Source organism: Actinoalloteichus caeruleus (genome assembly GCF_049311605.1).
GTDB lineage: Bacteria > Actinomycetota > Actinomycetes > Mycobacteriales > Pseudonocardiaceae > Actinoalloteichus_B > Actinoalloteichus_B caeruleus.
Genome location: NZ_CP186005.1, coordinates 3971649 through 4086991, shown reverse-complemented (window position 1 = coordinate 4086991; position 115343 = coordinate 3971649). Strand labels below are relative to the sequence as shown.

At 72.4% G+C, this 115343-nt stretch carries 100 protein-coding genes and 1 pseudogene (2 of these 101 cut by a window edge); 62 read left to right on the top strand and 39 right to left on the bottom strand.

What is annotated here, in order from left to right:
- The 8 genes from cas3 to ACOJVX_RS16350 form a co-directional block, all read left to right on the top strand.
- On the top strand, positions 1 to 1893 hold the 3' portion of the coding sequence (gene cas3, locus ACOJVX_RS16385) for a CRISPR-associated helicase Cas3' (protein WP_422646903.1). Its footprint begins 648 nt before the window's first position; only the last 1893 of its 2541 coding nucleotides appear in the window; its start codon lies off the left edge, out of view; the stop codon is at positions 1891 to 1893.
- The gene (locus ACOJVX_RS16380) at positions 1871 to 2272 is read left to right on the top strand and encodes a hypothetical protein (RefSeq protein WP_418154142.1); all 402 of its coding nucleotides are present in this window, start codon (positions 1871 to 1873) and stop codon (positions 2270 to 2272) included. Before cas3 ends, ACOJVX_RS16380 begins: the two co-directional genes overlap by 23 nt.
- A gap of 399 nt (positions 2273 to 2671) precedes the next feature.
- On the top strand, positions 2672 to 4291 hold the full coding sequence (casA, locus tag ACOJVX_RS16375; protein WP_418154141.1) for a type I-E CRISPR-associated protein Cse1/CasA: 1620 nt from the start codon (positions 2672 to 2674) through the stop codon (positions 4289 to 4291).
- Entirely contained in the window at positions 4281 to 4883 is a 603-nt protein-coding gene (casB, locus tag ACOJVX_RS16370; RefSeq protein ID WP_418154140.1) for a type I-E CRISPR-associated protein Cse2/CasB, read from the top strand. Before casA ends, casB begins: the two co-directional genes overlap by 11 nt.
- Positions 4880 to 6049, top strand: coding sequence for a type I-E CRISPR-associated protein Cas7/Cse4/CasC (gene cas7e, locus ACOJVX_RS16365; protein ID WP_422646902.1), 1170 nt, complete (start codon positions 4880 to 4882; stop codon positions 6047 to 6049). Before casB ends, cas7e begins: the two co-directional genes overlap by 4 nt.
- A gap of 3 nt (positions 6050 to 6052) precedes the next feature.
- A complete protein-coding gene (gene cas5e, locus ACOJVX_RS16360) occupies positions 6053 to 6802 on the top strand; it encodes a type I-E CRISPR-associated protein Cas5/CasD (RefSeq protein WP_418154137.1) in 750 nt (249 codons plus the stop codon).
- Positions 6799 to 7482: a type I-E CRISPR-associated protein Cas6/Cse3/CasE gene (gene cas6e, locus ACOJVX_RS16355; protein WP_418154136.1), complete on the top strand. Its 684-nt coding sequence runs from the start codon at positions 6799 to 6801 to the stop codon at positions 7480 to 7482. The genes cas5e and cas6e overlap by 4 nt, the downstream gene beginning before the upstream one ends.
- A gap of 986 nt (positions 7483 to 8468) precedes the next feature.
- Positions 8469 to 8657, top strand: coding sequence for a hypothetical protein (locus ACOJVX_RS16350; RefSeq protein ID WP_418154135.1), 189 nt, complete (start codon positions 8469 to 8471; stop codon positions 8655 to 8657).
- 224 nt (positions 8658 to 8881) lie between these two features.
- On the opposite strand, the gene ACOJVX_RS16345 is transcribed toward ACOJVX_RS16350, so the two are convergent.
- The 4 genes from ACOJVX_RS16345 to ACOJVX_RS16330 all read right to left on the bottom strand — a co-directional run bounded on the left by ACOJVX_RS16345 (position 8882) and on the right by ACOJVX_RS16330 (position 13132).
- Positions 8882 to 9211 carry an FKBP-type peptidyl-prolyl cis-trans isomerase gene (locus tag ACOJVX_RS16345; RefSeq protein WP_026418683.1) on the bottom strand — a complete coding sequence of 110 codons (330 nt, stop codon included), beginning with the start codon at positions 9209 to 9211 and terminating at the stop codon, positions 8882 to 8884.
- Positions 9212 to 9343: 132 nt separating this feature from the next.
- Complete coding sequence (locus ACOJVX_RS16340) at positions 9344 to 10384, bottom strand: MBL fold metallo-hydrolase (RefSeq protein WP_418154134.1); 1041 nt, start codon at positions 10382 to 10384, stop codon at positions 9344 to 9346.
- Positions 10385 to 10806: 422 nt separating this feature from the next.
- Complete coding sequence (locus ACOJVX_RS16335; protein WP_103056506.1) at positions 10807 to 12006, bottom strand: cytochrome P450 family protein; 1200 nt, start codon at positions 12004 to 12006, stop codon at positions 10807 to 10809.
- 85 nt (positions 12007 to 12091) lie between these two features.
- Complete coding sequence (locus ACOJVX_RS16330; RefSeq protein WP_026418685.1) at positions 12092 to 13132, bottom strand: LacI family DNA-binding transcriptional regulator; 1041 nt, start codon at positions 13130 to 13132, stop codon at positions 12092 to 12094.
- 453 nt (positions 13133 to 13585) lie between these two features.
- On the opposite strand from ACOJVX_RS16330, the gene ACOJVX_RS16325 reads away from it, so the two are divergent.
- Positions 13586 to 13891, top strand: a complete 306-nt coding sequence (locus ACOJVX_RS16325; RefSeq protein WP_418154133.1) for an HPr family phosphocarrier protein — start codon at positions 13586 to 13588, stop codon at positions 13889 to 13891.
- A 132-nt stretch (positions 13892 to 14023) separates the two neighbouring features.
- Here the strand turns inward: ACOJVX_RS16325 and ACOJVX_RS16320 are convergent, their stop codons facing one another.
- Together ACOJVX_RS16320 and ACOJVX_RS16315 are read right to left on the bottom strand one after the other, a co-directional pair.
- Positions 14024 to 14491 (bottom strand): STAS domain-containing protein, encoded by a 468-nt coding sequence (locus tag ACOJVX_RS16320; protein WP_051313913.1) that lies wholly within the window; start codon positions 14489 to 14491, stop codon positions 14024 to 14026.
- A 284-nt stretch (positions 14492 to 14775) separates the two neighbouring features.
- Complete coding sequence (locus ACOJVX_RS16315; RefSeq protein WP_425475821.1) at positions 14776 to 15702, bottom strand: glycosyltransferase family 9 protein; 927 nt, start codon at positions 15700 to 15702, stop codon at positions 14776 to 14778.
- 352 nt (positions 15703 to 16054) lie between these two features.
- On the opposite strand from ACOJVX_RS16315, the gene ACOJVX_RS16310 reads away from it, so the two are divergent.
- The 11 genes and pseudogenes from ACOJVX_RS16310 to ACOJVX_RS16260 all read left to right on the top strand — a co-directional run bounded on the left by ACOJVX_RS16310 (position 16055) and on the right by ACOJVX_RS16260 (position 27238).
- On the top strand, positions 16055 to 16747 hold the full coding sequence (locus ACOJVX_RS16310) for a D-glycero-alpha-D-manno-heptose-1,7-bisphosphate 7-phosphatase (protein ID WP_026418687.1): 693 nt from the start codon (positions 16055 to 16057) through the stop codon (positions 16745 to 16747).
- An 89-nt stretch (positions 16748 to 16836) separates the two neighbouring features.
- Positions 16837 to 17892 (top strand): glycosyltransferase, encoded by a 1056-nt coding sequence (locus ACOJVX_RS16305; protein WP_422647580.1) that lies wholly within the window; start codon positions 16837 to 16839, stop codon positions 17890 to 17892.
- 39 nt (positions 17893 to 17931) lie between these two features.
- Positions 17932 to 19161 carry a glycosyltransferase gene (locus ACOJVX_RS16300; protein WP_030106080.1) on the top strand — a complete coding sequence of 410 codons (1230 nt, stop codon included), beginning with the start codon at positions 17932 to 17934 and terminating at the stop codon, positions 19159 to 19161.
- A gap of 125 nt (positions 19162 to 19286) precedes the next feature.
- Positions 19287 to 19808 (top strand): annotated as a pseudogene (locus ACOJVX_RS16295) (D-sedoheptulose-7-phosphate isomerase); the annotation flags it as partial.
- A 347-nt stretch (positions 19809 to 20155) separates the two neighbouring features.
- The gene (locus ACOJVX_RS16290; protein ID WP_051713056.1) at positions 20156 to 21562 is read left to right on the top strand and encodes a PfkB family carbohydrate kinase; all 1407 of its coding nucleotides are present in this window, start codon (positions 20156 to 20158) and stop codon (positions 21560 to 21562) included.
- A 146-nt stretch (positions 21563 to 21708) separates the two neighbouring features.
- On the top strand, positions 21709 to 22464 hold the full coding sequence (locus tag ACOJVX_RS16285) for an SDR family oxidoreductase (protein ID WP_103056509.1): 756 nt from the start codon (positions 21709 to 21711) through the stop codon (positions 22462 to 22464).
- On the top strand, positions 22455 to 23672 hold the full coding sequence (locus tag ACOJVX_RS16280; RefSeq protein ID WP_030106077.1) for a glycosyltransferase family 9 protein: 1218 nt from the start codon (positions 22455 to 22457) through the stop codon (positions 23670 to 23672). Before ACOJVX_RS16285 ends, ACOJVX_RS16280 begins: the two co-directional genes overlap by 10 nt.
- Positions 23665 to 24507, top strand: coding sequence for an SDR family oxidoreductase (locus tag ACOJVX_RS16275; RefSeq protein ID WP_051313917.1), 843 nt, complete (start codon positions 23665 to 23667; stop codon positions 24505 to 24507). The genes ACOJVX_RS16280 and ACOJVX_RS16275 overlap by 8 nt, the downstream gene beginning before the upstream one ends.
- A 135-nt stretch (positions 24508 to 24642) precedes the next feature.
- Positions 24643 to 25824, top strand: a complete 1182-nt coding sequence (locus tag ACOJVX_RS16270) for an alcohol dehydrogenase catalytic domain-containing protein (protein WP_026418690.1) — start codon at positions 24643 to 24645, stop codon at positions 25822 to 25824.
- Positions 25825 to 25853: 29 nt separating this feature from the next.
- A complete protein-coding gene (locus ACOJVX_RS16265) occupies positions 25854 to 26468 on the top strand; it encodes a flavodoxin family protein (protein WP_103056511.1) in 615 nt (204 codons plus the stop codon).
- 374 nt (positions 26469 to 26842) lie between these two features.
- Positions 26843 to 27238, top strand: coding sequence for a hypothetical protein (locus ACOJVX_RS16260; RefSeq protein ID WP_155886111.1), 396 nt, complete (start codon positions 26843 to 26845; stop codon positions 27236 to 27238).
- Here the strand turns inward: ACOJVX_RS16260 and ACOJVX_RS16255 are convergent.
- Positions 27130 to 28407 carry a glycosyltransferase family 9 protein gene (locus ACOJVX_RS16255; protein ID WP_211237522.1) on the bottom strand — a complete coding sequence of 426 codons (1278 nt, stop codon included), beginning with the start codon at positions 28405 to 28407 and terminating at the stop codon, positions 27130 to 27132. The two genes, ACOJVX_RS16260 and ACOJVX_RS16255, sit on opposite strands and share 109 nt — an antisense overlap.
- Before the next feature lie 164 nt (positions 28408 to 28571).
- Between ACOJVX_RS16255 and ACOJVX_RS16250 the strand changes: the two genes are divergently transcribed.
- From ACOJVX_RS16250 to ACOJVX_RS16240, 3 genes are all read left to right on the top strand, one after another.
- Positions 28572 to 30035, top strand: a complete 1464-nt coding sequence (locus ACOJVX_RS16250) for an aldehyde dehydrogenase family protein (protein ID WP_418154128.1) — start codon at positions 28572 to 28574, stop codon at positions 30033 to 30035.
- A 178-nt stretch (positions 30036 to 30213) separates the two neighbouring features.
- Positions 30214 to 31713 (top strand): D-glycero-beta-D-manno-heptose 1-phosphate adenylyltransferase, encoded by a 1500-nt coding sequence (gene rfaE2 / locus ACOJVX_RS16245; RefSeq protein ID WP_422646901.1) that lies wholly within the window; start codon positions 30214 to 30216, stop codon positions 31711 to 31713.
- A complete protein-coding gene (locus ACOJVX_RS16240) occupies positions 31713 to 32630 on the top strand; it encodes a glycosyltransferase family 2 protein (protein ID WP_418154126.1) in 918 nt (305 codons plus the stop codon). Before rfaE2 ends, ACOJVX_RS16240 begins: the two co-directional genes overlap by 1 nt.
- An 822-nt stretch (positions 32631 to 33452) precedes the next feature.
- On the opposite strand, the gene ACOJVX_RS16235 is transcribed toward ACOJVX_RS16240, so the two are convergent.
- From ACOJVX_RS16235 to ACOJVX_RS16220, 4 genes are all read right to left on the bottom strand, one after another.
- The gene (locus ACOJVX_RS16235) at positions 33453 to 34334 is read right to left on the bottom strand and encodes a Rieske 2Fe-2S domain-containing protein (RefSeq protein WP_030106071.1); all 882 of its coding nucleotides are present in this window, start codon (positions 34332 to 34334) and stop codon (positions 33453 to 33455) included.
- 94 nt (positions 34335 to 34428) lie between these two features.
- Positions 34429 to 34623, bottom strand: a complete 195-nt coding sequence (locus ACOJVX_RS16230) for a DUF2795 domain-containing protein (RefSeq protein ID WP_016698370.1) — start codon at positions 34621 to 34623, stop codon at positions 34429 to 34431.
- A gap of 171 nt (positions 34624 to 34794) precedes the next feature.
- A complete protein-coding gene (locus tag ACOJVX_RS16225) occupies positions 34795 to 35943 on the bottom strand; it encodes a glycosyltransferase family 9 protein (protein ID WP_422646900.1) in 1149 nt (382 codons plus the stop codon).
- The gene (locus tag ACOJVX_RS16220; protein ID WP_418154123.1) at positions 35940 to 37121 is read right to left on the bottom strand and encodes a glycosyltransferase family 4 protein; all 1182 of its coding nucleotides are present in this window, start codon (positions 37119 to 37121) and stop codon (positions 35940 to 35942) included. The genes ACOJVX_RS16225 and ACOJVX_RS16220 overlap by 4 nt, the downstream gene beginning before the upstream one ends.
- A 407-nt stretch (positions 37122 to 37528) precedes the next feature.
- Here ACOJVX_RS16220 and ACOJVX_RS16215 point away from each other — a divergent pair, with 407 nt between their 5' ends.
- The 3 genes from ACOJVX_RS16215 to ACOJVX_RS16205 all read left to right on the top strand — a co-directional run bounded on the left by ACOJVX_RS16215 (position 37529) and on the right by ACOJVX_RS16205 (position 40615).
- A complete protein-coding gene (locus ACOJVX_RS16215; RefSeq protein ID WP_422646899.1) occupies positions 37529 to 38188 on the top strand; it encodes a UdgX family uracil-DNA binding protein in 660 nt (219 codons plus the stop codon).
- Between the two features lie 97 nt (positions 38189 to 38285).
- Positions 38286 to 39575, top strand: a complete 1290-nt coding sequence (locus ACOJVX_RS16210) for a zinc-dependent alcohol dehydrogenase (protein WP_422646898.1) — start codon at positions 38286 to 38288, stop codon at positions 39573 to 39575.
- Positions 39572 to 40615 carry an NAD-dependent epimerase/dehydratase family protein gene (locus tag ACOJVX_RS16205; RefSeq protein ID WP_026418697.1) on the top strand — a complete coding sequence of 348 codons (1044 nt, stop codon included), beginning with the start codon at positions 39572 to 39574 and terminating at the stop codon, positions 40613 to 40615. Before ACOJVX_RS16210 ends, ACOJVX_RS16205 begins: the two co-directional genes overlap by 4 nt.
- 106 nt (positions 40616 to 40721) lie before the next feature.
- Here the strand turns inward: ACOJVX_RS16205 and ACOJVX_RS16200 are convergent, their stop codons facing one another.
- The 4 genes from ACOJVX_RS16200 to sigK form a co-directional block, all read right to left on the bottom strand.
- The gene (locus ACOJVX_RS16200; protein ID WP_026418698.1) at positions 40722 to 41198 is read right to left on the bottom strand and encodes an SRPBCC family protein; all 477 of its coding nucleotides are present in this window, start codon (positions 41196 to 41198) and stop codon (positions 40722 to 40724) included.
- A 281-nt stretch (positions 41199 to 41479) separates the two neighbouring features.
- Complete coding sequence (locus ACOJVX_RS16195) at positions 41480 to 42124, bottom strand: hypothetical protein (protein WP_051313919.1); 645 nt, start codon at positions 42122 to 42124, stop codon at positions 41480 to 41482.
- A 230-nt stretch (positions 42125 to 42354) separates the two neighbouring features.
- Entirely contained in the window at positions 42355 to 43119 is a 765-nt protein-coding gene (locus ACOJVX_RS16190; protein WP_026418700.1) for an anti-sigma factor domain-containing protein, read from the bottom strand.
- Positions 43116 to 43730 (bottom strand): ECF RNA polymerase sigma factor SigK, encoded by a 615-nt coding sequence (gene sigK / locus ACOJVX_RS16185; RefSeq protein ID WP_081715427.1) that lies wholly within the window; start codon positions 43728 to 43730, stop codon positions 43116 to 43118. The genes ACOJVX_RS16190 and sigK overlap by 4 nt, the downstream gene beginning before the upstream one ends.
- Before the next feature lie 546 nt (positions 43731 to 44276).
- Here sigK and ACOJVX_RS16180 point away from each other — a divergent pair.
- Genes ACOJVX_RS16180 through ACOJVX_RS16155 form a run of 6 tightly spaced genes read left to right on the top strand, consistent with a single transcriptional unit; the run spans position 44277 to position 52494 of the window.
- Positions 44277 to 45884 (top strand): ABC transporter substrate-binding protein, encoded by a 1608-nt coding sequence (locus ACOJVX_RS16180; RefSeq protein WP_026418701.1) that lies wholly within the window; start codon positions 44277 to 44279, stop codon positions 45882 to 45884.
- 5 nt (positions 45885 to 45889) lie between these two features.
- On the top strand, positions 45890 to 46852 hold the full coding sequence (locus tag ACOJVX_RS16175; protein ID WP_026418702.1) for an ABC transporter permease: 963 nt from the start codon (positions 45890 to 45892) through the stop codon (positions 46850 to 46852).
- A complete protein-coding gene (locus tag ACOJVX_RS16170; protein ID WP_422646897.1) occupies positions 46849 to 47733 on the top strand; it encodes an ABC transporter permease in 885 nt (294 codons plus the stop codon). The genes ACOJVX_RS16175 and ACOJVX_RS16170 overlap by 4 nt, the downstream gene beginning before the upstream one ends.
- Positions 47730 to 49553 carry a dipeptide ABC transporter ATP-binding protein gene (locus ACOJVX_RS16165; protein ID WP_422646896.1) on the top strand — a complete coding sequence of 608 codons (1824 nt, stop codon included), beginning with the start codon at positions 47730 to 47732 and terminating at the stop codon, positions 49551 to 49553. Before ACOJVX_RS16170 ends, ACOJVX_RS16165 begins: the two co-directional genes overlap by 4 nt.
- The gene (locus ACOJVX_RS16160; protein WP_026418705.1) at positions 49550 to 51574 is read left to right on the top strand and encodes a CocE/NonD family hydrolase; all 2025 of its coding nucleotides are present in this window, start codon (positions 49550 to 49552) and stop codon (positions 51572 to 51574) included. Before ACOJVX_RS16165 ends, ACOJVX_RS16160 begins: the two co-directional genes overlap by 4 nt.
- Positions 51571 to 52494, top strand: a complete 924-nt coding sequence (locus tag ACOJVX_RS16155; RefSeq protein ID WP_418154607.1) for a TetR/AcrR family transcriptional regulator — start codon at positions 51571 to 51573, stop codon at positions 52492 to 52494. The genes ACOJVX_RS16160 and ACOJVX_RS16155 overlap by 4 nt, the downstream gene beginning before the upstream one ends.
- 592 nt (positions 52495 to 53086) lie before the next feature.
- Here ACOJVX_RS16155 and ACOJVX_RS16150 read toward each other — a convergent pair.
- From ACOJVX_RS16150 to ACOJVX_RS16140, 3 genes are read right to left on the bottom strand one after another with little or no spacing between them, the layout of a single operon-like run.
- Positions 53087 to 53479: a hypothetical protein gene (locus ACOJVX_RS16150; RefSeq protein WP_418154606.1), complete on the bottom strand. Its 393-nt coding sequence runs from the start codon at positions 53477 to 53479 to the stop codon at positions 53087 to 53089.
- Positions 53476 to 53916 (bottom strand): hypothetical protein, encoded by a 441-nt coding sequence (locus tag ACOJVX_RS16145; RefSeq protein WP_155886115.1) that lies wholly within the window; start codon positions 53914 to 53916, stop codon positions 53476 to 53478. The genes ACOJVX_RS16150 and ACOJVX_RS16145 overlap by 4 nt, the downstream gene beginning before the upstream one ends.
- A 29-nt stretch (positions 53917 to 53945) precedes the next feature.
- On the bottom strand, positions 53946 to 54131 hold the full coding sequence (locus ACOJVX_RS16140) for a hypothetical protein (protein WP_026418709.1): 186 nt from the start codon (positions 54129 to 54131) through the stop codon (positions 53946 to 53948).
- A gap of 312 nt (positions 54132 to 54443) precedes the next feature.
- On the opposite strand from ACOJVX_RS16140, the gene ACOJVX_RS16135 reads away from it, so the two are divergent.
- Complete coding sequence (locus tag ACOJVX_RS16135) at positions 54444 to 55310, top strand: helix-turn-helix domain-containing protein (protein ID WP_081715409.1); 867 nt, start codon at positions 54444 to 54446, stop codon at positions 55308 to 55310.
- Positions 55243 to 55470, top strand: a complete 228-nt coding sequence (locus ACOJVX_RS16130; RefSeq protein ID WP_418154605.1) for a DUF397 domain-containing protein — start codon at positions 55243 to 55245, stop codon at positions 55468 to 55470. The genes ACOJVX_RS16135 and ACOJVX_RS16130 overlap by 68 nt, the downstream gene beginning before the upstream one ends.
- 60 nt (positions 55471 to 55530) lie before the next feature.
- On the opposite strand, the gene ACOJVX_RS16125 is transcribed toward ACOJVX_RS16130, so the two are convergent.
- From ACOJVX_RS16125 to ACOJVX_RS16115, 3 genes are all read right to left on the bottom strand, one after another.
- Entirely contained in the window at positions 55531 to 55845 is a 315-nt protein-coding gene (locus ACOJVX_RS16125; RefSeq protein WP_418154604.1) for a hypothetical protein, read from the bottom strand.
- A 5-nt stretch (positions 55846 to 55850) separates the two neighbouring features.
- Entirely contained in the window at positions 55851 to 56558 is a 708-nt protein-coding gene (locus tag ACOJVX_RS16120) for a hypothetical protein (RefSeq protein ID WP_422646895.1), read from the bottom strand.
- Positions 56559 to 56999: 441 nt separating this feature from the next.
- Positions 57000 to 57332: a hypothetical protein gene (locus tag ACOJVX_RS16115; protein WP_422646894.1), complete on the bottom strand. Its 333-nt coding sequence runs from the start codon at positions 57330 to 57332 to the stop codon at positions 57000 to 57002.
- A gap of 457 nt (positions 57333 to 57789) precedes the next feature.
- Between ACOJVX_RS16115 and ACOJVX_RS16110 the strand changes: the two genes are divergently transcribed.
- A complete protein-coding gene (locus ACOJVX_RS16110; RefSeq protein ID WP_418154601.1) occupies positions 57790 to 57972 on the top strand; it encodes a DUF397 domain-containing protein in 183 nt (60 codons plus the stop codon).
- 136 nt (positions 57973 to 58108) lie between these two features.
- Here the strand turns inward: ACOJVX_RS16110 and ACOJVX_RS16105 are convergent, their stop codons facing one another.
- From ACOJVX_RS16105 to ACOJVX_RS16095, 3 genes are all read right to left on the bottom strand, one after another.
- Complete coding sequence (locus tag ACOJVX_RS16105; RefSeq protein WP_418154600.1) at positions 58109 to 58465, bottom strand: hypothetical protein; 357 nt, start codon at positions 58463 to 58465, stop codon at positions 58109 to 58111.
- Positions 58462 to 59121: a hypothetical protein gene (locus ACOJVX_RS16100; protein WP_422646893.1), complete on the bottom strand. Its 660-nt coding sequence runs from the start codon at positions 59119 to 59121 to the stop codon at positions 58462 to 58464. The genes ACOJVX_RS16105 and ACOJVX_RS16100 overlap by 4 nt, the downstream gene beginning before the upstream one ends.
- 655 nt (positions 59122 to 59776) lie before the next feature.
- Positions 59777 to 60262: a MarR family winged helix-turn-helix transcriptional regulator gene (locus ACOJVX_RS16095; RefSeq protein ID WP_026418711.1), complete on the bottom strand. Its 486-nt coding sequence runs from the start codon at positions 60260 to 60262 to the stop codon at positions 59777 to 59779.
- Between the two features lie 76 nt (positions 60263 to 60338).
- On the opposite strand from ACOJVX_RS16095, the gene ACOJVX_RS16090 reads away from it, so the two are divergent.
- Positions 60339 to 61832, top strand: a complete 1494-nt coding sequence (locus ACOJVX_RS16090) for an MFS transporter (protein ID WP_418154597.1) — start codon at positions 60339 to 60341, stop codon at positions 61830 to 61832.
- A gap of 306 nt (positions 61833 to 62138) precedes the next feature.
- Positions 62139 to 62525: a hypothetical protein gene (locus ACOJVX_RS16085; RefSeq protein ID WP_030106049.1), complete on the top strand. Its 387-nt coding sequence runs from the start codon at positions 62139 to 62141 to the stop codon at positions 62523 to 62525.
- A 310-nt stretch (positions 62526 to 62835) separates the two neighbouring features.
- Here the strand turns inward: ACOJVX_RS16085 and ACOJVX_RS16080 are convergent, their stop codons facing one another.
- Positions 62836 to 63705 (bottom strand): DUF72 domain-containing protein, encoded by an 870-nt coding sequence (locus tag ACOJVX_RS16080; RefSeq protein ID WP_422646892.1) that lies wholly within the window; start codon positions 63703 to 63705, stop codon positions 62836 to 62838.
- Between the two features lie 454 nt (positions 63706 to 64159).
- Here ACOJVX_RS16080 and ACOJVX_RS16075 point away from each other — a divergent pair, with 454 nt between their 5' ends.
- Both ACOJVX_RS16075 and ACOJVX_RS16070 read left to right on the top strand, forming a co-directional pair.
- Positions 64160 to 64831, top strand: coding sequence for a ThuA domain-containing protein (locus ACOJVX_RS16075; protein WP_026418715.1), 672 nt, complete (start codon positions 64160 to 64162; stop codon positions 64829 to 64831).
- On the top strand, positions 64816 to 65928 hold the full coding sequence (locus tag ACOJVX_RS16070) for a Gfo/Idh/MocA family protein (protein WP_035292069.1): 1113 nt from the start codon (positions 64816 to 64818) through the stop codon (positions 65926 to 65928). Before ACOJVX_RS16075 ends, ACOJVX_RS16070 begins: the two co-directional genes overlap by 16 nt.
- Before the next feature lie 17 nt (positions 65929 to 65945).
- Here ACOJVX_RS16070 and ACOJVX_RS16065 read toward each other — a convergent pair whose 3' ends face one another.
- Positions 65946 to 66908, bottom strand: coding sequence for a glycosyl hydrolase (locus ACOJVX_RS16065; protein ID WP_418154594.1), 963 nt, complete (start codon positions 66906 to 66908; stop codon positions 65946 to 65948).
- A gap of 509 nt (positions 66909 to 67417) precedes the next feature.
- On the opposite strand from ACOJVX_RS16065, the gene ACOJVX_RS16060 reads away from it, so the two are divergent.
- The gene (locus ACOJVX_RS16060) at positions 67418 to 68692 is read left to right on the top strand and encodes an ABC transporter substrate-binding protein (protein WP_026418717.1); all 1275 of its coding nucleotides are present in this window, start codon (positions 67418 to 67420) and stop codon (positions 68690 to 68692) included.
- Positions 68693 to 68773: 81 nt separating this feature from the next.
- The gene (locus ACOJVX_RS16055) at positions 68774 to 70078 is read left to right on the top strand and encodes an alpha-L-fucosidase (protein ID WP_422646891.1); all 1305 of its coding nucleotides are present in this window, start codon (positions 68774 to 68776) and stop codon (positions 70076 to 70078) included.
- A gap of 65 nt (positions 70079 to 70143) precedes the next feature.
- On the opposite strand, the gene ACOJVX_RS16050 is transcribed toward ACOJVX_RS16055, so the two are convergent.
- Positions 70144 to 71586, bottom strand: coding sequence for a glutamate decarboxylase (locus tag ACOJVX_RS16050; protein ID WP_051713052.1), 1443 nt, complete (start codon positions 71584 to 71586; stop codon positions 70144 to 70146).
- Positions 71587 to 71663: 77 nt separating this feature from the next.
- A complete protein-coding gene (locus ACOJVX_RS16045; RefSeq protein ID WP_026418719.1) occupies positions 71664 to 73967 on the bottom strand; it encodes a SulP family inorganic anion transporter in 2304 nt (767 codons plus the stop codon).
- Positions 73968 to 74621: 654 nt separating this feature from the next.
- Between ACOJVX_RS16045 and ACOJVX_RS16040 the strand changes: the two genes are divergently transcribed.
- From ACOJVX_RS16040 to ACOJVX_RS16030, 3 genes are all read left to right on the top strand, one after another.
- On the top strand, positions 74622 to 75371 hold the full coding sequence (locus ACOJVX_RS16040) for a DedA family protein (protein ID WP_422646890.1): 750 nt from the start codon (positions 74622 to 74624) through the stop codon (positions 75369 to 75371).
- A 404-nt stretch (positions 75372 to 75775) separates the two neighbouring features.
- Positions 75776 to 77884 carry a transglycosylase domain-containing protein gene (locus ACOJVX_RS16035; RefSeq protein ID WP_030106040.1) on the top strand — a complete coding sequence of 703 codons (2109 nt, stop codon included), beginning with the start codon at positions 75776 to 75778 and terminating at the stop codon, positions 77882 to 77884.
- 305 nt (positions 77885 to 78189) lie between these two features.
- Positions 78190 to 78681, top strand: a complete 492-nt coding sequence (locus ACOJVX_RS16030) for an ATP-binding protein (protein WP_051313922.1) — start codon at positions 78190 to 78192, stop codon at positions 78679 to 78681.
- A 310-nt stretch (positions 78682 to 78991) separates the two neighbouring features.
- Here ACOJVX_RS16030 and ACOJVX_RS16025 read toward each other — a convergent pair whose 3' ends face one another.
- The 4 genes from ACOJVX_RS16025 to ACOJVX_RS16010 form a co-directional block, all read right to left on the bottom strand.
- The gene (locus ACOJVX_RS16025) at positions 78992 to 79387 is read right to left on the bottom strand and encodes an STAS domain-containing protein (RefSeq protein ID WP_081715413.1); all 396 of its coding nucleotides are present in this window, start codon (positions 79385 to 79387) and stop codon (positions 78992 to 78994) included.
- 129 nt (positions 79388 to 79516) lie between these two features.
- Positions 79517 to 81256, bottom strand: coding sequence for a PP2C family protein-serine/threonine phosphatase (locus ACOJVX_RS16020; protein ID WP_418154589.1), 1740 nt, complete (start codon positions 81254 to 81256; stop codon positions 79517 to 79519).
- 143 nt (positions 81257 to 81399) lie between these two features.
- Complete coding sequence (locus ACOJVX_RS16015) at positions 81400 to 81828, bottom strand: STAS domain-containing protein (protein ID WP_418154588.1); 429 nt, start codon at positions 81826 to 81828, stop codon at positions 81400 to 81402.
- Between the two features lie 576 nt (positions 81829 to 82404).
- A complete protein-coding gene (locus tag ACOJVX_RS16010; protein ID WP_051713050.1) occupies positions 82405 to 83805 on the bottom strand; it encodes a pentapeptide repeat-containing protein in 1401 nt (466 codons plus the stop codon).
- A gap of 1488 nt (positions 83806 to 85293) precedes the next feature.
- Between ACOJVX_RS16010 and ACOJVX_RS16005 the strand changes: the two genes are divergently transcribed.
- The 3 genes from ACOJVX_RS16005 to ACOJVX_RS15995 all read left to right on the top strand — a co-directional run bounded on the left by ACOJVX_RS16005 (position 85294) and on the right by ACOJVX_RS15995 (position 87221).
- Positions 85294 to 86133 (top strand): M23 family metallopeptidase, encoded by an 840-nt coding sequence (locus tag ACOJVX_RS16005; RefSeq protein ID WP_418154587.1) that lies wholly within the window; start codon positions 85294 to 85296, stop codon positions 86131 to 86133.
- A 249-nt stretch (positions 86134 to 86382) separates the two neighbouring features.
- Positions 86383 to 86880, top strand: a complete 498-nt coding sequence (locus tag ACOJVX_RS16000; RefSeq protein WP_051313926.1) for a hypothetical protein — start codon at positions 86383 to 86385, stop codon at positions 86878 to 86880.
- Positions 86877 to 87221, top strand: coding sequence for a DUF3817 domain-containing protein (locus tag ACOJVX_RS15995; protein ID WP_026418723.1), 345 nt, complete (start codon positions 86877 to 86879; stop codon positions 87219 to 87221). The genes ACOJVX_RS16000 and ACOJVX_RS15995 overlap by 4 nt, the downstream gene beginning before the upstream one ends.
- Before the next feature lie 109 nt (positions 87222 to 87330).
- On the opposite strand, the gene ACOJVX_RS15990 is transcribed toward ACOJVX_RS15995, so the two are convergent.
- Entirely contained in the window at positions 87331 to 88524 is a 1194-nt protein-coding gene (locus tag ACOJVX_RS15990; protein WP_162183673.1) for a glycosyltransferase, read from the bottom strand.
- 767 nt (positions 88525 to 89291) lie between these two features.
- Between ACOJVX_RS15990 and ACOJVX_RS15985 the strand changes: the two genes are divergently transcribed.
- Entirely contained in the window at positions 89292 to 90008 is a 717-nt protein-coding gene (locus ACOJVX_RS15985; protein WP_026418725.1) for a M50 family metallopeptidase, read from the top strand.
- A gap of 435 nt (positions 90009 to 90443) precedes the next feature.
- Entirely contained in the window at positions 90444 to 92045 is a 1602-nt protein-coding gene (guaA, locus tag ACOJVX_RS15980) for a glutamine-hydrolyzing GMP synthase (RefSeq protein WP_103056527.1), read from the top strand.
- A gap of 89 nt (positions 92046 to 92134) precedes the next feature.
- On the opposite strand, the gene ACOJVX_RS15975 is transcribed toward guaA, so the two are convergent.
- Positions 92135 to 92470, bottom strand: coding sequence for a hypothetical protein (locus ACOJVX_RS15975; RefSeq protein WP_016701163.1), 336 nt, complete (start codon positions 92468 to 92470; stop codon positions 92135 to 92137).
- A 939-nt stretch (positions 92471 to 93409) separates the two neighbouring features.
- Between ACOJVX_RS15975 and ACOJVX_RS15970 the strand changes: the two genes are divergently transcribed.
- The gene (locus ACOJVX_RS15970; protein WP_418154585.1) at positions 93410 to 94648 is read left to right on the top strand and encodes a putative glycoside hydrolase; all 1239 of its coding nucleotides are present in this window, start codon (positions 93410 to 93412) and stop codon (positions 94646 to 94648) included.
- Positions 94649 to 95498: 850 nt separating this feature from the next.
- Here ACOJVX_RS15970 and ACOJVX_RS15965 read toward each other — a convergent pair.
- Entirely contained in the window at positions 95499 to 96227 is a 729-nt protein-coding gene (locus ACOJVX_RS15965) for a PIG-L deacetylase family protein (RefSeq protein ID WP_026418728.1), read from the bottom strand.
- Between the two features lie 96 nt (positions 96228 to 96323).
- Positions 96324 to 96896: a type 1 glutamine amidotransferase domain-containing protein gene (locus ACOJVX_RS15960; RefSeq protein WP_030105600.1), complete on the bottom strand. Its 573-nt coding sequence runs from the start codon at positions 96894 to 96896 to the stop codon at positions 96324 to 96326.
- A gap of 189 nt (positions 96897 to 97085) precedes the next feature.
- Here ACOJVX_RS15960 and ACOJVX_RS15955 point away from each other — a divergent pair, with 189 nt between their 5' ends.
- The 5 genes from ACOJVX_RS15955 (at position 97086) to ACOJVX_RS15935 (ending at position 102862) form a co-directional block, all read left to right on the top strand.
- Positions 97086 to 98984: a hypothetical protein gene (locus ACOJVX_RS15955; protein ID WP_155886118.1), complete on the top strand. Its 1899-nt coding sequence runs from the start codon at positions 97086 to 97088 to the stop codon at positions 98982 to 98984.
- Positions 98985 to 99254: 270 nt separating this feature from the next.
- Positions 99255 to 99512 carry a hypothetical protein gene (locus ACOJVX_RS15950; protein WP_026418730.1) on the top strand — a complete coding sequence of 86 codons (258 nt, stop codon included), beginning with the start codon at positions 99255 to 99257 and terminating at the stop codon, positions 99510 to 99512.
- Positions 99513 to 99774: 262 nt separating this feature from the next.
- Positions 99775 to 101115: an MFS transporter gene (locus ACOJVX_RS15945; RefSeq protein ID WP_422646889.1), complete on the top strand. Its 1341-nt coding sequence runs from the start codon at positions 99775 to 99777 to the stop codon at positions 101113 to 101115.
- Positions 101116 to 101278: 163 nt separating this feature from the next.
- Positions 101279 to 102037, top strand: coding sequence for a hypothetical protein (locus ACOJVX_RS15940; RefSeq protein WP_155886119.1), 759 nt, complete (start codon positions 101279 to 101281; stop codon positions 102035 to 102037).
- A 528-nt stretch (positions 102038 to 102565) separates the two neighbouring features.
- Positions 102566 to 102862, top strand: a complete 297-nt coding sequence (locus ACOJVX_RS15935; protein ID WP_026418733.1) for an iron-sulfur cluster biosynthesis protein — start codon at positions 102566 to 102568, stop codon at positions 102860 to 102862.
- A 57-nt stretch (positions 102863 to 102919) separates the two neighbouring features.
- Here ACOJVX_RS15935 and ACOJVX_RS15930 read toward each other — a convergent pair whose 3' ends face one another.
- Positions 102920 to 103426, bottom strand: coding sequence for a MarR family winged helix-turn-helix transcriptional regulator (locus ACOJVX_RS15930; RefSeq protein WP_051313927.1), 507 nt, complete (start codon positions 103424 to 103426; stop codon positions 102920 to 102922).
- 136 nt (positions 103427 to 103562) lie between these two features.
- On the opposite strand from ACOJVX_RS15930, the gene ACOJVX_RS15925 reads away from it, so the two are divergent.
- The gene (locus tag ACOJVX_RS15925; RefSeq protein WP_418155932.1) at positions 103563 to 106727 is read left to right on the top strand and encodes an efflux RND transporter permease subunit; all 3165 of its coding nucleotides are present in this window, start codon (positions 103563 to 103565) and stop codon (positions 106725 to 106727) included.
- Between the two features lie 303 nt (positions 106728 to 107030).
- Positions 107031 to 107912, top strand: a complete 882-nt coding sequence (locus tag ACOJVX_RS15920) for a hypothetical protein (RefSeq protein WP_051313929.1) — start codon at positions 107031 to 107033, stop codon at positions 107910 to 107912.
- Positions 107913 to 108186: 274 nt separating this feature from the next.
- Here the strand turns inward: ACOJVX_RS15920 and ACOJVX_RS15915 are convergent, their stop codons facing one another.
- Positions 108187 to 109026: an isoprenyl transferase gene (locus ACOJVX_RS15915; protein ID WP_422646888.1), complete on the bottom strand. Its 840-nt coding sequence runs from the start codon at positions 109024 to 109026 to the stop codon at positions 108187 to 108189.
- A 419-nt stretch (positions 109027 to 109445) separates the two neighbouring features.
- On the opposite strand from ACOJVX_RS15915, the gene ACOJVX_RS15910 reads away from it, so the two are divergent.
- From ACOJVX_RS15910 to ACOJVX_RS15890, 5 genes are all read left to right on the top strand, one after another.
- The gene (locus ACOJVX_RS15910; protein WP_051313931.1) at positions 109446 to 111269 is read left to right on the top strand and encodes a P-loop domain-containing protein; all 1824 of its coding nucleotides are present in this window, start codon (positions 109446 to 109448) and stop codon (positions 111267 to 111269) included.
- 305 nt (positions 111270 to 111574) lie between these two features.
- Positions 111575 to 112105 carry a hypothetical protein gene (locus tag ACOJVX_RS15905; RefSeq protein WP_422646887.1) on the top strand — a complete coding sequence of 177 codons (531 nt, stop codon included), beginning with the start codon at positions 111575 to 111577 and terminating at the stop codon, positions 112103 to 112105.
- A 510-nt stretch (positions 112106 to 112615) separates the two neighbouring features.
- On the top strand, positions 112616 to 113689 hold the full coding sequence (locus ACOJVX_RS15900; RefSeq protein ID WP_422646886.1) for a hypothetical protein: 1074 nt from the start codon (positions 112616 to 112618) through the stop codon (positions 113687 to 113689).
- 86 nt (positions 113690 to 113775) lie between these two features.
- A complete protein-coding gene (locus tag ACOJVX_RS15895) occupies positions 113776 to 114234 on the top strand; it encodes a hypothetical protein (RefSeq protein ID WP_422646885.1) in 459 nt (152 codons plus the stop codon).
- A gap of 230 nt (positions 114235 to 114464) precedes the next feature.
- Positions 114465 to 114923 carry a hypothetical protein gene (locus ACOJVX_RS15890; RefSeq protein ID WP_422646885.1) on the top strand — a complete coding sequence of 153 codons (459 nt, stop codon included), beginning with the start codon at positions 114465 to 114467 and terminating at the stop codon, positions 114921 to 114923.
- A 161-nt stretch (positions 114924 to 115084) separates the two neighbouring features.
- Here ACOJVX_RS15890 and ACOJVX_RS15885 read toward each other — a convergent pair whose 3' ends face one another.
- Positions 115085 to 115343 carry the end of a ribonucleotide-diphosphate reductase subunit beta gene (locus ACOJVX_RS15885; RefSeq protein ID WP_016700898.1) on the bottom strand. The gene runs 821 nt beyond the window's last position, so only the last 259 of its 1080 coding nucleotides appear in the window; its start codon lies off the right edge, out of view; the stop codon is at positions 115085 to 115087.

Genomic DNA, 115343 nt, shown 5'->3' with positions numbered 1-115343 from the left:
GTGACGCTGGCGGGCCTCACCTCAGTGAGCGACTGGATCGCCTCCGACAAGCGCGGCTTCCCCACCGCCAACGCCCGGATCTCGCCGAAGGAGTACGTGCACGGCAAGGTCGCCGAACTGGCCGACCAGGCCGTCCGCTCCCTGCGCTGGACGCCGTGGCGCCCACCCTCCGACACCCGCTTCCACCGGCTCTTCCCCCCGGACCGTCGCGAGGCCGGGGGAGTGGTCGCGGTGCGCCCGGTGCAGCAGGCCGTAGAACAGACCCTCCAGGGCAAGGACAGGCCCGGGGTGCTGGTGGTCGAAGCCCCCACCGGCGAGGGCAAGACCAAGGCCGCGACGCAGGCCGTGGCGACCCTGATCAACCAGGTCGGGGCCGCGCTGCGCGAGGGTTCCGTCGATGTCGGTCACCGGCTCAGCGGCTTCTACTGGGGGATGCCCTCGCGCGCGACGAGCGACCAGGTCTTCCGGGAACTCGCCGCGCTGCTGGCCGACCTCGATCCCGAGCTGCGCCTGCGCCTCCTGCACGGCAGCGCGGATCTCTCCCTCGCCGCGATGGGGCTCCGCGAACGGTCCACGGCGGACGCCCTGAACCCGACCGAGGTCGGTGACGGGGTGGAGCGGGAGACCTCGGCCGAGTCCCGGGAGTGGTTCACCCGCAAGCGCGGCACCTCGGCCCCGCTCGCGGTGGGTACCGGTGACCAGGCCCTCCTCGCCGCGATTCGCTCCCGGCACGTCTTCGTCCGCCTCACAGGACTGAGCGGCAAGGTCGTCGTGATCGACGAGGTCCACGGCTACGACGTCCACATGACCGGCCTGTTGGGCCGGCTGATGATGTGGCTGGGCGCGCTGGGCACGCCAGTGGTGCTGCTATCGGCGACCCTGCCGCACCGGCAGAAGGACCTGCTGGTCCGGAGCTGGTTGGCGGGACGCACCGGCGAGGCGGTGACCCGGATCCGTCCGCTGTCCCAATCGACCGCGTACCCGCTGGTCACCTGGGTCGAGGCCGCGCCAGCGGAGGTCCGGGAGTTCCGCGAGTGCGGCCTGTCCCCGCTCAACCGGGCGCGGCGGGTGCGCCTGACCCGCTTCCCGGAGGTCGAGAAGTGGCGGCTCGACGTCGCGGCACTCCTGGATCTGGTGGGGGACGGCGGCTGCGTCGCGGTCATCCACAACCTCGTCCGCCGCGTCGAGGACACCGCCCGCCGCCTCCGGGCAGTGGTGGAGCAGCTGCCCGAGGCGGAGCGTCCGGAGGTCATCGAAATCACCGGCACGCTGACCACCAAGGAGCGTGCCGTGACCGAGCAGCGCCTGCGGGACCTCGTCGGTCCCGGTGGGACACGGCGCCCGTGCGTTGTGATCGGCACCTCCGTGCTCCAGGAGGGCCTCGACCTGAGCTTCGACCACATCGTCTCCGACCTGGCACCGGTCGACGCCCTCATTCAACGCGCGGGGCGGATCCAACGACACGGGGACATCGAACTTCCCGAGCGCCTCCTGTTGCCCACCCTTCACCTCACGGGGGTCGCGGAAACGGGGCGAGGCCCCCGGTACCCGCCCTACACCACCCTCGTCTACCCCGAGCACCTCCTGCAGCGCACCTGGGCGTTGATCGGGGACCGCTCCTGGTTGGCGAGCCCCGATGACGTCCGTGACCTGGTGGACCGGGTGTACGGGGAGCCCGAGGCCGTGGCCTGCCCGCCCGGGTGGGAGGCGGGATGGGCGGCCGCGGCGACCAAGTTGTCGCGGAAGGACTTCCTCGTCGAAGGCGAGGTGTCCACCCTGTACCTGCCGGCCCCCGTGGACGAGAACCTCGACCCAAGCCACCTCACCGCCAACCGGCGTCCGGGGAGGACCAGGAAGGAGACCGGTAGCCGTGAGCGCCGAGACCGACACTGAGCAGGAAGGGCACGCCTGGCTGCCGCAGGAGCACGTCGTCGAGGTCGCCCTGCTGACCCTCGAGGATGACGGTGAGACGGCTGTGTTCGACGGCACCACCCGGCTGGACCTCCAGGACGGCGAGTCGTTGGGCGAGGACTCCCCGGAGTCGGCGGTGGTCGTCGCCGAGCTCCTGGACGCGACGGTGCGCCTGCGGAGCCCAGAGGAGTGCGACGCCGAGCTCGTCTCCGCCTTCCTCGCGCGGTCCGTTCCCCCCGCCTTCGTCGCCAACCCGTGGTTGAACGGACACCGGGCGCTGGTGCTGCGTGGGGGTCGGGCGGAGGTCGGCGGCCGCCGGCTGCGCTACCAGCCGGGCCTTGGCCTGGTCGAGGAGGACTGACCTCCGACCGTGACGCGTCCCGTCCGTTCCTGTGCCCCGAGGGAATCGGGGCGGTGCCAGCCGACGAGGCGGGAAGGCCGGTGAGCGCCCCGGCCAGGGGTTGCCCGGCTCGGCCTGAACAGCGGGCGAGGACATGGCTGGCGTCCTCGCGGGTGTCTCGTCCTCGGCTGCCAGAAGCCCGGGACGAGGTTCGAACCCGCTGCCCCGGGATGACGTCCTCGGGGCCGGAACACAAGCGGTGATGGCGGAGGGGTGGAACACGCTTCCCCGGGAGGTTGAAAAGTGACTGACGGTCGGTCACACGATCGGGTGAAGTCAGTCGGAACGAGTGAACGAGGAAGGACGACATCGTGAGGATGCCCTGCGTGCGGTGGGATCTCCGGAGGAGAAGCAACGATCGTGTCGTTTGATCTGACGGTCAGACCCTGGATTCCCGTGGTCGACCTGACTGGCGCGCACCAGGAATGGGGACTCGAGGAAGCCCTCGCGAGGGCCCACGAGGCCCGACGGGTGGTCGGCGACTCGCCGACGACCACGGCGGCCCTGCACCGGCTGGTCCTGGCGTTCGCGCACCGCGTGTACGGCCCACGCAGCCTCGACCGGTGGCAGGAGTACTGGGAGAAACGCGCTGTGGGACTCCCGCGGGACCCACTCGTCGACTACCTGCTCGAACATCGGGAGAAGTTCGACCTGTTCCACCCACACCGGCCCTTCTTCCAGTGCCCAGCCCTCCGCGAGTGTCCGCCGGCGACGGCGGCCAAGCTCGTGCCCTACCGGTCCGTGGGCAGCAACGTCACCCTGTTCGACAAGACATTGGCCACCGACCGGCCCACCCTGGCTCCCGCCGAGGCCGCCCGGTGGCTGGTGACGCTCCAGGCGTACGACCCGGGAGGGCTGAAGACCCCGGCCCCCGGGGGGAAGGACAAGTCCTCGGAGCGAGCACCGGCGAACCACTTCGGCTGCGTCCTCGTCGAAGGCGCGACCCTGCTGGAGACACTGCTGCTCAACCTCCTCATCTACGACGCGGACCGCAGCCACACCTCGGTGAGCCTGCGCCCCGACCGACCGGTGTGGGAGGACGAGGAGCCGGTGAGCCCCGAGCCGGACAAGCGATCGCCGCTTGGTCTGACGGACCTGCTGACCTGGCCGTCGCGACGTGTGCTGCTGACAGCCGATCCCGGGACGGACTGGGCCGTGACGGGTGTGGTCATCACTCCAGGGGTGCGGTTGGAGGCCGATCTGCCCTCGGTCGAGGGGATGGCCGCCTACCGGCGTCCCCCCAGGAGAGGGAAGAAGGAGCTGCTCCCGAAGTTCCCGGTGCGCCTGGAGCCGCTGCGCGGGGTGTGGCGGCACGCCGAGGAACTCCTCCTCGCCAACACCGACGCCAAGATGGGCGCGGCGGACCGGTACGGCGAACGGCAGCGGCCAGCCGCCCTTGACCAGATCGCGAGCCTGGTCGACCGCGATCACCTCCGCGATGATGCCGTCTACACCCTCCGGGTCTTCGGCCAGCAGCTCGACAAGAAGGGCGCGGTGGCCGAGTGCTGGCTGGAGGAGGCCGTCCCGGCTCCCGTGGCGCTCATGCGGCAGAACAACAGGAGCCTTGGTTGCATCCTGGGTTGCGCCTCCCGGCTCGCCGACGAGGCGGGCGCCCTGCTCCGCGCCCTCCAACGGGACTATCGGAAGTCCTTCCGCGCCCCGCCGGCCGGTGACCTCGACGTCCGCTACTGGCCCCGCCTCGTGCGCCCCTTCGACGACTTCGTCCGCCACCTCGGCGAGGCGGCGCGTCGGGTGCGCCCGATCGGCGAGGTGATCGGGGAGTGGCGGGACGTCGTGTGCATCACGGCAACCGGAGCGGCCGAGACCTGGATATACGGGCAATCCAGGGCATCCGAACGCGACCTGTTGTCCGCGGGCGAGTACCTGGCCCGGTTCCGGAAAGACCTCTACCTGGCGCGGCTCCGGTACGAGGACGAAGCTGACTCCTACGTCCCCGAGGAGCTGTGGGATGAGAACTGAATCCACCGTGGACAAGCGCGCGGAGTTCGTCACCCGGTTGTACCGGCTGCACGACGGACTGGAGTCCGAGGTGCCCGCCCGCGTGTCCGAAGCCCGCCGCACGCTCGCCGTACTGCGACGTTCGCTGCGCGACCAGGCCCAGGAGGCCCACGCCCACGAGTTCGTATTCCCCCACGAGCCGCCCCGTTCCGAGGAGGACGTGTGGGTTCTCGTCGCGGGCCTGTTCGCCTTGCACAACCAGCCGCTGCGCCGAGGGCAGCAGCGGCGGAGCCTCGGGGCCGCGATGCGGACCGCGCGTGGTGAGAACGGCGCGGGCGTTGACCGGCGCTTCCGGCAACTCCTCGCCGTCGAGGGCGACGTCCTGCGCCACCACCTGCGTCAGGCCCTCACCCTGCTCCGGTCCGAACGGATCCCGGTCGACTACCACCAGCTGCTCGACGACCTGGTCGTCCTGCTCGACGAACGGGACCGCTCCGACGACCAGCGACGACGGGTCCGCCTCCGGTGGTCCCGCGAGTACCACGAGAAGCCAGCCAAGGCCGACGACACCACCGCCGACGCGACACAGCACGAACCCGTGGAGACATCGTGATCATCGAACTGCACCTGCTCCAGTCCTTCCCCGTCAGCAACCTGAACAGGGACGACGTGGGCCAGCCCAAGACCGCCACCTTCGGGGGAGCCGTCCGGGGGCGGGTGTCGAGCCAGTGCCTGAAGCGATCCGCCCGGCAGCTGCTTCCCGAACACGGCCTGAAGGAGGACGAGACCGGGGTGCGGACCAAGCGGCTCCGTGACCAGGCGGCGGAGATGCTCGCCGGCCGTGGTCACGGCCGCGACCTGACCACCGACATCGCCACCGCCGGCCTGGAGTCCCTTGGCCTCGGGGTCGAGGCCAGCTCCGGCCGCACCGAGTACCTGCTGTTCGTGAACCGGCAGGCCGTCGACGTACTCGCTGACCACTGCGAACGGCACTGGGACGAGTTGGTCGCCGCCGTGGAGGCCAAGCGGGCGGCCCAGGCCAAGGCCAAGGAGGGCGGCAAGGGCGCGAAGAGCAACAAGAAGGAGGACAAGGCGAAGAACGCGGGGAAGAAGAACATCGCGGACACCCGTCGGCTCCTCGACGCCGGGCGCGCCGTTGACATCGCCCTCTTCGGGAGGATGATCGCGGACAACAAGGAGTTCAACGTCGATGCCGCCTCCCAGGTGGCCCACGCCCTGTCGACCCACGCGGTGACCACGGAGTTCGACTACTACACGGCGGTGGATGACCAGCGCCCTGACGAGGACTCCGGCGCCGACATGATCGGAACGGTGGACTTCAACTCCGCCTGCTACTACCGCTACGCGAACGTGAACCTCGAACGGTTGCGTCGCAACCTGGGTGGGGACGAGGAACTCCTCGGCCGGGCGGCGCGGGCCTGGCTGGGCGCGTTCATCCACGCGGTACCCAGCGGGAAGCAGAACTCGATGGCCGCGCTGACCCTGCCGCACACCCTGCTGGGGGTGGTGCGGGACGCCGGTTCCTGGAACCTCGCCAACGCCTTCCTCAAACCGGTCGGCGGCAGTGACCTGATGGCCACCTCCACGGACAGGCTGCTGTCGCACCTCGCGCAGCTCCGCCGCTTCTACGGTGGGACCCAGCTCCGTGCGGTGGTGGGAGCGTCGGTGGACGGACATCTGCCCTCGCTGCCGGTCGAGGAGGTCGCCGGCGACCTGGCATCGTTCGTGGACCGCGTGGCCACGACGGCGGTGGGGTGAGCAGTGATCGCCTCAATCGCGTTGTGCTTCGACGCCCCGCTCCAGTCCTGGGGCACGACGGCACGCTTCACCATCCGGGACACCGCCACCGAGCCGACCAAGTCGGGAGTCGTCGGATTGCTGGGTGCCGCGCTCGGCACGGAGCGCGACGACACGGAGATGATCGCCCGACTCGCCGCGCTCCGGATGGGGGTCCGGGTGGACCGGGAGGGGGTGATGGAGGAGGACTACCACGTCACCGAGAACGTTCCGAACACGTCCGGCGGAAACCACCGGACGGTCGTCAGTCGACGCTACTACCTCGCCGGCGCGTTGTTCCTGGTCGTGTTGGAGACGAAGGATGACGTCGACCTCCTCGCCCGACTGGAGGACGCGGTGCGATCACCCCGCTACCCGCTCTTCTTCGGCCGCAAGGCCTTCGTCCCGGCGCGCCCGCTCGTCCGTCCCGGCGACGACAAGGAGATCAACACCGGTCTGGGACTGCTCACCGAGTCGTTGGAGACCGTCCTCGGTACCCATCCGTGGTTGGAGACGGAGGTGTCCGCCGCCGACGGCCTCGGTTCCCCGCCCCTCCGAACCCTCGTGGACTGCCCGCCGACGAGTCCTCACGCCGAACTGCGCCACGACCACCCGGTGTCGTTCGTCCAGGACGCCCGGCGTTTCCTGGCACGGACCGTCGAGTTCGGCACGGTCCCCCTCCTGCCCTCGATGATCCACACGTCCCGGAGTTCGGAGGGTGAACCGTGTTCGTGAGCAAGCTCGTTCCCCGGATCTCCTCCCGCGAGTTCCGGCGGGACCAGGCGGACATCCACCAGATGCACCGGACACTGATGTCCGCCTTCCCCCGCCTGTCCGAGAGGGCCGCCCGGCAAGCTCACGGGGTGCTGTGGCGACTCGACCACGGCCAGCGCGGGATCGCGCTGTACGTCCAGAGCAGGACCGAACCGGACTGGGACCTGCTTCCAGCGGGATACGTCGCCCGGCCGGCGGAGGTGCGGAGCCTGAAGCCGTACCTGGACTCCATCGAGGCTGGTCGGAAGTACGCTTTCCGCCTGGTGGCGCAACCGACTCGTGCGGTGCCCGCCGAGGGCGAGCCCGGCGCCCGGGGTCGAGGGCGGCGGGTCGCGCACCGCTCGCCGGAGAAGCAGGTGGAGTGGCTTGCCCGCCGGGGAGAACGCGACGGCTTCGTCGTTCCCCTGGCCTCGGACGGGGCACCGGACATCCTCCCGGTCGCGTGTCCACGCGCCAGCGGTCGCAGTGGGCGCGAGGGCGTTGGCACCATCGTCGTCCGCCCGGTTCGTTTCGAAGGGCACCTGGTCGTCACCGACGTGGAAGCCCTTCGTGAGGCCGTCGTGGCGGGGATCGGGCCTGGGAAGGCCTACGGTTGCGGCCTGCTCACCCTGGTTCCTCCGAGGCGGGTACTCCCCGAGTGAGCGCTCGGTCACGCTGGCCAGTGAGGGGACAACGACGGATGAAGCCCGTCGTTGTCCCCGGTCCCGCGTGGGCGCGGCGGGTAGGAGGCGTCCCGTCACCCGGGTGAGGTCGGCCTCCGGTGCCTCCCTGGTGTGGGCTCACCGCTACCGCTCGCGTGGGAGCGCGGCGTGCCCGCATCCCGCATGCGTGAGCGCTTCCCGGCACTGCTCTGACCGTCGCAGGATGCGGAGCCGGATCGTCCTACCGGAGCGCTCGAGATGTTCACCCCGCCGTCGTTGGTCTGGCTGTTCCCGTCCGCTCCGACGAGTATGAGCACCTCCACATTGTCGATGTGGACCGGGCCCGTGGAGTTGTGAAAAACATTCATCCAAGCACTTCCTGGGATAGTGTCAATGCTGACTCGCAACGAGATGTTGTGGTACCGAAAAGGGAAGACACTGCGAGGAAATGGGGAAACGTAAATCTTATTCATTCGATGCCTGTTCCCACTGCGGCGTAACTCTATCCCACCTTTAGGTGGCGGCCAGCTTCATCACCCTTCCGAGTAGGGGGCTGGATGGGTCGTGCCTTCGAGCTTCTCCTACCCTTGTTGGCGGCGGCCTGCTGGCGTCCCTGGTCGTTCGGGCTGGCCCTGCTGAATCGCAACGTGAAGTAGGTACGCCTTCCCCGCGCACGCGGGGCTGGTATCCCTCCGGATTGGGGCTCGATCCTTTGGCGCGAGCCGGGACGTGCATGCGTAAACGTCTCGGCGCGTCACAGGTGGAGAATGGCGGTGGAGTTTCCAGCGCCCCCGGGGGTTGGGCTGGTGAAGCACGAGGCGCGTCGGGTGGGTCGTGCTCGGCGCGGTTGGCCGTTGCGTCAACATCGCCTTGGACAGCATCATCGCTGCCGCTCCGCCCCAATCTCCAGGAGCTCCCGGGTCCCTCCTCCAAACGCGGCTTCGTCCGGTCGACCTGGCCGGGGAAGCGGGGACTCGACGCAGCAGGTGCGCAACGACGAGGCGCGCGGGGTGTTGCCGGCGACGCCCCGGTCCGATTCCGGCTACCACCAGTACAGGGCCCTTCTCGCGGCGGTGGCCGAGCGGCGGGTGGCCCTGGACGATCGCGCCAGGTCGATGCTGGACAGTGCCAGCCAGCCGCACCACCAGCTGGCGGAGGTACGCGGCGGGCTCTGACCTCGACGTGTGGGCGGTAAGGCTGGTTCGTGCTTCGTGCTTCGTGCTTCGTGCTTCGTGCTTCGTGCTTCGTGCTTCGGGCAGCTGGCAGGCGGCGGGGCGTGATTCGCGCACGACCGGCGGACGCGCACGATCGGACGTGCTGGGGCCCGAGCTGGGAAATCGTGCGCTGCCCAGGCCGGGAAGGGGCGCCGGTGCGGTTCCACCAGCGCCCCCGCTGGGCGTCAGCTGACGGCCAACAGCTCCACCTCGAACAGCAGGGTCGCGTTCTGCGGGATGATCGGGGGCACTCCGCGCGCCCCGTACCCGAGGTGCGGCGGGATCTCCAGCTTGCGGACCCCACCCACCTTCATGCCCGCCACACCCTGCTCCCAGCCGCTGATGACCTGGCCGGCGCCCAACCCGAAGGTGAAGCCCTCGCCCCGGTCACGGGAGGAGTCGAACTTCGACCCGTTGGTCAGGGTGCCGACGTAGTGCACCGTGACGGAGTCACCGGCCTTCGCCTCCGCCCCGTCGCCGATCTTGACGTCCTCGATGCCCAGTTCCGCGCTCATCATCGTCCTCTCACCGTGGTTCCGGGAGCGCACCCTATCGAGGACGCCTACCCGCCCTCCGCGCGATGGGGCTGACCTGGTGGGGGAGAGGTGGCCCAGGAGCGTCCCTCGGGCCGGTGATCGACGCGTCTGTCAGGGGCGTCCGTCCCGCGGCCGGACGGCGACCGTGCCGGAGGGACCACTGCCGCCCGTCGAGCCGTCAGCGGCTGTTCCCGTGGCGCGCCGGAAACGGGACGCGTCGTAGCGGGCCATCGCGTCGAACATCGCGATCTTCCCGGTCAGCGGCCGGTCCGGGTCGAACTCGTGGTAGAGCCGGTCGACGGTCACCACGACGCGTTCCGGTAGCAGCCAGTGGGCGAACTCGCCGAGGTCGATGTCGGCGGCGGCCTCCTCCGGTGGCATCCCGTGGTCGAAGCGCTCCCGGGTCTCGCGGCGCACGTGCTCCAGGTAGGACCGGACGGCCACTACTCCCGACGCGTCGGTGAGCGGGCCGTGACCCGGCACGATGTGCTTCGGCTGGAGCCCGAGCACCCGGTCCAGGGCGGCGATCCAGTTGTCGATCGGTCCGTCCCACATGATCGGGGTGACCCCCACGAAGAGGATGTCCCCGGTGAAGACCGTGTCCGAGGCCGGCACGTGGACCAGGAGGTCCCCCGAGGTGTGGGCGGGGCCCACTTCCAGGAGGTCGACGGTGGTGCCGCCCAGATCGAGGCTGAGCCGGCCGGTGAAGGTGTCCGTCGGGAGCCTGACGCCGGTGTCGGCGAACGCGAAGGCGCCGAACGCGCGTCGGACGTAGTCCCTGGTGGGGCGCGGCAGTTCGGCCTGGACCAGGTTCGCCAGCACGTCGGGGGTGAGGCCCCGCATCTCGGTCGCCGCCGCCGAGGTGGCCACGATGTCGACGGAGGAGGGCAACACGTGGTTGCCGTACCAGTGGTCACCATCGCCGTGGGTGTTGACGGCGAGGCGGAGGGGAGCTTCCTCGGTCAGGGGCCGCAGGGCGTCCAGCGTGGCGTGGGTGAGCCGGGCGTCGAAGGAGGTGTCGACGAGCAGCGACGCCTCCGCGCCCCTGACCAGGCCGGAGTTCGCCCACCCCCAGCCGCCGTCGGGTGGGAGGTAGGCGTGCACCTGGTCGGTCAGCGCGCGCACCTTCGCCGGGTTCCCGGGGCCCTCCACGCCCAGCCGCTCCTCTCGTCGTCCGCCCGGGGCGCGGCTGGCCCGGGCGCGGGCCAGCCGCCGGGAGCGGCGGTCGGTCCGGGCTGGCCCGGGGCGATCTCGTCACGTCCCGCGAGATCACGTTACCGTGCGTCACTTCGCGTCCCCGGCTCGCGCCGTCCTACGCCACATCGCTGCCGGTGCCTGACCGATGGCCGTCGGACGGCACGCGGTACCGGGCCGGCGACGACCTGCCGCCCGCCCGGAAGCGTGACCGACCTGGGGGCACGGTCCCCTGCCCCGGCGCGCGGCATCGCCGCCGTGACCGACCGGGCGTCCCGCGCCCGCGCGGACCAGCCGGGACGACCTCGGCCCCTCGGCCGAGGCGCGGCCGCCGGTACCGGCGTCGCGCGGGGGCACGGCGCGCCGGCCGTACCGGTGGCTCAGAACAGCACGGGGAGCGCGGCCAGTCCCCGACTGCGGTGGGAGGGACGCCACACCAGCTCCTCCTCGGCAACGGCCAACCGCAGGTCCGGGAACCGCTGGAACAGCGTAATGAAGGCGATCTCCATCTCCAGCCTGGCCAGTGCCGCCCCCACGCAGAAGTGCGGCCCCCGCCCGAACGTGAGGTGCCGGCCGGCATCATCCCGGTGAATGTCGAACTCGTCGGGGTCGGAGAAGACGGCCGGGTCGCGGTTGGCCGCGCTGACGCCGAGCAGCACGGTCTGCCCGGCCGGCACCGCCACGCCGGCGACGTCCAGGTCCCGCAGGGGGAACCGCCGGATCGCGAACTGCGCGGGTGGCTCGTAGCGGAGGACCTCCTCGACGGCGGCGGGAACCAGGCCGGGATCGGCGCGCAGCGCGACGAGCTGTTCCGGGTGGTCGAGCAGCGCGTGCACCCCGTTGCCGATGGCGTGCACCGTGTTCTCGAACCCCGCGAAGAACATCGCGAAGGCCAGCGAGGTCAGTTCGTCCTCGGTCAGCCTGTCCTCGCCGTCCCGCGCGGTCACCAACGCGGACAGCAGGTCGTCGCCGGGGGCGCGCCGGCGTTCGGCGACCGCGTCGGCGAGGAACCGCACCATCGCGGCGACGGACCTCCCCGCGGCGGCCGGGTCGTCGGGGTCGGGGACGAAGAGGCTCTCCATCCACCCGCGCATCGCCGCCGTGTCCGCTCCCCGGACTCCCAACAGCTCGCAGATCACCAGCACGGGGAGGGGCGCGGTGAAGGCGGTGACCAGGTCCACCGGCCCCTGAGCCGGGAAGCGGTCGAGGAGCCCCTCGGCGATCCTGGTCACCAGGGGACGCATGGCCGCCACCCGACGCGGGGTGAACTCGCCGGCCACCAGCGCCCTGATCCGGGTGTGGTCCGGCGGGTCCATGTTCAACAGGTTGCGGTCCAGCGCGGGTGGCAGGCGGAAACCGGTGTACCCGTCTCGGGAGTTGGCCTTGTCGAGGGAGAGCGCCGGGTCGGCGAGTCCGGATCGGACCAGCTCGTGCTCCAGCACCAGCCAAGCGTGCGTTCCGTCGGGAAGCTCGGTGTGCCGTACCGGGCACCGTTCCCGGAGGTCGCGGAACACGGGGTGCGGGTCACGCGGGCAGGCGGCGTCGAAGGGGCCGCCGCGGTGGGGGGACTCGGTGCTCACTCGGGCCTCCGTGGTGCGGGACGGGAACGCTGGCGACGTTACCGCCCGTGTTCGGTCCTGCCCGGCCCCGGTCGACGGCGGCCGTTCACCGGCGGGAGGCGGTGCGGCGTCGGCGTGGACCTCGGCTGGACTCCCGGACCACGAGTTCGGGTGTGAAGACCACGTGGTGGTGTTCGTGGTCCCGGGACGTGTCCGCCTCGGCGAGGACGAGTTGGGCCGCGGTCCTCCCGATGAGGTGGCGGGGCTGTCGCACCGAGGTGAGCGGGACCGCGGCCGCGGCGGCGAAGTCGATGTCGTCGTAACCCACGATCGCCACCTCCTCCGGGACCCGAGCGCCGCCTCGTACCAGGGCCTGGAGCGCGCCCAACGCGAGCAGGTCGTTCGCGCAGAAGACCGCGGTGGGGCGGACCGGCCTGGCCAGCAGCTGTTCGCCGGCGCGCAGTCCGGAGGCGACGTCGAGGGTGGGCATGACGATGGTCTCCAGCAGCTCGGGGTCCCGCCCGGCCCGCAGCACGGCGTCCACCGCTCCCCGGTGGCGCTCCGCCGCCTGGTGGACGTGGGCGGGACCGTTGACCATCACCACCCGCTCGTGGCCCTCCGCCAGCAGGTGGGTGACGGCGAGCTCACCGCCGGTCCTGTCGTCCACCGCCACCGAGCAGGTGTCCTCCAACCGCGCCGGGTGGTCCAACAGCACCACGGACACCCCGCGCCGGCGCAGCCCGTCCACCGCCTCCAGCGAGTTCGTCGCCGGCGTGATCAGCACGCCGTGCACGCGTTGTTCCGCCAGGAGTTCCACGTGCCTGGCCTCCCGGGTGGCCGAACCGGCGCTGTTGCACAGGATCACGGCGTGACCGGCCTCGCTCGCGGCCTCCTCGACACCCCGGGCGACGTCGGTGAAGAACGGGTTGGAGACGTCCAGGACGACAAGACCGATCGCCCTGGGCCGGCCGGACCGGAGCTGCCGTGCCGACTCGTTGCGGACGAACCCCAGTTCCTCGATGGCGGCGAGAACCCGTTCGCGGGTCGCGGTGGCGACCACCTCGGGGCGGTTGAGCACGTTGGACACGGTCGCCAGGGACACCTTCGCGCGCGCGGCGACGTCGCGGATGCTGACGCGAGCGCTCACCGTTGCCTCCAAGACGGGCCTCGACGGGGAGGTCGGCTCCCGACCTCCCCTGCTGCTGAGCTGGGAGACCATAACCCACGGGTGGGCTGGCGAGCGGAGGTCGCCGGTCCGTTCCCCCGACCGGTGGTTCCCGGATCCCGACCCGCACGGCGGGATCCCCGTGGGTGCCGCCCCGTTCGTCGCCGCGCGCGGGGTCGCGCGAGCCGGGGTCGCGCGAGCCGGGGGCGGTGCTGGCACCGCCGAGCCGCGCCGAGCGGTGGCGGGACGACGGCGCTCCGCTGTGGGGGATCGCGGGAACCAGCGGGGGTCGGGGCGAGTCCACCGCCCGGTCGGCCCGCTCGGAGGACGTGGATCTCGACGCGACCGGGTCGCCCTCGGTAGCCTCGCAGGCGCGCACCGTGGCGCCACTCGTCCCGGGCGTGTTCCTCATGCTGTCGGGAGAGGGAGAGCCCCGTGTACGCACGTCGAGTCGTCGTCGCGGCGAGTGTCGGACTGCACGCGCGCCCAGCGGCGTTGCTGGCGAGGAGAGCGGCCGAGCAGGGCGCGGCGGTGTCGATCGCGAAGGTGGTCGACGGCACGCCGGGCGACGCGGTGAGCGCGGCGAGCATGCTCGGGTTGATGACGCTGGCCGCCGGGCACGGGGACGAGGTGGAGCTCAGTGCCGACGGCGACGGGGCACGGGAAGCGGTGGACGCGCTCGCGGCGGTGATCGAACTCGACCCGGACGCCGAGGAGGCCGCCGTTCAACAGCCCTCCTGACCCCGGACGAGGTGGCGGTTCGCGCCGGGCCGACCGCCCGTCGGGTGCGCGGTCCCGGAACACGGGGTCGGGTGCTCCCGACCGGAGCGGGGCCGCCGTCACCCGGCCCAGGCGCACGGAGGAAGGGCTGGTTCAGCGCGTCGGGTGGCGGGGTTCGGCGATCGCGGCGGCGACGCTGTCGTAGACGGGCAGCACGTCGCCGACGTCGGCGGCGCGCAGGACGCGGGGCACGGTGCTCCGGTTCGAGACCACCCGCAGTTCGATGTGCTGGTGCTCGGCCGTGTCCTGCGCCGTCATCAGCGCGCTGACGCCCCGCGCTCCGAAGAACGTCACACCGGACAGGTCGAGGACGACGACGGGGTGACCGCCCCCCAGGTGCGGCAGTATCCCCTGGCGCAGCGCGGGCGCGCTGACCATGTCCACCTCGCCGTGGAAGTGGAGGACGATCGGATGCCCGTCGCCGGGCCTGGCGGTTCGGGCGTCGTGTTCGACGGTGAGCGAGAGCTGCTCCTCGCCGGGGCCGGGGGTGCGTGGCCGTGGCCGTCCAGGGCCGCGCGGGCGGCAGTTCGTCACTGGGGCACGGCCGGAGACGTTGGTCATGGAAACCTCCCGTCCTCGCCGTTCACTCGTTCTGCTGGAACGGGGCCCGCGGGGACTCGTCATGTCCTGCCGGTGAACGGCTCGACGTTGACTGGCTTTCGCGCCGACGAGACGCGCTGGCAACTGCGGGGAGCATCGTGTGCGTCCCTTGTGACTCCACCGTACGGGCAGTGTCACGCCAACGCACTCACCTCCACGGGGACATCCATCGCGACAAGTGACTACTTGCTGCGCGAAATGGGGGGCGCGGGTAATCACAACAGGTGATATCCGCTGCCGTTTTCTCAGTCGATCAGTTGCTCTGCGAGAGCATGCAGGACGGCGGGCACCGTCACCCCGAGCAGCGCGGGATCCGGCACGGCGCGGAACGGGTCGCCGCGCCGCGGCCCGTCAGCGGACAGGGCCCGGTGGGGGCCGTTCGCCGGCGGTCCCCACCGGCTGGCGGGGACCGGGCCGAACAGCACCGTCGAGGGCACCCCGAACGCATAGCTCAGGTGCGCGGTCCCGGTGTCCCCGCAGAGCACGTGCCGAGCGTGGGCCACCAAGCGCACCAGGTCGTCGAGGCCGGTCCGGCCGGCGAGGTCGCGCTCCGGAGGGAGCCCAGCCAGCGCCGCCACCCGCGCGGTGAGGGGCCGCTCGGCCTCCGTCCCGGTCAGTACGACCCGTTCCCCCCGGTCGCGCAGCCACCGGGCGGCGGCGGCGAACCTCTCCGCCGGCCACCGTTTGCTCGGGTAGGCGGCCCCTGGGTGGACGACCACCGCGCCCGGCGCCGGCCCCGGGTGTTCCGGGCCCGACAAGTGGAGATCCGTCCCGTCCGCCGCGATGCCGTGCTCCCGGAGCAGACGGCACCACCGCTCCCGCTCCGGCATGTCCTCCACCCACTCCGGCCCCGGCCATCCGGGGCCCCGGTGCCCGATCCGTCGCGCCGGCGACAGCGCGGCCAGGAGTTCGGAACTCCTCGGGCCGGCCCCGTGCAGGTTCACGGCGGTGTCCGGGGCGCACGGGGGCAGTGGGCCGTCCAGGTCGCGGACGGGCAGCAGGTCGATCCCGCCGATGCGGTCCACCAGGGGGCGCAGCTCGGGCGGCGCGGCGAGCACGACCCGGTGGTCGGGAAAGGCGGTCCGCAGCGCCCGCAGCGCCGGGACGGCCACCAGCGCGTCACCGAGCTTCAGCGCCCGCAGGGCCAGCACCCAGGGTTTCTCGGACACCATCATCCTCCTCGGACCGAACCTCGGGGCCGCAGGGCCGTCGCCCGCAGCCGCGTGACCTGGCCCGCCACGGCTGGTCGCCTCAGCCGCCCGCCGCCGGCGGGTCTCCAGGGTCCCCCCACCGGTCACCGGGCGCCGCCCGGTCGGCGCGCCGGCGGCGGTGGCGGGTCGCCGCCCGGCGGCCGGCTGGCCGACACCGCCCGCAGTCCCCTCGGTCGGGCTACCCGACGGGAGGTCACGTCCCCGCGCAGGTCAGCAGGGTCATCTCCCACGTCGCCGCTCCGCGGTGCGGCTACGGCGAGTAGTAGGAGGAGAAGCAGCGTTTACCGATCAGCCCCCCGGTAAGCCGGTTCTCGTGAACTCCTCGAGCACCACGCCACGTCCGCGTCCGACCGCACCGGCCGCGGTGTTGTTCGACCGGGACGGCACCCTCGTCGAGGACGTCCCCTACAACGGGGACCCGGCGGCCGTCCGGTTGCGGCCCGGCGCCGAGCACGTGGTCCGGGCCCTCCGCGATCGGGGGATACCCGTGGGGCTGGTGACAAACCAGTCGGGGATCGGCCGTGGGGTGCTGAGCTGGCGGCAGGTCCGCGCGGTCAACGCGCGCGTCTCGGCACTGGTGGGCGGGCTCGACACCGTGCAGGTGTGCCCGCACCGACCGGACGAACGCTGCGACTGCCGCAAACCGCGCCCCGGGCTGGTGCTGGCGGCGGCGGAACGGTTGGGCGTTCCGGCATCGGAGACGTGGCTCGTCGGCGACATCGAGTCCGACGTGCTCGCGGTGCGCGCGGTCGGCGGAACCGGGGTGCTGGTGCCCAACGGGAGGACCAGGGCGGTGGAGGTCCGGCGGGCGCCGTGCGTCGCGGACGACCTGCGCCACGCGCTGCGGATGCTCCTGGACGGAGCCCCCAGGCGCCGTGCGGTCGGGGTGCCGGCGCCCTCCCACGTCCCGCGCCTCCCGTCCCACTCCGCGCGGGAGCCCGCGCGGCTCCGGAGGACGCCGCCGGCGGTGGACGACCGGATCCGGCCGACGGGAGGTACCTCGTGAGCGCCACCGCGCCCCCCACCTCGACCGCGCGCCCACCGGAGGTCGCCTCCCCCCGCGCGCCGGTGGTGGGCGAGGCGGCGGCCCGTCCGCTGCGGGTGCTCGTCTGGCACGTGCACGGCTCGTGGACCACCGCTTTCGTCCAGGGGCGTCACCACGTCCTGCTGCCCCGGACACCCGCCCCGGGTCCGTGGGGTCTGGGCCGGGCCGACCGGGACTGGCCCGAGCGCGCCGTGGAGGTCCCGGTCCAGGACCTCCACGGCCAGGACGTCGACGTCGTCGTCCTGCAACGGCCCGAGGAACTCGAACTCGCCGCCCGGTGGCTCGGCAGGGAACCCGGGCGGGACGTGCCGGCCGTCTACGTGGAGCACAACACGCCCCGCCACCACGTCCCCGACACCCGGCACCCGCTGGCCGACCGCACCGACATCCCGATCGCCCACGTCACGCACTTCAACCGGCTCCTCTGGGACAGCGGGCGCGCCCCCACCCTCGTCGTCGAGCACGGCGTCCCCGACCCGGGGCACCGGTACAGCGGTGAACTGGACGCGGCCGCCGTCGTCGTGAACGAACCGGTGCGACGAGGCCGGGTCACCGGAACGGACCTGCTTGCGGACTTCGCCCGGACGATCCCGCTGCACGTGTTCGGCCTCGGTACGACCACCCTCCCGGACCACCTGGGTGTGGCACCGGACCGGTTGCGGGCCCTGGGCGACGTCCGGGAGCCGAGGCTCCACGAGGAGATGGCCCGCCGCCGCCTCTACCTGCACCCGCCCCGCTGGACCTCGCTGGGCCTGGCGTTGATCGAGGCCATGCTGCTGGGCCTGCCCGTGGTGGGCTTCGCCTGCACGGAGGCCGTCGAGGTGGTCCCCCCGACAGCAGGGGTCCTGTCCACCCGGCCCGACGTCCTGGCGGATGCCGTACGAGGTCTGCGCGCCGACCCGGAACTCGCCCGCGCCCTCGGTGCCGGCGCCCGGCGGACGGCGCTGGCCCGGTTCGGGGTGGACGCGTTCACCCGGGACTGGGACCGGGTGCTGGGGGCGGCGGTGGCCGAGGGCCCGCGACGACCACGGCGGAGCGGTCCGCGCACCTGCGCCGGCTCCACCACGGACAGCGGGACGACGGTCCACGCCCCACCGGCCGGGTGAGGGTGCCACGAGGGAGGACCTGGGAGGAGGGAGTCTCGGATGCGGATCTCGATGGTCTCGGAACACGCCAGCCCACTGGCCGTACCGGGCGAGGAGGACTGCGGGGGGCAGAACGTGCACGTCGCGGAGCTGTCCTCGGCACTGGTCCGGCAGGGGCACGAGGTGCGGGTCTACACGCGGCGGGACTCACCCGACCAGCCCTGCCGTGTCACCACCGACCACGGGGTGGAGGTGGTGCACCTCCCCGCTGGTCCCCCCGAGCCGCTGCCGAGGGACGACCTGCTCCCGCACATGGGTGAGTTCGCCGACCACCTGCTCGCCGAGCTGACCCTGACCAGGCCCGACGTCGTCCACGCCCATTTCTGGACCTCAGGGCTCGCCAGCCTGCTGGCCTGCCGGGGACTGGGCATCCCGGTGGCCCAGACCTTCCACGCGCTCGGCCACGTCAAGCGGCGCCACCAGGGCAGCCGGGACACCAGCCCACCGCAGCGCCTGCGGCTGGAGCGGATGATCGCGCGGGACAGCGCGCTGGTGGTGGCCAGTTGCTCCGACGAGGTGCACGAACTCGGAGCGCTCGGCATCCGCCGCACCAAGGTCGCGATCGTGCCCTGCGGAGTCGACACCACCGGTTTCCACCCCGACGGGCGGGTGGCCGACCGGAGCGAGCTGCACCGGGTCGTCACCGTGGGCAGGCTCATCCCCCGCAAGGGCTTCGACCTGCTCATCGCGGCGTTGCGGGCGGTGCCGAACACCGAGCTCCTGATCGCCGGCGGGCCCGACGAGGACCAGCTGGCGCACGACGAGGAAGCGAACAGGTTGCGGTCGTGCGCCGTCCGGGGCGGGGTCGCCGACCGGGTCCACCTGCTCGGACGCGTCCCCCGCGAGGACATGCCCGCGCTGCTCCGGTCGGCCGACATCGTCGCCTGCACGCCCTGGTACGAGCCCTTCGGCATCGTCCCGCTGGAGGCGATGGCCTGCGGTGTCCCCGTGGTGGCCTCGGCCGTCGGAGGACTGCTGGACACCATCGTCGACGGGGTCACCGGGCAGCTCGTGCCCCCCAAGAACCCGCGCGCTCTCGCCACCGCGCTCCGGGGCCTGCTCAACCAGCCCGCCCGGCGGCACGCGCTGGGCCTCGCCGGTTTCGACCGCGCGTTCTCCCGCTACTCCTGGGACCGCGTCGCCTACGACACCGTGCTGGCCTACCAGCGACTGGCGCCCCCGCCGCCCCCGGCGTCCCTGATCACCCCGGCCGTGGAAGGAGCGACATGAGACACCGCATCGCCCCCCACGACGTACCCGAGCGTCGCCTCCCGGTACCCGCGCCGGGCACCGACCCCGCCGAGGACGCCTGGCGCCACACGGGGCACCACCACCTCGACCAGCTCTCCGAGACCCTGTGCGCGCTGCGGGCCGAGCTCCCCACCCTGGTCCGCTGGGGCCAGCGGCTCGCCGAGCTGCTCCCCGCCGGGTACCGGTTGCTCGCCGCGGGGAACGGCGGCAGCGCCGCCGAGGCCCAGCACCTCACGGCCGAGCTCGTGGGGCGCTTCGACGGCGACCGCCGGGCCTACTCGGCCCTCGCGCTGCACGCCGAGACCTCCAGCGTCACCGCCATCGGCAACGACTACGGCTACGGGGACGTCTTCGCCCGCCAGGTGGAGGCGCACGCCCGCCGCGGGGACGTCCTGCTGCTGCTCTCCACCAGCGGGCGCAGCGAGAACCTGTTGCGGGCCACCGGAACCGCGCGTCGACTGGGCGTCCTGACCTGGGCGGTCACCGGGGCGCTCCCCAACCCGCTGGCCGGCCTCGCCGACGAGACCCTCTCCCTGCCCGGCACCTGTTCCAGCGTGCAGGAGGCCCACCTGGTGGCCGTCCACCTGCTGTGCGTGATGTTCGAGCGGGCACTGCCGGCCACCGCGACCGCACCGCGCGCCGACGCGGGCAACCCCCGTGCGCCGAGGCCGCCTAGCCCCCCACCCACCCCGGCCGGGCCGTCCCCGGAGACCGCGTCACGGCACGGGTCGCCTGCGCCGGACGAGCGGGTCCACGCCGGGACGGCCGACACGTCCGCCCCGGCCCGGGACCCGCGACCACGGCGCCCCACCGACGGCCACCTCACCGGGGCACGGCGGAGAGGGGGCGCGGGTGACCAGGCGGAGGCCGGTGCCCGGCCGTTCCCGCCCGGGACCGACCACGGTGCCCGCGAGACCGGCGGGGGAGGGCAGCCGAGGGCCCGGCGCCCACGGCAGGGGGAAGGACACCGCCCGTGACCGGCGGCCCGGGGATCGTGGTCGTCGGCGACGCACTGCTCGACGTCGACGTGAGCGGGCCGGTGGGGCGGATCTGCCCGGACGGACCCGCGCCGGTGCTCGACGTGCGAGCCGAGCAGGAGCGTCCGGGCGGGGCGGCCCTGGCGGCGCTGTTGGCGGCCCGGAGTGGGGCCACCGTCGTGCTCGCCACCTCCCTCACCGACGACGAGGCCGGCCGGCGTCTCCGGGCGCTCCTGCGGGACCACCTGCGGCTGGTCACCTGCCCTGGCCCCTCGACCGTGGTCAAGACGAGGTTCCGCTCGGCGGGGCACCCGATGCTGCGGGCGGACCGGGGAGGTGAGGGACCCCCGCCCCGCGCCACCTCGGACCTGCTCGACGCGGTCTCCTCCGCCGACGCGGTCCTCGTCTCCGACTACGGGCGGGGCGTGGCCGGCGATCCCCGCCTCCGGGAGGTGCTCACCGCCCGAGCCCGGCGCGTGCCCGTCGTGTGGGACCCCCACCCGAGGGGCGCGGACCCGGTGGAGGGCCTGCGCCTGATCACCCCGAACGCCACCGAGGCCGGGGTGCCGGAGGCGGACGCCACCGGCGTCGAACGCCGAGCCCGCCTGCTGCGCGACCGGTGGCGGGCCGACGCCGTGGTGATCACCGCTGGCGAGCGGGGGGCGATCCTCGACCACGGCGCGAACAGCCCGCTCACCGTGCCCGCACCTCGGCTCGCGGTGCCCGACCCGTGCGGCGCCGGAGACGCCTTCGCCGCCGAGGCCACCGCCGCGCTGGCGGGTGGGGCCGCCGTCGACGACGCCGTGACCACCGCGGTCGGTCGTGCCGCCGCGTTCCTCGAAGCCGGCGGCGCCACCGCGGTCGGTCGGCTCCGGGCCCCCGGACCGCCCGGCGGGGACGTGCGGGAACGGATCGCCTCGGTCCGGGCGGCCGGCGGGACGGTGGTGGTCGCCAGCGGATGTTTCGACCTGCTCCACACCGGACACCTGCGCACCCTCACGGCGGCCAGGGCCCTCGGCGACCTCCTCGTCGTGTGCCTGAACTCCGACGAGTCGGTCCGGCGGCTCAAGGGCCCCGGACGGCCCGTCAACACCGAACACGACCGCGCCGAAATGGTCGCCTCCCTGTCCTGCGTGGACTGCGTCGAGGTGTTCGCGGAGGACACCCCGGAACGCCTGTTGCTCGAACTCCGGCCGGACGTCGTGGTCAAGGGCGCCGACTACGACCTCACACGCCTGCCGGAGGCGGACCTGGTGCGCCGGTGGGGCGGACGGATCGCGCTGGTCCCCTACCACCCCGGGCGTTCCACCACCGGGCTGGCCGCGCAGCTGGGAGCCGCCCACCGGGAGGCGAGCCCCCTCCCGGACCGCCGCCACCGACCGAGGACCCCCGAGCCCGGTTGAGCGACCACCGGTGTCCCGACGACCCGGGGGCCGGCTCGCCCGACCTCCCCCGGGCAGCGGACCACCGAGTCCGCCACGCCCCCGTGGCAACCGACGACAACGCGTTCGCGCCCGGCGTGCGAACCCGGTCACGAAGGAGCCCCGCGATGACCACCTCGACCGTGCCAGCCAGCGAACCCGACCACGTGGCACCCCGGCTGACCTCCCCGGGACGGGTGCTGGTCACCGGCGGCAGCTCCGGGCTCGGGGCCGCCGTGGCGCGGGCCGTCGCCCACGCCGGCGGACACGCGTTGGTCCTCGACCGCGTCACGCCCCCGGAGCCCGACCGACCCGGCGGGAGGCGGGACTTCGTCCACGCGGACCTGGCCGACACCGAAGCCGCCCAACGAGCCGTCGTGGAACTCGCCCGGCGAGCCGGAGGTCTGGACAGCGTCGTCTGCGCGGCCGGCGTCGACCGGTGCGGTGCGCTGGAGGACGTCCCCACCGACGAGTGGGAACGGGTCGTGCGCGTCAACCTGTTCGGCACCGCCGCGGTCTGCCGGGCTGCCGTGCCCGCGTTGCGCCGTGCCCGGGGGCGGATCGTCACGGTGGCCTCCACCCTCGGCCTGCGCGCGGTGTCCGACGCCACCGCCTACTGCGCGTCGAAGTTCGGAGTGGTCGGGTTCACCCGGGCGCTCGCCGCCGAACTCGCCGGCGCGGTCGGGGTCACCCTCGTCGTGCCCGGCGGGATGCGCACCCGCTTCTTCGACGACAGGGAGGAGCGGTACCGGCCCGCCGACGACAGCCGGCTGAACCCCCCGGAGCACGTGGCGGACGCGGTGTTGTTCGCGCTGCGGCAGCCCGCCGGCTGTGAGATCAGGGAACTGATGGTCTCGCACTCCGAGGAGGGCTCGTGGCCGTGACCGGAGCGTCGCCGGACCACGGTCGGCCGCCGGACCGGGGCGGCCACCGGGGTGGCCGGCACGGCCCGGAGCGGTCGGCGCGCGGCGCCAGGGGACCTCGGACGGCCCCTCCCCGCGAACGGGGCCCCAGGGTGCTGGTGGCCAGGCTGGACAGTGACGGCGACGTGCTCCTCGCCGGCCCCGCCGTGCGGGCCGTCGCCGCCGGCGCGAGCCACCTGACGCTGCTGTGCGGGCCGGCGGGCGAACGGGCGGCCCGCCAGCTCCCCGGGGTCGACGACGTGCTCCGCTGGCGGTGCCCGTGGATCGACGCCGACCCGCCCCCGGTGCGCGGCCCCGACGTCGACGGCCTGGTGTCCCGGCTCGCCGGCCTCCACCTCGACTCGGCCGTGGTCCTCACCTCCTTCCACCAGTCCGCGCTGCCGCTGGCGCTCCTCCTGCGGCTGGCGGGAGTTCCCCGCATCGCCGCGGCGTCCACCGACTACGCCGGCACGCTGCTCGACGTCCGGTTGCGCCCCGGCGAGGACTTCCCGGAGGACCTCCCGGAACCGGAACGCGCCCTGCTGGTCGCCGACGCCGCCGGGTTCCCGCTCCCCGGAGGCGACGACGGGCGCCTCGCGGTGCTCCCCCCACCGCCGGTGCGCACGCTGGTGGACTCCGATCCCTACGTCGTCATGCACCCGGGAGCGTCCGCCCCGGCCCGCCGGTGGCCGAGCTGGCACTGGCGGGAGGCGGCCCGCCGGCTCGCCCTGCGGGGCCACCGGGTGGTGGTGACCGGCGGCCCCGGCGAGATCCGGCTGACGCGGGAGGTCGCCGGCGACCACGCCACCGACCTGGGCGGACGGACGTCGTTCCCGCAGCTGTCCGGGCTGGTCCTCGGGGCCTCCGCCGTGGTGGTCGGCAACACCGGGCCGGCGCACCTGGCCGCCGCGCACGGCACCCCCGTGGTCTCGCTGTTCGCCCCCGTCGTGCCGGCCCGCCGGTGGGCGCCCTACCGGGTGCCCACGGTCCTGCTCGGCGACCAACGCGCCCCCTGCGCCGGGAGCCGGGCACGCCACTGCCCGGTGCCGGGGCACCCGTGCCTGTCGGACGTCGCCCCCGAGGACGTGGTCCGCGCGGTCCAACGGCTGGTCGGACGGCCGACCCACCAGGTTTCCCCACGAGCCGGTGTTGCGCGGCCGGACCCGCGGGTACCCGGGGGGCATGACTGATCCGGGATCCGATACAGCAACCCGAGACTCCGACCAGTGGCCCGACCTGCCGAGGACCGCGATCGTCACGGGTGGCGACTCCGGTATCGGCCGCTCGATCGCGGTCAGCCTCGCCGGTGGCGGCCTCGACGTGGGCATCACCTACCACTCGGACGCCGAACGCGCCCGGCACGCGGTCAAGGAGATCGAGGGCAGGGGGAGCCGTGCGCTGGCCAGGCAGACCGACCTGTCCGAGCTACCCGACGCGGCCTCGGTGGTCGACGAGCTCGCCGACGAACTGGGCGGAGTGGACATCCTGGTCAACAACGCCGGCGTGGGTTCGGACGCGCTCGGGGTCGACACGAGCTACGAGAAGTGGCGGCAGGTCACCTCGGTCAACCTCGACGCCGTGTTCCTGTGCTCGCAGCGGGCCGCCCGCAGGATGATCGACGCCGGCCACGGCGGGCGGATCATCAACATCACCAGCATCCACGAACACCTGCCCCGCACCGGCTTCGCGCCCTACGCGGCGGCGAAGGGCGGGGCGGGGCAGCTCACCCGGGTCCTGGCGCTGGAACTGGCCAGGCACGGGATCACGGTCAACGCGGTGGCTCCCGGCGAGATCAGCACCGGCATGAACGACCAGGAGGGGGTGGACCCGGCCGAGCAGCCCAGGCCCGGCGTCCCCCTCGGCCGGCCGGGCGCGGCCGACGAGGTCGCGGCGGCGGTGGCGTTCCTCGCCACCCCCGCCGCCTCCTACATCACCGGGGTCTCCCTGCTCGTGGACGGCGGGCTCGCGCTCATGGGGCCGGAGGCGGGCCTGCGGCTGCCCAGCGACGAGTGGCGGGACGGCTGACCCGCGCACCCGGGAACGACCTCGGCCCTCCCGGCGACCGGTGGCGTTCCCGACCGCGCGGCAGGGAACCGCGCGGGCCAGGCGAGACACCCAGCAGTACGACGAGTAGCGCGAAGAGACGAGGTGGACGTACCGATGAAGGCCGTCGTGTGGCACGCACCCGGTGAGATCGCGGTGGAACAGGTGCCCGACGCGCGGATCCAGGAGCCGACCGACGCCGTCGTCAGGCTGACCGTCAGCGCGATCTGCGGAACGGACCTGCACATGGTGCGGGGCAGCCTGCCCGGGATGCGCCCCGGCACGATCCTCGGGCACGAGGGCGTCGGCGTGGTCGAGGAGGTCGGCCCCGAGGTCCGCAACTTCCGACCGGGAGACCGGGTCGTGATCCCCTCCACGCTGTGCTGCGGCACCTGCTCCTACTGCCGCGCCGGCTACACCGCGCAGTGCGACCGGGCCAACCCGCAGGGCGCCCTCGCGGGCACCTCGTTCTTCGGCGGGCCGGAGATGACCGGCCCGGTCGACGGGCTCCAGGCCGAGTACGCCCGCATCCCCTTCGCCCACGTCAACCTGGTGGCCCTTCCCGACGAGGTGACCGACGAACAGGCCATCGTGGTCAGCGACGTCTACCCGACGGCGTGGTTCGGCGCCCTGCTCGCCGAGGTGTCCCCGGGGGACGACGTCGCCGTGTTCGGCTGCGGCCCGGTGGGACAGCTGGCCATCACCTCCGCCCAGCAACAGGGCGCCAACCGCGTCCTCGCCGTCGACCACGTCGCCTCCCGGCTGGAGATGGCGCGGTCCCAGCACGCCGAGACCGTCGACTTCGACACCGAGGACCCCGTCGAGACCATCCGCCAGCTGACCGGCGGAATCGGCGTGGACCGGGTCATCGACGCGGTGGGCGTGGACGCAGAGGCCCCGGCGTGGGCCGCGCCCGAGGGGTTCCCCGAACAGCGGCGGGAGATCACCGAGCCGGGCGTCGAGGGAGGGGACCAGCTGCCGCCCATCGCCCCGAGCCAGGCCTCGGAGTGGGCGGTGCGGGCGGTGGCCAAGGCCGGGACGGTGGGGGTCGTCGGGGTCTACCCACCCACGATGGACCGCTGGCCGATCGGTACGGCGATGAACCGCAACCTCACCGTGAAACTCGGCAACTGCAACCACCGAACGCACATCCCGGAGTTGCTGCGCATGGTCCGGTCCGGTGTCGTCGACCCCCTCGCCTCGGTCACCCAACTCACCGACTGGGACGGCGTCATCCGCTCCTACCACACCTTCGACGACAAGGAACCCGGCTGGGTGAAGGTCGCGGTCGCGGTCTGACGGAAGAGCGAACCGATACGAGACGGGAAGTGGTCAGCGTGCGTGCCGTGGTGTTGAGCTGCACCCTGAAGCGGTCCCCGGCGAAGTCGAACACCGAACTGCTCACCTCCGTGGTGGTGGACGAACTCCGGGAACGCGACGTCGACGTGGAGCAGATCCGCGTCGTCGACCGCGAGGTCCCGCGCGGGGTCGAGACGGACCTCGGCGGAGCCGACGAGTGGCCGGAGATCCACCGCCGGTTGCTGGAGTCGGAGATCCTCATCGTCGCCACCCCGACCTGGCTCGGCCAGCCGTCCTCGGTGTCCCGCCAGGTCCTGGAACGGATGGACTCGATGATGTCCGAGACCGACGACGCGGGTCTCCCGGTGGCCTACAACAGGGTGGCCGGTGTGGTCGTCACCGGCAACGAGGACGGAGCGCACCACGTCATCAGCGAGACGAACGGCGCCCTCATCGACGTGGGGTACACCGTGCCAGGGCAGTCCTGGACCTACTGGAACATGGGGCCCGGACCGGGCCCCAACTACCCGGACGTCGACCACGGGCACCAGTGGGCACACCGCACGGGCCGCATGATGGCCTCCAACCTGGTGGCCGTCGCCCGCGCCCTCCAGCAGGCGCCGATCCCCGTGCCGCCGAGCTGACGCGCCGCGCCGGTCCGCCCCCCGCCGCGTCGGACCCGGCTGGGCCGCGTCCGGCGTCGGCGGCGGCGCGGCCGGGAGTGGTTCCTCCCCGCCGCCGTGCGGGGGTCGGAGCTGGGGCGCCCGAGTCCGTCGGGTTGGGCAGGGCGGCCAGCGCGCCAGCTCGCGGTGCGACCGGCCGCGTTCGCGCGAACGATGTCCGCGCCGACCACCCCGTCCCACCGGCCGATGAGGGCACCACCGACGAGCCGGCGACCTCCCCGGTCCCGCTGGGCGACCATCCGCACCGCCAGCCAACCGCCCATGGCCCACCCGGGGTGGTCACACGTTGTAGTGGAAGTTGACGGTGGGTGTTCGAGTGCTGGCAGGCTGCCAGGATGACGACGACACACCACCTCGCGCTCCGGGTCGCGCTCGGCGCGCTGATCTCGGCGGCCGCCCTGCTCGACCGCCCCCTGCTGCCCGATCAGGGGCCCGCACCCGTCGACGGGCCGTCCCCACCGGCCGTCGCGACGTGGCACGGCCCCGCCGACGCGGGCGAGCACGATGCGGTGGATCGCCAGGGCGCACGCCCCACCTCGGCGCCCGCGACCGGCGGCCCCCCGCTCCTCGTCGACGGCCCCAGGACGCCCTGGCGGCTCTGCGGCGACAGCCACCACGGCCGCTACGCGTTCTCCCCGGCCGGGAAGCCGCTGCGGTGCGCGCCCACCCCCGAGGTCCACGACGCGCCCGGCGACGAGTGGCGCTGGCAGCCGGTTCCCCGACTTCCCTGACGGTCGCGCGATCCGCCCCGGTCCGAGCCCGTCGGACCCCCCAGGAGCTCCCGCACGTCCGCCAGCACCTCGACGACCGGCACGTCGCCCACCATCGAGAACTCGTGCGCGCAGCGGGCGCCTTCCGGTCCGGCCGCGAGCACCCCGCACCGGGGGCAGCGGGTGAACCAGCTGAAGTGCACCGGATGTCGTGCCCGCCCCAACGCGGCCGCGTTGATCACGTTGCACGCCTGGAAGACCCCGACGGTGGCGGTGCCCACGGCCTGCGCCACGTGCCGGGGGCCGCTGTCGTTGGCGAGGACCACCCGCGCCGACGCCAGCACCCCGACCATGCCGGACAGGTCCAGCGTCCCGGGGAACTCCCGGACCTGTTCCCGGAGCCCAGCCGGGAGCCGCTCACGTGCCAGTCGCGCGGTACCGCGCACCAGCGCCTCCTCGTTCGACGACCCCAGGACGACGGCTCCCGCGCCGTCCCGCACCACCCGTTCGACGACCTCCGCGAACAGGGGTGGAGGCCAGCGGCGTCGAGGGTCCGTCGCGCCCGGGTGGACGACCAGCAGCGGTTCCGGCAGCCCGGACAGGGCGCTCGCCGCCCGGTCCCGGTCGCCGTCGGTGACGGGCAGCGCGGGGTCCACGACGACGGGCGGGGCACCGGCGAGGCCGACCACCTCCAGGTGGCGCAGCACCTCGTGCTGGTAGTAGCGGTAGGGGATCGTCCGTTCCAGCGGTTCGGCGTCGGGAGTCGCCGTCCCCACGGTGTGCCGGGCCCCTGTCCGCAGCAGGAAGGGGTTGGACCAACGCCCGCCGCCGTGCAACTGCGCTCCGAGGTCGAGGCGGAGCGCGGCCACCGAGGCGAGGAACGCCCCCTGGTCGACCCCGTCGTCCGGTTGACCGGGTGTCGGTTCGTGCACCCCGTGGGCCCGAGGCAGCGGCAGGCAGCGGTCCACGGGGCCGGGGCGACCGGCCAGCAGCGCCCGGTGCGCTCCGGTGCCGAGCAGGACCAGTTCCGCTTCCGGGTAGGCCGCTCGCAATGCGACGAGCGCCGGCATCACGAACATCAGGTCGCCGATGCCCCCGCCCCGCAGCACGCCGATGCGCCCCACATCCGGCCAGCGCCCCCCGGCCGGGCCGATCGGCGGCAACGCCGGTCCCGCGTCGTGTTCCCCCACGCCTGCCCCCTCCGGCCGAGTGACGTCCCCACCGAGAACTGCCCGACGGGCGCTGGGAGAAACGGCGGCCACCCCGCCGGTCACCACACGGAGGACGAGGAGGAGCAGCAGGAATGACCCCGACCGGCCCGGGTATCCGGCCAGCGACGGAGAGGAGGTGCCCCATGACGGAGCAGCTGGTGGGCGTCGACGGCGTGCGCGCCGCCACCGCCGTGTCCCCGGCGGACGGGACCGCCCCGGTGATCGAGGTGACCGACCCGGTCACCGGGACCCCGTTCGGCCGACTGGTCATGTCCAGTCCCGAGGAGGTGCGCGACGCGGTCGGTCTCGCCCACCGCCACCAGCCCGCGTGGGCCGCCACCCCGCCCGCCAGGCGGGGCCGCCTCCTCCACGAGATGGCCGAGGAGGTCCGCGCCTCGGCGAACCGGCTGGCCCGGCTGAACACGGCCGAGACCGGTCGACCGTTCTCCCAGGCCCTCGACGGGGTGCTGGCGGGAGCCGCCACACTCGACCAGTACGCCGAACTCGCACCGGTGCGCGGTGGCCGCGCCCTGCTCGGGGACGTGGCGGCCACCGACCTGATGGTGCCCGAACCTCGGGGCGTGGTCGCCGTCCTCACCCCGTGGAACGAACCCGTCGCGGTGGCCTGCGGGCTGATCGGCGCGGCCCTGGCGACGGGGAACACGGTCTGCTTCAAGCCGAGCGAACGGGCACCGCACCTGGGGCGGGCACTCGGCCAGGTGCTGTGCGCGCCGCTCCCGAGCGGCGTCCTGGTGCGGGTGACCGGCGACGGGCGGGTGGGGGCCGCCCTGGTCGAGGACCCCCGGGTGGACCTGATCGCCCACGTCGGTTCCACCGCGGCCGGCCGCCGCGTCCTGGCCGCCGCGGCCGTGCGGGGCGCGGCGGTGCTCGCGGAGAACGGGGGCAACGACCCGCTGCTGGTCGACTCCGACGTCGACCCGGTGTGGGCCGCCGGACAGGCGGCGATCGGGGCGTTCACCAACAGCGGGCAGATCTGCACCGCCGTCGAACGCGTCTACGTGCACCGGGCGGTCGCCGACCGCTTCGTGGCCGCGCTGGTCGACCAGGCCCGCCGGTACCGGGCCCGGCCACGCGACACCTCCGAGGTCGAACTGGGCCCGCTGGTCGACGTCCGGCACCGGGCGCACGTGCACGGCCACGTCACCCAGGCACTCGACGCCGGCGCCGAGGTCGGGTGCGGCGGCGTCATCCCACCCGGCCCGGGTTCCTCCTACCCGGCGACGGTGCTCACCGGCTGCCGACCCGAGATGGCGGTGTTCCAGGAGGAGACGTTCGGGCCCGTGGCCCCCGTGCGGGTGGTCGACAGTTTCGACCAGGCCCTGGCGGAGGTCGCCGTCGACCGCTACGGACTCGCCGCGACGGTGCTCACCGGGTCGATGGCCCACGCCCAGCGCGCCTGGCGGGAACTGCCCGTGGGCACGGTGAAGGTCAACGACGTGTTCGGTGGCGCCCCCGGGGGAGCGGCGCAACCCCGCCGGGACAGCGGCAACGGGTTCGGCTTCGGCCCGGAACTGCTCGACGAGATGACCACGGTCAAGGTCGTGCACCTGGGCCTGCCCGGCGACGTGGCGAACCCGGAACCCTGAGCCGCGTCCACACCGCCTCGGCCAACGGCACCCGCGCCAGCGGGCCGGTCGAGGCCGGGGGAGATGAGCGGCCGAAGCGCCCGGCGGGCCGTCGGCCCGGGGTCCTCCCGCCGTGGTCGGCCGCCCGGGCACCGCGCGCGGCCGGCGCACGGCGGACATCACGACCAGGAGGTGGGAGATGCTGTGGGGCCAGGAACCCGACACGACGTTGACGGTGGGACCCACCACGCCCGGCCTGCTGGCCGGCCGGCGACCGAGGGTCCTCGTCCTCGGGGACGTCCTGGTGGACGTCTGGCTGTCCGGGACTTCCCGTCGTCTCTGCCGGGAGGCTCCCGCCCCGGTCGTCGAGGTCGAACGGACGACCACGGCACCCGGCGGCGCCGGGAACACGGCGGCGAACCTCGCGGCCCTCGGGGCGGCCGCCACCCTCCTGGCCGTCACCGGGGACGACCCCGCCGGGCGGGCGCTGCGCGCGGCACTCGCCGACCGGGGCGTGAACGTGCGGGACCTGGTGTCCGCGCCTGGCGGGCGCACGATGACGAAGTCCCGACTGATCTGCGGTGACCAGCTGCTCGCCCGTTTCGACGACGGCGACCAGGCCGACCCTCCCGCCGCGACGACCCGGGAACTCGCCAGTCTCCTCGCCGACCTGGTCCCGGACCACGACGCGCTCCTGGTCTGCGACTACGGCCTCGGCGTCGCCGGTCCACCGCTCCGCGACGCCGTCGCCGCCCTCCGGGAGGAGGTCCCGCTGCTCATCGTGGACTCCCACGACCCGGCGGAGTGGGCGGCCACCCGTCCGGACGTGGTCACCCCGAACGCCCAGGAGGCGGCGTCCCTGCTGGGCGCGGGCGGGCGGGGCCGGCGGCTCGCGCACCTCCAGCGCCACCGGGACCGCATCCTCCGCCGCACCGGCGCCGGCGCCGTGGTCGTGACCCTGGACCGGGACGGCTCCGTGCTGTTCAGCCACACCCATCCGGAGCACCGGACGTGGGCCAGGCCGGTACCCGACTGCCGGGCTGCGGGAGCCGGCGACACCTACGTCGCCGCGTTGACGGCCGGGCTCGCCAGCGGCCTGCCCCTGACCGGTGGCATGGAGCTCGCCCAGGCCGCGGCCGACGTGGTGGTCGCCCAGCCGGGGACCTGCGTGTGCGGGCCCGACCAGCTCGCCAGCCGGCTCGGGGACCGCGAGGGGGAGCCCGTGGGGCGGGAGCAGTTGGCGGCGGTCGTGCGCCGGCACCGCGACACCGGTCGGCGCATCGTGTTCACCAACGGCTGTTTCGACGTGCTGCACCGGGGACACCTCGCCTACCTGGCCCAGGCCAAGCAACTGGGGGACGTGCTCGTGGTCGCGGTCAACTCCGACGCGAGCGTGGCCAGGCTGAAGGGACCCGATCGCCCGGTGAACCCGGAGAACGACCGGGCCGCCGTGGTGGCCGGGCTGAGCTGCGTCGACCACGTGACGGTCTTCGACGGCGACACCCCGGTGGAACTCCTGCGCCTGCTCCGCCCTGACGTGTACGCCAAGGGGGGTGACTACACCCCCGAGATGCTGCCCGAGACGCCGGTAGTGCGGGGGTACGGCGGCGAGGTCCGGCTTCTCGACTACGTCCCGGACCGGTCCACCACCGCGCTGATCACCCGGATCCGGGCCAACGCGGACCGAGTGGTGGACTGATGGGCGCACCGCTGCCGAGGGCGGGTGCTCCCCGCCCGCGCGACCTGCCGGAACCGGCGGAACACCGGAGCACGCTCGACGTCCTGATCCCCACCAGGAACCGGCCAACCGAACTCGCGGTCACCCTGGCCGGCCTCGGTGCGCAGGACGATGACGACCGCTTCGGGATCATCGTGTCCGACCAGTCCGACGGGACCGCCTCCTACGACACCCCCGCCGCCCGTGCCGTGCTCCGCACCCTCCACCACCGGGGCCATGCCGTCCGGCTGGGTCGCCACCTGCCCCGGCGGGGGTTGGCCGAACACCGGCAGGCGCTCCTGGACGCGTCCGGCGCGGACCTCGTGCTCTGCCTCGACGACGACGTGTGGCTGGCGCCCGGCACGATCGCCCGGCTCCGCCGGGCACTGGCCGCGATGGGGTGCGGTTTCGTCGGCAACGCCGTCGTGGGCATGTCCCACGTCGCCGACCGGCGACCGGCGGAGTGGGAGCCCTACGAGGAATGGCCGGGACGACCCGTACCCGAGGCGGTGGGGCCGGGCAGCCCCGCGATGGCCAGGTGGACCCTGCACAACGCCGCCAATCCGCTGCACCTGGCCGAACACGTGTTGACGGGCGCGGAGGACTGGCGGGCGTACAAGGTGGCCTGGGTGTCCGGCTGCGTCCTCTACGACCGCCTCGCGTTGGTCGCCTGCGGGGGCTACGACTTCTGGTCGGACCTCCCCGTCGAACACGCGGGGGAGGACGTCGCCGCCCAGTGGCGGGTGATGCGGCGGTTCGGCGGGGCGGGCGTCCTGCCTTCCGGTGCGGTGCACCTGGAGTCGCCCACCACGGTCCCCGACCGGGAGGCGCAGGCCACCGCCCTCCCGGAGTTCCACCGTGCCGGCGACGAGGCCGGGAGCGGGCGTGACCCCCGCTGAGGGCTCGGCAGGGGAGTCGGGCGCGATGTTGACGACTGGCTTCTCCGGCGTCGAACTCCTGGGGCTCCCAGACCGGGCACGAGCGACCGGTGGTCCCATCCTCGGTGTCTCGGTGTCTCGGTGTCTCGGTGTCTCGGTGTCTCGGTGTCTCGGTGTCTCGGTGTCTCGGTGTCTCGGTGTCTCGGTGTCTCGGTGTCTCGGTGATTCGGTGACGTGACTGGCTGGCGGCGCGGACGCGGCGGGTCCGGGCCGGGCGCCGACCCGGGGTGGAGGCGTCACATCCCCGACCCGGCTCGGCGAACCGGCTGGTCGGACCGCGGCGGCTCCGTCGCCGGGCTCCCGGACCCGAACGGGCCGCCGCCAACCCGGGAGCTGCCAGTGGACCGCCCCGCCCGTGCGTCCCGTCTCGGGTGGACCGGGTGTCACCGTCGGCCAGGCGCGGAAGCGGCAGGTGAACGCCCGTCGGACCGGGATTCCGGGACCGAACCGGCCCCCGTCCCGATCGGGACCGGTCGTACCGGTCGCGACCCACCTACCGCTGGGCGGCGGTCCCGCTTCACCGGCGGTCCCGCTCAGGCCCAGAGGAGCTGCCGAACGGCGACGACCTGGCGCCGAGCCGTTCTCGAGGTCCGGGGCCGCCCGGACCAGGTGCCGGGGGAGTCGTCGATGCGGCGGATGTCGGGTCCCCCCGGGGCACTCCCGTCCCCGGTGCGGGGACCCGAGGGCGGACGCCTGGCCTCGGGTGCCGTCCACGAGCGGCCGACACCTCCGCACGTCGGTGGAGACGGGGGACGCCGGAGCGGAACCCGCCGGCCGGGAGGTTCAGCTCGCCGGGACGCCCGCGTAGGTGCGGGCCCGGGCCTCCACCCGGCCCGCCCGCACCCGGCTGATCAGCCGTGGCTGCGGCGCGGTCGCCGGCCCCCGCATGACCTCACCGTCGGAGAGGCGGAAGGTGCTGCCGTGCCACGGGCACACCAGGCAGCGGTGCCCGGCCACCTCCTCCACCTCCCCCTCGTGCAGGGGAGCGGAGAGGTGGCTGCACGCGTCGTGCAACACCACCACGTCCGAACCGCTGCGCAGCACGACGACCTTCACGTTGCCGGCGTCCCGGACCTCGGGGCGCCCCTCGCTGAAGTCGTCCAGCGGGCCGAGGTCGCACCAGTCGTTGGGGCCCCGGTGCGCCGCGTCCTCGGCGTGGTTGGGGCCCAGCGCCTGCCGGAACGACAACTCGCCGCCCAGCGTCGCCCCGGCGAGCAGGAAGAGCATGCCCGCGCCGCCGGAGACCGAACCCGTGCGACCGGACCGGTCGCGGCGGGCCACGAACGACACGAGGTAGCAGGCGAGCCCGGCGGTGTTCAACAGCGCGTGCACCGTGCCGGTCCGCTGCTGCTCCTCGTGGGCGTCGGACCAGTCGGCCCAACCGCTCACCGCCGCGGGCATCGCGCTGGCGATCCCGGTGCCGACCAACACCCGCGCCGCCCGGCTCCCCGGCGTGGTGACGTCCAGCACGGCGGCCGAGAGGAAGCACCCGACGGGGAGCTGGACCATCGCGGGGTGCACCGGGTGGCCGAGCCAGACACCGTGGAGGGCGTCCTTCACGCTCCCCTCGGGCAGCACCCGCGTCACGACGCGGTGGATGCGGGAGTTCACCCTGTCCAGCCACTTCTGCTCCGCGATCCGGTCGGTGATTCGTGACAGCCTCATCTCACTCCTCCGCTGGGTGTCCCGGACTGCGCACGGGAAGGGGCATCAGCCGCCTGACACCCCAGCCGCGCCCCTTGGGGCGATCGTCGTGACGTCACACCTTGGAGAACGCCTCGCTCACGGCGTTCGGCCCGTCGAAGGTGCGGTCCTTGGGCAGCTTGCGCAGGCCGGACAGGATGTTCTCGTCGGCTCCGTGCTGTTGGGCGTGCTCGACGATCTGGTCCGTGCTCGCCGGGTAGTCCAGGTCCTTCAGCGACTTCTGCATCTGGATCGGGTTGGCGCTGGCCATGATCCATCCCTCCTCCGGTGCCGGTCCGGACGGCGGTCCCACCGCCGCCGAGGTCCGGATGGACCTCCCTCCCGGGATGCCACGTGACGGCGCGGCGAAACGCCGAGCTGCCGCCCCGGCACCCGCGCGCACGGCACGCCGGCCCGCGACGAGGCCCGTCCCGGCCGCCCCTCACCCGGCCGCCCCCGTGGCACGCTCCACCACGAGGAGGACATCGGAGACGTCCAGGGCAGCCATGCACGCCGGACCGCGGGGCGACAACGGGCAGGCGGCCGACCACCAACAACCCTGCTCGGTGATCGAGGTGGGTTTGCGGTGGTCGCACCCGGGGAGGCCCTGGAGGTCGGAACCCGACGGGGAGACGAGCACCCGCCCGTCCTCCCCGTCTCGCCCGGGACGGGCCGACGCGCCGGTGGCGCGGGTACCCGCGCCACCGCCCCCGACCGGCCCCACCCCCCGTCGGCCAGCCTCGTGCGGTGAACCGGGTCCCGGCCCGAACCCGTACCGCGGCGTCGAGGTCGGCCCGAACAGCCCCACGACCCGCACTCCGAGTGAGGCGGCCAGCCGGGTTGGTCCCGTGTCGCCGCCGACGACCACCCCACCGCGACGCCCGACCTCGGCGTAGGTCGCGGCCAGCGCCCGGAGGTCCCCTCGGGGGAGCGGGGACGCCCCCCTCGGCACCGGGCCCCCGTCGGCGACGGCCAGCACCGGGGTGCCCGCCGCGCGCAGGGCGGCGGTGAGGGCGTCCCAGCTCGGACCCGGCCAGCGCTTGACGGCCATGCCGGCTCCCGTCACCAGGACGACCGGTGCCCGCCGCACGTGCGCCGGCACCACGCGACCCAGCAGCTCCGCGCCGAGGAGGCGCTCGGTCGAGGTGAGGCGGACATGCCCAGGGCAGTCCAGGTCCTCGGTTCCGATCAGCCCCTCGTCGCGCAGGATCCGCAGGTAGCGGTCACCGACGCGTTCGTCGGGCGGCGGGTGGCGCCACAGGTCGGTCACCGCCCTGGCGCCGGAGCGCTCGATGAGGTCGGGGATGCCGTCGTACCGGGTGGAGCTGACCACCAGGTCCGGGTCGACCCGTGCCAGCGACCGCTGGACGGCCTCGCGCTCACCGCCCCCGCCCCGCCGTTCCGGAACCAGGACCGCCGTCACCGCCTCGTCCGCCTCCACCAGCGAGTCCCCTGGCCGGTGGGTGAGCAGGTGCACCTCCGCCCCGGGGTGGTTCCTGGCCAGTGCGTGCACGGAGGGCAGGAGCATGAGCAGGTCCCCGAGACCGCCGAGCAGGTCGACCACCAGGATGCGCCGGTAGGCCCCGCTCACGACCACTCCCGCAGCACCGCCCGGTACACGCTGTGGTGTTCGGCGGCGATCACCGGCCAGTCGCGGCGACCCACCACCTGGCGGGCCCGGTCCGCCACACGTCGACGCAGGTCGGGGTCGGCCAGTACCCGGTGCACCGCCTCGCGGAGCGCCCCGACGCTGCGGGTGGAGGGCGCCACCACCGTCGTCTCGCCGTCCACCAGGTCGGGATCGGGCGGGTCCGCTCCGGTCACCACCGTCGGCGTTCCGTGCGACATGGCCGCGAGGACGGCGCCGCTCTTGGTGGTGGCGCCCCCGGTGAACGGGAAGATCGCGGCGTCCGCCGCGCGCAACAGGTCCGACACCCGCTCCTCCGGTTGGTACCCGGTGAAGGTCACGGCGTCGCCCACGCCCCGCCGCTGGGTGAGCTCGACCAGCTCGTCGTGGAACGCCCGCGCCTCCGGCTCGGGCAGGGCGCAGGAGACGAAGCCGCCGGCCACGCACAGGTGCAGCCCCGGGTGGGCGGCGCGGAGCGGTGGCAGCGCGTCGATCAGGTAGCGCAGGCCCTTGACCGGGTGGACGAACCCGAAGAACACGATCAGCGGGGCGTCCGCGCGCAGGCCCAACCCGGCGCGCACGCGGACCCGGGGGTCGCCTTCCGGTCGTCCTACCGCGACGTTCGCGGCGAGCGGCACCACGTGCGGGGCCAGCCCCCACCGCCGTGCCACGACGCTGGCGTGCCCGGCGTTGGTGGTCAGGAGCGCCCGGCTCCTCGGAACCAGCCGCCCGGTTTCCCGGCACCACCAGCCTCGGGCCTCAGCCAGCCGCCAGAGGGCCCGGGGGAGAACCGCTGGTGGGTCCCAGGAACCGTACTCGTGCAGGGTGGTGACCAGGGGCACGCCTCGGGGCACCACCAGTGGCAGCAGGCCGGAGAGGCGGGAGAAGCCGTAGGCGGACGGCGCGAACTGGAGGTGCACCACGTCCGGAGCCCACCGGGCCAGCCGGCGGCGCAACGTGCGCAGCTGGTCCCACCGGCGGCCCGGCCCCTGCCCCGGGTGGAGGGACACCGGTGCCAGGTCCGCCGCGACCCCGGCGTTGGTCAGCGCGGGCAGCAGGTGGTGGACGTAGTCCGCGACCCCGTCCCGGTCCGCCGCCGTCGTCCCGCACACCATCGCCACCCTGGGCTGGTCAGCCGCCACCCCGCACCTCCGCGTTCCGCCCGGTATCCAGGGCGGGTGCCCCGACCCGCTCCCGGTAGCCGGGTGCCCGCCGGCCGCGGGTGCATGCCGGTTCGGCTGGGCCGCCACCGTGGCGGGGGAGGGTGGAGGTGTGCCCTGGCTGACCGCGTCCCGGCTGGCGCGGGGGACCGCCCGGTCGCGGGGTGCGCCGCGACGCCGGGCCGGACGGCCTGGGTACGCGCTGGCGGGGGCGGCGACGCGAACCGCGCGGGAGGGCAGGCCTCCCGCGAGAGGTTCCGAGGAGACCGGGCCGTGAACGGTGCCCGGCGGCGGGGCACCCGGAGGGGAACGGCGTTCCGTCCGAGGACGTCCGCGCAGCCGTCCAAGCAGGGAGCCTGCTCGGCGCGGCGAGACGAGGTGACGTGATCATGCCCGCTGAGCACACCGACGCCACCCCCTTCGTACCGGCCCGGGCCGAACTGCCCGGACCGCGGCGGGCGGCAACGGCCTGCCGGGGCTGCGACCTCTACCGGGACGCCACGCAGGTCGTGTTCGGCCGGGGGCCGGCCACCGCCGAGGTCGTCCTGGTGGGCGAACAGCCGGGCGACCGGGAGGACATCGAGGGAGCACCGTTCGTCGGCCCCGCGGGCCGCGTGCTCGACCGAGGTCTCCGGGAGGCCGGGATCGACCGGGACCGCGCGTACCTCACCAACGCGGTCAAGCACTTCAGGTTCACCCGTGGCGGCACGGGCAAGCCACGCCCGCACCGCCAGCCCAACCGCACCGAACGCGTCGCCTGCCGCCCCTGGCTGCTGGCGGAACTCGCCGTCGTCCGGCCCCGACTGGTGGTGGCGTTGGGGGCCGTGGCGGCGAAGTCCCTGCTGGGCGACTCGTTCCGGGTGACCCGGCACCGGGGCGAACCCCAGCGTTTCCCCGCCGGGGAACTCGGTCCGCGAAGGAGCGCGCCCGACCACCTGATCGCCACCATCCACCCATCGGCCGTGCTGCGGGCGAGGGACCGCGAGGACGCCTACGCGGGCTTCCTCGCTGACCTCACGGCAGCGGCGGACCTGCTCCGCCGGGTCTGACCGAGCGGGTCGGCCCCGGCCCGGCCACGTTTCGCGGCGTGGCGTCCGGGTAGGGGGACAGTGCGGAGGTTCACGGACGCTGGGCGGAAGGGGAAGGATGCGCGCGCTCACCTGGCACGGCCCCCGGTCGGTGCACGTCGACACCGTGGCGGACCCGACCATCGAGCAGCCGACGGACGCGATCATCCGGGTCACGGCGAGCGGGCTGTGCGGCTCGGACCTCCACCTCTACGAGCACGGCCTCGCGTTGGCGGTGAAACCCGGGGACATCCTGGGTCACGAGCCGATGGGCGTGGTCGAGGAGGTGGGGAGGTCGGTCCACCACATCCGGCCGGGGGACCGGGTGGTGGTGCCGTTCAACATCTCCTGCGGCGAGTGCTTCATGTGCCGGCGCCAGCTGTTCGCGCAGTGCGAGACGACGCAGAACCTGGGGGGCCGGAAGGGCGCATCGCTGTTCGGCTACACCCACCTCTACGGTGGGGTCCCCGGAGCGCAGGCCGAGTACCTGCGGGTTCCCCAGGCCCACTTCGGGCCCATCCGGGTACCCGAAGGGGTCCCAGACGAGGCGCTGGCGCTCCTCTCCGACGTGCTGCCCACGTCCTGGCAGGCCGTCGAGTACGCCGACGTCCCCCGTGGGGGCAGCCTCGCGGTCTTCGGCCTCGGCCCCATCGGACAGATGAGCGCCCGGATCGCCCTGCACCGGGGCGCGGGTCGGGTCCTCGCCGTCGACCCGTACCCCGACCGGCGCGCGTTCGCCGCCAGGGCGGGGATCGAGACGATCGATCCCCAGGACGGTGACCCGGTGGAACAGATCCGGGCCGGGACGGCCGGCCGCGGCGCCGACTCGGTGATCGACGCGGTGGGAATGGACTCGGAGGGGTCGGTCGTCGACCGGGTCACCCAGATCCTCAAGACGAAGCCCGACCGGTTGCACGCCCTGCACCAGTCCCTCGGAGCGGTGCGCCGGGGCGGCACCGTCTCGGTCAGCGGCGTGTACGCGGCGTGGATGCCGCGTTTCCCCCTGGGCGACCTGTTCGACCGCAACGTCACCCTGCGCTGGGGCCAGGCCCACGTCCGCGCGTGGACCGACACGTTGCTGGACGTGTTGCGGGACGGTGACCCGCTGGGGGCCGCCGAACTCGTCTCCCACCAGGTCCCGCTGCGGGACGCCCCCGAGTACTACGCGGCCTTCGCGAAGAAGCGTCCCGGCGTGCGGAAGGTGCTGTTGCGGCCGCACGGCCACCGAGGTTGGGCGTCGGGGGCGGGGGACGGGGACCGGGCGGTCCCCCGGGGCGGTCCCTCCCGCCGCCCCGGCCTCGGGCCGGGGTCCCCCGCGCGGGAGACGGGACCCACGAGCACGCAGCCCGGTGAGGAGGAGCCGTCGTGAGGATCGTCGTGGTCGGAGCCTCGGGGAACGTGGGGACGGCCGTGCTCGGTCGGCTGGCCCGCGACTACCCGCGGGCCGAACTGGTCGGGGTGAGCAGGCGGACGCCACCCCCCGCCCCGCCCTACCAGGGTGTCGGCTGGCACGAGATCGACATCGGCTCGGAGGACAGCACCCCACGTCTGGTCGAGGTGTTGCGGGGCGCGGACAGCGTCGTGCTCCTCGCCTGGCTGATCCAACCGAGCCACGACGAGCTCGCCCTGCACCGCACGAACGTCGAAGGCAGCAGGCGGGTCGCCGAGGCGTGCGTCCGAGCCGGCGTGCCCCACCTCGTGTACCTGTCCTCGGTGGGCGCGTACTCACCGGGTCCCAAACGTCGGGCGGTGGGGGAGGACTGGCCCACCGGGGGTGTCGCCGCGTCCTCCTACAGCCGGGACAAGGCGGCCGTCGAGGCCCTGCTGGACGAACTGGGTCGCCGTGAGCCAGGGCTCACCATCACCCGGTTCCGGCCGGGCCTGATCCTGCAACGGCGGGCCGCCGTCGAGATCGCCGGCTACTTCATCGGCCCACTGGTCCCCCGGTCGGTGTACCGGGGGGTGCGGCGGGGAAAGCTGCCCGTGCTACCGATGCCCTCCGAACTGACCCTCCAGTTCGTCCACACCGAGGATGTGGCCAGCGCGGTGTCGTTGGCCATCGGTCAGCGGGCGGCGGGGGCGTTCAACCTGGCCGCCGATCCGCCGATGCCGCCGGCCGAGCTGGCCCGCCTCCTCCACGCCAGGCACGTGCCGGTCGCGCCCTGGCTCGTCCGGGCCGCCGCGAGGGTGAGTTGGGCACTGCGCCTCCAGCCGACCTCGCCGGGCTGGGTGGACCTGGCCCGGTGGTGCCCGGTGCTGGACACGTCCAGAGCGTGGACGGAGCTGGGCTGGCGTCCGGAGCACGACGCGAGGGCGACCGTGCTGGAACTGCTGGAAGGGCTCGAAGCTGGTCGCGACCACCCGAGTCCCGCGCTGCGGTCGGGGCGGGGAACCGTCAACTCGACCTGACCCGCATCCTTCGCCACCCCGGCCGCGATCGGCGGCCGGTTCGACGTCCACGAGGCGGTCACGCACGTCCCCGGCCGGGCACGCCCCGACCTGGGGCCGGTCCGCGTCAGGGCAGGGTGGGCAGGATCTCCGCGAGCCGGCGCAGCGACTGGGCGGCTCCGTCGACCATGCCCACGCGGAGCATCGCGTCCCGTGCCTCCCTGCTGTCGAACCGGGAGACCGTGGTGACCGTGGTCCTCCCGTCCGCCTCCTCGAAGGTCACGGTGTCGACCAGGACCTCACCGGGCGCGCCCTCGAACTCGAAGGTGGAAACGATGCGTTCCGGGACGACGATCTCCTGGTACTCGCCGTGGAAGGCGTAGTCGTTCCCGTCGGGGTCGTGTTCGACGAAGCGGTAGGAACCGCCCGGCCGGAAGTCCAGCTCGCAGTCCATCGGGTTCCCGCGCGCCCACCAGCGCCGCAGGTGCTCGCAGCTGCCGTGCGCGGCGAAGACGCGGTCCCGGGGCGCGTCGAAGGTCCGGCTCATGGTGATCTCGACGTCCGACGGAGTGCTCACCGCCAACTCGCCAGCGTGCTCGGTCATCGTCGTCCTCCTCGTCCTCCACGGATCGGGGTGCTGGCCGCCGTTCGGCGGACCCCGGTCCCGTCTCCTCTGGCGCGCGTGTCCGTCGGCGGTCGTCGGCCTCCCGCTCGACCTCGCGCCGGCGGCGAGCGGGAACGTCCCGAAGGCCTCCGCCCACCGGGCGGCACGCGACCGGCCGCCGCGGCGCCTCCCTCGGCGCGGCACCCGCGCCGGGTCGGACGCACGCGCGCCAACCCACGGCCGCCCCGGTCGACCGGCGGGCCGGCGGCGGGGGAGACCTGTCAGGCCGTCGCCGTGGCGGAGCCGCGCCGACGTGCCCGCAGGCACCTCACCAGTTCCTCCCCGTAGGGCAGTGCGATCAGACCGAGGATGGCCCCACCGACCCCGGCCAGGTAGCGGGGCGGCAGCGACGGGCGCTTCAACCGGAGCGTCCAGGCCCGGCGGTCCCGGGCACCCCGCGCCAGCGCCTGGATCTGCTCCCAGTGCAGGCAGGCCAGCGCTCCACCAGCCATGAACGGCATGGCCTCCAGGAAACTGTGGACGTGCTGCTCGACGGGCCGGACCTCCCGCCCGCTCTCCTCCGCCGTCGTGACATCCCACAAGGCGGTGGCCTCGTGCGCGAGGATCGCGGCCACGATGATCGTCAGCACGAGGGGGTTGACCTCGCACACCAGGGCGATGGCGATCGGCACGCCGACCTCGGTCATCATCAGGGCGTGGATCAGCGACTCCTGGACCCCGGCGGTGTGCTCGATGTCGGTGCGCCGGTGTAGCGCCCAGTCGAGCAAGCCGGGGACGAACCAGGCGGGGAGGAGCCCGTACACCAGGTAGCGCAGGGTCGCGGTCTCGACGTCCCGCGCTCGCTCGGGTACGCGTCGGCTCGGTCCCAGTACCGCTGACCGGAGCCGGGACAACGGTGCGCGCATGCGCTCCTCCTCCGCTCGGACCACCGGCCGGCGGTGAAGTCTCCCGGGGCCGCCACCGTGCTCCGGGTACCCGAGCGCCCCGGGGGCAAACGAGCCAGCGCCGCGCACCCGGGGTGGTGCGGCGAGTCGCGCCGGCGGTCCGGGCCCGTGCGTGCGGCCCGGACCGCCCGCCGCGCGGGGGCGCGGCGGATCCGCCCTCGTCCCTCCCGGACGAGCCGTCGTCCGGCCCGTCAACCGCTCAGGGAGAGCACCATCACCGGATCCGTGGTGGGTTGGCGTGACCCGCCCGCCGGCTCGACAGTAACCCCGATCCGTTCGGCCCCGTCCAGACCCTTCACCAGCACCACGGGTCCCTCCCCGTCGTCGAGCATCCCCGCCGGCCTGGCGTGCTGGTCGTCGATCAGCCACAGCTGGTAGCCGTGGTCGGCCGGCGCGTCCGGCATGCCCGACACCAGGAGGACGGCCCGGTCGGCCTCCCGGGAGACGACGGCGGTGGCCGTACCCCCACCCTCGCTCTCCCCACTGACCACCCTGGTGTCCTCGGAGGCCAACAGGTCGGACAGCGCCGGCCCCGCCTCTCCGGCGAGCTCCTCCCGGAGCGTGTCCCGCTCCTCGCGCAGCTGGATGGCCTGCCCGCCCAGCACGCCGGCCAGCACCGCGGTCGCGGCGGCCAGCGCGAGCGCCGAGCGCACCACCCACCGCCGACCCGCACCAGAACGCACGTCCGGGGCGGGGGCCCCGGCCCGTGTCCCGTCGTCCACCAGCGGGGGTTCCTGGCGGACCGTGGCGACCTCGGCCATGACCCGCTCGCGCAGGCCGGGGCACGGGGTGGTCGGCAGCGCCCCCGCCACCCGCGCCGCCGTCGCCCGCAGTTCCCGCACCTCCTGCGCGCACACCGGGCAGGCCGCGAGGTGCTCCTCGAACGCCGTCCGCTCCTCGCCGGTGACCGCGTTGAGCGCGTAGGCGCCCGTCAACGAATGGATGTCCACGCTCACTGTCCCACCCCCAGGCAGTCACGCAGCCGGATCAGGGCGTCCCGCATCCGGGTCTTGACCGTCCCCAACGGCGCCCCGAGGAGCTCCGCCACCTGCCGGTAGGTGTGCCCCCGGTAGAAGGCGAGCAGCACCGACTCCCGCTGGAGGCTCGTCAACGTGGAGACGCAGCGCCGCACCTGCGCCTGTTCCAGCCGGATCGCGACGGTCTCCGCGACCTCGTCGAAGGGCCGCCGTTCGTCGAGCCGGCCCACCCTCGACTCCCGGTCCGTCGCGGACTGCTCGGAGCGGACCCGGTCCACCGCCCGCCGGTGGGCCATCGTCAGGGCCCAGGTCGTCGCGGACCCCAGTGCCGGGTCGTACCGGGGTGCCGTGCGCCACAGCTCGACCAGGACCTCCTGCGCGACCTCCTCGGACTGGGCCGGATCGCGCAGCACCGTCCGCACCAGGGACAGCACGGGGCCGGAGAGGAGGTCGAACAGCTGCCCGAAGGCGGTCTCGTCCCCTCTGGCGACCCGCACCATCAGCTGCTCCGCGGTGGGGGCGTCCTGGTCCGGCCGGCCCGCCCCGTCCTGCTCCGGGGGCCGGCCGGCCCGTTCCGTCCACTCAGCCATGACCACCTTCATCGTCGAGCCGACTCGTCACGTCCGTCCTTCGGTGCGGCGAGCCGCGCGGATTGGCCGTCCACCCCGGCCGTGACACCGTGATCCGGACGTTCCCGGCGGTGGACGACCGTGGACGGTCGACCGCCGGCCGCCGATCGATCGTCCCAAGCCCCGCCCCCGGCGGATCACCGTGACGGGCCGAACTCCCTCCGTCGCCAGGGCAGTGTTTCCCGTCACTACCGGCGGGAAGCCGTAACGGTCCTGCCCGCCGGTTCTCGGGGCCTTCGCCGCGCCGGGGCCCACCGGGCGGTGGTGTGGGCCGACTCCCCGGCACGAACTGCGGTTTCCTCCCGCTTCGAGGTGACCCGTGTCGGTGCGTGAGGCGGTCGTGAGGCCCTCGATCCGAGGGCCCGTCCGCCTCGTCTCCGCCCGGGTCTCCACGGGGCCGGGGGCTTGGTCTCCTCGCGGTGTCTGTCTATCGTGCAGCGGTCCAACTCAATCGCTCATTGAACGAATAAGGGCGAGACGAGGCACCCAGCCAGGGCGAGGAGGAAGATGCGCCACGGCAGCACCAGCGTCCGACCACCCGGGGGGATCAGCCGCCGCTCCCTGCTCGCCGGCGGGCTGGGCGCCCTCGGGGCCACCTGGCTGGCCGCGGGGTGCTCCTCGTCCGGACCAGCCTCCCGCGCCCTCCCCGTGGAGGCGGCGACCGGCGACCCGGCCAGCGGAGGGGTGCTGCGCATCGCGCGGCCCCCGGCCTCCGACGCCGAGACGCTGGACCCGGCGAGCGCGCTCTCCGCCTACGAGTACCTCGGCGCCGTCTACAACAGGTTGACCAGGATCGGGGAGGACGGCTCCGTCGTCGCCGACCTCGCGGAGGGCTGGGAACCGTCCCCGGACGGCACCCGGTGGACCTTCGCCCTGCGCCGCGGCGTGACCTTCCACGACGGCAGGCCCTTCACCTCCGCCGACGCCCGCTACACGCTGCGGCACCTGCTGGACCCGGACGTGGCATCGCCGCAGGCCGGGGTCCTGGCGCCGATGCTCGAACCGGGCGGGATCCACACCCCGGACCCCCACACGCTCGTGGTCGACCTCACCCGGCCCAACGCCGAGTTCCCGAGCCTGCTGACCTCGTACAACTGCTACGTCATCCCGGACGGCAGCGCCGAGGCCGGCGGGCGGCACATCGGCGAGACCGGGGTCGGGACCGGCCCGTTCCGACTGGAGTCCTTCACCCCCGCCGGCCGGGGCCGGGTGGTGGCCAACCCCGAGTACTGGGAGGGGCGGCCGGTGCTCGACGAGATCGAGTTCTACGCCATCCCGGACACCCAGGCCCGGTCGAACGCGCTGCTCGCCGGCCAGGTGCACCTCCTCTCCCAGACCAACCTGGACTTCGCCACGGCACGCGTCATCAACGCCTCCGACCGGGCGACCATCGCCCGGTCGGTGAACTCGCAGTGGTACGGCCTCCCGATGCTGTGCACCGCCGAGCCCTTCACCGATCCGTCGGTCCGGCAGGCGATGAAGCTCGCCTACGACCCCCAGGCCGTGCTCGACGTCGCCCTCCAGGGAGCCGGGGTCATCGGGAACGACAACCCCGTACCCCCCGAGGAGCCCTACTGGACCGACTACCGCGTCGAACGGGACCCCGAGCACGCGCGTTTCCTGCTCCGCCGAGCCGGGCTGGAAGGCCTTCGCCTCGACCTGCACACCTCCGCCTACGACCCGGTCTTCACGCCGATGGCGTTGGCGTTCCGGGACTCGGTGCGGGAGGCCGGGATCACCCTCGACGTCCGGACCGCGGCCGCCGAGTCGTACTTCTCCCAGATCTGGATGCAGAAACCACTGATGGCGACCTACTGGTACACCGGCCGGCCCATCGAACAACTCCTCAACCAGATCTTCCGAGGTGGTTCGAGCTACAACGAGACGGCCTGGGCCGACGACCGCTTCGACGGGCTCCTCGACGAGGCCAGGGGTGAGATGGACGCCGACCGCCGCCGGATGCTCTACCAGGACGCCCAGCGGTACGTGGTCGACCACGGTGGCTCGATCACCCCGGTGTTCGCCGACCGCCTGGTGGGTCTCTCCCGTGACGTCCTCAACTACCGGGAGCACGGGTTCGAGTTCGACTACCTCAACATCGGGCTGCGGAGGTGACCGGCATGCTGTCCTTCGTCGCCAGACGACTGTTCTCCGCGCTGCTGACCATCGCGCTGTCCTCCGTGCTCATCTTCCTCGCGCTCCAGGCCCTCCCCGGCGACGTCGCCAGCCAGATCCTGGGGCGGGACGCGACCCCCGAGGCGGTGGCGACGCTGCGGGAGCAGCTCGACCTCGACCAACCCGCCTGGCAGCGCTACCTCGAGTGGGTCGGGGGCGCCGTCACCGGGGACCTCGGCACCTCCCTCGCCTCGGGGGAGCCGGTGGCAGCGGAGGTGGGCCTGCACCTGCGCAACACCCTGCTCATCGCCGTGGTCACCATCCTCGTCGCGGTCACGCTGTCGGTGGTGCTCGGCGTGCTCGCCGGCCTCTACCGCGACCGCTGGCCCGACACGCTGATCTCCGGGCTCAGCCTCGTCGGCATGAGCGTGCCCGAGTTCGTGGTGGCGACCCTGCTGGTCCTGGCGCTGTCCATCACCGTGCCGGTGCTGCCCGCCGTGGTGCTCGACGGGCCATCGGCCAGCATCGGGGAGCTGCTCCCCGCCGTCTGGTTGCCCGCCGCCGCCCTCGGCGTCGCGATGACCGCCTACATCGTCCGCATGGCACGCACCAGCGTGATCGACGTGATGGCCGGGGAGTTCGTCACGACGGCCACCCTCAAGGGGCTCGGGCGCTGGCGGGTGGTGACCCGGCACGCCCTGCCCAGCGCCCTGCTGCCGACGCTGAACGTGATCGCCATGAACATCGCCTGGCTGGTCGGGGGTGTCGTCGTCGTGGAGAACGTCTTCAACTACCCGGGGGTGGGCAGTCTGATGCTCCAGGCGGTGCACAACCGCGACCTGCCGATGTTGCAGGCGATCGCGCTGATCAGCGCCACCGTCTACGTGCTGTGCAACCTCGCCGCCGACCTCGGGGCGATGGCGCTGAACCCGAAACTGCGGAGCAGGGAGCAGGTGGGGCTGCGATGAGCGGGACTGGTACCGACACGACCGGGCGGCGAGGAACGCTCACCGGTCTCCTGGGAGCGTTGCGGGGTTCGACCACCGCCTGGGTGGGGGTGGCGCTGGTCGCGGCGCACCTGCTGGTCGCCCTCCTCGCCCCGCTGGTCGCCCCCCACTCCCCGGTGGAGAACGACCCGGCCAACGCCCTCGCCGGGCCTGGCTGGGCGCACTGGGCCGGCACCGACCAGTACGGACGTGACGTCCTCAGCCGCGTGCTGCACGGTGGGCGCTACGCCCTGATGGTGTCCTTCGGGGCCACCGTCCTCGCCGTGGCCCTGGGCACCGTGATCGGTTGCGTGGTGGCGTTGCGCGGGGGTTGGTTGGACAACCTGGTGATGCGGGTGATGGACGCCGTGCTGTCCATCCCGCCGGTCCTGGCCCTGCTGGTGGTCGTGACCGTGCTGGGGGCGGGCCCGCTGGTCATCGTCCTCGCCGTCAGCCTCGTCTACACGCCGGCGGTCACCCGCGTCGTCCGGGCCGCCGCCCAGGGGGTGGCCCCCAGCGACTACGTCACCGCGGCCAGGGTCCGGGGCGAACGGACGACGTCGATCCTGTTCCGGGAGGTGCTGCCCAACATCGTCGACGTGGTCTGCGTCGAGTTCGCCATGCGGGCCTCCTGGGTGATCCTGCTGATCAGCTCGCTGTCCTTCCTGGGCTTCGGCGCGAACCCGCCGACGCCGGACTGGGGGCTGATGGTCGCGGAGAACAGGACGGCGATCACCGTGGTGCCGATGGCGAGCCTGGCGCCGATCATCGCGCTGGCGACCCTGGTCATCGGGTTGAACCTGGCGGCAGACGGGTTGTCCAAGGCATGGGGAGTCGACCGGGTGCGGAAGGGGCGCGCATGACCGAGCGGGAAGCGACCGGCGGGGCGCCGGTCGTCGAGATCACCGGGCTGACCGTGTCCTACCGCTCCGCGGGCCGGGACGTGGTCGTCGCCAACGAGGTCGACCTGGCGGTGCGCGCCAACGAGACGGTGGCCGTGGTGGGGGAGTCGGGGTCGGGGAAGTCGACCGTGGCCGGCACCGTGCTCGGCCACCTGCGGCACGGTTCGCGACTCGCCGGCGGCCGGGTGCTGGTCGACGGGCAGGACGTGTTCGCCCTGCCGCCCCGGCAGCTCCGCGCCCTGCGGGGCGGGACCGTCGCGATGGTGGCGCAGAACGCGGGACAGGCGCTCACCCCGTCGATGCGGGTGGGACGCCAGGTCGCCGAAGCGCTGCGGGGCCGGGGGCTGGACCGCCGCGCGTTGGACGCCGCCGTGGTCGAGCTGCTCGACCAGGTACGACTGCCCAACCCGGCGGAGCTGGCCCGGCGGTACCCGCACCAGCTCTCCGGCGGCCAACAGCAGCGGGTGGCGATCGCGATGGCCGTGGCCGCGCGCCCCCGCGCGCTCGTGCTCGACGAGCCCACCACCGGACTGGACGTCGTCACCCAGGGCGGGATCCTCCGCCTGCTCGACACGCTGAGCTCCGAACTGGGCCTGGCGACGGTCCTGGTGAGTCATGATCTCGGGGTGGTGGCGAGCATGGCGGACCGGGTGCTGGTGATGCGCCGGGGTGAGGTCGTGGAGGAAGCCGACACCGAGCGGCTGTTCGCCGACCCGCGCCACCCCTACACCCGGACCCTGCTGGCGAGCGTCCCCAGGATCACCGACGGGGGTCTCGTCGAGGTGGGCGAGGACGGCGGCCGCACCGTGCGGCGGCGCGAGCCGGTGGCGGACGCACCACCCGTCGTCTCCCTGCGGGACGTCCGCATCGGGTACGGGAGGCGCCGGCGCACCCGCCGAGCCCACGCCGAACCCCGCCCCGCCGTCGACGGGGTCTCCCTGGAGCTGCGCCGTGGCGAGGTGCTGGCGCTGGTGGGTGAGTCGGGCAGTGGGAAGACCACCCTGGCCTGGTCGCTGGCCGGCCTGCGCCCCCCGAGCGAGGGCGAGATGCGGTACACCGACCACGGGCGGTCCGACGACCTCGCCCAGCCCGCCGCCCGCCGGGCCACCGACCTGCGCCGCCGGGTGCAGCTAGTCTTCCAGAACGCCGACACCGCGCTCAACCCGCGTCGGCGCGTCGCCGAGGCGGTTCGGCGTCCACTCCGGATGTTCGGCCTGGCGCGTGGCCGCCGGGAACTGGACGAGCGGACCCGAGGGCTGGTCGCGGACGCCCACCTGGACCCGGCCCTGACCGAACGGCTGCCGGCCCAGCTCTCCGGCGGCCAACGGCAGCGCGTCGGCATCGCCCGGGCACTGGCGGGCGAACCGGACGTCGTGATCGCGGACGAGATCACCACCGCGCTCGACGTGTCCGTGCAGGCCTCGATCCTCGCCCTCCTCGACGACCTCCGGGCGCGACGGCGGCTGGCCTGCCTGTTCATCAGCCACGACCTGGCCGTGGTGCGGGGCATCGCCGACCGCGTCGTCGTCCTCCGGCACGGTGTCATCGTCGAGGAGGGCCCCACCGAAGCGGTCTTCGCGGGCCCCAACCACCCGTACACCAGCACACTGCTCGCCGCCGCGCTCGAACCCGACCCGACCTCGGCCCGCCGACGGGCCGAGAACCGGGACGCGCCACCCGTCCAGTGGGCCGATGACGCGGCCGACGGGGCGGTGTGGGAAGAACTAGGGGCAGGCCACCGAATCCGGCGGTGGCGGGAGGTCGGCAAGGAGGACCGGTGAGATACCGCGAGGAGTTCGCCCGTGACGTCGAGGTCGAGGACACCTGGATCCCGATGCGGGACGGCACGCGGTTGCACGCCCGCATCTGGCGTCCCGTGGACGCGGTCGACCGGCCGGTCCCGGCGCTGCTGGAGTACCTGCCCTACCGAAAGGGGGACTGGACGGCCCCCCGGGACGCCCAGCGCCACCCCTGGTACGCCGGCCACGGCTACGCCTCGGTGCGGGTGGACCTGCGGGGCAGCGGCAACTCCGAGGGCGTGATGCGGGACGAGTACTCCGAACAGGAACTGGCCGACGGCGTCGACGTCGTCCACTGGCTCGCCGAGCAGCCGTGGTCCACGGGGCGGGTCGGCATGTTCGGGATCTCCTGGGGCGGCTTCAACTCCCTCCAGGTCGCGGCGCTGCGTCCCGAACCGCTCAAGGCCGTCGTGACCGTCTGCTCCACCGACGACCGCTACGACAACGACGTGCACTACGTCGGCGGCGCCGTCCTCGGCATCGACATGCTGGCGTGGGCGGGCACGATGTTGGCCTTCACCTCCCGCCCGCCGGACCCGGCCGCCGTCGGGGACCGGTGGCTGCCGATGTGGCGGGAACGGCTCGACGCGCTGGAGCCGTTCCTGCACACCTGGTTGGCCCACCAGCAGCGGGACGACTACTGGCGGCACGGCAGCGTCTGCGAGGACTACTCGGCCATCGACGCCGCCGTCCTCGCCGTCGGCGGCTGGGCGGACCCCTACCGCGACACGGTGCTCCGGCTCGTCGAACACCTCGACGCCCCCGTTCGGGGCATCATCGGCCCCTGGGCGCACCGCTACCCGGACATCGAGCTGCCGCCAGGACCCGCCATCGGGTTCCTGCAGGAGACCCTGCGGTGGTGGGACCACTGGCTCAAGGGCGAGGACAACGGCGCGATGGACACGCCGCCGCTGCGCACCTGGATGCAGGAACCCGTCCCACCACGAACCAGCTACCCGGAGCGGCCGGGGCGGTGGGTTGGTGACCCCAGCTGGCCCTCCCCCTCCGTGAACTGGCAGACCCGCCCGTTCGCGGGGGACCTGCGGGGACCGGCCACGATGGGCGACGGGCGCGTCGTCATCTCCAGCCCCCAGCACACCGGGGTGGACGCCGGTCGCTACTTCCCGTTCGGCAACGCCACCGACCTGCCACCCGACCAGCGGGAGGAGGACGGCCGGTCGACCTGCTTCGACTCGGCCCCCCTGACCGAGCGGCTGGAGATCCTCGGGCGGGCCAGGGTGCGGCTCCGCATGGACTGCGACGTCACCAGGGCCAACGTGATCGTCCGGCTCTGCGACGTCGCCCCCGACGGGTCCTCCACCCTCATCAGCCGGGGCGTGCTGAACCTGGCGAGCCGGGACGGCCGGGACCGGGCGGTGCCCTGGCACCCCGGGACGAAGGAGGACGTGGAGGTCGAGCTGACCGCCACCGGGTACGCCGTTCCCGCCGAGCACCGCCTGCGGGTCGCGGTGTCCACCGCGTACTGGCCCTGGGTCTGGCCCCAGCCCACCAGCCCGGTGCTGCGGGTACGAGCCCAGGACAGCGCGCTGCTGCTGCCCGTGCGGGACCCGGGGGCCGACGCGGGTGCCGCCCCGATCGAGTTCGAGGAGCCGGAGCAGGCGCCGCCGCTGCCCGTGCGGTCCGGTCTCACGCCGGATCGCCCGGAGCGGGTCGTCCGCCACGACGTCGCCACCGGCGAGTGGACCCTCCAGGTGGACCCCAACTACGGGGGTTCGCGGACCTTCCCCGACGGGATGGAGTACTCGGAGAGCGCCCTGGAGACCTACCGCATCCGGGCGGACGACCCCCTCTCCGCCTCCGCCACCTCGACGTGGACCATCCGGTTGCGGCGGGAGGACTGGGACGTGCGGATCGACACGAAGTCCGACCTGCGGGCCACGGCGGACGAGTTCGTCCTGGAGAGCCGGGTCACCGCCGTCGCCGACGGCGAGACGGTCAGCGACCGCACCTGGCACCGCCGACTCCCGAGGACCTCGGGTTGAGCGCAGGGTTCCCGGGGTCCGCGGCCTCCGAGGTCGCGGACCCCGCCCAGGATCACGCGGACGGCGACCTCCCGACGCCGGGAGCCGGGCGGGCGTCGCCGCCCCCCGCCGCCCGGGTCTCCGAACCGCGAACCGGCGCCGGGTCGGAGACTCCCGCCCGGGACGGGGCGGTGGACGGGGGATCTCCCGAGGACGGTGCCGAGGTGGCTCGGGACGGGCAGCCGACGATGGCCACCGACACCGGGGTGGCCGTGGCGGAGACCCCTCCCGGGGAGCAGCCGAGGGCGCGGCGAGGACGCCGGGCGGTCACCCCGGCTACCAGGACCCGCCAGCCCACCGAGGTGCGCCGCCGACTCGTGCTGGAGGCGGCGCTCCCGCTCATCGGCGAACGCGGCCTGGCCGGGATCGGCATCCGTGACATCGCCAGGGCGGCCGGTGTCTCGGTCGGCACGGTCACCTACCACTTCCACAGCGTGCGGGAGATCCTGTCCGAGGCGATCGCCCTGGAGATCGAGCAGTACTACGATCCGGTGCTCGCCGAGGCGCGTCGCAGCAGGTCCGCCGTCGAGGGGTTGCGCGGGCTCGTCGAGGCGGCCTTCACCGAGGACACCGCTCGGCACTGGCGGTTGTGGTTCGACTACTGGAGCGCCGGCCGGCACGACGACGCCTTCGCCGACCGCCAGTCCGGCCGGTACGACCGGTGGCATGCCCAGATCCTGGAGTTGATCCGGCGTGGGGTCGCCGAGGGGGAGTTCGGCTGCCCGGACCCGGAGGAGTCCGCCGTCCACCTCGTGGCGCTGATCGACGGTCTCGCGCTGCAACGGTTGCGGCAGGCGCCGCCGCTGAGCGCCGAGCGGGCCCGGCGGCACCTCCACCGGTTCGTCGAGACCGAGCTGCGCCTCCGGCCCACGGGGGACTGAGGGGACACCCCGTGCCGGGCCGGGCTCCGTGCGCTGAGCGCGGGCCACGGCAGGCTTTTCGCGAGTGCGTGCGTGCGACACCCAGGCGCGCGGTGAATCGCACAGGATGGGCCAGCGGATCGACCACCGCGTTCCCTTGCGAGACGGCGGCCGGGACGTACCGTCGCCTTGACCTGACCAACCCGTCCCCGGCCGGTGAACATCTCTCGGCGGGTTCGGGCGCTGGTGGTCGCGGCGACCGTGGCGCCCACCCGGGACGTGCTCCCGGCGGCACAGTGGCTCGTGGACGGGGAGGCAGTATGACCGCGCTCGCCGGTTCCCTTCCCCGACCGCTCTCTGACGACGTCTCGACCGGGCGGATCCGCGCCCACCAGCAGCACGCGGACAGCGTGGTCACCCTGTACCGGCGCCCGCGCCCGCCCGACGATGAGAAGGTGGCCGCGCTGGTGACGATGCACCGACGTGGATGTGTCCGATGGGCGCGCAGCATCCAGGTGCGACGGTGCGGCGGACGAAGTCCGGCCGGGACCGACTGGGCGCATGGAGGAATCCCCGTATCCAGTATCAACTGGATACGGGGATTCCTCCTGCTCTATTCCTGGAACTCGAAGTAATCCAGGATGATCATCAGCAGCGGTGTCAGCTGGCCCACCAGCGCACGCCCTCCTTCGGTGAGCTGGTGGCGCCGCAACACTGGCGCCCCGGGGGCAGGGCTGGCGCGGGCCACGCCCCGCAGCAGCAGGTGACGACGCTGGAGGTGCTTGCGGACCGCCTCCCACGCCGGGTGGGACAGCCCCACCTGGTGGCGTACCGCGCTGGCCGTGGTGGGGCCGTCGGCGACGATCTCCAGCACGGCCGCGCCGGCCACGGTCAGCCCGTGCACCCGGCAGGCCGTGGCGGTCAGCACCGTGACCGGCGCCGACCGGTCGAGGCGTCCCGCGAGGACGGCGTGGGTGAGCCGGGTGGCGGGCGCGTACGGGCTCACCACGGTTCCCCCTCCCTGTTGTGGGGGAACCAGCAGGCCAGGCAGAACTCCACCCCGGGAGTGAGCAGGCTGAGGAGTTCGGTATCGGCTGCTGGTGCCCGGATGCCGCATTCCGTCCACACGTCGACGTCGGTGCGTTCCCGCGTCAGGTGAGCCGCCGTGTATCCGGGCACGACCAGCGCCGCGAACAGGTCAGGTTTCATGATCTGCGCACAGTGCCCGCAGGGCTGGTACGGGATCTCGTCTGGTCGTTCCTCGTGGCCCACGACGACCGCGTGTCCGCAGACGGTGTGGACGGTAGTACCGGTGAGGTGTTCGCCGTAGGTGCCGATTACCAGGTGCCGCCACCACAACCAGCCGGCAGGTGGTCGCGCGTCGATCCGCCAGACCGGTGGCAGACTCCCCGGCCCCACGAATCGGTGTACATGTCCATTCATTGAGCGTCCCCCGACAACGGTCAACAGGATCAGGCGGCCAGGGCCGCCAGGATGGCCAGAACCGTGACCGCGGCCAGCAGGGCCAGGGCGACCACGCGCGCCACCGTGGCGATACGCCGACGGCGCCGACGACGTCGCTGCGCCTCGAAGGCACGCACCGCGAGGAGGTCGCGTGCCCGTGCGGTGTCAGCGAGGTCCCCGCCGTGACCGGTCACCGGGTACCCCCACCCGTCAGCGAGCGGAAGCTTCGCGTCGCGGGGTCGTACTCGACAGCTCGGTGCTTGTCAGGCTCCGGTGGCAAGCCTCGTTCCGCGAGCCACGCCGCCCCCCGCAACAACAGGGCTACGCCCATCCCCGACACGACCAGCCAGACCAACGCCCACATAGCGGCCCCTTCTGTCGTTTGGCTGCTGTATCCGATACAGCTCCACTGTCCACGTAAGAGTTGCTGTGTCTCACACATCGCGTCTAGTGCCCAGTCGAGTGAACTGTTACTGGTACGTATGTCGATCCACTAGGCTGCTGCCATGTCACGGACACTGCGAACACCCGTCGCGCGGGCGCTGGGAGCAGCCATCGGCCGAGCGCGCACGGAAGCAGGCGTTGGAGTTCGCGAACTTGCGCGCCTCGCGGGGAAGAACGGGGCGTGGGTGAACCGCCTCGAACGCGGTGAGGTCGAGTTCTCAGAAGAGATCCTGAACGAGCTCGCGGACCTCCTGGAAGTCTCCCTTGATGTCAAGAGGCGGTGGCTTGACCGTTTCGCCGACCTGCGCGTCAGCCCGTGGACTCCCAGCGCGGCGATTGATGACGAGCTGTCCGCGTTGATCTCGTACGAAGTCGAGGCAGACCACATCGTTAACGTCAGCTCGTACATTCCGGGCCTACTGCAAACTCGCGACTACGCTACGGCTGTCATCACTGCCGACGACGAAGCATCAAACATAGGCGATCTGCTCTACATTAGGGCTGGTCGGCAAGGTGTGCTCACCGGGCGGCGTGCTCCCCGCTACACCGCATTCTTGGATGAAGCGGCACTTGCGCGCCCTGCTGGCTCAAGTGAGGTCATGTCCGATCAAATCCGGTACATGCTTCGCGTATCGGAAGAGCCAAACATCACTGTGAGAATGATCTCATTTTCAGCGGGATGCTATCTCGGTCAGATCAGCCCGTTTATGCTCCTGACGTTTCCCGAGAACGAAACATCTCCGCTAGTCTACCTGGAGAACCTGCGTACGGCGTCATGGCTGGACCGGGAGCGCGACACGGAAATTTTCGTGCGAGCAGTCGAAAAGCTGCACACCATCGCGCTCAACGTCGACGAAAGCAATGACGTCCTGCTCAAGTACCAGGCGAAGTATGATGAGGAGAGTCATGGGCATCAAAACTTGGCGTAAGTCGAGTCGGAGCGGCGACAGTGGGCAGTGTGTTGAGGTAGGCCGCGCCGCCGACCTCGCGGCCGTCCGCGACACCAAGAACCGTGACGGCGGAATGCTGGTCGTCGACCGTGACACGTTCGCGGCCTTCCTCTCGGCAGTGAAGTCCGGCCGCCTGTAACCAGTCGCCAACGAGCCCTCGATCAGCGTCACACCTGGTCGGGGGCTCGTTCCACGTCGTTCACGAGAACCACGCGATATCGCCGAAGTCGACTTCTCGTCCGCTCTCCTCGTACTCCCGGGTCTCGCGTTCAATACGCGCCGCTGATTCCTCCGATGTGCTATCCCAAGCCGCGAAGCCGTCTTCGCGGAGGTCGCCGGCGGTGATCTTGCCCTCGCGAACGAGTTGGGCCGCTATACGACCCGCCCGACTGATCAGATGCTTGTACTCCTTCCCTCCGAAGTGAACCATGATCCCGATGACGTCTGTCATCATGACGTAGTCATACCGGGTGAGATCGCACACGGACTCACGGACCTCGTGGTCAATATCCATCAATATCAATCTTTCGTTGCAACGTGTACTTTGAACACGTTCTGATCTGCATCTCGAACGTCGAGAGTGGGTTCATCCTTCGTTGTTGCCGAGGTGTATCGATACCCAATCCTAGTACCGTCCGAGTCTATGGTCATAATCCCGTTGTACCCGGGAACATCGATCCTGCGAGCCCCCCGGGAGAGGGAATTGAATATGTCACGCACTTCCTTGGCGCTATCGACTTCGCGCACCACCGTGCGTCGTCCTCGCGGGGAAAGCCGCCCGATCCCCTCGCCTTCGTTCCTCGCGTACTCGCTCGCGGTCTTCCCTCGCCACGTTCCCACCGTCGGCGGCGTTCCCACCGTCGGCGGCGCGGCCAGTGGCGCCGCGTCCGTAGGAGCGGTCGGCGCGGCCGGTGGTACTACGGGCGCAGGGCTGGGAGGGGGTGTTACCGGCCCTGAGTGGTTTCCGCCTGCGATGGTGTCGAGGTAGTGGCGGATCAGGTCGGCGGACCGGCCGAACGCGGCGTACGCCTGCTTCAGTGGCTGGGCCGCGTCGGCGGCGGCCTTCACCGTCCACACCACGTCGTGGTGCGCTGAAGCTGAGAGGAGTTGGGCAGAGTGTTGGCAGCCTCGTTCCGCGCGGTCGAGCGCCGCGACCAGGTCGCGTTGGGCTTCCTCGATTTCCAGGAGGGCCGTGCGTGCCTGGGCGACGACGTCGGCGACGGACACTGAGCACCCCCACAAAGCGATTGCGGACAGTGATGGACCGTAGCAACAGGTGATGGCCTGGGGGGTGCGAACGGCCCCCTCCCGTGTGGGAGAGGGCTGTCCGAGAGACGGCACGAGAACGAGCAAACGCGGGAACTGCGAGAACTCACCGGTAGTGTCGTTCCGCCAACATCGCTCTGACCAGCCAGTTCGACATCTTCTGATCAGCGATGGTGCGTGTCCTGTGACATCGCTAAAACGTGCCTGAACTCGAAGTAATCCACGGTGATCATGAGCAGGGGTGACAGCCGTCCGTTCCCAGGGCACCCGGCCCGCGCCTCCTAGATCTGACTGTCATCGACATTCCTGATGATATTCACCGCTGCCGTGGAGCGTTCGAGAATCGCGTGGACGTCGACAAAGGTCATCCTAACCAGAAGCCCGCCCCCCGCTGGGACTCGGCTAGGAATTCCACTTCGCGGGCATGAAGTGCGCCACGTCACCCAAGCTTAGTTTGCGGCCCTCGGCGACGAACCGCGAGACCTCGTTCTCGATTCTCTGGGCCGCTTCCTCGGCTGGGAGCTCCCACGGCTCGAAAGCATCGACACCTAGTCTTCCTGGTATCAACTTTCCCGTTCGCACGAGGTGTGCGGCCAACTTCCCGGCGTTTTCCGTGGTCGCGCTTCCAGGGCTCCCGTGCTCGCGCAACGCCGCCACGAACTCGAAAAGCATGATTCCGTCGAAACTGGCACTCTCCCAAATGTAATCCATGACGTCCGCATTCGGCTCTTCCATGAACTCTACCCCTTGTTGCGCACTACATGAATTTTGATCGGACGCTGGTCCTCGAACGCCAGATCCATGGTTTCCGTCCCTGGTGTCGTGAGGGACTTGCTCCTTAAGGCTATTCGGGTTCCATCTGGGAACGCCACAACGTGACCCGCATAGGAGTCTACATCCTGACGTCGACCACCTTGCGATAGGTTCACCCATATTTCCCTGATCTCTTCAACGGAGTCAACCTCACGAACGACGGTTCTTCTCCCTCGTGGCGAACGTCTGCCGATCCCTCCCCCCCTTCCCCCTCGCGTAGTCGCTCGCGGTCTTCCCTCGCCACGTTCCCACCGTCGGCGGCGCGGCCAGTGGTCGCCGGGCGGGCCAGCCCGGGGGCACCTGCACCGGTTCGTTGAGACCGAGTTGCGCCTCCGTCCGGAGGGGGACTGAGCGCCGGCACCCCCGTACGAGGAGAGTCATGGACATCAAATCGTGGCGTAAGTCGAGTCGGAGCGGCGACAGCGGGCAGCGCGTTGAAGTCGGTCGCGCCATCGACCTCGCGGCTGTCCGCGACACCAGGAACCGCGACGGCGGGATGCTGGTCGTCGACCGTGGCACGTTCACGGCCTTCCTCGCGGCAGTGAAGTCCGGCCGCCTGTAGCCAGTGGTCAACGAGCCCCCGGCCAGCACACCAGGTCGGGGGCTCGTTCTCCCAGCTCATGCGAACCACGCGATATCGCCGAAGTCGACTTCGCGCCCGTTCTCCTCGTACTCCCGGGTCTCATAGATCGCCGTGGTCAGACTTCAGGCTGCCGTTCCGAGATTCGCGGAGCAACGAGCCACACCACTTCTCCGGGCAGTGGAAGTCTTTTCTCCCGTGCGATCCTGAGCGTCTCACGCTCGATTCGCTCCGCGGAATGGCCGGGGCTGGAACTCCACGGCGCGAAGTCGTCGCCATCGAGTTCGGCGGGAATCAGGAGCTCCGTGCGCACCAGGTGAGCCGCGAGTTTTCCCGCTTCCTCCACCGTTGCCATTCCCGGAGTTCCATATTCGATCAGCGCAGCGATGACATCGCGCAAAGTCGCGCCATCGGACTCCGCCTGCTCCCATATGTACTCGAGAACATCGTGACTCACGCCGTCAGCGTCGATCACGGGGCCTCCTTCGCCACATGGACCTTGACCACTTTTCCTCCATCACCCGGCCAGATCTCCAACGTTGGTTCGCCCGGCGTCGTCCGCGCCGTCTTCCTGATCCCCATCAAGGTCCCGTCGGAAAACGAGATCAGGCGGCCGTTGAACGTGGAAGATTCCACTGTGTGTCCGCCGACGCGCAGAGCATCCCAAAGCTCCCTCACCCGCTGCCCCGACTCGACCTCACGCACTATAGCCTTCCTTCCTCGTGGCGAGCGTCTGCCAATCCCTCCCCCTTTTCCCCTCGCGTACTCGCTCGCGGTCTTTCCCCGCCACGTCCCCACGGAGGGTGGCGCGGCCGGTGGTACTACGGGCGCAGGGCTGGGAGGGGGTGTTACCGGCCCTGAGTGATTTCCGCCTGTGATGGTGTCGAGGTAGTGGCGGATCAGGTCGGCGGACCGGCCGAACGCGGCGTACGCCTGCTTCAGTGGCTGGGCCGCGTCGGCGGCGGCCTTCACCGTCCACACCACGTCGTGGTGCGCTGAAGCTGAGAGGAGTTGGGCAGAGTGTTGGCAGCCTCGTTCCGCGCGGTCGAGCGCCGCGACCAGGTCGCGTTGGGCTTCCTCGATTTCCAGGAGGGCCGTGCGTGCCTGGGCGACGACGTCGGCGACGGACACTGAGCACCCCCACAAAGCGATTGCGGACAGTGATGGACCGTAGCAACAGGTGATGGCCTGGGGGTGCGAACGGCCTTGTTCGGTGTGGGGGAGGACCGTTCGAGGGGCAGCACGGTGACGAGCAAGCGCGGGAACCGCGAGAACCCGTCAGCGGAACCCGGCCTTACTTCATGCCGTTGGACCAGGCGGTCTGGCGCTCCACGACCGCACTGGAGATGAGCCTCCAGGTTCCGTCGACGACAAGGGGAGGGGGTGGTCCACGTCGAGGTGCCCATCGGGTTGCTCGCTCCCGTCGGGGCGCGTCGGTGGATGTCCGAGTCGCGGTCCTCCGAGGTGCGAAGGGGCGAAGGAGGACGTGGAGGTCGGGCTGACCGCCACCGGGTACACCGTCCCCGCCGGGCACCGCCTGTGGGCCGCGGTGTCCACCGCCCGAGGGGGAGTTCGGCTGTGCGGACCTGGAGGAGTCCGCCGTGCACCAGGTGGCGTTGATCGACGGTCTCGCGCTCCAGTGGCTGCGGCAGGCGCCGCCCGCTGACCGCTGAGCAGGCCCGGCGGCACCTGCACCGGATCGTCGAGACCGAGCTTCGCCTCCGGCCCACGGGGGACTGAGCGCGGGCGGCCTCGTCCCCCGCGAGCGCGACCCGGCGGGGCGGGATCAGCGCCCGGTGGGCGGTTGGCCCGTCAGGTGCTCGGTCACGACGGCGTTGGCGCGGCGGGTGAAGTCGAGCAGCAGTCGCGCCTCGGTGTCGTCATAGCCGGCGATGAGTTCCCGGTAGGCGCTGCTGAGGCTGTCCAGCGCCGCGACGACCCGGTCGTACGGTCCGCCCCGCACGATCTCGACGATCACCCGTCGCCGGTCCGAGGTGTCGCGGCGCCGGGTGACGAAACCGCCCCGCTCCAGGCGGTCCACCGCCGCCGTGATCGCCCCGCCTCGCGACAGGCCGATGCGCTCGGCGAGCTGGCCGGCCGACATGGCGCCCTCCTTGTCGAGCACGCCAAGGCACCCGACGTCGGTGATGCTGATGCCGACGCGGTTGGCCACATCCAGATGGAAGAGCACGGCGCGCATCGCCTGTTCGCGCAACGCGTCGTACAGGGCGTCGGTGCGCCCGTTCTCGGTCTGGCCGCTGTCCGGGCTCATACCCCTCCTTTGTCTCTACTTTAGAGATGCTCTATTTTCGTTCTTCTCGGAGTGGACCTGTACTGGAGGGTGGATCATGTCAAACACCGCGAGATCGTCGTCGCCGCCGCGCGGCCGGTGGGCCGCGTTCGCGGTCGTCCTCGTCGCGGTCTTCATGGACCTCGTGGACGGCACGATGGTGAGCGTGGCCCTGCCCCGCGTCCAGGCCGACCTCCAGGCGACGGACGCGGAGGTCCAGTGGATCGTCGCCGCCTACCTGTTGGCCTTCGCCTTGGGCATGATCCCCGGCGGACGCCTGGGAGACGTCCACGGGCGCCGGCGAGTCTTCCTCGTCGGCACCGCCCTGTTCGTGCTCTCCTCGGTCGTGTGCGGCGCGGCGGCGTCCGGTGGCGTCCTGGTCGCCGGCAGGGTCGCGCAGGGATTGGGCGCGGCGCTGATGGTTCCGCAGGCGATGGCGCTGATCGTGCAGGTCTTCGGACCGGAGGAGCGACCCCGCGCCTTCGTCGTGTACGGAGCGGTGCTCAGCCTCGCCAACGTCGGAGGTCCACTTCTCGGGGCGCTGTTCCTGCACGTCGACCCGCTCGGCCTCGGGTGGAGGGGGCTGTTCTACGTCAACGTGCCCATCGGGCTGCTCGCCCTCCTCGGAGCGCTCCGCTGGATGCCGGAGTCTCGGTCCTCCGAGGTGCGACGCGTCGACCTGCTCGGGCTCGCCCTCCTCGTGGCCGCCACCTCGGCGGTGATGGTGCCGCTCGTGCAGGGGCGTGAGGCCGGCTGGCCCTGGTGGACGGTGGCCCTCGCGGTCCTGGCGGTGCCCCTGTTCGCCGCCTTCCATCGCAGCCAGCGGCGGCGGGGCCTCGGTGAGGACGCGCTGGTGCCGCCCGCGCTGCTGCGGCGCCGTTCCTTCACTGTCGGACTCGTCGTGATGTTCGCCGTCTACTCGGTCCTCTCCTCCCTGTTCGTCGTCCTGCACTACGCGCTCCAACTCGGCCTGGGCTGGACGCCGATGGGAGCCGCCCTGGTCGTCGTCGGGTTCCCCCTGGGCGTCCTCGCGACGACCAGCATTGCCCAGCGGTACGTCCAGGTCGCCGGACGCCGACTGGTCCAGGTCGGGCTGTCGGTCATCTGCCTCGCCACCGCCGGGCTGGCACTGGCGCTCGGGGACGTGGCCCGCTCCGGCGGGGCCTGGACCATCGCCCTGCCGATCGCGGTGATGGGCCTGGGAATGGGCCTGTGCGTCTCGATCCTCACCAGCATTGCCCTCGTCGAGGTGCCCGCCCGCCACGCCGGAGCCGGCTCCGGCGTGGCGAACGCGGTGTTGCAGTGCGGAGGTGCCTTCGGGGTGGCGGTGGTCGGAACCCTCTACTTCGGACTCCTGACCGCTGGCTCCGCGACCGCCTCCGACCACCTGGGTGCGGCCGCCGCCGCGCTCGGGTACCACCTGGTCGTCCTGGTGGTCTCGCTCGCGCTGACCCCGTTCCTCCCACGTTCCGCCGTGGCCTCGGCCGAAGGAGCGGAGGAGGTGCCGCCCGTGACGGAGCGCTCCGCCACGGGTGACCGGCCGACGCGGTAGGGGTGGCGGGCGTCACCCAGCTCCAGGCCCAGGCCGTCCACCATCCATCACCCACACCTTCCCGCCGGGGCCATCGGGTGCGCTCCGTGGATACGGGACGTGGTTCCCACGAGGACACCCCATTGATCCGTTCGGACCAGTGCGTACTGGTCCGAACAGAGTGAATTCGTCGTTGATCAGGAATTGTCGGACTCGGGAAGCATGATTCGGCGCATCACGGGTACCAAAGCAATCGACAGTTCGGCGACCACGATATCCGGGCTCTTTCCGGGGGTGTCGAAGAACGGCTCAGTCACGGAGGTCACGGTGGGCGGTCTCGTCAATCTCGTTTTCTGGTCCATCACGGGCGGCGTCCTGTTCCTGATGGCTGAGCGTGCCCTCGTGGGCGCCGCCCGCGACGCCGGCGGCGCGGCCGCCGGGCGGGCGGGAGCGGACGCCGGTTCCGCCGTCGCGGGCGGTGGAACGCCGGTGGCGGAGCCGAACGAGAACCCGCGTGACGGGCTGGCGCGACCCGGGGCGTCCGCCGCCGCGCGGTCCACGACACGGGGATACCGGCCCGTTTCGGCTGCTCGGCGGGGTTCGTCCCGCCCTGGGGGGTCCGTCAGGACCCGGCGCCGCCGGTCCACCGAGCGGCGGACCGACCCCCGCGCGCTGCTGGCGGTGGAGACCGGGGTGCTGCGACGGGCAGCCTGACCCGTACCGCGTGGTCCCGCCGAACGGGAACCTGTCGGTTCGGCCCGTTAGGGTGACCGGAACAGGCGGGCGGAACAATTCCGCTGGATTCGGGGGAATGCGAAGAAGTGCTGGCTCCGGATTCTCCGGGTGCTGGTGCGGAGATCGTCCCGTCGTTGGTCGCGGGAAATGGGCGCGGTCGGTCTCGGCTGCTCCGACCCGCCGCGAACACGGGGAGTGGTGGAGTACCGACCGGGGCCGCGAGGCGCGCCGGGAACCCCGCCGTCGGGGTGGTCACGCCGGGCGGTGCGCGCGGGCCCGCCCTACCGGGTCAGCCGCCCACCAGCAGGTGCGACAGCTGCTGGGCGTTCGTGTGGGCGTAGTCGGCGTGGCAGTTGTTCATCACGACGTGGGTGCGGTCCGCCCGCTGGGCGAGGTCGGTGATGCGAGGCGCCCACTCGGCCAGCTCCGGACCGCTGTAGTGGTAGCCGAACCGTTCCTGGACGTCGCGGCTGGTCCACTTCTCCGAGTGGCCGTGGAACCGGACGACCGCGAGGTCGGCGGTGGCCGCCAGCACCGGGGGGATCGAGTTCGGATAGCCCTGGGGCATGTCCACGCAGACGTAGGGCAACGCGTGGTCGCTGAGGAACCCGAGGGTCTCCCGCTGGTTGTCCTCCGACATCCAGGTGTGGTTGCGGAACTCGACGCAGACCGGGACCGGAGCGCACCGGCGCTGGCATTCGAGCAGGTACTGCTTGTTCCGACGTCCGATCGGGAACCACTGCGGGAACTGGAAGAGCAGCCCGCCCAACTTCCCCGCGTCGAGCAGCGGTGTCAGGGCCGACAGGAACCGTTCCCACACCGACTCCACGAGTCCGGGGTCGGCGTCCCGCTGGTAGAGGTTCCTCGACCCCTCGGGTCGCAGGTCCTTCGGCAGGGCCGAGGGTTTCGTCGGGTGGTGGGTCAGCAGGGAGAACGCCTTGACCGTGAAGATGAAGTCGGCGGGAGTGCGCTCCGCCCAGAGCCGGGCGGTGTTCTCGGCCGGCGAGGCGTAGTAGGTCGAGTCGACCTCCACCAGGGGGAACCGCGAGGCGTAGTAGCGGAGCCGGTCCTCGGCGGTCCGGGCCTCGGGCGGGTACCAGTCGGTGGCCAGCAGGGTGGGATCGGTCCACCCCGCCGTACCCACCAGGATCTCGCCCACGCCCCGAACGGTAGTCCCGGGCTCCGAGGGCGGCAGCCCAGCGCTCGGTGACCAGCTCGAACGGCCGGCCGCCCCGGCCCGCGATGGTGCTCCCACCCGTGGTCCGCCCCACCTCGCCCCGGGCGGGACGGCCAGTCCGGGACGGGAGACCATCGGCTGGCGACCTCGGCGCCCAGAGCGGCGTCACCACCGCCGCTCGGCGGTTCGCGGGGCGTCCCCCGCGAACCGGGCGGCCCCATCGCGGCGCGGACGCGTTCTGGCAGACTGGTTGACTGGGTGGTAACCGCTTCCACGCCCGGGAACCCGCGCGTTGCGCGAGGACGCGGTCGCGGCGGCGCACCCGACGGGCACGGCGACCGGACACGACGAGGTGAGGATTCTTCGTGCGACACACCCCGACGACAACGTCAGACAGCCCGCGAGGGGCGCGGTCCGCGTCGACGGGGGGCACGCGGTGAGCGGGCCCGACCACCGCCGACGGGCGCTCGTGGTGCGGGGCGGGTGGCCCGGGCACGAGCCGCGAGCCGCCACCGACCTCTTCCTGCCGTTCCTGCGCGGCAACGGCTTCGACGTCGACACCCTCGACTCCCTCGACGTCTACACCGACGACGAGCGGATGGCGGCCACCGACCTGGTGGTGCAGTGCTGGACCATGGGCGAGGCCACCGAGGACCAGGTCCGGGGCCTGGCCGACGCGGTCCGCGCCGGAACCGGTCTCGCCGGCTGGCACGGCGGGATCATCGACGCGTTCCGGGGCAGCATCGACTACCAGCGCCTCACCGGTGGCCAGTTCCTGTGGCACGCCCCGGGGCTGACCGACTTCGAGGTCACCGTGCGGCCCGACCACGCCCACCACCCCGTCGTCGCCGGCCACCACCGGCTGCGCCTGCACTCCGAGCAGTACTGGGTCGCCACCGACTCCCACAACGAGGTGCTCGCCGAGACCGTGCTGCCCGCCGGACCCGACACCCCGTGGGACCAGCCGGTCACGATGCCCGCGATCTGGACCCGCACGTGGGGGAGTGGCCGGGTCTTCGTCTCCACACTCGGCCACCACCTGCCGGACCTCACCGACCCAGCCGTACGAGACATCACGGGAAGGGGGCTGCTGTGGGCCGCCCGTTGAACATCGGCATCATCGGAGCCGGCACGATCAGCCGGCGGTACGCGCGCACCATCGCCGACCGTCCCGAGTTGAACCTGACGGCCGTCGCCGACCTCGTCGAGGACCGGGCGACCGAGCTCGCCGCCGCGTACCCACCCGCCACCGCCCGATCCGTGGGCGAACTGCTGAGCAGTGACGACGTGGACGTGGTGGTCAACCTGACCATCCCCGCCGCGCACACCGGGGTCAGCATGGCCGCGCTCCGGGCGGGCAAGCACGTCTACGTGGAGAAGCCGCTCGCCCTGGACGTGGCCGAGGCGGGGGCGGTGCTGGACTTCGCGGAGGGGCGGGGACTGCGGGTCGCCTGCGCGCCGGACACCGTGCTGGGCACCGGGTTCCAGACCGCACGCCACCTGTTGGACGCCGGCGCCGTCGGCGACGCCGTCGCCGCCACCGCGTTCTGGACCTCACCGGGACACGAGACCTGGCACCCCGACCCCGCCTTCTACTACCAGCCCGGCGCCGGACCCCTCTTCGACATGGGGCCCTACTACCTCACCGCGCTGATCAGCCTCCTCGGCCCGGTCGAGCAGGTGTTCGGGGCGGGGAGCCGCGCCACTGACACCCGCACGGTGGGCAGCGGCCCCCGGCAGGGGGACCGCGTCCCGGTCGAGGTGGACACCCACGTCTCCGCGTTGCTGCGCCACGAGTCCGGCCTGGTCAGCACCCTGATGGTGAGCTTCGACGTCGCCGCGTCCCGGCTGCCGAGGATCGAGGTGTACGGCACGGCCGGAACCCTGTCCGTCCCCGACCCGAACGCCTTCGAAGGCAGCTGCGAACTGTGGCGGTCGGGGTCGGACGGCTGGGTCGAACAGCACCCCCAGGCCGGGGCACCGGACACCGAACGCGGCTACGGGCTGGTCGACCTCGCCGACGCGCTGGCCCACGACCGCGAACACCGGGCCAGCGGGCGGCTCGCGCTGCACGTCCTCGACGTCATGCGCTCGGTGCTCACCTCGAACGAGACGGGGTCGGGGGTCCGGGTCGCCAGCACCTGCGCCCGGCCCCCGGCCCTCCCGTTGCCGACCGCCGCCGACGGTCTCGTCGGAACGACCTGACCGGGGCCGCGTGGTGGTCAGCCGGGCAACTGGCCACCACGCGACGCCACGGTGCGGGCCGCGTCCAGGGTGAGGGAGAACGGCGCGTCGCGGTCACAGGTCAGCCGACCGTCCACCACCCTGAGCTCGGCGACCTGCACCCGTGCCCGGCGCTCTCCGCCGGGCTCGGTGAAGTACACGAGGAAGGCCCGTTCCCCCTGCGTGATCGCGACCGCGTGGTGCCCCAGCCCGTCGTCGCCGTCCCGCACCCCCGGCCGGTCCAGGATCGGTTCGTCCTGGAGTTCCCAGGCGGTGAGGTCATCCGACCGGTAGACGGACAGACCGGACCAGAAGTCGTTGATCATCCAGTGGCTGCCGGCGAACGAGAAGACCGTGGGCCCCTCCTGCGGGCGGTCGGTGATCACCGGGCCGACCGTCGTCCAGTCGAACAGGTCAGGTGAGTCCGCCGCGTGGATGTGGCTGTCGTCCGCCTCGTCCTTGAACCACATGCGCCAGCCGCCCCCCGGTAGCGGGGCGACAGCGGCGTCGATCACCTTCCTGCTGGACAGGTCGAGTTCCGAACGGAACTCCCAGCTCCACAGGTCCGACGACGTGTAGTGCAGGATCAGCCGCTCGCCGACCCAGTCCGTGGGCACGCCCCGGACGTAGGAGACGAACATGTGGTACTGGCCCTCGTGCCAGACCACCTCGGGCGCCCAGTACGTGTTGCGCCCCCGCTCGAAGGCGAGGCCCTCGGCGACCCCCCGGTACAGCCAGGTCGCGCCCCCGTCCGAACTCGTCGCCACCCCGATGTCCGTGCCGTGCACCCAGGCGAAGCCCTCCACGTCGGCGGTAGCCCGCCGCTGCGTGTAGAACATCCACCACTCCCCGGTCGCGCGGTGGTGGATCAACGTGGGGTCGGTGGCGCCGTCGTACACGGGATCCCGGTACAGCGGAGCTCGGACGACCTCGTCCCTGGTCGGTGCGGTTCCGGCACTCACGTCGAGATTCCCTCCCTGTTCGGGGCCCGCCGCGACCCGTCCACGGCGGTGCGCCCCGGGGGCGGCCGCGGGTCCCCGGCCCGACGCTCCTCGCCGGCCGACGGGTGGCCCGGCGCCACCCTAGGCGATCGCCCGCCGCCCGCCGGGGAACCGTCCCGCTGGCACCCTCCCCGCCGCCGCACCGGTCCCCAGGGCATCCGACAGGCCCGCTGACCAGGCCGTTCGACCACCAGACCACCGGAGCGGCCGGCGACCGCCCGCCCGGAGGGGCGCGGGCGCCCGACCCCGCCGGCCCACGGGGGCCACGGGGATTGGCCGGGAAGGGCCAGACATCCGATGACAGGGCGGGCCGGCCGGGAGAACCACCCATACTCGGTCAACCAGATCCCGCGTACGACGCGCTCACGGCCGGGAACGGGCACGACGGCCGCACCGGCGGGCGCCGATCTCGGCGGGCCCCGACCCCGCGCCGTGGGGTGGCGGGAAGGGAAGCCAGGAAGGACAGCAACATGCGCAGACGTTGGCCTCTCGCCGTCGCCGCGGCGGCCGCGGTCGCGGTGGCCGGGTGTGGATCGCAGGACGGCGGCGACGGTGACGTCACCCTCCGCTTCGTCTACTGGGGCAACGACGACCGTGCCCAGGCGACGAACGAGGCGATCGCCCTGTTCGAGGAACGCCACCCGAACATCAGGGTGGAGAGCTCCTTCTCGTCCTTCGAGAACCACTTCCAGAAGCTGTCCACCGAGGTCGCCGGGGGCAACGCCCCGGACATCGTGCAGATGGACTACCGGTACCTGCGGGAGTACGCGGACCGGGGGGTGCTGCTCGACCTCGCCAGCGGCGAGGCGGGGGAGAACCTCGCGACCGAGGACATCCCCGACGAGCTGCTGGCCTCCGGTCAGCTCGACGGTCAGCTCTTCGGGATCCCCATGGCGCAGAACACCCAGGTCCTCATCTACGACAGCGAACTCTGGGAGGACGCCGGGGTCACGCCGGAGGACGGCTGGACCTGGGACGACTTCCACGCCGCTGCCCTCGCCATCAGCGAGGGCAGCGACGCGGAGCCCTCCGTGTTCGGCACCTCCGACTTCGGCGGCGCCGAGGACTGGTTCGAGGTGTGGCTGCGGCAGCAGGGCAAGGAGCTGTTCACCGACGACGGGCAGATCGGCTACGACGGCGAGGACCTCGCCGAGTTCTGGGAGCTCGCCGCCGAGTTCCGCGAGTCGGGTGCCGCCACCCCGCCGGAGATCAGCACCGGCATGGACGGCTCGATCGCCACCAGCCCGATGGGCAAGAACCGGTCCGCCTCGGAGTTCGGCTACGACAGCGGGTTCACCTCCTACGAGCAGACCCTGGGCCGCCCGATGGGCCTGGCCCCGTTCCCCTCCTCCGGTGACGAGCTCGGGCAGTACGCGAAGCCGTCCATGCTCGCCTCGGTGGCCGCGAACACCGACCACCCCGCCGAGGCGGCCCTGTTCGTCGACTTCATGATCAACGATGTCGACGCGGGCCTCATCCAGGGCACCACGCGGGGGATGCCGGTCAACGCCGAGGTCCGCGAGGCCGTCGGTGGTGAGTTGGAGGGCGCCGAGCTCGCGGTGTTCACCTTCGAGGAGGAGATCGCCGACCAGCTCGCCACCGCACCCCCGCCGCCCCCGCCGGGTGAGGGCGCCGTCAAGCGGGACTTCCAGCGCGTCAACGACGACGTCGCCTTCGGCCGCCTCACCGTCGAGGAGGGCGTCGAGCGCTTCCTCACCGACGCGAAACGACAACTGGGCGGTTGATCCACCGGCCGTGGTCGACGTCCGAGCCGACCAGCGCACGCGCACCCGGGGATGGGCGACCCCACGAGGAAGGACACCGGAATGACCGACGCCGTCGCGGCCCGGACCGCCTGGTTCACCGAAGCCCGGTTCGGCCTCTTCGTGCACTGGGGCCTCTACTCCCTCGCCGCCAGGCACGAGTGGGTCAAACTGCGGGAACACCTCGACGACGAGCACTACGACCGGTACTTCCGCCACTTCCGGGGCGACCGCTACGACCCGGCTCGCTGGGCGCGTGACGCCCGGCGAGCCGGTATGCGGTACGCGATCCTGACCAGCAAGCACCACGAGGGCTTCTGCCTGTGGGACTCCACCCACACCGACTACAAGGTGACGAACACACCCGCTGGCCGGGACGTGCTGGCCGAGTTCGTCGACGCCTTCCGGGCCGAGGGCCTGCGCGTCGGCTTCTACTACTCGCTGATCGACTGGCACCACCCCGACTACCCCTGGGACGGCATGCACCCCCGTTGGGAACGCGGGGGCGACAACCACGAGGGCGATCTCGACTCCTACGTCGACTACCTGCACGCCCAGGTCCGGGAACTGGTGACCGCCCACCGGCCGGACGTGTTGTGGTTCGACTTCTCCTTCCCCGAGCCGGCTTCCGGCCTGGACAACGGCAAGGGACGCGACCACTGGCGGTCGGCGGACCTCGTCGCGATGGTGCGGGAACTCGCACCCGCCACGCTCGTCAACGACCGCCTCGACCTCCCCGGATCCGCCGACTTCCTCACCCCCGAGGAACGGTCCCCGCACGACGACCTCGCCGAGCGGGGACTCCCCTGGGAGACCTGCCGCACCCTCAACGGGTCCTGGGGCTACGCGCCAGGCTTCCAGCAGTGGCTCGACGCCGGCCAGGTGATCCGGGTGCTGGTGGACGGCGTCGCGAAGAACGGCAACCTGCTCCTCAACGTCGGCCCGACCGCTCGGGGCGAGTTCGAACCCCGGGCCAGGGCCCTCCTCGCCGAGGTCGGTGACTGGCTGGAGGCCCACTCCGACGCCATCCACGGGGCCGGGCCGTCGCGGTTCCCCACCCCGGACGACTGCCGCCTCACCCAGCGCGGCGACCGGCTCTACCTGCACCTCTTCGCCTGGCCCTCCGGGCAGGTGGTGTTGCCGGGACTCGCGGGGCACCTCGAGTACGCCGCCTTCCTGCACGACGGCGCGGAGGTGGAGTTCACCGAGATCCGCGACTGGCGGCCCGACGTCCCGCACCGGGTGGCCCCCGGTCCGGAGGGGTCCGTGGTGCTGCGGTTGCCCACCGTTCGCCCCGAACAGGAGGTACCCGTCGTCGAACTCGTGCTCGTCGACCCCGGGCACGGAACAGCCTCGCCGGCCGACTGACGGCCGGGCAACGGGGAGGGGAGCGGCCGGGCACTCGGGGTGACTCCGCCGCACCCGACAACACCTCAGCCCGGCGAACGCCGAGGCCGAGGGTGGGCGGCACCGGACCGGGTCGCGCCGTGGTCGAAACCGCCGGCCTCCGGCCCCCGCACCGGACCGGTCTGACGGCGCAGCCGAGGCAACGCCCGCCGGAGATCGGCCAGGAAGAGGTCCGAGAGGTCCCTGGTGAAACCGTTGCGCACCACGACCCGGAGCACGGACAGGTCGGTGCGATCCGGTGGGAAGGTGTACGCCGGCACCAGCCAGCCGGACTCCCGCAGCGCCGCGGCCACGTCGAACACGCTGTACCCCGTGACGTCCTCGCGGAGGCACCACGTGAGGACCGGCAGCTGGCTGCCGTCGCTGACCAGGCGGAACGGCCCCAGGTCCGCCACCGCTGCCGCGAGCCGGGTGGCCACCTCCCGGCAGTACAGCTGCACGCGGCGGTAACCGGTCACGCCGAGCCGGAGGAAGTTGTAGTACTGCGCCACGACCTGCGCTCCCGGCCGGGAGAAGTTCAACGCGAAGGTGGGCATGTCGCCACCCAGGTAGTTCACCCGGAACACCAGGTCCTCCGGGAGCGCTGACGGTTCCCGCCACACCACCCAGCCCACGCCCGGGTACACCAACCCGTACTTGTGGCCGGAGGTGTTGATCGAGGCGACCCGGGACAACCGGAAGTCCCACCGCAGGTCCGGGTCGCAGAAGGGGGCCACCATGCCACCCGAGGCCGCGTCCACGTGCACCGGGACGTCGAGGCCGGCGCGCCCCTCCAGCTCGTCCAACGCCCGGCAGATGTCCTCGACGGGTTCGTAACTGCCGTCGAAGGTCGACCCGAGGACGCCGACCACGCCGATCGTGTGGTCGTCGCAGCGGGCCACCGCCTCCTCCGGGGACAGGTGGAACCGGGCGCCCGACATCGGCACCACCCTCGGTTCGACGTCCCAGTAGTTGGCGAACTTGTCCCAGCAGACCTGGACGTTGGCACCCATCACCAGGTTCGGGCGCTCCGTCGACGCGCCCGCCGCCCGCCGGCGGTGCTGCCACCGGCGTTTCAACGCCAGCCCGGCGAGCATGCAGGCCTCACTCGACCCCGTCGTCGAACATCCGACGGCCCGACGCGGGTCCGGGGCGTTCCACAGCCGGGACAGCATGTGGACGCACCGCTCCTCCAACTCGGCGGTCCTCGGGTACTCGTCCTTGTCGACCACGTTGCGGTCGGAGCACAACGCGATGAGCTCGTCCGCCTCCTCGTCCATCCAGGTCGTGACGAAGGTGGCCAGGTTCAGGCGCGCGTTGCCGTCCAACATCAGCTCGTCGCGCACCACCTGGTAGGCCACCCGGGGCGGGAGTCCCCGGTGCGGCAGGGCGTGCCGGGGAACCCGCGTCGGCTCCTCGGTGAACACCGGGTTCACCGACACCTCGTCGTCGCCGTCGGGCCGGTCGCCGGAGAGCGGTCCACGCGCCATGCCCGCACCGTACTGACGGGGTGGCGGTCCGGCAGGCTGATCAGCCTGCCGGACCGCCACGTCCACCGCCCGCGCACTCACCCCGCGCCGTCGGCCAGGGGCAGTGCCGCCTCCCCCTCGTCCGGGACTCGCAGCTCCCCGGTCCCGGGGTCCACCAGGTAGACCTTCGCCTCGGAGATGTCGAAGTAGAGACCGACCAGCCGCAGCCGGCCCTCGGTGACCGCATCCCGCACGCACGGGTAGGTCATCAGGTTCGCCAGCTGCTGCACGACGTTGCGCACCGCCAGCGACCGCTGGCACGCCGGTTCCGGCTCGGACAGGTCGTCGGCCGGCGCCGGCGGTGGGGGGACCACCAGCGGTTCGGCGTGGGCGAGCCAGTTCGACAGGTGGCTGTCCCCCTCGGTCCCGCCCCGCGCGACCGCGTTCATCGCCCCGCAGTGCGAGTGCCCGCACACCGTGATCGAGTCGACGGCCAGGGCCTGCACCGCGTACTCGACGGCGGCCCCGACCGAGGCGTCCCCGGGGGCGCCGCACGGCGGTACCAGGTTGCCCACGTTCCGGACCGTGAACAGGTCGCCCGGCCCGCTGGTGGTGATCACGTTGGGGACGACGCGGGAGTCCGCGCAGCAGAGGAAGAGCTGGCTGGGGCGCTGACCATTGGTCGCCAACTCCGCGAGGTAGGGGCGGACGAGAGGAGCGGAGTGCCGTTCGAACTCCCGCATCCCCAGGATCATCGGGTCCTCCCCGCGTTCCCGCTGCCGGGGGATCGCCGAGCGGGCCGGGTGCTGCCAGTGCCGCCAGGAGGCCAGCCACTGCGGCACGACGTGCGCGGGGCTCTTGCGCCGGCGGGGCCGCGCCCCGTCGGAGACGTGCTGGTACCACACACCGGTGGTCTCCTCGACCCGGACCGTTCCCCCCTGGCGCTCGTACTCGCGCCGCCACTCGTGCAGGGCGTCGAAGGCCGCGTGGTCCATGAAGTCGATGTGCAGTTCGACCGTGACCGATCCGCCGGGCGGGATGGCCCGCAGCCGCTCGGTCAACCCGGCGGCCCCGAGGAACACCATCGACCCCTGGACCCGCACCAGCCACTCACCGGAGCCCCGGTCGCGGACCTCCACCCGCTGGTGGGCGAGGCGGTACAGGCTGACGAGCACCGCCACCGCGATCCCGAGCAGCACCCCGTAGAGCAGGTCGATGAACACCACGCCGAGCATCGTGGTGGCGTAGACGGGGAACTCCCGGTGCCGCCACAGCAGCCGTATCTGCGCGACGTTCACGAGCTTGGCGCCGACGACGACCAGCACGGCCGCGAGCGCCGCCATCGGGATCAGCTCGAGCGTGTCGGTCAGGAACAGGACGAAGACACCGATCCAGACCCCGTGCATCACCGCCGAAGCCCTGGTGCGCGCTCCAGCCGCCACGTTCGTGGTGCTCCGCACGATCACCTGGGTGACAGGCAACCCGCCGAGCGAGCCCGAGACCATGTTCGCGGTGCCCTGCGCGACCAGTTCCCTGTTCAGGTTCGCCCGTGGCCCCGAGTGCATCCGGTCGACCGCGACCGCGGCCAACAACGACTCCACGCTGGCGACGAGCGCCAGGGTGAGCACCGCCAGGACGATGGCCCCGACCGGTCCGGCCGGCATCTCGGGCAGCGCGAGCTCCCCGAGGGGGTCCTCCGGAAGCGCGACCCGGTCGACGTCGAGACCGAGCGCCCAGGCGGTGATCGTCGCCCCGAGCACCGCGACCAGGGCCGCCGGTACCGCCTTCACCCGCCGCAGCCGAGGCCAGCCCAGCATCAGACCGATGGTGAGCCCACCGATGACGACCGTGGGCAGGTGCGCGTTGGCGAGGTTCGGTACGAAGGCACGGAGGTTGTCGAGGGCGCCCGTCCGAGCCTCGGCCCCGAGGACCAGCTGGAACTGGCCGATCAGGATCGTCAGCCCGATGCCGGCGAGCATGCCGTGCACCACCGCCGGCGAGAGGGCCAACGCCACGCCCGCGACGCGGCTCAGCCCGAGTACCACCTGGAGGATGCCCGCGGCGACGACGATCCCGGTGGTCGCGGCCCAGCCGAACTGTTCGATGAAGCCGGCCACGATCACGACCAGGCCGGCGGCCGGTCCGCTCACCCCGAGCGGGGCTCCGCTGAGCGCGCCACCCACGACCCCGCCGACCACGGCGGCGACCAGCCCCGCCATCAGCGGCGCGCCGGTGGCCACGGCGATGCCCAGGGACAGGGGGAGCGCCACCAGGAACACCACCAGGGATGCCGGGAGGTCGTGTCGCGCCAGTGACGCGAGCCGGCCGGGTGAGGGGGCCCCTGGCGGGTCGACCGCGGTGCGTTCCCCGCCGTGCGGGTGGGACTCGTCGCGTTTCTGCATGGGAGACGTCCTTCGGTGTCATCACTGAGTGCGTCCGTTCGGGCACTCGTCGTGTTCGGTGGTGGAGGTGCGGCGTCGTCCGGAGCGCGGACCACGCTCCGGTGAGGTCCTGGGTGGGTGCGTCCTCCTCGCGCGACGACGGGCGTGGAGGGGAGGGGCGGGCCGGGCGGGCGCGGTGGTCCGGGACCGGTCGAACTCGCTCGGGGGACCGGCGGAGGTGCTGGTGACGCCGTGCCGTGCCGGACGAGTCAGGAGCCGGGGAGGGCCCGTCAGGCCGCCGGCCCGCCTAACCGGCGGCCGGGAGGTCTGGGGGAGTGGCGACGGACGAGCGCGCTCCTCATGGTCACCTCCACTGCTCCAGCGGCACGAAGGAGTGAGTCCAACTGCCGCCACCGGCTAGTTACATCTTGACCAAATTGGGCCTTCAAGACAAAACGAATCAACCAGTCGGGTTAAAGATTTTCGGCCGGATGCACAGCGTGGTGGCGCAACCCGAACGCGGGACTCACGTCCTACCAGTGAGGATGAGTAGACGAGCGGGTCACCTGCCCCAGGCTGACCTGGCCTGGTCGGACGTGCGCCCGACGGGCTTCCCGGGAGCGACCCGCGACAGTGGTCCGGCCGCCGGGCCTCGAACGCGACTGAACGGGAGCGATGCTGGTGGCAGTGGTGAGCGAGATGCTGGACGCCGTTGCCGATCTGCCCAGGCCCGCCGTCATCGCGGCCGCCGGCCTGCTCGTCCTCGCGGAGTGCACCCTCGGGCTCGGCTTCCTCGTGCCCGGGGAGACCGGCCTGCTGGTCGCCTCCACGACCGCGCGCGACGCCTGGACCTTCGTGATCCTCTGCCTCGTCGTCACGGTCTGCGCCGCCACCGGGGACTCCATCGGTTACTGGCTGGGACGGCGCTACGGGGTTCGGCTCCGGGAGAGCCGCCTGGTGCGTCGCATCGGCCTCCAGCACTGGGACCGCGCGGCCGAACTGCTCCGGCGGCATGGCGGCGGAGCGGTGTTCGCCGCCCGGTTCCTCCCCGTGGTGCGCACCCTCACCCCGGCCTCCGCCGGTGCCGCCGGCCTTCCCTACGCGCGGTTCCTGCCGGCGTCGATCTCGGGCGCCGCCTGCTGGGCGCTCCTGCACGTCTCGATCGGTGCCGCCGCCGGCGCCTCCGCCGAGTACCTCGAACGCAAGCTCGGCGTCGCGAGCTGGTTCGTCTTCGGCGCGATCGTGCTCGCCGCCGTGGTCGTCACCATCGTCAGGAAGCGCCGGAGTGCGGCGCGGGAACGCCTCCCCGAAGCCGACCCGGCGGAGGCCGTGCTGGTGGGGAAACCGGCCGGCATGGCCCCGGTCTCCGACGGACCACGCGAGCACACCCCGGGCGAACCGGATGACGCCGCCCCCCGCGGGTGACCCCACCTGGCAGCCGATCACCGGTCCCGGCTGGGCCTCGGGCGTTCCCGCTCGCCTGCCCGGCGGAGGAGTCCCCCGGAAGTGGTCGTTCAACCCCCGACTGAGCTAACGTCAGTCAGACGTGCGGTACCGGATCATGCGGTGCGGACGGGGCTGCCCGGTCGGTTGGACCGGGCCATCGGAGTTCGAGAGCCACATCACGTGCCGGCGCGCAACGTCGACACCGGTGCGAACGTCCTCCTCCTGGGAGGAGGACAGCCGGCCGGCGCCAGTGCGCTGGCCGACCCGGCGCCGGAACCTCGTCGAACGCCTCCGTCCATCACCGGTCCTCTCGTGAGAGAGCGTGTCGCGAATCGTGTGGGTGAGCCGTCCTCGCTCGCCCCGTGGAAGGGGTTGTTCCTGCCGTGATCCTGGCTCGGGCGAAAGGCGCCTCCAAGCTGCTGGGTCTCTGTCTGATAGCCGGAGTGCTCCTCGCCGCCGTCTTCTTCCCCGCGGCAGCCGGCTTCGGCGCGGTGTCCAACCAGGCGGCCGACACCGTGAGCGGAACGTCGGCGGAGATGGAGAGCGCGGAACCCGCGGTGGTGACCACCGTGACCGACCGCGACGACAATCCGATCGCCTACCTGTACCACCAGAACCGGGTGATGGTGGGGCCCGACGAGATCTCCGACGAGATGAAGGCCGCCATCATCGCCGTGGAGGACCACCGGTTCTTCGACCACGACGGCGTCGACTGGCAGGCGACCTTCCGGGTGGCCGTCCAGAACCAGTTCGCCGGCCGCATCGAGGGCGGCGGGTCGACCCTGACCCAGCAGTACGTGAAGAACTACCTCGCCTTCATCGTGGGTGACGGTGACGAGGAGGCCTTCGGGGAGGCCACCGAGGCCACGATGGCCAGGAAGCTGCGCGAGGCCCGCATCGCCCTGGACATCGAGAAGCGCATGACCAAGGACGAGATCCTGACGGGCTACCTGAACATCGTGCCCTTCGGGAACGAGACCTACGGGGTGCACCAGGCAGCGCGCACCTACTTCGACACCACACCCGACCAGCTCAACCTGCCGCAGGCCGCGCTGCTCGCCGCCGTGGTGAACGCGCCGAGCGTGCTGAACCCCGGCCGGAATCCAGAGGACGCCCAGCGTCGCCGCAACCTCGTGCTCAATCGCATGGGTGACGAGGGCATGCTCGGGGAGACCGTTGAGGACAGCCGCCGGGTCGCCGAGGAGGCCAAGCAGGAGCCCCTCGGTGTGATCAACCCGCTCAACCGCCTGCCCAACGGCTGCGTCGGCCACGGCAACGGTGACGTCAACGGCTTCTTCTGCTCCTACGTGATGAACTACCTGCGCGAACACGGGTTCGACGACGAGGACCTCAAGCGCAACGGCTACACGATCAAGACGACGTTGGACCCGGTGGCGACGCAGGCGGCCAAGGCCGCGGCCGAGCAGGAGGTCGGCAAGACCACCCCGGGCGTCGCCAACGTGATGGCCGTCGTCGAACCGGGGCGGGAGTCGCACAAGGTGCGGGCGCTGGTCGCCAACCGCGACTACGGCGTCGACCCGGACCGGGGGCAGACGAGCTGGGACCTGCCCAGCGCGGTGATGCCCTTCGGCACGGGGTCCACGTACAAGATCTTCACCGCCGCCGCCGGTCTCGAACAGGGCTACAAGATCCACCAGGAGTTCGACTCCCCGGAGTCCCACACCTCGTCGGTGTACCGCAACGGCAACAACCCCTACGTCGTCACCGGCGGCATGGACCGCAGGGTCTCCCTCCAGGACTCCCTCGCCTTCTCCCCCAACACCACCTTCGTGCAGATGTCCGAGGAGATCGGGCTGGACAGCGTGGTGGACATGGCCTACCGGTTGGGGCTGCGCAAGGGCATGGACGGGGTCAACCACAACGGCACCGGCATCGACCCGGACTCGGACGACCCCCGGGTGAGCATGCCCCAGCGGGACTTCCTCAAGCAGAACAACATGGGCGCCTTCACCCTCGGCTTCACCCCGACCAGCGTGCTGGAACTGGCCAACGTCAGCGCCACCCTCACCAGCGGCGGCGTGTGGTGCCCGCCTTCCCCGATCGAAGCCATCACCGACAAGCACGGCAACCCGGTCGAGATCGAGGAACAGCCGTGCGAGCAGGCCGTCGACGAGGGCCTGGCCAACTCGATGGTCGTCGCCCTGAGCAAGGACGACACGGTGGGCACGGCGGCGAACGCCGCCAACGCCACCGGCTGGAACCGGCCCGCGATCGGCAAGACCGGCACCACCCAGGGACACCGCTCCGCCGCCTTCACCGGAGCCACCCCCCAGATGGCCGGTGCCGTGCTCATCTTCGGCGACGGCGCCTCGCCCCAGCCGATCTGCAGTGGCCCGCCGGTCACCGAATGCGGTGTCGGGAACATCTACGGGGGTCACGCACCCGCCAGGACCTGGTTCCGCGCGATGAACGTCATCCTGGAGGGAACCGAGGTCGCGGCACTACCGCAGGCTGATCCTCGCCACCTCTGACCTCTTCGGAGGAGAACGTCGGGCCTGCCGGGCGAATGCGCCCTCCGACCCGCGAGGCCCGGGTGGCCGTCCACCGGAAATGAGAGGATGGCCACCCGGTCGCCGGGCCCGAACCCCGCCGACCGGGCGAAACGTCCGCACACCCCCGCACGGTCCCCTTGACGGAATCGAGATGATTCACGCGTGCCCACTCGGGTAACCGGGGAGGGTAAGGGGAGAGTTGTCCGCGCGCAGCGCGTCCGACGGGTGGATGCGACCGGGTCACCCCTGCCGCGGGGGGAACAGAAGCAGGCGAGGAGGAAGCGGTGATCGGCGATGACACGGGAACGCGGCAGGGGACTCCGCTGGAACTGCGTCCTGACCACGCCACCCCGGAACGGGGTGCCGGTGCCGACGGAGGACCCGAACCGCTGCGGATGGTCGCCGCCGCCGAGGCAGCGGCCTTAGTGCACGTCCGCCGCACGCTGCGTTCCTGGCTGTCCGGGGCGGGAGTCGACGAGGACAGCTCGGAGTGCCTCCAGCTGGCCGCCTACGAAGCGCTGGCCAACGCCGCCTCGCACGCCTACCCGGAGGACGACGGCGGGTCGGTGTCCATGCGCGCCTGGGTGGATGGCCAGGTGGTCCACGTGGAGGTCGCCGACCACGGAACATGGCGCCCGCCGCCCGCCGACCCGGGAAGCCGGGGGCGGGGTCTCCTGCTGATGGAACGGTGCGTCGACCAGGTCGAGCTCAGTCGCACGGCGTCCGGGACCAGGGTAGGGCTGAGCAGGGCCGTCACGCTGCACTCGACGAGCTGAGGACCGGGGCGGACCACCGGCCCCGCGTGGCCACCGGTGGCTCCGGCCGCCCCGCCGGTACGCCGGGTGGCGCTCGCGAGGGCACGCGCGCTCCAGGCCGTCCGGGCGTGGCGACGGGGACGAGCCCTCAGGAACTGCCGGTCGCCTTCCCCCGGGCCCGACCGGACTCCGGAGGGGGAACGGGGGCTTCGCGGGCCGCACTCGGGTCGCCGGGCGGCTCCTCGACGCCAAGCCGAGCCCACGCGAAGCCGAGCCGGGGTTCGGGTGGCGCCGGCTGGCGCCGGTGCCTACTGGCGGGCCCCGCCGGTGCCTACTGTCGGGCCCCGTCGACGAACCGGAAGATGGTGTGCAGGCCCGTGATGCGCATGACCCGCGAGGCGTGGCGGTTCATCGCCGCCAACACGACCTCCCCGCCCCGGGGCTGCACCAACCTCCGGGCGCGGACGAGACTGCTCAGGCAGGCGGAGTCCAGGAAGGTGACCTCGGCGAAGTCCAGGGTGAATCCCGTCGCGCCCGAGGCGAGCAACTGGTCCACCACCGTGTCCAGCTGCGGCGCCGAATAGTGGTCCACCTCGCCGGACAGGCGGATGAACCCCACGTTCTCCGAGTCCAGCGTTCCCCGGGCGATCTCCGTCTCCGCGAGGACGTCGCCGTCGTGCTGTCCCGACTCGTCGGGCGGCTTTCTCTCGGCGGGATGACCTGTCATCGGCTGTTCTCCGGTGTTCGTACTGCTGCCTGGGTCCGCTGCTCCGGCGGCGTTCCGCCTGTCGAGGACAGCCTCCCAACGTGTTCCCCGTCTGGGACCTGGCAAACCTACGGGTTGGTGTGTGGCGCGTCACTCCGACGGGTGAGTTCCCGCGTCCTCGGCCGTCCCCGGCGGCGCGCCGACCGATGCCGCCTGGATGACGAGGATCGCGATGTCGTCGTGGTCGTTGCCGTGCAGGAACTCGAAGACCCGTTGCTGCACCCGGTTGGCGACCGCCTGCGCCTGGAGGCCGCCGCACGTCGCCAGTTCCTCCTGGAGGCGTTCCTCCTCGAACATCTCCCCGGACTCGTCACGGGCCTCGGTCACGCCGTCGGTGTAGAGCAGCAGCGACTCGCCCGGGGCCAACTCCGTCTCCGTCTCGAGGAAGGACGCCTCGTCCAGGGCGCCCACGAGCATCCCGGCGGTCTCCAGCGACTCCACGGTCCCGTCCCGGCGCAGGACCAACGGCCGGGGGTGGCCCCCGTTGGCGAGCCTGATCCGGGCGCCACCGCCCTCGACAGTCGTCATCGCCCCGGTCACCACCGTGGCGAACCTGCCGTCGCCCGCCTGGAGCATGACCCGGTTCAGCAGCTCCAGCCTGGCCGCCGGCCCCGCGGACACGAGGGAGGCGGTCCGCAGGGACTGCCGGACCTGACCGGTGAGCACCGCCGCGTCCACCCCCTTGCCGCAGACATCACCGAGGGAGAACGTCCACCGACCGCCGCCCGGCTCCTCATGGACGTCGAGGAAGTCCCCACCGATCCTGGTCGCCTCGGCGGAGGCGCGGTAGGCCGAGCCCAGTGACAGCCCCGGCGGTTCGGGGAGGGCGGGCGGCAACAGAGCCGACCGCAGCGACTCCGCGATCCTGGAGCGCTCCGAGTGCACCCTGGCCCCCTCCAGCGCTGTCGACACGCGTTGCGCGTAATCCCTGAGCAGGATCCGGTCGTGCCGGCTCATCCCGGGAGCGGTCGCCATCGCCAGCACGCCGTGGACGTCGGTGCCCGCCGTCAGCGGGAGGAGCATGATCTCGTCGTCCGTGTCGTCGGGCGAGCCCTGGGCGGGCAGTGACCGCGCCGCGGGAACGTCGGGCAGCAGCTCGGCCAGGAGCTCCTTGTCCTGCTCCCCGGGGTTGCCCGCCGGGTCGCCGAGGGGTTCCGCCGTGGGGTCCGAGACGGCGGAGAGGCGGCGCAGCACCGAGGTGTGTCGGGTCCGGCGGAGCGTGACCCCGTCCTGGCTCGCCGTCGCCACCATCGCGGCGGCTCCGTCGCTCATCGCCGCCGCGCAGTGCTCGGCGATGCGGCCCACGGGGAGCCGTGCGGCCAGCGACAGCACCCGACCAGGGCTCAGGGTGCCGGCGAGGGCCGCGCTGGCGTGGGCGAGGAAGGACTTCCGCCGACGCTCCGCCAGCAACGCGTTCTCCCGGTCCCGTTCCGCGGTGACGTCCCGGACGTACCAGGCGGTCAGGCCGGCGGCCAGCGCCGCGCTCCGACCCAGCAGCTCGTGGTCCCGGTGGGTCGCGCAGAAATCGCGGCGCCCCTCGGCGAGCGCCTCTCGGAGGGCGGGCACGGCGGACTCGTCCAGGCGGGAACCGGGGAGCACTTCCGGGAGGAGCTCGCTCGCCAGCGGGTTCAAGCGGCGGACGACGTTCTGGTCGTCCACGATCAGGATCGCGTCCGTGCACCCGGCGAGGAGGACGTCGAGGGCGCCCGTCGGCAGCAACAGCGCTTCGACCTCCGGATAGGCTCCGTCGTGGTGACTCGCGGGCTCCGGGAGTCGGGAGCGGTCCTCAGTCGTGGCCGCGCCGTTAACGCTGTCGCGAGACACCATCATGGTGGGTGGGCTCCTCCCGTCGAACCCCGAGCCTAGCCACACCCACCGTGTGTTGCTCGTAGGCCCGCGCGACCCGTCGCCGCGCCGCGTCCGACCGGTGGTGACGTCCGACCGGTCGGACGTGCGTCACGGCTTCGGCGGCGTCACTCCGAGGGGATGCCGAAGGACTCCTGGGCGCGTTCCACGGTGGGGTGGATGGCGAGGACCCGGTCGAGCCCGGTCACCTCGAGGGGCCGCACGACGGTGCGGGAGTCGGCGACCAACGCGAACCCCGCCGTGGCGGGTGCCTCGTGGCGATGGGCGTCGACGAGGGCGGCGAGGCCGCTCGACCCCAGGAACTCCACCCGGTCCAGGTCGAGGATGACGCGGTGGCCCGCGTCGAGCAGACCGAGGAGTTCCTCCCGCAGGCGGGGAGCGGTGAGCATGTCGATCTCGCCGCTGGCCCGCACCACGACGCCACCCGCCCCGCAGGGTTCGGTGGCGAGGGTGAAGTGCGTGTGCTCGTCCTCGGAGGTACCGGGCTGGCTGGCCTGCCCCAGAGCATCCCGCTCCGCGCGATCATGCATGGTCATCGTCCGTCCGTATCCCTTCCGACCGGTGGCGGCGGTTCGTCGCCGGAGCCGTCCGGAACAGGCGGGGGCGACCGCCACCCGGAGGGTGAGCGGGGCGCCGAATCCGCTGGTTCCGGAGCGGCTCAGGCTGCCGGACCAGCCACAGGGGGCCGTGCCGGGCCTGATCAACTGAGCTACCGCTGCCCACCGTATGTGGAAAATCGATCTTCCGACAAGTCGTGCGGGTGCATGTATACCGCCTGCCGTATCGACGCCTCGGACGTGGCTCGAGCCGGTGGCTCGGCCCCTCGGCCTCGGTGGACGGCGGTGGGCACCCGGTCCTCGGACCCAACCATCCCCACGCGGGCGGAGCAACCGCAGGCGCTATGGCGCCCGACACGTCCGCCGCCGAGGGGCGGTCGACACTCCTCACCCCCGGCGGTGTCCTCGGGCACCGCCGGCTCGGCGACCCACCCGGCGCTGGGCACGCTCGGGCCGGGGAGAGGCGGGCTCCCGGGACGCCGAGGCGACGGGTGGGCATCTCCGGTCCCACGTGGGCCGGCCTCCCGGTGCCGGCGGTGACCCGGCCCTCGGTCGCTAGGGCGTCGAACCGGGGTCACCGGAGCCGGGCTCGGCACCGGTGTCACCGTCGACCAGGCCGGTCGCCACTCGGCCAGGCCCCACCGGTGACGTCGGGGCGGCCTCGGCGAGTTCGAGATTGCCCACCAGCGAGTCCGTCTCCCGGACCCGCCAGCCGGGCGGCCAGGTGCGGTGCGTGGTGTCCGAGGGGCGCCGGACCAGGGAGGCGCGGAGGTCGATGTCGGGTTGCGGCAGTTCGGCCGCCCCGTGGAACTCCACCTCGCGGAACCTGGCCTCACCGGCGAAGAGGGCACCGCCGAACCTGGCGGCCCCGCGGAACTCGCTGCCGGTGAACTTCGTCTGACCGGCGAACTGGGCGTGCAGGAACCACGCGTCGCCGTCGAACCGGGACTCCTTGAACCGAGTCTCACCGAGGAACCGCGCGTTCAGGAACCAGGCCGGGGACAGGAAGCGCGAGTTCTCGAACCAGGCGTGGCCGTCGAAGGTGGCGTCGACGAACCACGCGGGCCCCTCGAAGGTCGCTCCGGCGAACCAGGCGAAGCCGGAGAACCTCGCCCCGGAGAGGCGCGCCGTGCGCGGTCGACAACCGGTGAGGTCCAGATCGACCAACACGGCATGGCTGAGGTCGACATCGATGTCGGGCCAGAAGGTCGCAGCCGGCCTCCCCGAGGCGTCCTCCGCCGGCCTGAGGTGGTTCGCCAGGACACGCTGCACCGCCATGCGGACCTGGAGCTCCTCCCTCGCCGCCAGCTCCCGGTCCGAGGGGTAGGGCCGGTCCGACCGCAGCTGGGGCGGCACGGCGAACGGCATGCGCAGGTACCCGCACAGGACGTCGACCACGGTCTGCCGCTGGTCCGGGTAGCACTGCCCCAGCTGGTCCAGCGCGTACACGCCCGCCATGCGGACGGGCGCCCGTTCGCTGCCGAGCTGGTTGGCCCCGAGCCCGTACAACTCGGTGACCGCCCGCCGGTCCGCCAGCGCCGGGCGGGGGGAGATCCGCCCGAACCTGCTCGTCGTCGGACGGGAGGAGTCGGGACCGGGGAGCACGACCTCCTCCCCGTCTCGCTGACGGTGCGGCTGAGAGGGCGCCCTCCTCGCCGAGCCGGGCACCGTCGGAGCCGCCTCCCGGGGGCGCCCGCCCTGAGCGGACCACCTGCCCACGAGGTGGACCGCGCCGACCAGGGCGCCGCACAGCGCTGTCAACGCGGCCGCGCTGGCCGCGGCCCGGACCGCCTCGAGGCGCAGGCGGAGGCGATCCGGCTCACCCACGTCGTGGGACAACCACAGGAAGAGGACGGGACCCAGGACGAGCAGGGCGAAGGAGGGCCACACGACGAGTCGCAGCCATCGCCTGGTCGTCCGGTCGGTGGCCGGTCGCCCGGGGCCCGCTGTGATCATGACCCCGTATGCTCGCGTGCCGCGAGCAGGATGGGAAAGCCCCGGACGAGTCATTCCCCGGTTACCGTCCGTGCGTCGGAGCCCGACACGCCGTCACGGGGGACCCCGTCCGGAGGTGGGAACCGCGCGGGTGCCGCGCGCCCGCCGCGCAGCCCCGGGATTCCGCCTCCACGGGTCCGCGTCGGACAGGAGGGCGACGGTGGCCTCCGGCTACCCGGCGGGCGTCACGAGACGGCGGCTGCGGACGGGAACCACCTCGTGGGGGGCCGTGCGGTCCCGCTCGGCCGACGCCGGGTGGACCCGAGTGCCATCGGCACCGTGATGGTGCGGCCGTCGCCGATCCGACCGACCCGACCTGCGAGGTGATCACGTTCCGTGATCACGTGCGGGATTCGGTAAGGGGGAAAAAGGGGGATCGGTGGACGGCCGTGTCCCGGTCCACCATGGACGGAAGCACAGTGGACCCTTTTCCCGGCTCACGTGATCTCGTCGTGTGGTGGACGGGGAGAAGAAGGTGTTCGCGTCGCGGGAAAATGGGGGATTGCGAATCGTCCGGTCCCGAGATCCTCATCGGCGGTCCCCGGTTCCACGCGAGATCCCGGTTCGTCACCCCGTGACCCGCGCGGTGGGGGCGGGGGCGGCGGCGGGGTGCCCGTCCTTCGGTTGGCTCGCTGGTGCCTGATGGCGGAGCGCTCGACTGGGCCGCGTCCTGGTGGCGTCGTGGCCGCCGTCACGACGTGACCCGGTGGGTCCGAGGTCCTGCTGGTCCAGGGGCTTCAACCTGGTGGGCCACCCACCTCGGGGCGGCTGTCCGAGGGCCCCGAGACGGCGGTTCGGCGGGTGCCCGGAGCGGGTCCAGGGCTCGGGTGAGCGCCGTCACTCGGGCTGTCGACTGGTTGTGGGGGTGGGCGCCTCGGCGGAGGTGGATGACGCCGCTGCCAGCCGTGATGGGTGGTTCCCGAGGGTCGCGGGCCGAGGCGTCGGATGCCGCTGGCGCCGGTGGTCGGGGGTGTTGTCGGGGGGTGCGGAATATCCGGGCGAAGGTGGCGGTTTTGTCCTGCGGCTGGCGGTTGAATGCGCAAGAGATCGCGCATAGTGACCATTTGGCTATTTCGATCATGGTGAATGGGTGCGGCGTCACCCACACTTGCATTGATTTTGCTTTTTTGGTTACGGTCAGTCAGTACGTCACGGTTCGGTCACGACGTATGGACGTGCAAGGGATGACAGATCGGTCTCCCTTCCGGGATCCCCCGCCCGAGTCCGAGTGGCCGAGCCTCCCCCGAGACGGACGAAAGGTCATCTATGGCTCGGCATCGCTCCCTGAGCGGTCACCATCCCTCGCCGGCTCTGCTGGAGGCACTGGCTCGGTCCTCCCGTCACGGCCGCGCAGCACATCGTCTGCCGCAGCTCCCGCTGCGGGAAGGCCACAAGTCCGCGGTAGCGGGCGCGTTGGCCGGGGCGTTCTTCCTCGCGGGAGGCCCGCTGGTGGCAGGCTCCGGCGTCGCCCTCGGCGACTCCGGCGTTGACACCGACGGCCGGCTGCCCGCGCTGGAGGTCCTGCCGATCCATCGGCAGGTCGACCAGCAGGAGGAAGCCGCCAAGCTCCAGAAGAACGAGGAACTCCAGGCCAAGCTGGCCGCCGCCGAACAGGCGGCCCAGGAGGCCGTCGAGCGCCGGGCGGCTGAGCAGGCTGCTGCCGAGCAGGCCGCTGCCGAGCAGGCTGCGGCTGAGCAGGCCGCCGTCGAGCAGGCTGCGGCTGAGCAGGCCGCTGCTGAGCAGGCCGCTGCCGAGCAGGCTGCTGCCGAGCAGGCTGCTGCTGAGCAGGCTGCTGCCGAGCAGGCTGCTGCCGAGCAGGCCGCGGCTGAGCAGGCTGCGGCTGAGCAGGCCGCCGTCGAGCAGGCTGCGGCTGAGCAGGCCGCCGCCGAGCAGGCCGCGGCGAACGTCCAGTTCGTCAAGCCGGCCGAGGGGCGTTTCACCTCCGGCTTCGGCGCCCGGTGGGGCACCACGCACTACGGTGTCGACATCGCCAACTCGATCGGAACCCCGATCTACTCCACCACCTCCGGCACGGTGATCAGCTCCGGGCCGGCCAGTGGCTTCGGCCTGTGGGTCCGGGTGCAGCACGACGACGGGACCATCACCGTCTACGGCCACATCGACCAGTCCCTGGTCAGCGTCGGCCAGCGGGTGGGTGTCGGCGAGCAGATCGCGACCATGGGCAACCGTGGTCAGTCCACCGGCCCGCACCTGCACTTCGAGGTGCACGTCAACGGACAGAAGATCGACCCGCAGCCCTGGCTGGCGGAGCGGGGGATCTCGCTCTGACAGGTAGCGCCAGCGGACCGGCGGCCCGGTTCTCCCGGAAGGGGGGACCGGGCCGTTCGCCGTCCGCGCGCCGAACGCCCACCCCACCCGTCCCGGACGAGCTGGGACCGGCCTTCCGGCGGTGTTCACCCATCACCGTGTCGTCGGCGCGTCCCCTGGTCGTCGCCCCAGCACTCCCGGGGCGACCCGGACCACGACTGGCGCATACCGGCTCGCACCGGCACCCGACCGGAGTGCTAGCGTCCAGGCGTGCGTGACCTGCTGCTACGACCTCGGTGGCTGGTGTTGCACCTGCTGACCCTGGTGATCGTCCTGGCGTCGTTCCGGCTCGGCTGGTGGCAGTGGGACCGGTTCCAGTCGATCGACGGACGCGGCCTGAACCTCGGTTACACGGTGCTCTGGCCCTTCATCGGAGTCTTCACCGCGTACGTGTGGTGGCGCCTGCTTCGCATGGAGGCCGAGCGTGCCGACCCGGCGTCGCCCCAGCTCCCAGTGGTCCTCGAGGACGGCGGTGAACGGGCCGACGAGGCCGAGGGCACGGCCCCGTCGCCCCGCGTCTCGGCGAGGGCCGCCGCCGCCGAGGCGCAGCTCGCCAGGCTCCGATCCGGCTCCGAACCACGCACGCACGAGAACGACCGACCAGCACAGGACCACGAGGCCGGGCTGACCGAGTACAACGAGTACCTGGCGGCCCTGCGTCGAGCGGACGAACGACCGGGCTCCCCTGCCCAGATGGAGGCGACGTGACCTCGGTGGACAAGCAGCCGCAGACCTTCACCGTCCCGATGGGCGCGCTGACCCGGTTCAGGGTCCTCGCCTTCGTGACCGGGGTCTGCCTGTTGATCCTCGTGCTCGTGGCGATGCCCCTCCGCTACCTCGCGGAACACGACCTGGTGATGACCATCATCGGGCCGGTGCACGGGTTCGCCTACATGGTCTACCTGGTGTTCGCCTTCGATCTCGCGATGAAGTGCCGGTGGTCCATCAAGGGGACCGTGCTCGTCCTCCTCGCCGGCACCGTCCCCTTCTTCTCCTTCGTCGCCGAGCGGAAGGTGACCACCCGGCTGAAGGCCGGCGAGCGCATCTGAGGGTCCCCCGTCGAGCCACCAGCCCCGAACCGGACGGTCGGCCCGGGGCCGACCGTCCGGCGAGGGCGATCACGGCTCGCCACGGTCACGAACTCCCCACTCCACCCGGTCAGTCGGCGAGGACGTGCCGGTAGATGTCCACCATCGTCGAGGCGTAGCTGGCCGTCGTGTGCGCTGCCGCCCGCTCCCTGGCCCGCGCCCCGATGGCGGCGGACCGCTCCGGCGCTCGGAGCAGGTCCACGGTCCGGTCGGCGAAGGCGTCCGGGGACGGCTCGGTCAGTTCGAAGGCATTGGCGACCGCGTTGGAGGTGTGCAGCGCGGGGTCGACCAGAACGGCCGGCCGGCCAGCGAGCGCGGCCTCCTGGAGGACCAGGCCCTGGGTGTCGCTCTGGGAGGGGAAGGCGAACACGTCGCAGGCCGCGTAGGCGGCGGCGACCTCGTCCGCCGGCTGCTCACCGAGCACGTGCGTGCGGTCCGCGATGCCATGCCGCTTCAACATCCGACGTAGTTCGCGCTTCTGGTACACCGCGCCCACCAGGACCAGGCGCGCGTCGGGCAGCTCCGCCGCCACGCGCTCGAAGGCCGGCACCAGCAGGTCGACGCCCTTCTCCCGGTTCACCCTGCCCACGAAGAGCACCACCGGAGCGCGCTCGGGAATGCTCCACCGCCGCCGGAAGTCGGCAGCGGCGTCCGCGTCGAGGGACGGCCTGCTCACGGCGGCGGGCGCCACGAACATCCGGTCCTCCGGTACCGACAGGGTCGTGCGCTCCAGGATGGCCGGAGTGGGGACGACGACGGCACCGGCGTCCTCGAGCAGCAGCTCGTTCACGGCGTCGATCAGCGCCCGCTTGGCGTTCCGGCCACGCCCCACCTTGGGGACGGGGCGGTCCAGCCTCCGCGCGTACATCCGCAGCATCAACCGGAGCGCGGCGCTCGGCGCCCGGTACGCCTCGGCGTAGGCGTGCAGGTCCGTGTGGTAGGTGTGCACCACCGGCACACCCAACCTGCGGGCCGTCATGATCCCCAACAGCCCGGCCGGGCCGGGGGTGTGGACGTGGACGACGTCCGGTGCCCAGCCGGCCAGCTGGTCCACGTGCGCCGCTCTCGGCAGCACCAGCCGCAGGGCCGCGACACCGCAGGGAACCGAGTCCAGGGTCAGCACACCGCGTTCCGAACCCTGGGACGGGTGGTGGGGTACGACGAGCACGCTCTGGTGGCCCTGGTCGACGAGACTTCCGAGCAGCGTGCGCGTGGAGGTGACGATGCCGTCGCGTCGCGGGAGGTTGGTGTCGCTGAAGTGCATGACCCGCACCGGAGCCGGTTTGGCCTCCGGACGCAGGCGGCGAACCGGCTTGGGCACCGGCCGCGGCCGGGCGGGGCGCGGCGTCGGTCGAGTGGTGCCGGTCGGGTTGCCTGGTTGGGAACTGTCCATGATCCCCTCGGTGCGCGGGTCGTCTCGGTAGAGCCTGCGGTCGGGCGACCGTGGGCCACGGCGAGGACGACGTGGGACCCCTGCCGTTCCGCACCTGCCCCGGGAGCCGTCGGCGTGACGTCGCGTGGGTAGGCGGGCGCCGCTTTGCGCCGCTGTCGGGAGCAGGGTAGACGGCCGCTGTTCCCGTCGGGGTCTGCTGGTCGTGGTCGCAGCAGGACAGTGACACATCGGCGGCGGGCGAATCAATCGCCCGTCCGCCATTTCAGGGTCATCTCAGGGATGTCTAAGGGATTTGGTCCGCCGGTCACTCTCCGGTAACCTGCCGTGTGCCCGTCGTCGCGGAGGGTTGTCGGCGGGGTGGCGCCAGCCCGTGCCCTCCGCGCTCCTCGGGTACCGGACGTGGTCGGGCAGGGGGGCCGTCCCGGGGCGGGCCGGCCCGCCCGGTCCGCCGTCCCGCGCCCCCGGCGGCTCCGGGTCAGCGCCCAGCCGGGTCGTGGACCACCGCGTAGCCGTCCCCCGCGCGCACCGTGCGATGTCGGTCGGAGCGCCGCGGCCGTTTCCCCGGCCCCCGGTCCCACCCCGGACCGCCGACGTGGCGGCGTATGGAATCTTGGGACGGCTCCGGTTGGGGAGCGCGGATGCCGCATGTGGAAGCTGGAGCGTCGGTGGACCTACTTCTCGAGCGAACCGTCGAATCCGGGATGGCGCTCGTCGCCGCCGCCGGACTGGTCGCGTTGGCCAGCGTCCTGCACCGGGGGAGTTGGCGCCTCCTCCGCAACGTCGTGACCATCGTCCACGAGGGCGGTCACGCGATCGTGGCGCTGCTGACCGGTCGACGTCTCGCCGGGATCAGGTTGCACTCCGACACCTCGGGCGTGACGGTGTCGGTGGGACGGCCCCGAGGGCCGGGCATGATCGCCACCCTCGTGGCCGGGTACCCGGCACCGTCCCTCCTGGGGCTGCTCGCCGCGTACCTCGTCACCAACGGGATGACCCGGGGGCTGCTGATCGGCTCCGTCGTCGTGCTGGCCGCGATGCTGCTCGCCATCCGCAACCCGTTCGGCGTGCTCTCGGTACTGCTGACCGGGGCGGTCATCTTCCTGGTCGCCTGGTTCGCCGCCGTCGAGGTCCAGGAGGCGTTCGGTCTCCTGTTCGCATGGTTCCTGCTGTTCGCCGGTGTGCGCCCCGTGCGGGAGCTCGGGAGGATGCGCAACCGCCCGGACACCCGCGACTCCGACGCGCACCAGCTCGCCCGGCTCACCGCCGCGGGCCCGTTGATGTGGATCGTGGTGTTCCTCCTCATCAACCTCTCCGCGCTCGTCGTCGGCGGCGGTCTCCTGCTCGGCCTGCTCTGAGGTCCGGGACGAGGAGGGCGACGGTGGACCGGAGGACACCCGCCGGCCCTCCCGACGCGTCGGCCCGGCGGCTACTGGTCGGAGGTGGCGAGGTCACGGGGCACCGCTGGTAGCGGGATCCCCGGGGCGATCGGACGGAACCGCGGCCGCCACGGCACCGGGGCCGCCGGCTGTCGGCCGGTCCGCACCCGGAGCGGGGTGTGAGCATTCCCGGGCGGTAACCTGCCTCACCCGCTCGTCATGCCGGTGGCCGTCGAACGCGGCGGGAGGTCGGACCAGCCGCCCCGTGCCCTGGCGAAAGGGGACCAGGGCCGTCGGAGCGGTGGGGCGGAGGGGCACCGCTGACCCCGCCGGACGGCCCACTGCGGAGTGCTACCGTTGCCACCGGTTCAGGAGCAGGGCCGTTAGCGGGTTTGCCGAGTAGCAGGAGTTGGAATGCAATCGGGTCTTGGTGCCCAGCGGTCGCTGGCCTACAACCGCCCGTCCGCCTCAGTGAACGAGGCCGTCGTCGTCCTCGACTTCGGATCCCAGTACAGCCTGTTGATCGCGCGCCGCCTGCGCGAACTGGGTGTGTACTGCGAGTTGCTGCCGGCGGACAGCTCGAAGGAGCGTATCGCCGAGCTGGCCCCGAAGGGAATCATCCTCTCCGGTGGGCCGCAGAGCGTGTACGACGCCGGTGCTCCCGGCCTGAGCGAGGCCGTCCGGTCGGCAGGGGTGCCGGTCCTCGGTATCTGCTACGGCGCGCAGCTCATCGCCTACCACCAGGACGGTCGCGTCGAGGCGGCGGAGCGGCGTGAGTTCGGCCGCTCGACGGTCAAGGTGTTGGAGGACAACCTCCTCTTCGAGGGGATCGGCGAGTCGCTGGAGGTGTGGATGAGCCACACCGACCACATCCTCGAGCCCCCGCCGGGTCACCGGGTTGTCGCCCGCAGCGAGGGTGGGCTGATCGCCGCGATGAGCGACGGCGCGCGTTACTGGGGCGTGCAGTTCCACCCGGAGGTGGCCCACACCCCGCTCGGTCGCACGATCCTGGAGAACTTCGTCCGGCGGATCTGCGGCTGCGTCGAGCAGTGGTCGACCACCTCCTTCGTCGACGAGACCGTGGAGTGGCTGCGCGAGCGCATCGGTGACCGGCGCGCGATCTGCGCCCTGTCCGGTGGAGTGGACTCCGGGGTGGCCGCGGCGCTGGCCGCCCGTGCGGTGGGCGACCAGTTGACGTGCGTCTTCGTGGACAACGGCCTGCTGAGGCAGAACGAGGCCGACCAGTGCATGGCGGTGTTCGCCGAACACCTCGACATGAAGGTGCTCAAGGTCGACGCCTCCCAGAAGTTCCTCGAGGCGCTCGACGGGGTCACCGACCCGGAGGAGAAGCGCCGCCGGATCGGCCGCTGCTTCATGGAGGTCTTCGAGGAGGTCGCCCCGAGCCTTGAGGGGGCTGACTACTTCATCCAGGGGACGACCTACCCGGACGTCATCGAGAGCGCCGGCGACTCGGGCCGGCACTCGGCGGCCGCTACGAAGATCAAGACCCACCACAACGTGGGCGGCCTCCCCGACACGATGAAGCTGGAGCTGCTCGACCCGCTGTCCTTCCTCTTCAAGGACGAGGTGCGCGCGGCGGGCCGGGTCCTCGGTCTCCCCGAGCAGATCGTCGACCGGCATCCCTTCCCGGGCCCCGGCCTGGCGGTCCGCATGACCGGTGCCGTCACCCCGGAGCGGTTGGAGCGGCTGCGCCGGTCCGACGAGATCTTCATCTCCGAGCTGCGGTCCGCGGGCCTGTACCAGCAGACGGCGCAGGCCCTGGTCGTGCTCACCTCGGACAAGAGCGTGGGCGTGCTGGGCGACTTCCGCACCTACGAGGACGTCGTCGCCCTGCGCGCCGTCGACACCGAGGACTGGATGACGGCCGACTGGTCCCGGCTGCCCTACGACTTCCTCGCCAGGGTCAGCAACCGGATCGTGAACGAGGTCCCCGGCGTCAACCGGGTCGTCTACGACATCAGCAGCAAGCCCCCGGCGACCGTCGAGTGGGAGTGAGCGCCGCACCCGCGTCCTGAGGAGCGGGCCCGGACACGAACGGAGCCGGGGCGGTCGATCCGCCCCGGCTCCTGCTGTCCGCCGGCCGCCTAGTTGCTCGGTCGCTGTTCTCTGGTCCGGAGGGCCAGTGGCGCACCCGCCAGGTCCTCCTCGTTGCACAACAACTTGAGGTCGTAGTAGGGCGCGCCCTCGCTGTCGTCGTAGTCGAGGTGGACGGCGATGACGTCCACCGGTTCGCCCAGCCACTCCTGGGTCTGCCGCAGCCAGGCCGCGGACCGTTCCAGTGCCGAGGGCAGATCGTCGTCGCGGAACTGCACCGGACGGTAGGGAACTCCCTGAACCTGGTCCCTGGTGTCAAACGGACGCGGAAGTCCGGTGGCCACGCCCGCGTCGTCAAGGTCGAGTCGGATGGTTTCCTCACTCACAGTCGAAGACTCCCGCAGCGACAGGCCGGATGCAACTCTCCTGCGGCTTTCGCCCCTGGTCCGGGTGTTCGATCGGGCGCGCGGCGGGGCTCGTCGGGCGGGTCGTCACGGGCGGTGTCACCACCACGACCAGGAGACCTGTTCGGAGCGTGGCGCCACGAAGCCAGACAGTGAGGTAACGAGGCTCTCTGTCGGGTGATTGACATTTGATCATTCAGGTGCACTACGCACGTGGTGATCACCAGTGGTGATCGCTCGGTCGACGCTGCCCTGTCGCTCCGGGCTGCCGGCCGCAGGGCTGTCGCCTCCACACCGACGAGGCCCGGAACCACGACACTCGCGCGGAAAGCGCAGTTCAGAAGCCCACTCCTCCGCGCTGCGCGCTGCGAGCACTCCGGCTAGCCTCGGGCTCGTCCGGTCACTGTCGGCAGCGGGGTCGTCATGTTTCGTCGTCGCACTGCTTCCCCCGGCAGGGGTCACGCCACCGGGTGGGCGCGCGGAGTCGGGGCCACCCGGGTGGCGCTCGTCGCGGCCTTGGTTCAGGCCGCGCTCGCGGGCACGGGAACGGCCCCGGGAGCGACCACGGTTCGCACCCCGCCCGCCGTCATGTCCTCCCACAGCGCGGGCGCCGGCTCCGCATCCACGCTCCCGGGGCCGCCTGCGGCCCCCGAGCCTGCGGCCCCCGAGCCTGCGGCCCCCGAGCCTGCGGCCCCCGAGCCCCCGGCCCCCTCCGAACCGGACGGCGGTGCCGGACCCGACGACCTGACCGCCCCGGGTACCGAGAGCGAGGGCTCGGCCTGGACAGGGAGCCCGGAGCTCCCGCCCGACTGGCCGTGGGGCGACGAGTGGCGCCCCCCGTCGACGAACGACGTGGAGGCGAACGGGCACGGAACGGCGAGCGACCGACCGACCACGGTCGACGCGGCGGCTCTCACGGCCATGCCGGTTCCCGCCTTCCCGTTCCTGCCGATCGCGCGACCGGTGATCAGCATCCCGGAGCCGGTCGAGGTCGGTGGTCCCTCCGAACCGTTCACCCTCACCGGCAGGGTCAGCGGGGCCACCGCGCTCACCGTGCAACGCGTACCGGTCGCGCTGGCGGCGGACGGGACCTTCGCCGTCGACTTCCCGGCCCCACCTCCCGCCATCGAGGTCGTCGCCCGAGGGGTCACCGGTCACGTCACCGAACGACGGGTCGTGGTCGACGTGCGGTACCCGGCTGGCCGGGCGGTGCACGTCGGAGCGTCGGCCTGGGCCCGCGCCCCGGTCCGCGACGAGATCCTGCGCCTGGCGGAGGAGGGGTGGATCGACACCGTCCAGCTGGACGTGAAGGACGAGTACGGGTGGGTCGCCCACGCGACTGGCGTTCCGCTCGCCCGGGAGATCGGCGCCGTGCGGGAACGCTACGACGTCGCCAACACCCTGGACCTGCTGCACGCCGCCGGCGTGCGCGTGGCGGGGAGGATCGTGACGTTCCGCGACCCGGTGCTCGCCGGGTGGTCCTGGGAGCGGGGAGAACCGGACCGGGTGGTGCGCTCCCGGGACGGGACGGCCTGGGGCGCCGGCTACGGCGGGCCGGTGTTCACGAACTTCGCGAACCCCGAGGTGCGGCAGTACAACATCGACCTCGCGGTGGAGGCGGCCGAGCTCGGATTCGACGACGTCGTGTTCGACGAGGTGCGCCGCCCGCACGGCGCTCTCGACCTCCTGTGGTTCCCCGGGCTCGCGGGCTCCCCGGAACAGGGGGTGGCCGAGTTCCTCCGCGACGCCAGGAACGCGGTGCGGCCCTACGGCGCGTACGTGGGAGCCGCCGTGCACGGGGTGGCGGCCACCCGCCCCACGGAGGTGGCCCAGGACATCCCCGCGATCGGCGGCCAGGTCGACTTCGTCGCGCCGATCCTGTTCCCCTCGAGCTGGGGCCCGGGGGAGTACGGGATCGCGCGGCCCGAATCGCAGCCCCACGAGATCACCAGCCGAGCGCTCGCTGACGTCGTCCGACTGCTGGCGGGATCCGGGGCCCAGGTCGTGCCGTGGCTCCAGGACTTCTCGGTGGGGGCCGACTTCGGACCGGACGAGGTCCGTGCCCAGATCCGAGCCGCCGAGGAGGCCAAGGCCCCCGGTTACCTGCTCTGGAACCCCGGGGGCAGGTACCAGGCGGAGACGTGGGACGGCACGGGATGAAAAATTCTCGGAACCCTGTAATACGGAGGGGGTCTGTGGCGACCCACGGGTGGGCTGGTTGTTGATGCGTTCGGCACCCATCCCGGTCCTGCGGGAGCCACCCGGGCTTTCCGCTCACTTACGGTATTACACAAGGATTGGGGTGCGACGGCGATGCGTGCTTTCAAGAGGTGGTTCGTCAGATTCCTGCACGACCTGGATCGCGGTGGGGACGTCATGCGTGGGGTGACTCCCCGCGTCTGAGGCCGCCGTGCGTCACGGGCCGCGGGGCGTCGACGACCCGCGGCCGGTGCGCCGCCCGCTCCACCCGCGGCGGCGCGCCCCGCGGCCCGAACCGGTCCTCCGTCAGGTGTTTTGCCGTCGGTGGGCCGGTGGGGAGCGTTCTGCGTCCCACCGGACGAGGGGCGCCGCCGGCTCCGCGTCCGGGCCCCACGCCCCCGGGGGCCGCTCTCCCGTCCTGGGGTGCGGAACGGGGCGCGTTGGTAACGCCCCGGGAGCGCGGCGGCCGGTGCCCGGAGCGGATATACCGTCCCTTTCGGGGGCATACCCCGCCACCCGTGTGAATTGCGGGTGGAAATCCAGTCACGCGCCGTGCGTGTTTCATCCGTCCACCGCGACCGAATAAACGGGCGAACCCCCGAATGGCAGGGATGGACCGCCGAATGGCGGGTGCGGCCCGTTTCCGTCCCGTCACGGTGAGCGCCGTTCCTCACGACTGCCGAGGCTCCCACCAGCTACCAGCTACCAGCGCCCGGCCCCACCCCTCCCGCTCGCCGCTCCGGCACACGAACGGTCAGGCCCCGCGCGCACGGTCGAGCACCCGGGCTCCTCCGGCGCACGACCCGCCCGTTCACCCGAAGACGACCTCGTAGTTCCGCAGCAGGCGTTCGACCATCGTGGGGGCGAGCGCCGGGGCGGCTGCGCCCGGATCGAGGGGTCTCAGCTGGCTCTCGTAGGCGGCGGCCGCGTGCCGCTTGGCCTCCACCACCCCGGTGCGGAGCGTGATCCGCCGTGCCCGGTGCCACGGGACGCGCGGGTCGTCGGGGCTGGCCCAGTGCCACATCCAGATCGGGTACTCCCACAGGCGCGCCCCGGTGCGTTCACAGGCCTCCGCGCTCGCGCGGCCGACGGCCTCGTGGTCCGGGTGACCATCCCCCCGCCAGGTGGCGAAGCACCACTGCCCGGGACGGAGCAGGCCCTCCAGTTCCTTGGTCAGGCTCTTCTCGTCCACCGCGCCGTCCAGCTGCCCCAGGGTGCGCACCGCGCTGTCCCGCAGCCCCAGCCTCCGCAGGGCCTGCGCGCTCTCGAATCGCCGCATGATCGCGAGTTGCGCCGGGGAGTAGGCCCCAGCCCCGGGGTGTGCCGCGTCGCCGTCGGTGACGGCCACGACCTGCGCACCGCCCAGCACCGTCATCACGCCACCCACCCCGAACACCTCGTCGTCGGGGTGCGGGGCCACCACCACCGGTGTGAGCGCGACGCCCGCCGCCTCGAGGTCCAGTTCCGGCCACTCCCGTGGCGCGGCCCACCCGCGCCACACATCTTCCGAGGTGCCCTCTCCCGAGATGCTCACCGACATCGCTCGGGCCTCCTTTCGGCGCCGCCGCGCGGCGCCGAGCGCCGGAACCGGGACGGGCGTGGCGCTCCGTGCCCCCGGTCCCGACGGCGGTTCGGGTCAGACGCTCCGTCGCTGACCCTCGTGCCTGCCCTCGGCGAACTCCTCCACGATCTTCGCCGAGAACGCGGGGAGGTCGTCGGGCTTCCGGCTGGTGACCAGACCCTGGTCGGTGACCACCTCCTGGTCCACCCAGGTGGCACCGGCATTGCGCAGGTCGGTCTGGAGGCTCGGCCAGGACGTCACCGTTCGACCACGCACGACGTCGGCCTCGATCAGCGTCCAGGGTGCGTGGCAGATCGCGCCCACCGGCTTGCCCTCCGAGAAGAACTGCCTGGTGAAGGCGACGGCCCCGGCATGGGTCCGCAGGAAGTCGGGATTGGCGACCCCGCCGGGCAGGACCAGGGCGTCGTAGTCGGCGCTGCTCACGTCGTCGACCACCCGGTCGACCGGGAACGTGTCCGCCTTGTCCAGGTGGTTGAAGCCCTGGATGGTGCCCTGCTGGGTCGACACCAGTTCGGGCTGACCCCCAGCCGACCGCACGGCCTCCCACGGTTCGGTGAGTTCCACCTGTTCCACGCCTTCCGGCGCCACCAGGAACGCGATCTTCTGCCCTGTCAACTCGGCTGCCACTGTCCCTCCTCCGATCTCGGTGCGGAGCGGTGCCGTGCCCACCGCCCCCGCTGTGCCTGTCGGCTTCCCGGCGGTCGTGGTGCCAAAACGTGCCTCCTCGCGCCAGGATCACCCGGTTGGACAGAGCCCGTCACGGCCGCGTCACGGCGGCACACCCGTGGCGCAACAAAGCGCGCCCACGCTGGCGCCATGAGCGAATCGACCACGGGTCCGGTGTCGGGCGACGGCGTGAGCGGTGTGGCCGGCCCCTGCCACCGGGCGCACGGCCCGACCGGGAGCTGGCGGGGCTGGGTGGCGGAAGTGGTGGAGCTGGCGGCCCTGTTCCTCGCCGCGGGCGCCGTCCACCTGCTGGCCACCGGAGTCGGTCACCTGGAGTTCGGCGCCGGCCTGCTCGTCGCCTTCGGTGTTCTCCTCGTCGTCGCGGCACTCGTCCACCGCTGGTGGACGCACCGCAGGGCGGACGTCACGGGTTCCGCGCCGGCCGGTGCCCCCGCCGCCGGGCCCGGCGGCGTCGAGTCGAACCCGGTGGTCGAGGACGTGCCCGGCGGGACGTGCCCGGTCGAGGACGGTCCCCTCGCGCCGGCCGGTCGCCTCTGGCGCATCCGGACCCGCGTCGACGACGCTCCCGGCGGCCTCGCCCTCCTGACCGCCCATCTCGCCCAACTCGAGGTGAACATCCGTTCGATGCAGGTGCACCCGGAGGTCGGAGGTGCCGTGGACGAGTTCCTGGCGACCGTGCCCGACCAGGTGACGGAGACCGAACTCGCCGAGGCCGTCACGCGGGCTGGGGGCGGGGGGACCCACCTCGCGGTCGCCGACGTCCACGACCTCGCGGACACCACCACCCGGGTGCTCACCGTGGCGACGGGTCTGCTGGCGGACCGGGGAACGCTCCCCGCCGCTCTCGCCCGCCTCGCCGCCACCGGCGAACCCCACCACTCGGCGACGGCCCCGGCTGGCTGCGCCCCGGACACCGTTTCCGGGACCCGGATGTGCCTCCGGGCGCCCACCGGGGGAGTGTTCGTCCTGACCCGCCCCGGGATCGCGTTCACCCCGGTGGAGTTCGCGCGTTGCCGCGCGCTCGTGGGGCTCGCCGCCGCGCTGCCCGCACCCCCCGGAACCACCGAGGCCGCCGAGGTCCTGGCTCCCGAGGAGCGCGCACAGCCAGGGCAGCGGGTGGGACGGCCCCCCGACCACCGGACCGCCGCGCCGGAACCGCCGCGACCGCCAGCGACGACCCTCCCCGCCCAGGTCGCCCTCGCGCCAGGGGAGAGCACGGGCGGCGGAGACGGTGCCGCGCGGCGGGAGGCCCCCGAGCACCCGGCGGAGGCGGGGGAGCGCTGGCCGGAGTGGGCACCACCGGCGCCCGCGTCACCGCCGGCGGCCGGCGTCGGGGTCATCGCTCCCTTCGACTTCGCGCTCGACCGCGAGCTGTGGCGTTGGGCCCCGCCCGAGGTGTCCCTCTACCTCACGAGACTGCCCTACGTGCCGATGCCGGTCACGAACGAACTCGCGTCCGCGCTCACCCGGCCGTCACCGCTCCGGGGTGCGGTGCGGGACGTGCTCGTGCCCGAACCCGAGGCACTCGTCTACGCCTGCGCGTCGGCGAGCTTCGTCAACGGCAGGGCGGGGGAACGGGAGCTCCGGGCCACCATGCGGGAGGCGGGTGCTCCCAGCGCCGTCACCTCCTCGGGAGCCCTCGCCGAGGCGCTGGCCGCGCTGGGTGCGCGACGTGTCGCGGTCGTGACCCCCTACATCGACGAGGTGACCGAGCGGCTGCACCGGTTCCTCGCCGAGCACGGCGTCAGCGTGGTCGGCAGCACGGGCCTGGGCCTGGTCCACCGGATCTGGGACCTCACCTACGCCGAGGTGGAGCGGGCCGTCCTCGACGTGGACGGCGCGAAGGCGGAGGCGGTCTTCGTCAGTTGCACGAACGTGCGCACCTACGACCTGATCGCTCCCCTGGAGCGGAAGCTGGGGAAACCCGTGATCACCGCGAACCAGGTGTCGATGTGGGCGGGACTGCGGAGGGTCGGGCGGCACGCGGTCGGAACCGGCCAGTCGCTCCTCGAACTGCCGGGAGCGTGACACGAGGCGCCGCACGCCGGGGTGCGCCGGTCCGGCTGGGGAGTGGGCACCAGCGGGGCCCTCCGTTCCCCTGAACGGGCAGGGCGCGGGGCACGGAGTAAGGTCCCCTCCCCATCGGTAGCACGATGATCAGGTCCCGTTCGTCACGAGGTGCTGCCTGGGCGATTGCCCACTAGTGTGTCGCCCACCACCACTATCGGGGCTTGTCGGCTACCGATCAGCTCTGGCCAGCACCAGCCCCTGATCCCCGGCACGGAAAGCGACCCCGACGTGAGTGACAGCCACAGCAGTCTGACGATGCACCCCACCACCGTGGCCGCCATCGTGCGGTTCGCCGAGCGAGAGCAGGTGACCTACAGCGAGGCCTTGCGCCGCCTCGTCTCCTACGGCAGCCGGATGCATCACGTCCAGGTCAACGGCGGACAGGTCGTGTTGCGCCGACCCGACGCCACCGAGGAGGTCCTGCCCGCGCTGACCTCGGACGCCCCCTGGCCCTTCCTGGACGAACCCCGGCGGGAGACCGGCTAAGGCCGGCGGCACGAGGGCGCGCCCCTCGTCGACGGGCGGTGCGGCCCTCACACCGCCCACCCGGCCCGGACCGAGCGCGCGGGGTCACCTCCCGGACCGCGTCCGCCCGTACGGGCGGCGCCACGCCAGCGAGCCGAGCAGGTCGGGCCTGCCCCGGTCCCCTCGAGGGGCGCGTTCCGGCCCATCTTCGCTCGTTCGAGCGGCAGGTTGACCCGTTCGCGGATGGAAGCGGTGGTCCCCCGCTGGATAACGTCGTGGCGAGATGAACATCGCGGAGACCACCACCGGGGGCGCGGGCGCTCATCCCGGCGCCGGCCGCCCGCCCGCCGCCAGGCTGGCCGCCGCCAGTTTCGTGGGCACCGCCCTCGAGTTCTTCGACTTCTACGCGTACGGCCTCGCCGCCGCCCTGGTGCTGGACCAGGTGTTCTTCCCCGCCCTCGATCCGGTCGCCGGCACGTTGGCGTCCTTCTCGACCTTCGCGGTGGCGTTCCTCGCCCGTCCACTGGGCGCTGTCCTGTTCGGACACCTCGGGGACCGGCTTGGGCGCCGGAACACCCTCGTGGCGTCGCTGGTGGTGATGGGAGCAGCGACGCTGGCCATCGGTCTGCTCCCCGGCTACACCGAGCTGGGCGTGGTGGCGCCGGCACTGCTGGTCCTCCTCCGCTTCGTCCAGGGGCTGGGAGTGGGCGGCGAGTGGGGCGGTGCCGCCCTGCTGGCGACCGAACACGCCCCGCCCGGACGGCGCGGGCGGTACGCCCTGTTCACCCAGCTGGGGCCGCCGGCGGGTTTCCTCCTCGCCAACTCCGCCTTCCTCGTGCTGGATGGCGTCCTGGCCCCCTCCGCCTTCGTGACGTGGGGATGGCGGGTCCCGTTCCTGGTCAGCGCGGTCCTGGTCCTGGTCGGACTGTACGTCCGGCTCCGCATCCCCGAGCCGCCGACGTTCCGGCGCGCGGCCGTTCCCGCGCGGAGGTCCCCGCTGGGGGCGCTGTTGCGGGGGCAACCGCGCCAGCTCCTGCTGGGGGCGGGGGTGATGGTGGTGCAGTACACGCTGTTCTACCTCGCCACGGCGTACTGCCTCAGCTACGGGACCTCGGTCCTCGGGATGGACCGGGGGCTCCTCCTGGCGTTGACGATGGCGGCGGTGGCGGGTCTGGCGATCATGACGGCCCTCGCCGCCCTGGCGTCGGACCGCTGGGGGCGGAGGCCCGTCCTGGTCTGCGCCTGCGTGGTGAGCGCCGGGTGGGCCCTGGTGTTCTTCCCGCTCTTCGACACGGCCGACCCGACCCTCGTCGCGCTCGCGTTGGTCGGCGCGTTGCTGGCGATGGGACTGGGGTACGGCCCGATGGGCGCCCACCTGCCCGAGCTGTTCGACGCGACGCACCGCTACACCGGAGCCGCGCTCGCCTACAGCCTGGGTGGCGTCCTCGGTGGTGCTCTCACCCCGCTGATCGCGGTGCGGCTCCAGGCGTCGATCGGGAGTGGGGCGGTGGGCGCGTACCTGGTGTGCGTCGCGCTCGTGAGCCTCGGGTGCGCCCTGGCGTCGCGCGACACCGGTTCGCGGTCAGGCGGCGCGGACCCGATGTCCGCTGCCGCCCCCTCGTGAGGCGGGGCCCACCCGTTCGTCCCGGGTGCGGGACGCGGGGCCACCGCCACCCGTTCGCCCGGGGGACCTGCCCGGACGGCGGACGCGACGTGGCGGCGAAGGTCGGAGAATGGCGGAGGATCGGATCCGCCGCGACGGACGCGAGCTCGGAGGACTGAGGCTGATGACGGCACGGGAACCGGTCGAGAAGGCGCGGTCGTCGGACATCGATCGCGCGGGGCAGGGGCGCGGGGCGGACGAGGGGCGGTGGAACACCGCCGGCGAGGCCGGCACCCCGTGTTCGCCGCGTCAGCAACGGGCCGTCCTGCTCGCGGCGGCGGAACTGCGGTCGATGATCGACCGCGTGTTGGAGCCGGCGCCCACGACGGTGGCGGCGCGGGGGCTGCCGGGGGCGGCCGAGTGCCCCGGGCCCTCGGTGCTCCAGGCCCTCTCCGACCCGCTGGGGGAGCGGATGGCGGGCCTCACCGGTGATCGGGACGCCTCGGCGCTGCTGCGGCGGCGGTTCCGGGAGGTCCAGCTCTGCGAGAGCGTCGGAGCGACCGAACTGGCCCTGGTCGGTCTCCGCCGGCTGTTGGCCGCGCTGTTGCAGGTCGTTTTGGACGACCGGGGTGCGTTGCCCGACCTCGGCGTCCCACCACCGCACGTGCCCGTCGGGGACCACGACCTGACCATGTTGGTCTCGGCCTGCCGGCACCAGGGCTGGCTGGACCTGGACGCGGGCACCATCCTCGGGTGCCTGGGTGAACGGACCCACCCCGGCGGGCAAACGCTGTCGTCGGGGAGCCTGCCGGGGCGGGCCGAGCTGGGCGAGGGGTGGGTGATGGTGGGCAAGGTCGTCGACCAGCTGGAGGACGCCCTGCCGCCGGTCCCTCCCACTCGGCGGGGCGTGCCACGGGACGTGGTGGAGGGGAGCGCTCGGTAGACGGCGCGACGTCCGGTCCACGGCCGCCCGACCGGTGAGCGGCCCTGGCGGGTGGCGTCGTGGCGGGGGCGGGTATGGAGCGCGACCCCGTCGCCGTCCGATGCCTCCGGGACGGGGAGCCGTGCGATGGCGGTGGGTCCTCGGGAGGACGCGAACGCCGGGGGCGGGATGGGCCGAGGGGCGGCCCGCGGTGCCAGCCCGAACACGCGCGCCTGGAACGGCCGGGCGTGCCGCTGTCCGACCCACCCCGCGTCCGCGCTCAGGCGTCGCACCAGGCCACGGCGGTGAGTCGGCCCACGAGCCGGTCGCCCTGGTCGTCGTGCGGGTACCGGCCGCCGCGAGGCCCCAGGGCTCGGCGCCCGCCCGCCCCGGACCCGGGAGCCACGTCTCGACGAGGCGGCCGTGGTCGACGTCGGGCGATTGCCTCGCCGCGGGCCCGGCGACGTGCCGGAACGCGCGCCGCATCCGTCTGGACTACGGTGGCGGCGGTACGGAGACAGCCCGCCGTCGATCCGGGAGGAACGCAGGATGCTCGCCGTCACCGACGCCGCAGCCGAGGCGATCAACGATCTCAGGAACGCCGAAGGACAGCCAGACACCAGCGGTCTGCGCTTCGACGTGGACTCCGAGAACGAGGAGGGCGCCGCTCTCGCGGTCTCGCTGTGCAGTGAACCCGACCAGGAGGACCAGGTGGTGGGCTCCGGGCCCGGGGCGCGGGTCTTCCTGTCGCCGGGCGCCGTGGACTACCTCAGGGACAAGGTCCTCGACGTGCAGCCGGACGAGGACGGGGAGATGGCGTTCGCGCTGCTCGACCAGCAGACGTGAGCCGGTGGGGCGGCCCCGCGGTGACGCCTGGCCGCCCCACGATCCGCACCACGGCGGTCACCGCCGGTCGTGAGGCGTGTCCGCCTCCTCGTCGGCGGCTCCCGCCGCCGCGACCTCCTCGCGCCCGACCCGGGCGAAGGCCAGCTCGCGCAGCCGCAGCAGGACCCGGGCCAGGTCCCGCAGGTCCCCTTCCCCCAGGTCCACCAGGAGCGTCCGCAGGGACGCCGTGCCGCTGTCCTGGAGTTCGGCGACCAGCGCGTCACCGTCGGACGTGGGCAGCACGTGTCGAACGCGGCGGTCGTCGCGGTCCGGGCGACGAACGACCAGACCCTGCGTCTCCAACCGGTCGACCAGGCCGGTCACCGTGGCGGAGCTGACCCGGAGCAGCCGGCTCAGCTCCTGGCTCGAACAGCCCCGTCGGACGACCAGGAAGACCAGCGTCCGGAGCTGCTGCATCGTCAGGTTGACCTGGAGCAACGGCGATTCCACGACGCCGAAGGTCTGCTGGATGTCACGTAGGGCGTCCACCACCCGGTCGAGCAGGAGTTCTCTCTCCGCAGCCACCGGTTCTCCTCGATCCGCTCGCACCGGCGGTCCGCCGGGCAACGGCAGACGCTAGCAGCGGACCCCGATCGGGTGAATCGTTAGCCTCAGGCAGAATGTTTGGCCGAGGCTAACGAACCTTGGTGGGGAGTCGTTCATGAAGCTGGCCAAGCTGAGTCTGGCCAACCGTGCCCTGGTCGCACTGATCGCGGTCGTCGCGGCGGTGGCCGGGGCCTTCGCCGTCCCATCGCTGAAGCAGGAACTCCTGCCGCCGATGGAGTTACCGGCTGCGGCCGTGATCGCGCCGTACCCCGGCGCCTCACCCGACCTCGTCGAGGACCAGGTGACGCGGCCCATCGAGACGGCCGTCAGGGGCACGCAGGGCGTGTCGGAACTGACCTCGGTGTCGACGGAGAACCTGGCCACCATCCAGGTCCAGTTCGACTTCGGCACCTCGATCGGCGACGCCGTCAACGAGATGCAGCGCGCGGTCAACCGCCTCCAGTTGCCCGAGGACGTCGACCCCACGGTCGTCGCCGGGAGCACCGACATGCTGCCAGCCCTGGTGTTGGCCGCGACCTCCGACAACGACTCCGAGTGGCTCGCCGAGCGGTTGGACACCGTCGTCGTGCCCGACATCGAGTCCGTCAGCGGGGTCCGCGAGGCCAGCGTCAGCGGGGCGCGGACGACCACCGTCACCATCACACCGGACCAGGCCGCACTGGGCAGGGCGGGGCTCGCCCCCACCGCCATCTCCGACGCGCTCCAGGCCAACGGGACACCGTTCCCCGCCGGCGCGGTCACCGACGGCGACCGGAGCCTCACGGTGCAGACGGGTGAGCGGCTGACCTCCGTCGAGGAGCTGGCCGAGCTGCCCCTCACCCCCGGTCAGGACGCCCCGGGGGCCGGAACGCCGGTGCGGCTGGGGGACGTCGCCGAGATCACCGAGACCGAGGACGCCGCCACCTCCCTGACCCGCACCAACGGCTCGGACAGCCTCGGGATCACCGTCACCCTGACCCCGGAGGGCAACACGGTCGAGGTCTCCCGGGCCGTGCAGGACCTGCTCCCCGAACTGGAGCGGGCGCTGGGCGAGGGCACCGAACTGACCGTCGTCTTCGACCAGGCGCCCTTCGTCGAGCGGTCCATCGAGGGGCTCACCACCGAGGGCGCGTTGGGACTCGTCTTCGCGATCCTCGTCATCCTGCTGTTCCTGTTCTCCTTCCGCTCCACCATCGTCACGGCGGTGTCCATCCCGCTGTCGCTGGTGGTCGCGCTCCTCTCCATGTGGGCCGGCGGTCTCTCCCTGAACATGCTCACGCTGGGAGCCCTGACCATCTCGGTCGGCCGGGTCGTGGACGACTCGATCGTCGTCCTGGAGAACATCAAACGACATCTCTCCTACACGGCGGACCGACGACGCGCCGTGCTCGACGGCGTCCGCGAGGTCGCCGGCGCGATCACCGCGTCCACCCTGACCACCGTCGCCGTCTTCCTGCCCATCGCCTTCGCCGGTGGGATCGTCGGCGAACTGTTCAGCGCCTTCGCCTTCACCAGCGCGGTCGCGCTGCTGGGTTCCCTGCTCGTGGCGCTGACCATCATCCCGGTCCTGGCGTACTGGTTCCTGCGGTCCGAGGTCGGCGACCGGGGTGAGGGCGGTACCGAGGAGGACGACGAGGCCCGGGACGAGATCGAGGCCGCCGCGGCCGAACGGGAACGTCGGTCGTGGTTGCAGCGGGTCTACCTGCCGGTCCTGCGGTTCGTCACGATCCGGCGGTGGGTCACCGCCGGGATCGCCGCCCTGGTCCTCGTCGGCACCGTCGCGATGGTCCCCAGACTGGAGACGAACTTCCTCGACGCGTCCGGCCAGAACACGCTCAGCCTCCAGCAGGAGATGCCGGCGGGAACCAGCCTGGAGGCCACGGACGCCGCCGCCCGGCAGGTCGAGGAGGTCCTCGCTGACATCCCGGAGATCAGCACCTACCAGGTCACCGTGGGCGGGGGTACTGGCATGGCCGCCCTGTTCGGCGGTGGCGGCTCCGACGCGGCCAGCTTCTCGCTCACCCTCGACGAGGACGCCGACGCCACCGAGGTGGAGGGCACGGTCCGGGACCGGGTCGCCGGGCTCGGCGACGTCGGGGAGATCACGGTCGGTGCCGGTGGTGGTGGTTTCAACACCAGCCAGCTCCAGGTGAACGTCCAGGCGTCCAACCAGGACGACCTCCTCACCGCCTCGGACCTCGTCCGGGAGACGGTGGAGGGCGTCGACGACGTCACCGACGTCACCAGCGACCTGAGCGAGTCCGTCCCGAGGGTCCGGGTCGCGGTGGACCGCGAGGCCGCCGCCGCGCTCGGCCTGTCGGAGGGCGCGATCGGGCAGCTGGTCGCGCAGACCTTCCGGGGCGCCCCGGTCGGGGAGCTGACCATCGGCGAGGAACGCCGGGACGTCGTCCTGCGCACCGTCGAGGCCCCCGCCACTCCCGAGGAGGTTCGTGAGCTGGCGTTGCCGACGCCGGCCGGCCCGGTGCGGTTGGCCGAGGTCGCGGAGGTCTCCGAGATCGAGGGACCGGTGCAGCTCAAGCGGATCGACGGCGCCAGGAGCGCCACCGTGACGGCCACCGCGACCTCGCAGAACATCGGCGCCACCAGCGCCGAACTGAGCCGGGCCCTCGACGGCATCGACCTCCCGGCCGGCGCCTCCTACTCACTCGGCGGGGTGACGGCCGATCAGGACGACGCCTTCGCCGACCTCCAACTGGCCCTGCTCCTGGCGGTGGCGATCGTCTTCATCATCATGGTCGGCACCTTCCGGAGCCTGGTGCAACCGCTCATCCTGCTCGTATCGGTGCCCTTCGCCGCCACGGGTGCCGTCGGCCTCCTGTTGGTCACCGGCACCGCGCTCGGCGTGCCGGCCCTGATCGGCATGCTGATGCTGATCGGCATCGTGGTCACGAACGCGATCGTCCTGATCGACCTCATCAACCAGTACCGCGACCGGGGGATGGGCGTTCGGGAGGCCGTGATGGAGGGCGGCCGCCGCCGACTCCGGCCGATCCTCATGACGGCAGCGGCCACCATCTTCGCCCTGGTGCCGATGGCCCTCGGCATCACCGGCGACGGCGGCTTCATCTCGCGGCCGTTGGCCCTGGTGGTCATCGGCGGACTGGTCACGTCGACGCTGCTGACGCTGGCCCTGGTCCCCGCGCTCTACACGATCGTGGAGAACGGTCGGGAGCGGATCGCGAGTCGCGCCGAGCGGCGGCGCGACCGTGGGGAGTCGGGCGGCGAAGCCACCACCGAGGGGGCGGCGCCGACCGAGTGACGGGCCGGGACGGCCGGTGCGGCGGGGCGGGGCTCGGGGGCTCCGCCCCGCCGTCGTGCGGGGAGCGCCGCGCTCCGGACCCGCCAGCCGCCAGCCGGCGTACGGCTCGCCGCCGTTCGGGGGGTTTCCGGACGAACTCGCGGGAAAGTCCCCACCGGGGAACCCCCCTCGCTAGCGTCTGACCTGGTGGCACCATCGTCCAGCTGATGGGGGTGCGCGGTGCGACGACGCTTGAAACTGGCGGGTTGGCGGCACGGCAAGCCAGGGCCTCGTCGGCGCGTTCGAGCCGGGTGGGTCGTGGGAGTGGCGACCGTGGTCGTGGTGCCCCTCGTGCTGGCGGTGGTGACCGAGCAGTACGCGTCGTGGCTGGCGCTGCGCCAGGCCGGCGAACAGGAGGTCGCCGCGCAGCGCGCCGTCGAGGAGGCCGAGGAACAGGCGGAGTCAGCCCGGCCGCCGCTGGCCGTCGAGGTGCGCCAGCTCGGCCCGGACGACTGGAGCTGGGCTTTCGAGGACGCCCTCGACGCGGATGAACTCGCCCAGGCCGGTGAGCTGCTGAGCAGGAAGGTGGGCGGCACCCCCGAGGAGAGCGGGGACGCGGACGAGGCGATGCGGCGGCTGGGTGGTCTCCGCCTCGACGAGGCGAAGGTGGACGGGGACTGGGTCCCCGTGTCCAAGCACCACATCACCCTGGTCGGGCAGCGCAGGGACCCCGTGCTGGTCCGAGGGCTGGAGGTGCGGGTGGTGGATCGAGCGGAGCCGCCCGCCGGAACCCTGCTGGCGACGGTCGGGCAGGGGGCCAACGACGTCCACCCCGTCCTGGTCGACCTCGACTCCTCGGACCTCCGCCTCCACACGGTTCACCCCGCCCCCGGCACCCCGCCCGACCTGCGGCCACTCGCCCCCTACCTGGACAGGTACACCCTCGACCTGGCGGAACACGAGCAGCACGGCTTCGAACTGTTCGTCGTGTCCCGCACCTGCTGGTGCCGGTGGGAACTGGTCATCGAGGCGGTCGTGGACGACCAGGAGGAGACGGTCGTGGTCCGGTCGGACGGAACCACGTCCGGGGCGCCGTTCGAGACGATCCCCTGGGACGTCGACTGGTCCTACGGGCCCGTCGTCGACGGGGTTCGTCGGGGCGGGGCGTTCCACGGCTACGACATGCGGAACTGGACGCCGTTCTAGCCAGGGCTGGGCAGCGGTGCCCCGGGCGCACCCAACCGCGTCCTGCGGGCCGGGCACAACCGGGGCATCCGTGGCGCCGCCCCGACGTCCCTCGCCAACGGCCGCACCGGCGGGCGTGACCGGGCGGTGCGAGGGCTGGTGATCGCCTGGCGGTTCCTGGTCGGTACGCCAGGAGACCTCGTGCGGACGCCGCCGGACGGGGCGCGGGGCGGCGGGAGGGCGTGGCCGCGACGGCGGGCGGCGGAACTCGGCCGCCGCGTGAGGGGGTGACGCCTCAGTGGATGGAGCCGAGGGAGGGGAAGCGACCGGCGACCTGACGGCGGTCGGCGAAGGACCGCAGCGCGCGCAGGAAGTCGACGTAGCGCAGCGCGGGCCAGTAGCAGTCGGCGAAGTGCAGGTCGGCCTCGGCGGACTGCCAGAGCAGGAAACCGGAGATCCGCTGTTCGCCGGAGGTTCGGATGATGATCTCCGGGTCCGGCTGGGCCTGCGTGTAGAGGTGCTCGGAGATCAGGGCCGGGTTGACCTCCTCGGCGAGTTCGCGCATCCCCCGGCCGGTGGCGGCGTGCTCCAGCATCAGGGAGCGCACGGCGTCCACGATCTCCTGGCGGCCGCCGTACCCGATCGCGGCGTTGACCTGGGCACCCGCTCGCCGGCCCTGGGTGCGGGCGGCCGCCGTCTTCAGGTTTCGGGCCATGTCACCGGGCAGCATGTCGAGGGTGCCGATGATCTCCACCGGCCACGGGTTGCCGTCGGCCGCGAGGTCGTTCACCACGCCCTCGATGATCTCCATCAGCGGCTTCAGCTCCTCCGGTCCCCGGTTGAGGTTCTCCGTCGAGAGCAGGTAGAGCGTGACGTGCCGGATCCCCTGCTCGTCACACCACCGCAGAAGGGTCTTGATCTTCTCGGCCCCCGCGCGGTGCCCGTCGACGGTGCTCAGACCGACCGATTTCGCCCACCGCCGGTTCCCGTCCACCACGAAACCGATGTGCCGAGGGCGCGGCCGGCCCGCGAGTTGACCGGACAGACGTTTCGCGTAACGCGAATAGATGGCGTCGCGGAGTCTGGTTCGCAATGTCGCTTTCCTGCCGAGTGCGGACGCAGTCCTGAGTGGCATGGCTCAGAACAGTAGCAGTGTGGAATTCGTCTCCCTCGGGAACCCCTTTCGTCCTTCCTTCGTACATCACCGCTGGTGGCCCTGGCTGTCGCTGGTGACGAACCGCACCCCCGCCGAGTGGGCGATGTCATCCCGACGACGGTCGAGGGCGCCCGGGACGCGCCTCAACAAGGGAGGACGTGCGAGGGGGTGGCGAGGTTGCGTCGGTTTTCGTGAAATTTCCGGAACGGGGAGGAAGATCGTGTCTCCGACTGCTCTCGGTAACTTTCACTCGCAATTCACACCGTTCGACGTCGGCGCGCTTCCGGGTCCCGGTGCGACGATTCACCACTCAATCACGAAATGATCTCGAAGGAGCCCGGAGTGCTCGGGACCCGCCAGGAGGGACAGCTCGCCGCCGCTGTGGTAGGACATGCGCGATGAGCAGGGAACGCGCTACGGGAGATGGACGCCGCCGCCAGGGACCACCCGGTCGAGGACGCTGGTCCCGACCGGGTGGCGGAGGCGGCCCGACCGGTTCGTCGGGACCGTCCCGGGGTGGTCCGCCTCCCACCCCGGGGTCGGGCGGTCCGAGGGGAACCTCGCACGAGCTGGCGGACCTCCTGGCGGAGAGTCACGGCAGCGGATACGGCCGCTACCGGGCCGCCGAGGGGGAGTGGGACTTCGGGTGGTTCCGGCTGACGCTGGTGCGGGCGCAGTCCGACCCCTACGCGCCGCCCAGCCGGCTGCTGGTGCGAGTCCCCGCCTCGGAGACCCACTACCCCGAGGAGAGCTGGCGCGGCCCCGCCCGCTCCCGCGCGCTGGCCACCCTCCTCCTCCGCCACCTGCGGGACGGGGTGCGGGGCACGCCCCTGCACGTCGACGCCGGGGGGCAGGAGGTCCTCGACCGCAGTGCCGGCCAGGTCGTCGACGGCGAACTCGTGCTCCGCCTCGCGGTCGACCTGCCCGGCCACGGCCGCCGGATCGACGGGCACGGCGCCAGGGACGCGCTCTGCCGCCGGCTCCCCGCCGCCCTGGAGACCCTGCGGTGGTCCGCGCTGCCCCACGACGAGGTGCTGCGCGCGGTCGAGACCGTGGAGGACGCCGTCTGGCTCCGGGACCGCCTGCCCGAACTCGGGCTGGTCGCCTTCGTCGCCGACGGCGCGGTGCTGCCCCGGCGCAGCGGCGTCGACGACCGACCACTCGCCGACGCGGTGCCCTTCCAGGCCCCGCCCGAGCTGTCCCGCACCGTCACCCTGCCCAACAGGGGCGAGGTGACCGGGCTCGGCGTGCCCAGCGGCATCACCGTCGTGGTCGGCGGCGGCTACCACGGCAAGTCGACGCTGCTCCGGGCGGTCGAGCGCGGCGTGTACGACCACCTGCCCGGCGACGGTCGGGAGCTCGTCGTCGCCCGCGCGGACACCGTCAAGGTGCGGGCCGAGGACGGCCGATCCGTGCGCCGCCTCGACGTCAGCGCCTTCGTCGCCCACCTGCCCACCGGAGCCCCGACCAACGACTTCAGCACCGACAACGCCTCCGGGTCCACCTCCCAGGCAGCGGCCACGGTGGAGGCGCTGGAGGCGGGCGCCGGAGCACTGCTCATCGACGAGGACACCGCCGCCACCAACATCATGATCCGGGACGCCCGGATGCAGGCGTTGGTCGCCAAGGACAAGGAACCGTTGACGCCCTTCATCGACCTCGTGCGGCCGTTGCACCGGGAGCACGGGGTGTCGACCATGCTGGTGATGGGCGGGTCGGGCGACTACCTCGACGTGGCCGACCACGTGGTGATGATGGACGCCTACCGGCCCCACGAGGTGACCGGGCGGGCCAGGGAACTGGCCCATCTGAGCACCGGCCGGCGCCAGGAGGCCACCGGGTTCCCGCTGCCCGGGGCCCGCGTCGTGGACCCGGCCTCGGTGAACCCGGAGGCCAGGGGCAAACGCCGGTTGAAGGCACGCGGCCTCGACGCGCTGGTCTTCGGCGAGGACGAGATCGACCTGCGCTCCGTCGAGCAGTTCGTGGACCCGGCCCAGCTCGTCGGGGTCGGTCTCGCGCTCGACGCGGCCGTGCGCCGGGGCTTCCTCGACGGGTCGCGCACCGTGGCGGAGGCGCTGCTGCTCGTGGAGCGGGAGCTGCTCGCCGGCGGCCCGGCGGAGCTGGGCCCGCGGCACCTGGGTGACTTCGCCGTCCCGCGCCGCTTCGAGGTGGCCGCCGCGCTGGGCCGCCTCCGCGCACTGCGGATCGTCTCCCCCCGCTGAGGCGCGACCCGGTATCCGCCGCCAAGCCCGGTCCCGAGGCGTGGGCGGCCCCCGGGGCCGGGCACGGAGCCGGAACGGCGGTGCCGGTGGCCGCCGTTCGGCCGTGTCCCCGGCGGGCTCCGGTCAGTAGCGTCGACCGGTGCGCCGTCGACGGCGCGGCAGGGGGAGACGTGTCCGAGAACGAGGAACCCGGGTCGCGGGGGGCGTCGGTGCCGCCCGGAGCGCGTGGAGCGGTGGGGCCACCGCGCGGGCGGCGGGACCGAAGGCGGGGCGGACGACGGCCGGGCTGGGCGGTTCTCGCCGTCGTGGTTGCGGCGAGTTCCCTCGTCGCGGCCGACTGGCCGGGCACTCCCACCGGCCACGGTCCGTTGCTGGCGGGGGGTGGCGTCGATGCCGAGCCGCACGCGCGGGACTGCCTGCCTCCGGACGAGCGGACGCGCACGTCGACGACCAACGCCGGACCGGTCACCAACGAGGGCAGCGGTCCGGTCACCGTCACCGGGGTGTCGTTGGTCAATCCCGTGGAGATGGGTCTGGTCGAGGCGGTGTTCGTCCCCGAGGAGGGGTCGGTGAACGGAGCCGCCTACCCGCCTCCTCCGGACGATGCTGGGGAGGGGTGGCCTGATCGGGTGGTGGCGCCGGGGGCGGTGCTGGGGCCGGGGGAGGAGTGGTGGTTCGCCGTGGGGTTGCGGAGTGAGGGGCCGGCGGCGGCGACCGAGCGGATCAGGATCGACTACGAGGACGCGGACGGTCGGGCGTACTACGCGCTGACCGGGACCTCGGTCGCCATGCGGGAGCAGTGCATCGGCGTGGAGATCGACTGGCCGGACTGGTGAGTGCGAAGTGCCGGGCGCGGACCCAGCTCACCTGGAGTCGTGGTACCCGCAGTCCCGGTCGGCTGACCGAAGTGGCGGAGAATCGTTCGGCGGAGACGTCAATTCCTTTATGTTGGTAGGAAAGAAACAAGCAACGGACATGACGCCAGAAAGGGGACGAAGACTCTCCTCTGTTCGGAGTCCGACGTGACAGTGATCTCAGAAATTCGCCTCGTTCGGGTGTTCGCGGCGACTGCTGGCCGATAGTGTTCAGGTGGGTGCCCGCAGTAATCAGCTGCGTGCACTTATCGCGTTGTCCGGATCGGCGGACCCAGAGGATAAGGTAGGCGAAAAGATGCGATTGACAAAGACGGGACATCGACTTGGAGTGGGCGGGGCGGTGATTGGCCTCATGTTGGCCCTGCTGCCCCCCTGGGGGTAGCGCACGCGGCGCAACCGACTGTTGGCCTTGCTCCTCCTGAGCTGATGTGTTCTGACGAACCGGTTACGCGAATCGCCGAGTCCGCTCACGTGAACACTCCAGTGCTGATGTCGGGGCGTGTTGTCAAGGAAGGTGGTGAGATGCCCTCCGGTGGTGTGGTCGTTCGGCTGCTCGCCTGGCCCGCTGGCCGAGAGCTGGCTTCGCTCGAGGACGGTGACACATTCACCCTGACTCCCATCGCGCGGACGTCGACGGACTCCGACGGACACTACGAGCTCCGGGTTGATCCCAGCGTTGATCTGGGGAGGTTCGAGTCGGAAGATGGTCTGGTGGAGGTGAGCCTGGACGTCCAGGCTCCCGAGGGGCAGGCGAGCTACCAGGGCACGGTTGCCCCCGAGGAGGCATTGGGCGGGACCTTCTCGTCCCGGGCCGCTGGGGACGAGGTGGTGGAGCCGTCCCTGCCCAGCGAACTGGACCTGACGTTGGAGCCTGCGGGCAGCGTGGCTCGGTCGGACGTTCCCGCCGACGATGACGGTCTGGTGCACGCGCAGTACGTCAACCTTGGCGTGCGGTGGACGAATGTGGGAGCACTGTTCATCAAGGTGACCGGCGTGTGGGGAGAGCTCCAACACCTCAGCGGCGCGAATGCCGAGTTGGGGGTGGGAGTCGCCAGTAACAACGGTTCCTACAGCGCCAGTGGCACGGTGAACCGGGCCTCCGACACGACGATCGGGTTCGGCCGGCACGGCCGGTACACGTACCAGTTCTTCGACACCCAGCGCCCCTATGCTCGGTACACACGGTGGAACTGTTCGGGCACCCGGAGTACCTCGACGGTGCAACCGCTCGCCTACGGCGGGAACGCGGGAGGGCGATCGCGGTCAGCGAGTGCGCACATTCCTCCGAACCAGCCCCGATCGCGATGCGCTCCGTACGCACCGACATTTTTCCACGACCAGAGCAAAACCAAGGCCACCACTTGGGCAACAGGGGCCAAAGTGGCCTCGCTGATTGGTATCGACCTCTCATCGCGTACCGGTTACACAACCACCACCAAAACTAGATTCGAGTTTGTCTCAGCGGGTCGAGCGGTGTGCGGCACAAGAGCGCATCCCGCGTCCGCGACCGGGCCGGGGACGCTCGTCGTCCAGATGTACCCGTGAGGGCGCGGGGGTGCGCCGCCCTCCTGGCGGTCCTGCTCGCCATCGCTGGGTGTTCCGGCGGACCTACCCGCGACGGTCCGTTGCTGGTGGGGGGTAACGCGGATGCCGAGCCGTACGCGCGGGACTGCATGCCGCTGCACGCGGGGCCGACGGGGACCAGCAGCGTGGGGCCCGTCGTGAACGACGGGACCACGAGCCTGACCGTGACCGGCGTCGAGTTGGTGCGGCCGGTGGACATGAGCCTCGTGGAAGGGGTGTTCGTCCCCCGGGAGCAGCCGTACAACACCGTCCCGTACCCGCCTCCTCCCGACAAAGCTGGGGAGGGGTGGCCTGATCGGGTGGTGGCGCCGGGTGCGGTGCTGGGGCCGGGGGAGGAGTGGTGGTTCGCCGTGGGGTTGCGGAGTGAGGGGCCGAGGGCGGCGACCGAGCGGATCAGGATCGACTACGAGGACGCGGACGGTCGGGCGTACTACGCGCTGACCGGGACCTCGGTCGCCATGCGGGAGCAGTGCATCGGCGTGGAGATCGACTGGCCGGACTGGTGAGGGCGGAGCAGCGTGCGCGATCGAGCTCAGGTGGTGTCGGGGAGTCGGCCGTTCCGGTTCGCGGGTCGAGCGGTGTGCGGCACAAGAGCGCATCCCGCGTCCGCGACCGGGCCGGGGACGCTGGTCGTCCAGATGTACCCGTGAGGGCGCGGGGGTGCGCCGCCCTCCTGGCGGTCCTGCTCGCCATCGCTGGGTGTTCCGGCGGACCTACCCGCGACGGTCCGTTGCTGGTGGGGGGTAACGCGGATGCCGAGCCGTACGCGCGGGACTGCATGCCGCTGCACGCGGGGCCGACGGGGACCAGCAGCGTGGGGCCCGTCGTGAACGACGGGACCACGAGCCTGACCGTGACCGGCGTCGAGTTGGTGCGGCCGGTGGACATGAGCCTCGTGGAAGGGGTGTTCGTCCCCCGGGAGCAGCCGTACAACACCGTCCCGTACCCGCCTCCTCCCGACAAAGCTGGGGAGGGGTGGCCTGATCGGGTGGTGGCGCCGGGTGCGGTGCTGGGGCCGGGGGAGGAGTGGTGGTTCGCCGTGGGGTTGCGGAGTGAGGGGCCGAGGGCGGCGACCGAGCGGATCAGGATCGACTACGAGGACGCGGACGGTCGGGCGTACTACGCGCTGACCGGGACCTCGGTCGCCATGCGGGAGCAGTGCATCGGCGTGGAGATCGACTGGCCGGACTGGTGACGCCCGCTCGCGACATCATCCCCGCTGGGGGCTGATCGGCCCCGACATGACGAATCCCCGGACCCGTGCGTCGGGTCCGGGGATTCGCCCTCGCGGGCAGCCAGGCCGCCGGTCGTGCCGCGCGCCCCGTCAGGGGCCGGGGTCCTCGACCCGGCGGGCGATCAGTCCCAGTCGAGGGCGGCGCCGCTCTGGTACTCGGTGACCCGGGTCTCGAAGAAGTTCTTCTCCTTCGTCAGGTCCATCATCTCCGACATCCACGGGAACGGGTTGTCCGTCTCCGGGAACACCGGCTCCAGGCCCAGCTGGGCGCAGCGGCGGTTGGTGATGAAGTGCATGTACTGCTCGCAGGACTCGGCGTTGATGCCGAGGATGCCCCGGGGCATGGTGTCGCGGCCGTAGGCGACCTCCAGGTCGCAGGCC

Coding starts and splice junctions, on each gene's coding strand:
- casB (WP_418154140.1), top strand. CDS start 4,281: ATGAGAACTGAATCCACCGTGGACAAGCGCGCGGAGTTCGTCACCCGG.
- ACOJVX_RS16115 (WP_422646894.1), bottom strand. CDS start 57,332: ATGGAAGAGCCGAATGCGGACGTCATGGATTACATTTGGGAGAGTGCC.
- ACOJVX_RS15915 (WP_422646888.1), bottom strand. CDS start 109,026: ATGCCACTCAGGACTGCGTCCGCACTCGGCAGGAAAGCGACATTGCGA.
- ACOJVX_RS16110 (WP_418154601.1), top strand. CDS start 57,790: ATGGACATCAAATCGTGGCGTAAGTCGAGTCGGAGCGGCGACAGCGGG.
- ACOJVX_RS15955 (WP_155886118.1), top strand. CDS start 97,086: ATGAGCGAATCGACCACGGGTCCGGTGTCGGGCGACGGCGTGAGCGGT.
- ACOJVX_RS16040 (WP_422646890.1), top strand. CDS start 74,622: ATGCTGGTGGCAGTGGTGAGCGAGATGCTGGACGCCGTTGCCGATCTG.
- ACOJVX_RS15935 (WP_026418733.1), top strand. CDS start 102,566: ATGCTCGCCGTCACCGACGCCGCAGCCGAGGCGATCAACGATCTCAGG.
- ACOJVX_RS16270 (WP_026418690.1), top strand. CDS start 24,643: ATGAAGGCCGTCGTGTGGCACGCACCCGGTGAGATCGCGGTGGAACAG.
- ACOJVX_RS16135 (WP_081715409.1), top strand. CDS start 54,444: ATGTCACGGACACTGCGAACACCCGTCGCGCGGGCGCTGGGAGCAGCC.
- ACOJVX_RS16020 (WP_418154589.1), bottom strand. CDS start 81,256: ATGATGGTGTCTCGCGACAGCGTTAACGGCGCGGCCACGACTGAGGAC.
- ACOJVX_RS16175 (WP_026418702.1), top strand. CDS start 45,890: ATGCTGTCCTTCGTCGCCAGACGACTGTTCTCCGCGCTGCTGACCATC.
- ACOJVX_RS15910 (WP_051313931.1), top strand. CDS start 109,446: ATGAGCAGGGAACGCGCTACGGGAGATGGACGCCGCCGCCAGGGACCA.
- ACOJVX_RS16315 (WP_425475821.1), bottom strand. CDS start 15,702: ATGGTGTCCGAGAAACCCTGGGTGCTGGCCCTGCGGGCGCTGAAGCTC.
- ACOJVX_RS15940 (WP_155886119.1), top strand. CDS start 101,279: ATGACGGCACGGGAACCGGTCGAGAAGGCGCGGTCGTCGGACATCGAT.
- sigK (WP_081715427.1), bottom strand. CDS start 43,730: ATGGCTGAGTGGACGGAACGGGCCGGCCGGCCCCCGGAGCAGGACGGG.
- ACOJVX_RS16125 (WP_418154604.1), bottom strand. CDS start 55,845: ATGGATATTGACCACGAGGTCCGTGAGTCCGTGTGCGATCTCACCCGG.
- ACOJVX_RS16055 (WP_422646891.1), top strand. CDS start 68,774: ATGACCGACGCCGTCGCGGCCCGGACCGCCTGGTTCACCGAAGCCCGG.
- rfaE2 (WP_422646901.1), top strand. CDS start 30,214: ATGCTGTGGGGCCAGGAACCCGACACGACGTTGACGGTGGGACCCACC.
- ACOJVX_RS15965 (WP_026418728.1), bottom strand. CDS start 96,227: ATGTCGGTGAGCATCTCGGGAGAGGGCACCTCGGAAGATGTGTGGCGC.
- ACOJVX_RS16275 (WP_051313917.1), top strand. CDS start 23,665: ATGACTGATCCGGGATCCGATACAGCAACCCGAGACTCCGACCAGTGG.
- ACOJVX_RS15945 (WP_422646889.1), top strand. CDS start 99,775: ATGAACATCGCGGAGACCACCACCGGGGGCGCGGGCGCTCATCCCGGC.
- ACOJVX_RS16180 (WP_026418701.1), top strand. CDS start 44,277: ATGCGCCACGGCAGCACCAGCGTCCGACCACCCGGGGGGATCAGCCGC.
- ACOJVX_RS16260 (WP_155886111.1), top strand. CDS start 26,843: ATGACGACGACACACCACCTCGCGCTCCGGGTCGCGCTCGGCGCGCTG.
- ACOJVX_RS16230 (WP_016698370.1), bottom strand. CDS start 34,623: ATGGCCAGCGCCAACCCGATCCAGATGCAGAAGTCGCTGAAGGACCTG.
- ACOJVX_RS16145 (WP_155886115.1), bottom strand. CDS start 53,916: ATGAATGGACATGTACACCGATTCGTGGGGCCGGGGAGTCTGCCACCG.
- ACOJVX_RS15985 (WP_026418725.1), top strand. CDS start 89,292: ATGCCGCATGTGGAAGCTGGAGCGTCGGTGGACCTACTTCTCGAGCGA.
- ACOJVX_RS16240 (WP_418154126.1), top strand. CDS start 31,713: ATGGGCGCACCGCTGCCGAGGGCGGGTGCTCCCCGCCCGCGCGACCTG.
- ACOJVX_RS15925 (WP_418155932.1), top strand. CDS start 103,563: ATGAAGCTGGCCAAGCTGAGTCTGGCCAACCGTGCCCTGGTCGCACTG.
- ACOJVX_RS16130 (WP_418154605.1), top strand. CDS start 55,243: ATGACGTCCTGCTCAAGTACCAGGCGAAGTATGATGAGGAGAGTCATG.
- ACOJVX_RS16090 (WP_418154597.1), top strand. CDS start 60,339: ATGTCAAACACCGCGAGATCGTCGTCGCCGCCGCGCGGCCGGTGGGCC.
- ACOJVX_RS16300 (WP_030106080.1), top strand. CDS start 17,932: ATGCGGATCTCGATGGTCTCGGAACACGCCAGCCCACTGGCCGTACCG.
- ACOJVX_RS16095 (WP_026418711.1), bottom strand. CDS start 60,262: ATGAGCCCGGACAGCGGCCAGACCGAGAACGGGCGCACCGACGCCCTG.
- ACOJVX_RS16215 (WP_422646899.1), top strand. CDS start 37,529: ATGCCCGCTGAGCACACCGACGCCACCCCCTTCGTACCGGCCCGGGCC.
- ACOJVX_RS16050 (WP_051713052.1), bottom strand. CDS start 71,586: ATGGCGCGTGGACCGCTCTCCGGCGACCGGCCCGACGGCGACGACGAG.
- ACOJVX_RS16015 (WP_418154588.1), bottom strand. CDS start 81,828: ATGACCATGCATGATCGCGCGGAGCGGGATGCTCTGGGGCAGGCCAGC.
- ACOJVX_RS15990 (WP_162183673.1), bottom strand. CDS start 88,524: ATGCACTTCAGCGACACCAACCTCCCGCGACGCGACGGCATCGTCACC.
- ACOJVX_RS16250 (WP_418154128.1), top strand. CDS start 28,572: ATGACGGAGCAGCTGGTGGGCGTCGACGGCGTGCGCGCCGCCACCGCC.
- ACOJVX_RS16200 (WP_026418698.1), bottom strand. CDS start 41,198: ATGACCGAGCACGCTGGCGAGTTGGCGGTGAGCACTCCGTCGGACGTC.
- ACOJVX_RS16060 (WP_026418717.1), top strand. CDS start 67,418: ATGCGCAGACGTTGGCCTCTCGCCGTCGCCGCGGCGGCCGCGGTCGCG.
- guaA (WP_103056527.1), top strand. CDS start 90,444: ATGCAATCGGGTCTTGGTGCCCAGCGGTCGCTGGCCTACAACCGCCCG.
- ACOJVX_RS16045 (WP_026418719.1), bottom strand. CDS start 73,967: ATGCAGAAACGCGACGAGTCCCACCCGCACGGCGGGGAACGCACCGCG.
- ACOJVX_RS16025 (WP_081715413.1), bottom strand. CDS start 79,387: ATGACAGGTCATCCCGCCGAGAGAAAGCCGCCCGACGAGTCGGGACAG.
- ACOJVX_RS16165 (WP_422646896.1), top strand. CDS start 47,730: ATGACCGAGCGGGAAGCGACCGGCGGGGCGCCGGTCGTCGAGATCACC.
- ACOJVX_RS16320 (WP_051313913.1), bottom strand. CDS start 14,491: ATGACCAACGTCTCCGGCCGTGCCCCAGTGACGAACTGCCGCCCGCGC.
- ACOJVX_RS16170 (WP_422646897.1), top strand. CDS start 46,849: ATGAGCGGGACTGGTACCGACACGACCGGGCGGCGAGGAACGCTCACC.
- ACOJVX_RS16345 (WP_026418683.1), bottom strand. CDS start 9,211: ATGAGCGCGGAACTGGGCATCGAGGACGTCAAGATCGGCGACGGGGCG.
- ACOJVX_RS16235 (WP_030106071.1), bottom strand. CDS start 34,334: ATGAGGCTGTCACGAATCACCGACCGGATCGCGGAGCAGAAGTGGCTG.
- ACOJVX_RS15970 (WP_418154585.1), top strand. CDS start 93,410: ATGCCGGTTCCCGCCTTCCCGTTCCTGCCGATCGCGCGACCGGTGATC.
- ACOJVX_RS16010 (WP_051713050.1), bottom strand. CDS start 83,805: ATGATCACAGCGGGCCCCGGGCGACCGGCCACCGACCGGACGACCAGG.
- ACOJVX_RS16195 (WP_051313919.1), bottom strand. CDS start 42,124: ATGCGCGCACCGTTGTCCCGGCTCCGGTCAGCGGTACTGGGACCGAGC.
- ACOJVX_RS16210 (WP_422646898.1), top strand. CDS start 38,286: ATGCGCGCGCTCACCTGGCACGGCCCCCGGTCGGTGCACGTCGACACC.
- ACOJVX_RS16285 (WP_103056509.1), top strand. CDS start 21,709: ATGACCACCTCGACCGTGCCAGCCAGCGAACCCGACCACGTGGCACCC.